This window comes from Dyadobacter ginsengisoli DSM 21015 (genome assembly GCF_059568735.1).
The window spans coordinates 807,400-922,742 of record NZ_JCANTY010000003.1; the positions used below are offsets into that span (position 1 = coordinate 807,400).

Sequence of the window (115,343 nt, forward strand, 5' to 3'; positions counted from 1 at the left end):
AGTTTGAGCGCATTCCATTGGATAGGGTTATGGCTCGCAGTGAGGATAATTCCACCCGATGCATCCTCTGCCTTAACAGCTATCTCAACCGTCGGGGTAGTAGAAAGGCCAAGGTCGAGCACATTAAGTCCCACTCCCTGCAAAGTACCGGCGACAAGACGACTCACCATTTCACCTGAAAGTCTGGCGTCTCGGCCGATTATCACCTTCAAATTCTGTGGATTACTACGCCTCAACCATGTTCCGTATGCCGCGGCAAACTTAACAACATCAATCGGAGTCAGCGCCTCACCCGATTTTCCACCCACGATTCCCCTGATTCCTGAGATAGATTTAATTAACGTCACGATCTAGAATTCCTCTTTATGTTTGGTTGCAAAAATACTAAAATTCCCTCTCCACAATTAGATTTTTCTACAAACAAAAAACAACTATTGAGTTTCTGGACTTATATCTTTATTATTTTCGTCCTCTCAGTGATTTGCCGGAAAATCCCCGCAAAATGTTCTTCGAGAATAGAAATTGCTTAAACTTTCGAAACTTCACTCATTTTACTGAGCACCGGATCCATCCATTCGAGCGACAGTTTCTGAACCGAATTGCTCAACAGCGCGCTCCATTGCTTGCCCACATAGTCCAGATCATCCTTCTCAAAACGATGCTCTAATAGCTGGAATGAATCTTTTTCATACATCACGACATCGATCGGGTAGTCCACGTCATTGGAGCTTACCCGGGTAGAGTCGAACGAAAGAAAACCTATTTTGAGGGCGTCCTGCATCGATGAATCAAATTTGAGACTGCGATAGAGCAATGGCTTTCCGTAACCCGAATTGCCGATGATGATGAACGGAGACCCATCGCCTACTTCCACCCAGTTACCTTCCGGGTACAATAAAAAAAGTTTGTGCTCCGAATCATTTTCAAGCTGCCCCCCGATGATCGCGAACAGATTAAACACAAGCCCTGCATTGCTTAGCGCATGCCTGTCTTCCTCTGCGACCCGCCGGACCTGCTGCCCCAATGCATTTACAGCCTTATAAAGCTTGTCGAATGAAGTGTCCCGTTCTTCCAGGACTTCTTTGAAATAGGTAATGGCCTTGTCCCGCACCGACCGCAAACCAGAGGTCATGACAAAGATCGAATGCTTTTCAGACTGGTAAACAGATACTTTTTTATTGGTTGAAACCTCGGTTCCGGAAGTAAGTCGTGTATCGGCAATAGCTACCAGGCCGGATGCTACTTTGATACCCAGGCAATATGTCATGTCTTGCGGCTCAATGGTGATAGAGTCGCTAAGATAGGAAAGTTTTGATCAGTTCATCCACTGGCTTTTGAAATGGCCCGACGTCTGCCCCATCGACTGGCTTTGTGACTGACCGGTTTCCAGACCAAAATACATATCAAAAATTTTGTTATCCACTTCGTTGTTTTTGATCTGGAACTTGTCCAGATACTCGTGCAGCCCCATTTTGAAAACATCCTCTACATCAGTGAATTCCAGCTCACTGCGGATTTTGCTCAATGCCCGTTCGGCCGGGTTGTTATAACCGCGTTCGGGGATGGATCCCGCTATGGCGTACAAGGAAAGTTCGGCCTGCCGCACACAATAAGCGATCGACCGGGGAAAGAGTTTATCCAGGATCAGAAACGCCACAATATTCATCGGTGTCAGCGCCCGATGGGTTTGCCGGTACATATTATAGGCGCTTACCGATTTTAACACCGCAGTCCAGAGCATCAGGTCAAGGGTAGAGCCGGAAGTGCCCGCATCCTGCATCAATGTGAAATATTTTACGTCCAGAAAACGAGAACATTTGTCGGCCCGCTCGATATGCCGGCCCAGCCTTCCGAAATGCCAGGCCTCGTTTCGGGTAATGGAAGCATCCACTACACCGTGAAAAAGCTGGCAATTCTTGCGGATGTCGGTAAAGTATGCCTGCATGTGGTCCATATTCCGGAAATCGTCGGGCGACGTCCCTTTAATGGCGAGGTAGAACGTATTGATACTCTCCCACATCTCCTTCGAAATCGTCTCCCGGATCGTACGCGCATTCTCCCGCGCTTCGTAAAGGCAGCTGATGATCGAATTCGGGTTGCGTTTGTCAAATGTCATGAAATGAATGACATCTTCCTTCGTGGGCTTCTCATAGTATTTATAGAACAGAAAGTGGTCAGCCGTTGCGATCAGAAGAGGCTCCCATTGTTCATCCACATCAGGGGGAAGGTCCAGAGCCAGGTTAAAATTAACTCCTACGAAACGGGCATAGTTCTCGACCCGCTCCATATAACGATTCATCCAGTAAATTGAATTCGCAACTCGGCTCAGCATAAACAAAAAGTAATGTCTGTAAAATATTAAATCAGAATAATCATTAGGCGATCATACCAAAATACCTAATAAAATTTTGCAAATACAAGGATATACAAAAAGTAATATTATTTCCTCAAAGAGTGTTATTCCGTGAAAAATCCGCAACCGGGCTTGGAATCTTCCCGAAACGTTTAAATTTTGTAACTTATCACATTGTAAACTATAACCGGTATTTTCTGTGTCAAAGAAAGAACAATTTATTGCAGCAATTCAGAAATCCTATCAAACTGACAAACCTGTAATTCATTTGGGGTCCGCCATACTGGACGGAGAAGTCATCGGCGAGGCGCGTGTTAACCTTCCCTTGCGTATGATGAACCGTCATGGCCTGGTAGCCGGGGCCACGGGATCGGGAAAGACGCGCACTTTACAGGTATTGGCGGAACAGCTTTCCGCGGCAGGCGTGCCGGTATTCATGTCGGATATCAAGGGCGACCTTTCCGGAATCGCGCAGCCGGGTAAAACCAATGCAGCCCTGGAAGAACGCGCCCAGGCACTCGGGACAGTTTTCGAACCCAAAGGTTTCCCGGTTGAATTGTATTCTTTAAGCGGACAAAAAGGCTCTCAGATGCGGGCCACCGTGCTGGAATTCGGCCCGATCCTATTATCCAAAATCTTTGAACTGAACGAAACACAGGCCGGGGTACTCGCCATTCTTTTTAAATATGCCGACGATAAGGATCTGCCCATGGTAGATTTGAATGACCTGAAAAAGGTGCTGAACTACCTCGCCGAAGGCCCTGGTGCCGCCGAGATCAAAGGTGACTACGGTACTATTTCAGCCTCGACAGCCGGTACTATTCTCCGCAAAATCGTCGCATTGGAGCAACAGGGAGTCGGCAGTATTTTTGGTGAAAAGTCATTTGATATCGACGACCTGATCAGCAAGGTAGACGGTCAGGGCGTAATAAGCCTTTTAAATGTTTCCGATGTACAGGATAAACCTGCATTGTTCTCGACATTCATGCTGAGCCTGCTCGCCGAACTATACCATAAGCTACCCGAAGTCGGCGATCTTGACAAGCCCAAACTGGTGTTTTTCCTTGACGAAGCACATTTGCTTTTCAAAGATGCACCAAGAGCCTTTATGGATCAGATCGAGCAGGTGGTGCGCCTGATCCGTTCCAAAGGTGTTGGTATCTTCTTCTGTACGCAAATGGCGCAGGACGTGCCGGTGTCGGTGCTGGGCCAGTTGGGTAACCGCGTGCAGCACGTATTGCGCGCTTTCACGCCGCAGGATGCCGACGCTTTGAAAGCGACTGTGAAGACTTATCCGAAATCCGACTATTATTCCATTGACCAGGTATTAACCACGCTCGGTATCGGCCAGGCGTTGATTACCGTGCTGAATGAAAAAGGTATTCCGACCGAAGTCGCGGCGACGCACCTGATGCCACCGGCATCCATTATGGGGCCCATGGTGCAGGCAGATTACGACAGGCACGTACAGCAGTCAGATTTGTATGCGAAATACAAAGATCCCGTCGATCCTGAAAGTGCCTACGAGATCCTGACCAAGCGTATGGAAGCCAATGCACGTGCGGAAGAAGAAGCCAAAGAAGAGGTGGTACAGGCGAAAAAGGAAAAGGAAGAAAAGAGCATGATCACCGAAGCATTGTCATCACCACTCGCCAAGCAAATCGGACGTGAAGTGGTGAGGGGCGTTTTCGGCATGCTGTTTGGCAAAACCACCCGTACCCGCAAAAGCGGAGGCGGACTGTTTGGTTTCTAAGAGCCCATTTCTCATATGTAAAGAGCCTTATGCATTTCGGATGCATAAGGCTCTTTACATTCCGGTTCATCAGGTCAAAGCGGATTGATTTCGTACCCGATCACGCAACGCTGGTCTTCCAGCTTATGCAGGTTCTCGGTCACGTCCAGCCTCGTTTTGGCATTGTCGAAAGCATCCCGGTATTTGTCTTTCAGCTCCCTGCGCTTGATCGCCTCCAGAAACCTCCTGGAGTCCTCTTCACTTTCAAGCACCAGTTCGGGAACGACGGTCGGCTTATCGTCATCGCCCTTTGCCACCATCGTTACATACGAAGTATTGGTGTGCCTCACAGTACGATTCCGGACATTTTCAGCGACCACCCGGATCCCTACCACCAGGGAAGTCCGGCCGACATAATTCACCGAAGCGTGAAGCGACACCAGGTCACCTACCTCTACCGGTGCCAGAAAGTCGACCGCATCCACCGAAACCGTCACGCAATAGGTGCCCGCATGACGGGACGCACACGCATATGCGACCTTATCTATGAGCGAGAGCAGGATTCCCCCGTGTATTTTCCCACCGAAATTGGCATATGCGGGGATCATTAATTCGGTGAGGGTAGTCTGTGAAAAACTGACGGACCTGGGCTCCATATACGCGTTGTTATTTTTTCAAAAAAATGGTTTTGCCTGATTTGGCGGATTCCTTCGCTGTTTCCAGTATCTCTACGACCGTCACATTCACAGGTAACCCGTACAAATCATTCTGATCGAGTTTAAGACGTCCCTGTACCACATCGGCCAGCACCGAAAACGGATCGGTATAAGGAGCCGGACGAGGATCCAGCTTGATGGTTTCTTCCGGTGCTTTCTCCTGCAGACGCTGACGCACCAACGTTGGGTTTACCGCGATTGCATATCCTTTATTGCCATAAACCTCCATGTCCTTTCGCGCAAACGACCAGTTCCATGAACCCTGGATAATGCATTGCGCCTTGGGGTATTGCAGGACGATGGATGCTTCGTCGTCCACGTTCTTGTAAATATCCGGCTTGTTTTGGTGCGTCACCGCGGTAATGGAAATGGGACGCTCGCCTTTCATCAGCCAGGTCATGAGGTTGGCCCCGTAACATCCGAAATCGACCAGCGCACCGGCGCCGTTCTTGACCGGGTCGGTGAGAATGGCGAAAAACTCCTTACTCACGCCGATTTCCTTAGGTCCCTGATGGCCGTCGTTCACCATTACTTTGCGGATGTCGCCCAGTTTACCTTCCTCTACCAGTTTGTTGACATGCTGGTTGCTGGCATACCAAGACGTCTCATAGTTGGTGAGTACCTGGACACCATTTTGCGTAGCGAGTTTCTGGATTTCCTTTGCGTCGGCAAATGTAGTAGCCAGCGGCTTTTCCACCATCACATGGATCTTCCTGGGTGCGCATGCCCGGACGATCACGACGTGCTCATTAATCGCTCCGAATGCTGAAACCGCTTCCGGTTTCACTGCATCAAGCATTTTATTGAGATCTGAATAAAATAGTTTGGGATCAAGTTTGTACCGTTCGGTAAACTGCCTGATCAGGTCAGGATTTGTCTCGTAAATACCTACCAGTTCGATATCCTTTTTTTCTTTCCGGTTAAAAATCCAGCCGACGTGCCCATGGCTCAGGCCTGCAACGGCAACCCGGACGGGTTTCTGGGCAAATGCCTGTACACTCATCAATGCAAAGCACAACAATACAAATGTTCTCATAGTAGTTACGGTTTAGGATAATTTATCAATTATGTCTTTGATGACTTCCTGCAGATAGGCACCGTTGTAGGGCCCGTACCAATTCATGGTCTTCGTTTCGTAGAGGTCACGGTCAAAATATTTGTCGTGAGTAATGTAGCCGATGTAGCCCCCATTGAAGCTGGTTACCATCAGGTTGAGCCCTTTTGTTTTGGCATAGGTATCCAGTCCTGCCACCAGCTCGCCCGAAAAATCACACGGCATTCCGACCATCAGAATATTTCCAATGCGCAATGCTTTCACAAAAACCGGGTATTCTCCAAAGGCCTTTTTAAATGCCCATGAACGCAAAACGATATTCATCGTGAGCCTGGGCGACGGCTCACGCAATGGCAGTGGCAGTGTAAGCGCCTCCACAATAGCCCCTTTCGATTCTTCCTTCACCGTATTGGGCGAAAGCAATGCATTTTGCACCCCAAACGCCTGGTTTTTAACCTCATCGAAATCGTCCGTACCTTGCTCGATGGGACCCATACTACCCACGGCTCCGGCGATGTACATGGCAAAGTCATATCGGCCTTTCTCCAGCGAGTCTACAAGAGCCCCCGGATAATCCCTCGACAAAACAATGTTTTTGGAATTAAGAACCGTGGAATGCGCTGCGAAGGAGCTGAGAATGGCTTTTTGTCCATCCTTCGTTACCAAAACGGCCGAACGGATCTCCGGGTCTATCCCGCCCTCCTCACCCACGAGACGGTTCCGGATATCGACCGAATCCAGCGATTCCATATAAGTAAGTTGAACAGGCTGGACTTTTTTCTGCGCCTCGGTAATGGCCTGGTGGAATGCATCGGCAAGGCGATCCACAACTGCCGGGTCGTATTTCCCCGAAAAGAACAGCGACGAAATACCGGTCCCCCAGCCGCCCACACTATTATGGCTGTGCGTTGCGCCGAAATAGATGTTTTCGAAAGGAATATCGCCGGGTGTCAGCCGTTCGCGTAGTGCTTTGATCACCGTCGGTGGGATAATGAGCAAATCAGCCGCAACGATAGCAGCCCGGGTGTGCCCATTGCCGATTACCATGGCACGCACATACACCGAGTCGTGGACGGCCGTGTACAGTTTCCCACGACGGTTGCCGTAACCGGCCGTCGGCGTTGGTGAAGCAGGGGTGATATTGACTCGCGCCCAACCCGCCTGCAATCCGGCAGAACCACCCGAGGTGTCTGCCCTTACTTGGCCTATGAGCTTTTTCCACTCCTTGTAATAAGACATCTCCTTGTAGGGAGTATGATCCATGGTAGTGATCATCGTGGCAATAGCAGCTATCACCAACAGCAGGAATATCCCGATCACTTTTAATAAAATGCGCAGCAATTTCATCTAATGCAGGTGGAAAGGTTAGGTTTGTTGGAAAAGACAGCAGGTTCTGTTTTCTATTGATATCAAAAATACCCGGCAAACCTGGTTTCGGTTTATGCCGGGTATTCCATAGAGGTTATTGTTGGTTGCGAAAATAGGACGAAGAAGATCAGGGTTGCTTCACGAGCTGGATATTCGCGATCAGTTTCACATCTTCTCCGATCACCAGGCCGCCGGAATCGGTCAGCTGCATATAGTTCAGTCCGAACTCCTGGCGGCTCAGCCTGCCTTCCACTTCGAAACCAATGCGCACATTTCCGTCGGCATCTTTTTCCGCCCCGCCATATTCAGCATCCAGCTCGATAGGTTTGGTAATGCCTTTCAGCGTCAACAGGCCTGAGAGCTTATAATTATCGCCTTTCACCTTATGAAAGTAGTTGGACTGAAAAGTGATATGCGGGAATTGCTCAGCATCAAAAAAATCCGCGGAACGAAGGTGCGCATCACGCATTTCCACATTGGTATCGATACTTTTCACATCCAGCGAAAAGTGGATTTCTGCGTTTTCGAAATTATTCAAATCCGAAGTAGCCCCACCTTCAAAATTATTGAAGGAGCCTGTAATCGACGAGATAACCAGATGTTTGATTTTAAACTGCACTTCTGAATGCGCCGGGTCTACGATCCATTTTGTAACTGCCATAGATGTATTATTTAAAATTCACTAACTACTATTGCTTGGCCTAAATTAATATTTCTGTCCTGTAAACGTGTATTCAAGCGTTTTAATTCTGGTCTTTCACCGGCTTCACGATAAAATAAATGGCACGTAATTTTTAAGTAACTAAGCATCATTACTTTTACTCTAAATACTAATTCGACTTATCGATGAAAATGAAGGGAAGAAGCATATTCACGTATGACGTGTATGCGCCCACTACCGTAACGACCATGTTACGCCCCCGCCGGCAGGAAGGCCAGGCCATTATTCAGGAAGGTTTCACCATCGAACCTTCAGTGCCATTTTCAGAATATACGGATTTGTATGGAAATCCATGCCAGCGTACCATTCTGCCGGTCGGCAGGGTTACTATTTCCACCGAAGTGGTGGCACAGGTGAATCCCACCAAACCCATTCCCGTACCTCCTCCCGCGTATATGCTTGTAGGTGACCTTCCCGATGAGGTGATGCATTACATACTCCCCAGCCGCTACTGCCAGTCGGACCTTCATGAGATCAACATGTTGGCAATGGAAATCGCGGGAAATCTCACGCCCGGGTATGCCCAGGTAGAAGCAATACGCGCGTGGATTCACCACAATGTCCGCTACCAGTATGGTGTTACCGACGCCAGCACCACTGCTTTTGATACTGCTCGCAGCCGTACCGGAGTGTGCCGCGACTTCACGCATCTCGCGATTGCATTATGCCGGAATCTCTGCATTCCAACCCGGATGACGGTGGGTTATCTCGATAAATTAAAGGATATGGACCTGCATGCCTGGTTCGAAGTCTTTATTGGCGGCGAATGGTATACATTCGATGCGGTGCAGGAAAAAACGGAAGGCTATCGCATCGAAATAGCCCATGGCCGCGACGCCGCAGATGTGGCGATGGTTACCCAATACGGTAATGCGACGCTGCAGTCGTTGCATGTGGAAGTGGAGTTGCTGGAAGCGGAAGGGTAAAGAATAGGTATTGAGCCGTTGCCGGCGACAACCTGCAACGGCTCAATACCTAAATAACGCCCAGCTCTTTTCCAACCTTGGTAAAAGCGGCTACGGCCTTTTCCAGATGCTCCTGCTCATGACCAGCGGAGATCTGAACCCGGATACGCGCTTTACCCTGGGGCACTACCGGATAGAAAAACCCGATCACGTAAATACCTTCGTCGAGTAATCTCGCAGCAAACTCCTGTGCGAGCTTCGCATCGTAGAGCATAATCGGCACAATGGGATGCTCACCAGGAAGTATGTCAAATCCTGCTTCGGTCATTGCATGCCGGAAATACTGCGTATTCGTTTCCAGCTTGTCGCGTAATGCGGTCGACGAGGAAAGCAGATCCAGCACCTTGATGGATGCACCGACAATGGACGGCGCAAGGGTATTCGAAAAAAGGTATGGTCGCGAACGCTGGCGGAGGATTTCAACGATCTCCTTTTTTGCAGCTGTAAAACCGCCTGAAGCACCACCTAATGCCTTACCGTACGTGCCAGTAATAATATCGATACGCCCCATTACATTTCTGAATTCGTGGGTACCACGGCCTGTTTTACCCATGAAGCCGGTAGCATGGCATTCGTCGATCATCACCATCGCCTTAAACTCCTCGGCGAGGTCGCAAATTTCGTCGAGACGGGCTATGGTGCCATCCATGGAAAACACGCCGTCGGTCACGACCAGAATACGTCGGCTTCCTTTGGCGTCTTGAAGTTGCTTGCGAAGGTCGGTGAGGTCGTTATGTTTATAACGGAAACGTTTTGCTTTGCAAAGCCGGATTCCGTCGATCAGCGAAGCGTGATTCAATTCATCGGAAATAATGGCATCCTGCTCGTTGAGCAGCGGCTCAAAGACGCCTCCGTTCGCATCGAACGCAGCCGCGTACAGAATGCAGTCCTCCGTTCCGAGAAATTCCGCCGTTTTCCGTTCCAGCTCCTTGTGAATGTCCTGGGTGCCGCATATGAACCGTACGGACGACATTCCGAACCCGTGGCTGTGGATAGCCTCGATCCCGGCCTGGATCACGTCGGGATGCGAAGACAGCCCCAGGTAATTATTCGCACAGAAATTGAGCGCATCCACACCGTCGGTGGTAGCAATGTGTGCCGACTGGGGTGTCGTAATCACGCGCTCTTTTTTATACAGGCCTGCCGACCGGATCGCTTCCAGTTCGCCTTGCAGTTCTTGCTGAATGGTGCCGTACATATTTTAGTGTTAAATAAGTGAATGACTGAATGTTGATGGACTCATGAGTTTAGAGGTTTACTTTAAACTGATAAACTTTCGGCTTTTAATTCTTAACAAGATGATACTTCTTCCGCAGCTCAGCCACCATTTCCTCCGTCATTTTATCGAGCGTGTATGTGGGGCGCCAGGACCAGTCTTTTCTGGCTTGACTGTCGTCAATCTCGCTCGGCCATGAGTCCGCTATTGCCTGCCGGAAATCCGGTTGGTACGAAATCTCAAACAACGGAATGAACTTACGAATGCTGGCCGCAATTTCTGCCGGAGAAAAACTCATTCCGCCCAGATTGTAGGACGTCCGGACCGTGATTCTCTCCGCGGGAGCTTCCATCAGCCGCACGGTGGCATCCATAGCGTCGCTGATGTAGATCATCGGCAGCGTCGTTTCCGGTTTCAGAAAACATTCAAATGCCTCTCCTTTAACTGCCTTGTGATAGATATCAACGGCATAGTCTGTGGTACCTCCTCCGGGCATAGACTGGTATCCGATAATCCCCGGATAACGCAGCGAACGGATATCCAAGCCATATCTCTTAAAATAATAGTTCGACCAGTTTTCCCCGGCCGCCTTGCTGATACCGTACACCGTGGAAGGATCCAGATATGACCATTGCTCGGCCAGTGTATCGACGCGGTCGCCAAACACGGCAATAGAGCTTGGATAAAAAACCTTGTTTACTCCGTTCTCCTTCGCCACTTCCAGCACGTTGAAGTAAGTCTGCATATTGATGTGCCAAGTACGTAGCGGTTCCTGTTCGCCCTTTGCCGAGAGAATCGCGGCCAGGTGATAAATCTGCGTAATTCCGTATTTACGGACGATCGCCGCCATTGCGCCGGCATTGGTAGCGTCCAGTTGTTCAAAAATCCCCGTCGGGAATTCAGGCATACGGATGTCCGTAGCGACTACTTTTCCGAGCCCATAAATCCCTCTCAGATATTCCACCAGAACAGATCCGATCTGTCCGTTTGCTCCTATTACTAAAACGCAGTCCGTTTTCATAAAAACAACTTTTGGGTAAAGCATAAATCACTTGCAATTTCTTATTTATGAAAACTATTTTCAATAAACAGGCTTTTTTGCAGGAAACATTACCACACTATTTGATTTTTGAAGCAAATTTTACTTTTTGAGATCTTAATGACCCATCGCACCAGTAAATATTATTGCCTTATGGAACAATTGGACAAAATCGATACCAAAATCCTCCGCATCCTGCAAAAAGATGCAAAAAAAACGACGAAGGAAATCGCCACCATGCTGAATCTCACGGTGTCTCCTGTGTATGAAAGGATCAGGCGACTGGAAAGTCTGGGATATATCAAGCAGTATGTCGCTATTCTGGATAAAAAACTGATCAACAGGCAGGTCACGACCATCTGCCAGGTGTCCATGCGGTACCATAATGAGGCGTTCATCGAGAAGTTTGAGCAGGAAATACAGAACCTGCATGAGGTGCAGGAATGCTATCACATGGCGGGCCAGGTTGATTTTCTACTAAAAATCAATGTGTCGAGCCTCGATGAATACCATGACTTCGTAAAATACAAGCTATCTAAAATCGACAACATCGGCGTCCTCAACAGTACTTTCGTATTGAAAGAAATCAAGCATACTTCCGAGTTTTACATTTAGTATCAGAAGTTTGGCCTGTTCACATCGAAAGAAACGATTCTGCTGCCCGCAGTGCCATCGGGGGTAATGCCCTGGATCACCACCTGGTAATGGCCTGCCTGGTCGGAAGTGTAAAACTCGACCAGTGCTTTTCCACTCTTGTCGGTGGTTACATTAGGCGCCCAGTGCATCAGGTTTCGAAAATCGGCAATACGGCTACCGGTGTTGCCGCTATCGTACTTCGGAGCATAAAACTCCCGCTCTGCCTGCACGCCCTCGTAAGGCATGACAAATACTTTGGGATCGAGTTCAAAACCACCCAGATCGCCCCGGTAGGTAGAGAAACTGACGATTCCTGTAAAAATCATGGGACCCAGGAAATAGCGCGAGCTCAATAGTTCGATCTTCTTCACTTTCAATGGATCCATTTCGATGATCTTGTCTGCATCGAAGACCGGTATACCATCCAGAAGCATCAGCGGATCCGTCGTATAGTAGGTATTCGGAAGGATTTTATCGATCATTCTCAAATGAAACTCTTTCTGCCTTCTTCTCACGAGAATCCCTTTGACATACTCCCTTAAAACCTCCTCCATCGTGGGGAAACGGGTAAAATCATCCAGAAAATATTTCTCGTCCGGCATCCCGAAAAACGGCAAAGAGTCGGTTAGTACAGCTTTCTTTTCAGTGTAAAGCCTCGGAAGATATGCATTGGCAGTCTGCATGTTGATGGAGCGCTTCAGCAGTTGGTTTTCCAGGGTTTTATCAAAAAAGAAAGACGGCATCGGAGCTGTCGAAAATTGCTTCGAGAACGGGCTGGCCACTTCGAAACGGTAGGTCGAATCCTGGCTCAGGTTTGTTTGAAGGGTAATCTCTTTCGGACCCGTAAATTGCCGGACCTCGAACATCAGCTTTCCGTCACTGTCGCTGTAATCCACGTAAAGGCGAGCTGGAACGTCCAGAGATGCCAGGAAAGCATCTATATTCTTTGCGGGCGTGCCGTCGGCCTTGTTCAGGATTCTGCCCGTAATGAAATGTCCGTCATATTCGGGCAAATGCTCGAACGTAACCGGTTGTCCTCCGAAAACCTGGTCCCATTTCAGGCGGCGCCAGCCGTGTGTAAGCATCAGGTTGTCGAGCTGGCGGTCGGCGTCCTTGCCGGTATTCCTGAAATAATATCCGGGATTTTCGACATTCCCTTTCAAATCGGCGGTGAGCCAGAGATAGCTGTGAATATCCGGTTCGCGTTGATACTGGATTGAGTCGTCCAGGTAAACGGCAACCGACAAATTGCTCCATGCCGGCACAGCCTGCCCCACGCTCGCCGACAGATTCATCGCTACTTTCTCTCTAGTGATGAATGTCTTGCCCACCTGGGCGTCAATCGAGAGCTGTTTCTCCGGCCGTTTGAAATACAACCGCTCACAAACCGGTTTCAGCCTTTCGTTGAAAATCGTGATATGCGAAATACCTTCCCCCAGTTTGCCTTTTTCCAGCACAAAAACCGCCCGGCCGTTATTCAATGTCTTTTTGCCAAACATGGTATTCGACTGACGAGTGTGCGTGAGCATGTACACATTCGCGGGACCATCATTTTCGAGACGGGCAGCAACTGTCACTTTCACGAGGGTCGCGGTTGAATCTTTCACCTCCATTACATAACCATATGATGCCGCCTTCGGGAGTTCATATTCGAAACGACGCCCCTTACTGTCGGTAATGGTTGCTTTGTATGCATTGTTTTCTTCCGGCTTCAATGTGAAATATCCGATTCCGTTTACTTCGGGTTCGAACTCACGGATTGTTTCATTCTGCTGGTTCAGCACTACGCCTTTGAACCCGATACCTTTGCCATCCACCCCAACAGCCCTGAACGCTATTTTACTTTCGATTCCGTTTACCCAATGCCCCCCCTCTGGAAAAAACTGGACATCATAATGCAGTTCTTCCTTGGACGCCCTGTCAGGTTCGAACCTGACAAAGGGATTCACGATTGAGATAGGCGTTTCAAAATAGCTGTCCGCACTAAAATTCTTCATCCAGTTGGTATAGCACCGTAATTTATACTGGCCGCTTACAATGGCGGAAGGTATCAGAACGGAACCGTTGCCGCGCCCGTCGAGCATGGCAAATTTGGTTTGGAATACGGCGTTGTTTTCGCTGTCCAGCACTTCCAGATAACCTACTTTACTGAGATCCAGAAAACGGTGTGTCGATCCATTCAGGTTATATGCCTTGAACCAGATGGATTCGCCAACAAGGTAAAAGGGCCGGTCGATATGTACGTACATCTTCTCCTGCACCGCTCTCTCGGTGTACAGTCCGAACCGCTGCTGCATGGATGCCAGCATGGCGTCATCCTGGGCGTAAGAACGGCCAGAAAGAGCCAGGGCCAGCCAACAATAAATAAAAGTCCTGAGTTTCATTCTATTTTCAAATCATGAAATTGATCATTCCCAAAATGACGGCTTCGTGGTTGTCCCTCCCTGCGACCTGCAATCTGCACAGGATTCCGACGTCGACAGGTAACCGCTCTTCGGCTCGCCCATGTAGTAACTCAGCAACACGCCGCTTCCTTCGAGCGCGTCTTTCGGAGTGAGTGTATCGGGTGCCTGGCATCGTGGGTAGGCGCCAAGCGCTTCTTTTATAAAAATGCGTTTCTTTTGCTCCTGCGCCGCGCTGAAGTACCCGAAAACCAGTTCCTTGGCATTTGCTTTATTTTTGATATTCCCCGTTACCTGTGAAGGCTGTGGGTCAAAAAGGCTTCCCGTGCCCTGCGTGGTCTTGGCCAGGTCCGTCCAATATTCGAACGCCTCGCGTGTCAATCCATATTGCCTAACCAGGATGGTATAGCCAAAGTAAAGCTTGTTGGTATTGATGTCGATGATATTAACCGGCACATCACGGATAATGTCCTGACTCAGCTTGATGGTGGAGCCCAGCTTGATATCTTTCGATTCCAGTGTCCGCCAGCACACATTGATGTTGTCCGATCTCGGAATGATCTGCTTATTGGGAATATCTCGCGTCAGACTAGAATAATATGGCATTCGGTACTCATAGGTTTCCTCAAAGTTCCACCGATAAAACCGCGTTGCATTGGATGGGTCATGTGTGTTGATATACACCAGCATCGCATTGCGGTTGACATCTATCCGATGGGTAATACTATCGATCGGCGGCGTCTTGCTCACTACGACGTAATCCGACTCGTAATCTCCGCCATTCCTCAGCCTGACATGCAGCCGGTATTTTGTGTCCTGGTCAAACCCTGCCGGTGGCAGCTTGTACAGTCCATTACCGGTTTCCTGGAAAAGATAAGTTTCTCCATTTTCGGCCTCCACGGTTATCGACGCACCGGATTCGGTAACCACTGGTTTGTCGTCGTTTGTATTCTGGGTACGGCTAAGCCGGATGCTACTTGTATCTCCATTCACATTGAGGAAGCCATCAACCACCAGATAGGTTTCAGGATTGTTTACTTCAGGTGGGGAAAACGGATCGATACAACTATAGATAGTCAATCCAATGCCCATCAATAACCCGGACAGCAAAAATCTCGGCGAATTCGCTTTCCGGAAAATACGCTTGCACTTTGCCTGTTCGATGAAGTTTATTTCTTTCACAATTTCTATTACTTATAAATCACTACCAAAATGACGGACGCTCTGTATTTCCACCTTCCAGCCGGCAATCCGTGCATGAGTGCGGCGCCACCAAAACAGAATCTGCACGAAAACCCCAGTAAGTCAGAAGGAGTTTCGGCGTATTCAGCGCACATTCCACCTCGTCGCGTCCCGAGCAACGCAGCGGGATCGTGTCGGGCTCCGTGCAGCGCGGAAACATCCCAAGCCGCGGCGTGATGGTGAGCCTTTTGGTTGCTTCTGTCGATGCGCTGAAATAGCCAAATACCAGGTCCCTTGCATTGGCGACATTCGAAATGTTACCCGTCACCTGGGATGGTAAAACGTCAAAAAGGCTTCCCGTGCCCTGCGTGGTCTTCGCGAGAGCTGTCCAGTACTCGAATGCCTGCTGCGACAGCCCATACTGTTTTACCAGGATACTGTACTTGATATATAGCTTGTTGGTGGAAATCGGCACCCGGTTGAGCGGCAGGTCCTTGATTACATCGCTACTGAGTTTGATCGTACTGCCCAGTAAAATACTGCCGGATTTCGCCCTGCCCCAGCACTTATTGATATTATCCCTCCGCAAAACCACCGAGTCGTTCCTGACTTCCAATGCAGAGTAATAAGCTGACTCATACTCCCAGGTTTCTTCGAATTTCCAGCGGTAAAACTGTGTTTTGTTTTGCGTATCATGCGTGTTCACGTAGAAAACCGCCGCGTTCAATACCGGATCAACCTTGTAGGCCAGGCTGTCGATTTCAGGGGTAATGTTTACTGCTACATATTCAGAAAGATATTCCTGCCCGTTTTTCGTTTTGATCCGCAGCCTGTATTTTCCATTGCGCCCGAATTGCCGGGGCGGAAGTACATACATACCCGCTTCGCTTTCAGACAGTGCAAAGGTTTCTCCGCTTTCTTCTTCTACGGTCAACTGAGCGCCGGTTTCGATTGCGGGGGGGGTATTGACGTTGACATTCTGTGACCTGCGCAGTCCTATCCGGGTCGAATCATTCCCGCCGACATTCAGGAAACCATCCACGACGAGGTAGTTCTCGTCCGAATTGACCTCGGGTGGAGAAAAAGGCTCGACGCAGCTGTCAAACACTACCAGCAGTGCAAAAAAGCCAAGTTTCAGAAACCAGTATCTCATTGCCACCTTTTTAGAATCTGAAATTATAAGTGATGGTAGGGATCGGCTGTCCGAAAATCGAAAGCTGGTATCCATTAACCCTTCCGCCCACAGTCTGGAAATAAACCGAAGTCGGGTTTTTCCTGCCCAACAGATTGTAAACCGCCAATGTCCAGGAGCTATGCGCCAGCTTTTTGATTTTATGGTTCCCTTCAATATTCATCGCAAGGTCGGTGCGGTAGTAATCCGGAATTCGGAATTGGTTGCGGTCGGCATAATACACCCGCTGAGAGCCATCAATGACGTATTTTCCAATCGGCGGGGTATAAGGCCGACCGGTGCTGTATGTAAAGTTGAAAGAAACACTGAACCGGTGCGAAAAGCGATAATTGGAGATCAGTGTAAAATCATGCGGCTTATCATAATTGCTCGGATAGAAGTTCCCGTCGTTGGGTGCATCGGGCGAATCGCGGTCTACTGCACGCAATAATGTCCGTGCATAGGTATAACCCAGCCAGCCGTTCAGTTTTCCGGTCATTTTTTTGATCATAAATTCCACACCATATGCTTTGGCTTTGGTATTGATCACCGCGGCCTCGATATTGTGGTTCATGATCAATGAATCGCCCCCCTTGTAATCCAGGAAATTGCGGATGTTTTTGTAATAACCTTCCAGAGACACCTCAATTTTATTACCCCTGAAATTGCGGTAAAGTCCCAGCGATATCTGATCCCCGATCTGCGGCTTGATATACGGATCGCTGAGTTTCCAGATGTCTGTCGGCGAGACCGTCATGGTGTTTGTCAGCAAGTGAATGTATTGCCGGAGCGTGTTGTAGCTAACTTTCAGAGACAGGTTATCCAGAACACTATATCGCACCGACGCCCTGTATTCGGGTCCGCTGTAGGATTTGATCTTCTTGCCTGATTTGTATTCCTGAACACCTTCCTGGTAAATGTAATCGATGGGGAAGCCAGGCAGGTAGGTATTGACTGTCTTGGGACCGAGGTATTGGAAAAAAGAATAGCGAATACCGGCCGAAATCGACAGGCGCGGACTTACCTCGAATTTGTCTTCCAGGTACAATGCGCTTTCCGTTGCCTGCTCTGCCTCAAGTTGATCCGGCAGGATCAGCGATTCGCTCCCGCGTGGCTTGAAGGAGCCGGGGTGTAGTTTGTAATAAATAGTACTGAGACCAAACTCCAATGTATGCTTCGGATGCAATACATAGCTAAAATCCGCCTTGAAGTTGGATTGATTGATGTCGAATTTCAGATCGAATGAATTAAGGGGCAGACCTTCGGCTTCCATTGCGTACTGGTACTTACTGTGGGCCGCGGTAAACACGCCATACAATCTGGAATTAAAAGTATGTTTCCATTTAATGGAGGCGAGCTGGTTCTGATAGGTGTACAGTGTGTCTCCGTAAAGTCGGAAACGGTCGTCGCTGATGTAGCCGGTCAGAAACAGGCTATTTTTTTCATTGATTTCGTGGCTCAAATGAAGGTTAACATCATAAAACGACGCCGAGCTCTTATTATAATTCTCGTTATCCAACGCCTTGATCACCCAGTTCGAATAGGTCGATCGCCCGCCCAGTAAAAATGAAGTTTTGTCTTTTACAAGCGGGCCCTCCAGCGTCAACCGCCCTGTCACAAGCCCGATTCCTCCGGATGCTACAAATTTCTTTTTGTTTCCGTCACGACTATTTATGTCCAGCACCGAGGCAAGTCTGCCACCGAATTTGGAAGGAATAGTGCTTTTATACAGCTCGACATCCTTCAAAACGTCGGGATTGAATGCAGAGAAAAACCCGAAAAGGTGCGAAGGATTGTAAATAACGGCGTCGTTGTACTGGATAAGGTTCTGGTCCACTGAACCACCACGGACATTCAATCCGGTGCTGTTTTCGCCCACGGACTTAATCCCCGGCAACGTCAATATCGTCCGTAACAGGTCCGTTTCCCCAAAAACCGTGGGGACTTGTTTCAGGTTTTTGATCGTCAGTTTCACGGTCCCCATTTGCGTCCCCACCACGTTTCGGTCCATTCCCGCTTTTACCGAAACTTCTTTCAATGCGATCACACTTTCCCGCATTTCAATGTCCAGCTTGCCGTCGGAATAGAGTATAACCTGGCGCTGCGTCTCCCGCATACCCGTGCTCTTAATACGGACACTCTGTTTACCTCGCGGGATGGTCAGCGCATATTGACCGAGGGCATCGGTGGTGACACCAATCGATGGAGAATTGATAAAAACAGCTGCCCCGATTACCGGCTCTCCCGTAATGGCATTGCGTACATAGCCTGTAATGGTGGAATTGCCTGGCGTGATCCTATGCTTTTTAATACCGATCTCATGCACCTTACTTTCGGCTGTGGACAACAATTTCTCCTTGATATCGCTTTCCGGGCCGGCGTAAGCAATCGTATCCGTTTCCCCTGCTCTATCGGGATTGAATAAACCCGGAGTCAGCTGCGTGATGATTTTCTGTCCTTGCGTAATGAAGATCCTTTTCTGTCCATCGATCGCATATTCAAACTCCGAGCCACGAAAAACCTGGTCGAGTACTTCCCTCAGTGACAGGTTCTGGACGTTCAGGTCCAGTGTAAGACTATCGAACTTTGGCGCATCATAGTAAAAATAGTAACCGGTCTGTGCCTCCACCTGCTTCACGAACTGGTCGAACCGCGCCGAATCGAGCCGCATACTGATCTTCTTTTCAGGGGTATTTTGCCCCATTGAATGATTAGCGGTAAAGAGGCAACAAACAAAAAGGGCTAAGGGTAAAAGTATTCTCATGGGTTGGCTAGCTCGTCATGGGTTGAGACCATCCTGGTAATGGCCATTTCCCGGTTCTTCCGGAATTTGATTTTATTCTCCCGCAATACCTTGCGTAACTCTCGCTTGTGTTCCGGGAACAGGTCCAGAGCAGATCTCTTCGTATGGACCGAATGGTATCGTCCTTCCTTGAACACATAGAAGAAGTTTTTCTCGGGATAGTAAGCAATTACTCTTTTCTCGACAATTTTTTCCTGTCGCTGTTTGGTCCTGCGGACGATGGTCTTCGACTTTCCGCTATATATCACGTCATAAAAACCAGTGCGCATTTGGGGGTTGACATCCTTGCCCGCCTCCATTCTCGCAAAATGGTGATTATCGATGATGAATGAATCCACTTTAACCGTTTGCAAAAGAATATGGTCCCCATTGAAATGCCGGATCACGACTTCATCCTTAAAGATATCATAGAGCATGGGAATGCTATCGAATTGCTGCCCGTCATACAACACCATTCCATTCAGCCAGCGACGCTGTTTAAGGAACTGGTGCTCCTCCATCCGCGCATCGTAAACGAAATATTGCCTTCCGTTATAGAGATTTTGGGATTGATCGGTCGCCTTCTTGTAAAGTGACACAGGATAGGGCGCAACTTCCCTGGCCGAGGAACTACTCGCCAGTGTGCCTTGCGCATAGGGATTCCCTGATGCACAGACAATAAGAAATAAAACAATGGTAAAAATACGCATCTACGCAGTTGATTTTTATTCAATACGTTCTAATGTAGTTGACTTGTTGCAGTACCGGGGCTTTGTACCAAAAGATGTGAACATAAGTTACATACTTCATCTGATAATTAATTATTTTATTTAAAATATTTAATTAATTCTTAAAAGAATCAAATGCTATTTATTTAACGCATAGGTGGCTGTTTCTTCTAATCCCCTAACTTTGGCTTTTTATACGACCACACATTTCCACTCACCTTTATGAAAATTCTGATCACCGGTGGAGCCGGTTTCGTTGGCTCTTCGCTGGCCATCGCACTGAAGACAAACTATCCCGACTACCAGGTTTATGCCCTGGATAACCTCAAACGGAGAGGATCTGAACTGAATATCCCGAGACTAAAAAGGGCAGGCGTAGAATTTGTTCACGGAGATATACGGAACAAGGAAGATTTCGACGCTTTTCCGGCAGTCGATACGGTAATTGAAGCTTCCGCGGAACCTTCGGTGCTGGCCGGACTGGACGGCACCCCTGATTATCTGATCAACACCAACCTCGTGGGTACTGTGAACTGCCTCAATTACGCATTGAAACACAAGGCAGCTTTTATATTTCTTTCAACCAGCCGTGTTTATCCGATCAAAACGATCGAGACATTGAATTTCGTTGAAGAGGAAACCCGCTTCGCATTGTCGGATGAACAGCCCGTACCCGGCGTATCGTCGAAAGGTATTGCCGAAGATTTCCCGCTGAACGGTGCCCGTTCGCTTTACGGAACCACCAAGCTCGCGTCGGAGCTGATTATTCAGGAATATAACGAGTTTTACAACCTCAAAACGGTCATCAATCGTTGCGGGGTGATCACCGGTCCATGGCAAATGGGTAAGGTTGACCAGGGCGTAATGGTGCTGTGGATCGCCAAGCATTATTTCGAACAGCAACTCGGCTACTTTGGCTATGGCGGCACCGGGAAGCAAATCCGGGATATGTTGCACGTTGCCGATCTGTATAATCTCATCGATTGGCAATTGCATAATCTCGACAAAGTGAATGGAGAAATCCTGAATGCAGGCGGCGGTTTTCAAAGCAGCGCATCGTTACAGGAGCTGACCAGAATCTGCCAGGAGGTTACCGGTAAAACGATCCCCATTAAGGTGGTGCCCGAAAACAGGACTGCTGACATTCGTTTGTATGTCACCGACAATACTAAAGTAACCGCACTGACAGGTTGGGAACCCAAAATAGGTATCCGTCAGATCGTGGAAGAAATCACAGCCTGGCTGGCCGAAAACGAAGCCGACCTGGCACCCATATTGAAATAGACTGTAAAGTCACCTCGATTCCCGACTGCAATCACGTTAGTTCAAAGAACTACGCGATTGCAGTCTTTGTTTATAAAACACCCATTGCTCTATGCATCCCTGCGGGTATACACTTCAATTATCAATCATTCGGTCATTCAATCATTAATCATGAAACTCATAGAATGTCCCCGCGACGCCTGGCAAGGCTACCATCCCTTTATTCCAACTGAAACCAAGCTGGCTTATCTCAACCAACTAATCCGTACCGGCTTTGACACCATTGATTTCGGAAGTTTTGTTTCGCCGAAATCGATCCCCCAAATGCGCGACACGGCATGGCTTGCTGATCACCTCGATCTGTCGGGAAGCAATACGAGTATCCTCGCTATCGTCGCCAACGAGCGTGGCGCCGCCGATGCCTGCCAATTCGATCAAATCAGGCATTTAGGGTACCCATTCTCCATTTCTGAAACTTTCCAGATCAGAAACACAAATGCAACCATCGGGGAGTCGTTTGAGCGTGTGAAGCGGATTGCTGGATTGTGCGACCAATACGGGAAAGAAATGGTCATCTACATTTCTATGGGCTTCGGGAATCCGTACGGCGACCCGTGGGGACCGGATATTGTAATGGAATGGGTGGAAAGGCTGTCCGCATTGGGCGTGGGGACATTTTCGCTGGCTGATACCGTGGGAGTCGCCCGTATCGAGGACGTCCGTTCTTTGTTCAACACATTGATACCTCATTACCCGGAGGCTGAAATAGGAGCGCATTTTCATACCGAACCTGAAAACTGGCGGGTAAAAATTGAAGCCGCGTATGATGCGGGATGTCGACGTTTCGACGGAGCTATCCTCGGTTACGGCGGCTGTCCGATGGCGCAGGACGATCTGGTCGGAAACATGCCAACGGAACGCCTGATCGAATTTGCCCGGGAACAAGAAGAACTGACTTGTATTGATCCCGAAGAATTCAGGAAGGCCACGTCGATGTTCCGGCAAATAATAGGTTAAATAAAAATGCGCCGGAATAACGGGCACCCGACGCATTGATTCCGTTATTAGAATACCCTTTCAGGCAAATTTCCTTTTCACAATAGCCAGCAGCGCGGTCACAGCCTCGCCGTTTACATCCCAGGCGTATTTGGAAGCATAGCGGTGCCAGATCAGGTTTTCTGCCTCTTCAAAGCTTTTCACCCTGTCGAGTTCATATATTGCCTTGTCGAAATGCTCGCTGTTTCGGTCAAAAAGCTGGTTGACAAACATGAAACGCTGCCCCAAGGGGATGGAGCCCGCAATGTTCTCCACCTTCACAGGCACACTTCCGTAAGCCTTGTCGTCCGAAGGCTGGGGCAGTTCAACCTTGAAGCGACTATTAAGAGAATCTCTTTCGCCGCCAGCGTTAGCCTTCGCAACGATCTCACTGATCACCGCTGATGCCGGTTCTGCACGAGGTGCAGCAGGGCGCGACGTGCTGGGTTCAAGCGCGCTGAATGCGGAATCAAAGAACGATTCGTGCCGATGCGTCGGCTGGGCACCCTTGCTGGTATCCTCGACTTTTAATTCGCTCAGGTTGATCGGGAATATCTCAGAAAACTGTAACAGATATTCCTCGGTATCGTCGACTAGATCAACATTATCCTTAAACTCATACAGCCAGCTCACTGCCTGGGTCTGATACACGGAATCTGATCCACTGTCGGTTAGCCGCCCCAGAAGAGCTTCGGCAATGCCGCGGTGTATATGCGTATATTTCACGAGCTGTTCGGCTTTTGCATGACTAAACTCAGCGTCGGCGACAGCTCTGATCTTGCCTTCAAAATAACTGGCAGGCGCCAGCAATAGCTTTAATGACTCCTTCACTGAATCAGACAGCAGCGGCTCCAAGTCAGCCCTCCTTACTGCTATATGCTGCGACGCTATGTTCATAAACTCTTCCAGCGCGCTTTTTACTTCTTCATTGGAAAAATCAAAGTAAGGACTGCGGAAGGCTTCTGCATTGTTTTTCCATTCTTCAAACAGGCGATTGAGAATACCCAGGTTGACCTGTCTTACGGGTGTCAGTTTTAATAATCCGGCACCGGTAATGACGTCCTGCGACCTGTACACTTCGTTCAAAACTGTCGTTGTGAACCGTGCGGAGTACTGGTTGAGTGCGATTGAATTCAAATTATCCGGCATAACGAATAAGAGCTTTTGGTAACGATGTGTTGGGAAAAATATGTTTGATTTGTAAATATAAAATAAAAATCGACCTTTCAATGGGTCGGTCGGGCACCAAAATATGTTTGTAGAACCATCCCACAAAAGAGAAAATCAAAATCCCCGGACCGGCTGGATCGAAGTCATTTGCGGCTCCATGTTTTCTGGAAAAACCGAAGAACTCATCCGCAGGCTCACCCGCGCCAAAATCGCCCGGCAAAGAATACAGATCTTCAAACCTGCTCTCGATAAACGATACCACGACGAGAACATTGTTTCACATAATGACAATTCCATCCGCTCCATACCCGTACAATCGGCACATCAAATATCGGACCTGGCGCAAAATTGCGAGGTCGTGGGGCTGGATGAAGCTCAGTTTTTTGATGAAGGAATCGTAGCGGTATGCGACCATCTGGCCAACACCGGCAAGCGCGTAATCATCGCCGGACTGGACATGGACTACATGGGTAAACCGTTTGGATGCATGCCCCAGCTGATGGCCATAGCCGAGTATGTCACCAAAGTGCATGCGATTTGCATGGTTTGCGGTGAAGTAGCGTCGCATTCTTACCGCCTTTCGCCCTCCAGTGAGCGCGTGCTGCTTGGCGAAACCGATTTATATGAAGCGCGGTGCAGAAGATGTTTCAACCTCGGCGAAAAAGCCTGAGATCTGTTTGATATGAAAAACCAAAGGTTCCTGATTCTGTCGCTGGCTCTGAATGTGGTCCTGGTCGCAACCTTTTTGATATTCGCCTATATGTATCGTGATAAGATCGCGCAGCGGTTCGTACAGATCAAAGGGCACCCGACGATCGTCATGTACGGCAACTCCATTACCGCACAGGGAAAATGGGTGGAATTGCTGGGCCGGGCTGACGTGATGAACAATGCATTACCGGGGCAAAGTACTTACCATTTCCTGCAACTCATCCAGAGCCATGTTGTGAATCTGCATCCGAAAGTGTGTTTCCTTAAAGGCGGGATCAATGATATTACTGTGGGTGTTTCGCAGGAAAGAATGCAAGCGAATTACCGGGAAATGATTGAAATATTGATCGAAAATCGCATTATCCCCGTTGTGACACTCACGGTTTATGAACAAAATGACCCGATAAGCCAACGGGAGGTCGATCAATTGAACAGCTTTTTGACCCGTTACTGCATAGAAAACGGCATTACTTACATTGATCTGAACCAGTTCATTTCCGACTCCACCGGTCTCAAACCTGCTTATGCCGTCGACAAAACCCATCTGAATACCGAAGCCTATAAAATCTGGGCTCGGGAAATTACCAGGGTTTTAAAAGAGAAAAACATCTGAAACAACAAAAGCCGCTCCATCCGAAGCGGCTTTTGTTATTATATTCAGTTCGATCTTATGCGTTCACCTGGTTCATCACCTCGGTTTGCTTACGGATCGACTCCATGTGAACGAGTTTGAAAAGCTCATCCACGAGATTTGGATATAGATTCATGCTTCTTCCCCATCCGGCGCGGGTTTCCAGAACCTCACGGAAACGGTCAACCTGATAAGCAGCTACGTTGTTATCACGTTTATATTCCGCCAGTTTCTCAACCAGAGCCATGCGATTTGCCAATGTTTCGAGCAACTCACGGTCCAGGTTATCGATTTTACCACGGATGATTTCCAGTTGTGACTGGTAATCGCTGCCGTAAGACTCTTTACGAACGTGGAGGTCGTGCAACATTTGTCCCAATGCAGCCGGTGTCAACTGCTGGGCAGCATCAGACCAAGCTTTGTCTGGATCACGGTGTGACTCGATGATCAGACCGTCATAGTGCAGGTCAAGCGCACGCTGGGCGATTTCGTACAGGTATGCACGCTTGCCGGCCATGTGGCTTGGATCTCCGATTACCGGCAGTTGCGGGAAGATCGTTTTCAATTCGATAGCGATATTCCACATGGGGGAGTTACGGAACTTGGTTTCCTGAGCATTGGAGAAACCGCGGTGGATAGCACCCAGTTTTTTCACGCCAGCCTGGTTCAAACGTTCCAGCGCTCCTACCCACAGTTGCAGGTCTGGGTTTACAGGGTTTTTTACCAAAACCGGCACGTCGATTCCTTTCAGTGCATCGGCAAGTTCCTGAACGTTGAATGGGTTAACGGTTGTACGGGCACCCACCCAAAGAATATCAACTCCATATTTCAGCGCCAGTTCGATATGTTGAGGCGTAGCAACCTCCACAGCTACGGGCAAGCCTGTTTGCTGCTTCACAGCCTGCAACCATGGCAAAGCTGCTTCTCCCATACCTTCAAAGCTTCCTGGACGAGTCCTCGGTTTCCAAACTCCCGCACGGATTACGTGCGCAAATCCTTCCTCTTTGATCTGGGTTGCGGTTTCTAACATTTGTTCCTCGGTCTCTGCGCTGCAAGGCCCGGCGATTACCAAAGGCTTTCCTTCGGTATTGATCCAACTGCTAAGCGGTAGGATATCTAGAGAAGCATTCATACTCAAAAACTTGTCCTTTAAAAAAATTGATAATTGTAATATTTTGATCCGGTATTATGCGTATTTCTTGGATTGACGTACATTTGATGCCGTAAAAGTCAATCAACTTCTTAACGTGTATTACTTTCTTCCTGTGTTTTTATAATCATTTGTTAAACAGTTGCCCAGGAAAAACGTACATCAAAAATGGCATATCCGTCACCAAAAGACCAAATACCTGTATTTTTTGAAGATACTTCCGTTGCCTTCGCCTCCAAATCAGACGCTAAACTAAGGAAGACATACTGGTTATTCAGCCTTATGAATCAGGCTCGAGTGGTAAATTTAGGCACTTTTTTTATAAAGCTCGCACTAAAACTTAACTTACCTATAAAAAATCTCATCCGAGTCACCATTTTTGAACAATTCTGTGGCGGTGAGACGATTAACGACTGTAATCCGACAATCGCTTCCCTGGGTCAGTCGGGTATCGGCACGATACTGGATTATTCCGTTGAAGGAGAAGACAAGGAGAGCAGTTTCGACGCTACCGCTACCGAAATACTGAAAACCATCGATAAGGCCGCGGATTCAAAGACCATTCCGTTTTCGGTTTTTAAGGTAACCGGAGTAGCTTCCTCCGACCTCCTCGAAAAAGTGCAACGTAAAGATCCGCTGTCCGGGGAAGAGCAGGCGGCCTACCGGCGTGCCGCGCAACGTGTGGAACGTCTGTGCCAGCATGCGCATGCATTAGGTGTACGGATCTTCATTGATGCGGAGGAAAGCTGGATACAGGGCGTGATCGACGATCTTGCGTACGAAATGATGCAGCAGTTTAACCGCGAAAAAGCGATCGTATACAACACTTACCAGCTTTACCGCCATGAAACGCTTGAGAACCTGAAAACTGCATTTCTAAACGCCAGACAAAAAGGGTATTTTCTCGGCGGCAAACTGGTACGCGGCGCCTATATGGAAAAGGAGAGGCTCCGTGCACGTGAAAATGAATATTTCAACCCTATTCACACTTCCAAAGAAGCTACCGATACTGACTACAATCTTGCGATCGACTTCTGCCTCGATCGCCTCGAACACGTCGCTATTTGTCTCGGAACGCATAATGAGTACAGCTCCCAATATTGTGCGATCAAGATGAAGAAACTCGGCATTGCCCATGCAGACGACCGGATCTGGTTTGCACAGCTACTGGGCATGAGCGACAATATCTCCTATAACCTGGCCAAGGCCGGCTACAATGTAGCCAAGTACGTCCCCTATGGCCCTATTGATGCCGTTTTACCCTACCTGATCCGTCGTGCGGAAGAAAACACCTCGATTGCCGGACAAAGCAGCCGGGAGTTTTTGTTAGTTAAAAGCGAATTGAAGAGAAGAGGAATCGGTTCTTTATAAGTAAGTTATTACTTTCGCATTCTGAAAATCGTCAATTGTATTAAAAACCGAATGAACCAATCCAGAAATCCAGCTCCCTACCTCATTTTCAGTATTATCCTTATCGGTATTGATCAGGCTTCCAAACTTTTGGTTCATAAATACATGCAACCCGGCTTTTCCGGGCAGATTGCGCTGATCGGAGACTGGTTTAAACTGCACTATGTCCTTAATCCGGGAATGGCTTTTGGAATGCAGCTTGGACATGAGTACGGCAAGCTTTTCCTTACATTGTTCCGGCTGGTAGCCATGGTAGCCATAGGGGGCTACATGATCCATTTGGCGAGAGCGGGTGCCTCCAAAGGCCTGCTCTGGGCGCTGGCGATGATTCTGGCCGGCGCAGTTGGAAATGTTATCGATAGTACATTTTATGGTGTATTGCTGGATAATGCGCCTTATGGCTCCCCTACCCCATGGTTTCACGGGCAAGTCATTGACATGATTTTCGTAGATTTCTGGGAAGGTTTTATTCCCGACTGGGTACCGGTCTGGGGCGGGCAATACTACTCCACACCGATTTTTAACATTGCCGATTCCTGCATTTTCCTGGGAGTGTGCAGCATTCTGATATTCCAGGGAAGCTTCCATTCCGCCACGCCTCATCCCGATGACGAGGACACGCCGGAAGAGGATATCAACGGGAATCACGAGCCAGAATCTCCACAAAGTGAAACGCCTGTAACCGACACCACAGAAACCGGAGCAGAGAATGAAGCTCCGACAGCTACTTCCGCTCCGCAGGACGATAATGAAAACAAAAAAGAGAGCTGATCGCTCTCTTTTTTGTTGCTATACAAACCCTATTTTTCTCAATTCTCATCTTTGGTATAAGGAACAAAATCCTTGAATGCTTTTTTGATCGCATTGTCGGTCGCCTCTTTCTTATTCTCCCAGTTCGCATCCAGTTCCAATGCCACAAGTCCGCTGAGATTCATCAACGCTTTGAACTCGTCCAGCTTCCTGATAAAATCAGGTTGCCGTCTGGCCGATTTCTGTCCGTACTCCCGCGCGAACACGTCGCCTTTGTTTTGCAGTTCGTTTTTCTTCTGCATCACGTAGTTGAACCTATCCAGCAAACCATTTACAGACTTACCGATCACCTCTGTGGCTTCCAAAGTACCTACCGTTGCAACAGTTGTGCCACCGATGGTAGTGATGTAGCCTCTGACATTCTGATCCGTCTTTGCAATTACAGGAGCCAAACCGGTTGTCGCTCCAAGTGACGCATTAACAAGCGATCGGCTACGCTTACCTCTTTTTGCCCTGGAATATGCCTTCTTCAGTTCTCCTTCCTTTTCAGTCATCTGTTCAAGCAATCCCCATGCATTTACCAACGCTCCCCTGTACAAATTATAAACGTAAGTATCACGCAGACTCTCATCCACGGTATTCTTAATGACGAACTTCACTGTACGTTCTTTTTTGTTTTGGGCTTTATCCAAAACATAGAAGGTAATGTTGAATGCCAGTGTATCAAATGGATCCTTTACAAATTCGAAACCAGGCTCCCAGATAAACTCATAACTTGTCGGAGTGTTCTTTACTAATGCACCGGCAGGAACCCTTTTATTCTCAGAAATAAAATTGAATGTCGTAATATCATCCTCTCCATTAGGATCCGACAATGTAAACCGCAAATTGATACGGTTGTTTTCAGCACTGCGGATGACCGAATTCTGCGGGATGATCGTGAAGTCGGGTGCCAGATCCATTTGGGTGACATCCAATTTCAAACGCCCCTTGGTCCTCGTCTTGGAGGGTTGATCTTCTATATAGAACTCCATATACCTCGGGCCTTTCTTCAAAATACTGAATTGGGCGATGGATGGCTCCCAGGTAATTTCACCTGCGGCAGAAAGCTTCATCCCTTCCGGCATTTCTTCCAGGATAGGCACAAAGACGATAGGGTCGCCATCCGGATCGCGGACCGCACCCATGTCAATTTTATACACATTCTGTGTTTTATACTGTACGTAGAAGGGCTGCAACTCGTCCACCTGAGGTGCCCTGTTCACATGGTTTACCTTGAAAACAATCTCTCGGGAAACGCTTTCCCCCGCGGCATTTTGCGCTTCGAATACGATCGGGAAAGATTTGGTGGTGTTGATACGGTCCGCGATGTCATAACCCGGTGTCCATACGAAGTGCCCGGTCGAGTCAAACTTCATATCTTTTGTCAGGCCGCTGGCTACATTATAGCGGGCGGAGTCGCTCTTTCCACCCCTGACTTGTAAATGGAAGTTAACTTCTTTCCCTTCATATAAGACATTCCATTCGGGTTCGGCAGGGAATATAAGTTGTAGAGGTCCTGTTGAGTTGTTCTTCATATTATCCTGCCCCTGAACCCTGGAAACAAAAAAAACGGGTATAAGGAGAATCAGTATTTTATGAATTTTTCTTGTTAGCATAACATCAAAAATATAATTAATCCGATGGGTGAGCAGATACTTAGAATTAAACGCAAAACTAGCAATTCCTGTATAGAATGCCCTGCGATTAGATGCAAATTTAAAATGTCCTGAAAGCCGCCCGGCCTATGAAACGCGATTTGTACTTTTCGAATATAAGCACTTTCAAAGGTGTATAACAAAAATAAGTCCTAAGCGCGCTTATGTCCAATGCAAAAGCCGGGGTGCAGTCATTTAGAAGACTGCACCCCGGCTTTTTAAGTTCAATATTTTCTCTATTATTTTTTCTTAGGAGTCGTCGCTGGTGCGGTTGTAGCTGGCGCACTTGCCGGTTTAGCCGGGGTCGTTGCGGGAGCTGCAGCCTCTATCTTGTCCGGATCCACTCCCAACTTTCTTAGGATCAGATTCGTCGCATTGTTCTCTTCCGACGCCGCGAACAGGATAATAGGCGTTGTTCCTGCACCTGCATCCATATTCAGAATGTAAAGGAAACCGCTTTCTTTGCCCACTTCCTGAATAGCATTATTCACTTTTGTCAGGATCGGTTCCAACAGCTGTTGCTGCTTGGTCTGCAAAGAAGTCTGTGCATTGTTACGCATTTCTTCGATTCTGGTTGACAGGTTCTGCAGTTCCTTTTCTTTATCGGCGCGGATCACGTCCGTCATATTAGCCCCATTTTTTTGATAGGCCTCATATTTCTCCTGAGCCTCTTTGTATGTCTCCCCAATTGCTTTGTCCAACTGTGCTTTGGTTACTTCCAGCTGGTTCTGCATTACTTTACTTTCAGGCAATTTGCCAATTATATAGTCGACATTGGTATAACCGATTTTAGTAAGTCCGCTTGCAGGGGTAGTTTGGGCTAAGATAGGGGTGGTGATTATGGTCATCAGGACCAAAAAAGCCATCAATTTTTGTTTCATTGCGCTGTTACTTATTTAAGTTTACTGGTTGTACTTTTTTGTTTTTTGGTGAGTTTTGAGTAGGTGTCGGCTGTTGTGCAGGTTGCTCCGGTTTGGCGTTTTTATCAGCTGGTGCCGCTCTGTTCGCTTTTGGATCAATTCCCAGCTCCTCCATCACATAATCTGAATAGTCGTGCTTGGGATTCGTATAAAGCATTCCGATATCACTGGATTTATCAAACATGAAATCGAGCCTACGCTGACTGCAAACCTTGGTTACCGCCCGTTGCACTTTTTCCAGAACCGGCTTCATGAGCTCCTTTTTTTTCTGGAACATCAATCCTTCCATACCAAAAATCTTACTGTTGTACTCTCCCGCTTCGAGCTCTTTCTCCTTTATTTCATTCTGCCTCTTTCGTTTGAGTTCATCCGTTAATAAGATCTCCTCCGCCATGTATGCGCGTTGCATACGATCAATCTCCGCAATCTTGTCCTGGATTTCCTTGGCCCATTTCTCGGAGAACTTCTTCATCTCCGTCTGTGCCGCCTGATATTCCGGCATTTTACTGGTTATGAATTCCATGTCTGTATACCCAATCTTCTGGGCATATATAGATGAACTACATAGAATTGACAAAACTAGTAAAATAAAAATCTTCTTCATGCCAAGCCGCTAATAATTTGCAAACTTCTTAACGAAACTCTTACTCAGAATATTATCTGATTTGTTGACCTATTGTAAAGTGGAATTGAGGTCCGCTCCTGGTCGGTGACCCCTGGATTTTATCAAATCCATATCCCCAGTCGATCCCCAACAGACCGAATGCCGGCATAAATATTCTCGCACCGACACCAGCCGACCTTTTCAGATCAAATGGATTGAATTCCTTGTAGGTACCCCAGTTGTTACCACCTTCCGCAAAACCTAGTATGAAAATCGTCGCCTGAGGGTTCAGTGAAACAGGGTAGCGAAGTTCCATTACATATTTGTTATAAACAATACCTCCACCCGACGCCGGATAACCGTTCTGCGCTAATGGTCCTACCTTTTGATCCTGATAACCGCGCAAACCGATAATGTCCTGGTCAGCCAGCGAGAATGTGCCCTGACCTGCAAGCCCTGAACCGCCCAGAATGAATCGACCGAACGGACTGTAACCTACCTTGCTGCCATATGCTCCCAGGAAACCCATGTGTGCACGTGTACTGAGCACAAGTTTGCCTACGATGGTGGCGTAGTAACTCGCATCGAACATCCACTTGTGGTATTCTACCCAACGATAGGTATCGGTTTTATCCGAGAATGCTTTCTTCCGGAACAGCGAATACGGTGGTGTGAATGTACCACTCAACGATATATTACTTCCGCTTCTCGGGAATTGGAAGTCACTCAGAGTATTCCGCGAGATCGTAGTATTGAACGAAATGTTGTTGGAGTTACCCGTGCTGTAACCAATTCGGAAAATATCGAGGCTGTCGAGGCGGTAGCGCTGATAGGATAATGAGTGTGTCATGACTAGGTAACGGTCTGGTTCTTTCAGACGGCGTCCCAATGAAAGGGTAATCCCATTGTTGTAGTACCCCCCACGGTAGTTGACCCTTCCGGAAGCCGCTCCCGTATTGTAGCCGTAATAGGAGCTCAGGTCTGTCATACGGTACACCGTACGCTGGAACGACACACCGAAGTTGATAGGCTTCTTGCCTCCCAACCATGGCTCACTGAAAGAGAGCGAATAGGTTTGGTACTGCTTTCCGTTCGCCTGGAAACGCAATGAGAGTTTCTGGCCATCACCGGATGGAAGCGGTCGCCAAGTTTCCCGGTTTGGAATGTTCTTGATCGAAAAGTTATTGAATACCAATCCGAGCGTTCCAACGAATCCGATATATCCGCCCCATCCACCGGATAATTCGATCTGATCGGAAGGTTTCTCTTCCACTGTATATTCAATGTCCACTGTCCCGTCCGACTGGTTCGGGATCGGGTTGATCTGGATCTTTTCAGGATCGAAGTACCCCATCTGCGACAGCTGGCGCTGTGTGTTGATAATCTCCGTCTTGCTGAATTTCTGTCCCGGCAGTGTGAATAGCTCCCGCAGTACTACTCTGTCACTGGTTTTAGTATTGCCATTGAGAAGAATACGGTTGATCGTAGCCTGCTTACCTTCAAACATCCGGAGTTCAACATCGATAGAATCTCCGTCAACAGCTCTTTCCGTTGGCTCGATATGAAAATAGAGGTAGCCGTCGTCCATATAAATGGAACTGACGTCGGCTCCGGGAATGCCATTGATCTTTTTATCGAGTTCCTCCGGGTTATACACATCTCCTTTTTTCACACCCAGGCGGTCGCTCAGGTACTGTGATGTATACAGATAATTACCCGACCAGGTGATGTTGCGGTAATAGTATTTCTGCCCCTCATCGATTTTCATATCGATGCTGATCGTCTGATCGCCGTTCTTAATGGTATCGAATTCGATTGTAGCATCGCGATAACCGTTTTTCCGGTAGTATGCGATCAGCTTCTCTTTGTCCTCGTCATACTTCTTGGGAATATATTTGGAAGGGTTGAAAAGCCGGCCAATACGTCGCTGTTTCGTGCCTTTCATTTTCCGTTTCAGCAGCTGATCGCTGATCGCGGTATTTCCCTCAATATTGATCTTCTGAATTTTGACCTTTTTGCCCTTGGTGATGGCGAAATTGAGTGTAGCTTGTCCACGTGTCGAATCAGGGATCTGAAGCACCTTTACTTTGGTGTAATAGAAACCCTTATCCATATAGTACTTCTTAATGACCAGCTGGGTGTTCTTGATGATCGTAGGAGTGATTACCCGTCCCTTGATCAGTTTTACCTTGTCGTTCAACGTTTCCCGCTCTCCTTTACGGACCCCCGAAAACGAAACTTTGTAGAGCCTGGGCCGCTCCTTGATATGAATATTCAGCCAAATTTTTTCGGCCTCGACTTTCGTAGCCATGATCTCCACATCGTCTAAAGTACCAAAATCCATCATTTTCTTGATGGATGATGTCACTGCGGGACCGGGAATCCTGATCTTGTCACCTGGTTTCAACCCGGAAATGGATATCATGGAATTCGGATCCAGAAACTGAGTGCCCGAAACGGTTACTTCTGCAATAGTGTATTCCTTGGGGTCTGCGGGATTAATACCCAGATTGGTCGCTGCCGTTGTGGGCTTCGATGCGCCCAATCCCACGCGCTGCGCCTGCACAGAGAAGCAGCAACACAACAGCAACAGAGCAGAAAGACCTTTGAGATGTGCTAATGATTTATTCAAATTTTTCACTCGGTTCATATAGTTCTACTTAGCACCATTCGCTTTGATTTGTTCACCCGTTTTTCCGAAACGCCTCTCCCTGTTCTGATAGGACAGAATCGCCTCGTACAAATGCTCCCGGCGGAAGTCGGGCCAGAAAAGATCTTCATAAAAATACAGCTCAGAATATGCAAGTTGCCAGAGCAGGAAGTTGCTGATCCTGTGATCCCCTCCCGTCCTCAGCATCAGATCGACTTCCGGACGAGGAGCTGTCGACAGATTGGCAGCGATCAACTCTTCATTGACTTCCGCGGGCTGTACCACTCCGTTCCGTACGTCTTCTGCAATCTTCCTGGCAGCCTGCGTAATATCCCACTTACCACTATATCCTAATGCAAGGATCAGGTTGAGTCCGGTATTTTGGCGTGTCGCTTCAATTGCTTCTGCCAGCTGTCTTTGGCAACTCCGGGGAAGGCTGGCCATATCTCCGATCGTATCCAGTTTTACATTGTTTTTCTGCATCGTCGGCAATTCATTACCGATGGATTGCACCAACAACTCCATGAGTGCCTTGACTTCAAATTCCGGACGTGCCCAGTTCTCCGTCGAAAAAGCATACAATGTCAAAAAAGAAACCCCGAGCTCTGCACACCCTTCTGTCACCTCTCTCACGGCCTTAATCGCATTGCGATGGCCAAAAATCCGTGCTGCTCCCTGATTTTGAGCCCATCGCCCGTTACCGTCCATGATAACGGCTATGTGTTTTGGCAGATTGCCCGTATCAATGAGCTCCTTCATTACTCCTGACTCCTTTTAACCTTTTTTAACAAACAAAAACAACAATATCGAAGCGCGTTGTCAATTCGGGATGAATTTTTAGCTACCCCGGGTTTTCAGGAATCACTTTGCTCGCTGATAAATACGCAACAGCCGGCAAATCTGTGCCGAAATTTCGTATAATTCATTGACGACCCCATCCCAAACTACCTGAAACTCGCTGATAAACAGTGAATTAATACTCGAAAATAACAATGGAAATTTAAACGAGGGCGCAATTTAGGAATAAGTATCAGGTCTTCAAAATGAATATTCCGATGCATCCGGGAAGCAATTCGTTTAATTATCAAGAAGATGACGGATTGTTTCGCCATAGGTACTGCCACTTGTAACCTGGGAAGCCTTGCGATCGCGCATGATGATCACGTACTTTCCATTAAAATGTTTTTGGATTTCCTTGATATGATGCGAGTTGACTATCCCGGCCCGGCTTACGCGAAGATAATGTTGGGGAAGCTTTTCTTCGAGCGAAGTAAGCGTATAATTAAGAAGGTACTTTTGTCCGTCGAGCGTATTGAGGAAGACGTATTTTTCTTCTGCTTCAAAATGTGTGATCTCCGTCATCGGAATCAGCAGAATGCGGTCACCGGTTTTGACTGACAAAGAAAAGATCTCTTTTTTCGGTTTCATTTCTTCCAGTAATCTCAGCAGGTTTTCGGAATATGGATTGAAACCTCCGGCCTGACCTCTACCCGCATTGGCAATGTTCCGGATCTTTTCGATCGTCTTCATCAGACGATCATTTTCGACTGGTTTTAGAAGATAGTCAACGGAATTTTCCTCAAAGGCGCGGATGGCGTATTGGTCATAAGCCGTTGAAAATATCACCAATGGCATTCTTGTCAATTTTGAAAGCATTTCAAAACCGTTCAGTAATGGCATTTCGATATCCAGGAAGATTACATCCGGGTTGTGTCTGTCTATTTCTACCAACCCCTCCGCACCATTCTTCGCCTCCGACACAATGGTAAAAACATCGGGGTGCTTTTCCAGCAGCCGGCGCAGACGGTTCAAAGCGAGAGATTCGTCGTCGATCAGGATGGTTTTAAGAGGAAACTGCATGATTGGATTGCTGATGTTGTTCGATAGCTGATTTCTGAATGGCAATATTAACCGATTTATGGGGTTCGTTTTTGAGTTCCAACCGGGCATTGTCACCATAGAGCAATTTGAGTTTGTCCTGAATGCTGCGCATGCCGTATCCGGCACCCATGGTTTCGGAGAAAGCCGGACCATTGTCATGGACACAAAGGTGAAGCCATTGGTCCTGCTCATAAATTTTCACAACGATGTTGCCCTGTTCCGCCATGCGTGAAATACCATGCTTGATCGCATTCTCCACAATGGGCTGCAAAATGAATTTAGGTACCTGGAGGCTTTTCAGTCCCTCATCTGTCACTTCCACATTAAACCGCAGCCGCTCACCGAACCGTACTTTTTCCACCTGCAGATAGGTTTCCACCATTTCGAGCTCGTTCTCGATCGTGTCGAAATAGTCGCCCGTTTTACGGCCGGTCGTGTATCGGAAGAGCTTCGAGAGCAGCAGCGTCATTTCCTCCGCTTTTTCAGGGTCGTCGTGCACGAGGCTGGCAATGCTATTCAGGGAGTTATATAAGAAATGAGGGTTAATACGGGCTTGCAACGCATCCAGTTCAGCCCTGGTTTTGAGTTTTTCAAGATTAAGCAACTGATACTCCTGATCCGATATTTTGCGGGAGATCTGACGACCTTCGCGGCTCAGGAAATAGAATACGTTCGCGATGACCACCGGTGCCCAGGCATACCAGTACCATGGCGCATTTTGCGAAGGTTCCGCAGGATAACGCGCGACATAATCCCCCACAATATCAGTGGCGAACAGATGGTAAATACCGAGGCTCAATGCGCTGTCAAACAAGAAGACGACAATCGAAAGAATGATGTGTTTGGCAAGTAAACTCTTGATAATCATATCGAGCCAGGCCGTCAGTCCCTGGGTGACCAGGATCGTAAACACGCCCGTTGCGATGGTGAGCGTCGCGAGGTATTTGTAGAACGTCAGGCGAACCGGTTCCTCAGTAAAAGAAAGTTCGGCAGTGAAATAGGCGATCGCATTGAAACCGTACAATATCACCGCTCCGAGAATTGCCGCTACGAACGTCCCGACCCAGCTCTGGGTTTGAATAATGCCGATCAGACTGAAATCCTGCCAGTTGAACGACTTTTCCTGGGAAGTAAAACTAAAATTGGCCCCCTCGACCTTTGCACCTGTGAGATCAACATCCGAAAGACTGCTGAAACTCAGATCCGCATTGCGAAGATCCGAGTTCCGGAAGGTAGTCCTATCCAGGGCCGTGAAACGAAGTTTGGCATTGCGCAGATTCGCGCCGTCGAAGTTGATGTCTTTCAAACTCGAAAAGCTGAAATCCGCATTTTCCAGATCCATGTTACTGAAATCCCTTCCGTCCAACGCTGAGGCTGTCATGCGCAACGGCTTCGTTTTCTTTTCGTCCATGCTGTAAACCCTAATCGTTAATATCAGTTAGTTTGCGAGAGCATCCATTCGGTTTCCACCTTGCCCCAGTCCGGGTGGATAGCTGTCTCACTTTTGAAGGGAGCAAATTTCTGCTGCGCCTTTTCGAGCAGCGGTTTGGCAACTTTCTTCCCTCCTCCATATTCTTCGGGAGTGAAGAACAAACTCGACCCTTCCAGATAATAGATACGCGGATTTTCGGCGTTGATCGATTTAGCCGATTGCAGAAAACCTGTAAACTTTTCCCCATCAGCCTGCCAGCGGTTCATCGGGTCGGCAGCAAGGTGGATCTGCGACTGATAGGCTTTCAACACTTCCAATTCATCATTCGGCTTACCAGCAATACCCTCCGCATCTTTCAATAAGGCATTGGCTTTATCAAGATACTGGTCTTTCTCGTTAAGGGTGCTCCCTGCAAATCCCAACAGCACATTTGCATAGGCTGCATAGTACTTGGGTAACCATTCCTTCGGTTCGGCCGCTGCAATGCGTTCAAACCGGTTAGAGATATCCTGCAAGGTTTTCGGGTCTGGTTTCGCCCGGTCGATACTGTTCAATGCCTTGATCCCATCGGTCATAGCCTGGGTATACTTTTCGTTCTGTGCCCATCCCATACATGCCGATACGGCGATTAAGATTGTGGTTATGAGTAGTTTTTTCATTGGATAAAATGGTTAAAATTCTGATTGTGTTAGTGTTAAAAGTCGTCTTTATCAACTTTGGCCTTTTTCGATAACATGATCTGCATTCCCAGGAAAAAACTCCGGTAGCTCTGCGGCCCAACGGCGTAGCGGGTCTTCCCATCCGGTGTGTAGCGATAGGTGAATACATTCCTGGTATTCAGCACATTCTCGATCGTAGCATAAAAAATCAACAGATTCCCTTTGATACTCTGCAACTTGCTGGCCTGGAAGCTTACATTATGGACCGACGGTGTACGATCTTTCAGGAATTCGTCACTTTGGGGATTGTAATAAGGTCGCCCGCTGGTGAAAGCGTACGTCATGCTCACGTTGGTTTTGGCTTTTTCAAACCATTTTTTGGTGATGAGGCTGATGTTGTGGTTGGAAATAAATGTAGGCGTTGCAGACTCCGCAAATTGCTGGAACAGTCTTTCCGAATCCACAAAACTGTATGTAATCCAATAGTCGAGATTTTTAATGGATTTCTGGTCACGCCAGAAAAAGTCAAACCCTCTGGCATAGCCGTCCCCTCCATTATTGGTAGCTCCCCAGGGAAAGCGATACGGATCCGCATCGTACTTCTGTCCGGTAAACTCCCGCACCAGCTGGCCATAGTTCTTGTAAAATGTCTCTACCCGAAATGTGCGCTGATTTTTGATGATCTGATAATTGAGTATCAAGTGGTCTGCCCGCTCATATTTTAATGTTTGGTTGCGATACAGATATCGGTAGTCCGGATTCTGATAGAACTGTCCTGCGGCGAGAGATATCTGGCTGTACCTTCCGGTTTTATAAGCGAATGACAACCTGGGCGCTACATTGGCGCGGCTAATGACCGAAGAATATTCACTACGCACCCCGATGCGACCGGCCAGTTCACGGGTAATGTAAATTTCTGTTTCAATGAATGCAGCGGTATACCGGTCTTTGAGGCGATACAGCTGTCCGTCTACCCCATTACCCAGGTTGATCGCATGCGCCTCCGCTCCGAAAAGGATCGTGTTGTTTCCGGTAAGCAGCCGGGTCAGCACCAGGCGCGCCTGGGTACGCTGGTCGAACCGGTCGAAATTGACGCCATCGTACGTCATTTTGTCTTTATTGCGGCTGTATGAAAAACCCGAGTTCAATGTCCAGCGACCGTCTTTCCACGAGTCCGTATAAGTACTGGTAGTAAATGCGTTGGCATTGCGAAGCACCAGCCGCATTTTCCCGGATTCAGATGAAGGATCACGACTATCCATGCTCAGATGACTATCCGAATACATGCCGTAGATTTTCAGAACGCCATTTTTGGTGGGTTTCAAACGGTAGGTCAATGAGGAACCTTTAAACTCCGGCGCATGGATCCATTCAACGTTCTGTCTGACCAATTTGAAAAGCGGACGAAGGTTACCATAATATACCACTGCCGAAACCGATTGATTTTTATTTGCATAATCATAATTCAGCCCCGCATTCGCCAGGTTCAGACTGATGCCCAGGCCATTGTTGCTCACCTTGTCAGTCGTGTTCAGCAACAGCACCGATGATAGCGCCTGTCCATATTGAGCAGAATATCCGCCAGTACTGAAAGATGTACCTTTAAACATAAAAGGATTAAAGCGTCCGCGGGACTGGACATCCGGCAATGAACTAAAAAACGGATTCTGAACGATCATGCCGTCGATCACGATCTTGGTTTCCTGCCCCGAGCCCCCCCGGACAAACAACCCCTCCTGCTCCCCCACGCGCTGCGCACCAGGCAGAAATTGCATGGCGCCTGTGATATCGGCGGCCGCACCTGCCGTGGTAACAATATCCAGGGGTTTCAGCATGGCCATTCTTTTATCATCCGAAGCCTCAAATGCGCCCGCAGTGATCACGACCGTACTCAGTTCATTGGCCAGTTCAGCCAGCTTGATCGACAATGCAGCTGGTGCTTCCCTCAGGTTCAATTTACTTTCCGAAATTTCAAAACCAACATAGCTGGCCACCAACGTAGCTGTATCTTTCTCCGTCGTTGGGAAACTGAAAACACCATGGACATCCGTAGTTCCGCCGTCGTAAGTGCCTTTGAGAAAAACATTGGCACCAGGCAACGGGTTACCTTTCTGATCTGTCACTTTCCCATGAATATTCTTCTGCGCGAAAGCGACGGGCGAGACAAGCAAGAACAGACAATAAAAAAGCTTCATGGCTAATAGATTTGCGTGATTGTCTACACAAAACTATTGGCCATGAAGCCCTTTCATAAATGATTTCCGACGAAGTGTAGGTTTCAGGGGGATGAATCTACCCGCTGACGGAATGAAAAACAGTGGGATTTACAGCTCTTCCAATGTAATGTCCTTCCAGTGTACTTTGATACCGCCGCCGTCATGGATCTGTAATGCAATGGAACCTACACCTGCACCGATTTTCGCATCTGTCAGATCCACCATTTCATGCCCGTTCAGCCATGTCTGAGTACGATCGCCTTCCGCGCGGATACGTAATGTGTTCCATTCTCCCATTTTAAGAAAACCCTCTTTCTCGTCCGGAATCTGGACCAGCCAGTTGCGTCCGTACGACTCATAAATGCCGCCGGTATCGTGGTTTGGCGGCGCTACTTCCACCTGCCAGCCCGAAACCTTCGTTCCTTCCACAGTGGATCTGAAGAACACACCGCTGTTACCATTCGCTTCCTGTTTGAATTTCAATGAGAGATCGAAGTTTTTGTAGAATTTGTCGGTGGTCAGGTAACCGTATTTCTTGTCGGGGCCGCTTTCGCAAATCAGCTCGCCATTTTCCACGAACCATTTTTCGGTTCCGTGCACCGTCCAGCCTTTGAGATCCTTTCCGTTGAATAATTTGACGGGCTTTTTTAGAGGGTCCGCCTCAGGGCCATTCAGCGCAAAAAACGCTGAATTCAGCATCAGGACAGCAGCTCCGGCGACAAACAATTGTCTAATTTTTAACATGGTAGGTATGGGATTAGGATTAAAAAAATCTGGTTACAAATTCTGTCAAAATACATTTTCCATTAGTTTTACAGAAATTAACCAGTAGGAAAGCTATGAAAAAAAACCGTTTTGTAGGGCGTTGGGCAACATTTTTTTTGGCAGCAGGAGTATTCTCAACTGCTTTTTTATCCTGTAAAGAAAAGGCAGAGGATAAGGTAGCACCCAAAGCGATGACGGATATCATTCTGGAAAATCCGGAATTCAGCATATTGAAAGACATCATGAACCATGCTGAGATGAACGATGCTTTCAGATCCCAGAACTATACCTTTTTTGCGCCTGACAATAATGCTTTCAAAAAGGCCAACATTTTCAGCGCATCGGTCATTACTTCGATGCCTTCCGATTCAGCAGAAGTGTTCTTGCTGCGTCACGTGCTCTTGGGCCCCACTGTTTATTCGGAACTAAAAGCGAAACCTGGCGACAAAGAATCGGTAGGTAAGCGGAAAATCACGATAGAAGTTAAAGACACTGTGGTAACCGCCAACAAGTCCGAAATCATTAAAAAGGACGTGAATGCTTCAAACGGCGTTATGCAGGTGATCGACAGCGTATTGGTCAACCCTATTAAATAATATATAAGAATACCCGGCAGGAACGCTGCCGGGTATTCTTATGCTGGTATCAAATGGCTTAAAACTGTTCGGTGTGCGAGAAAAAGAAATTGCCCTCAATTGCCGCATTCTCGTCCGAATCCGAACCATGGATCGCATTCGCTTCGATTGACTTCGCAAATAGTTTGCGGATCGTACCCTCGTCTGCATTCGCCGGGTTGGTAGCACCGATGAGTGTACGGAAATCAGCCACTGCATTCTCCTTTTCCAGGATCATCGGGACAATGGGACCCGACGACATATACTTGCAAAGATCATTATAGAAAGGGCGCTCCTTATGCACGGCATAGAACTCTCCTGCACGCTCTGGGGTAAGCTGTGTTTTTTTCAAGGCCACAATCCGGAATCCCGCTGCCTCGATCATTTTGATGATTGAACCTGAATGACCATCCTGCACAGCGTCAGGCTTGATCATGGTAAAAGTCTTATTCGTTGGCATACTTACTTGGCTAAATTGATTTCGGGTGCAAAGCTACTATTTTTCAATCTATATCCCCGAACCTTTCGCTAGCAAGGCCTTGCCCCAGGTTAAATCATGCCCTGATTGCCAGCCTTTAGCGCTCTTCATTAAGCAAATCCCAACAGATTTGTTAATTTTGTGGGCTCTAAGCAATCAGGAAATTCCTCTTTTGAACTAAGTAACTGTGAATCAAACCATTGAAGAGCTTTGCTCTTTTTTATCCCAACCCCAAAAAATCGTTATCACGACGCATCGCGACCCGGACGCCGATGCTTTGGGGTCATCCCTGGGCTGGGGCAGTTATTTAACGAAAAAAGGCCACGAAGTTACCGTCATCAGTCCTACCGATTATGCAGCTAACCTCCGGTGGCTATCGGGAATGGAAAATGTGCTGGTTTACGAAAAGTCATCTGAACAAGGTAAATGTAAAAAGAAGATCGCCGAGGCTACACTGATCTGCTGTCTCGATTTTTCCGCATTGTCCCGTTTGAAAGATCTGGGCAAGGTAGTTCAGGATGCGCCGGCCCCCAAGATGATGATCGATCACCATCTGGAACCTGAGCTGTTTGCCAAATGGATGATCTGGGATACTACTGCGGCGGCCACAGCACAGCTGGTTTATGAGCTCGTCAAAGAAATGGAGGGTGGTTTGCCTGCTGAGCAGATTTTTGACATCCCCATGTCCGAATGCCTTTATGCGGGTATCATGACCGACACCGGATCGTTCAGGCACGGCAATGTCACTCCTGCGGTCCATCTGGCAGTAGCCGACCTGATGCGCACCGGATTCGATTCCAGCCGTGTACACCGATTGATCTACGACAATGCGCCATTATCCCGCCTGCAATTTCTGGGTTATGTACTTTCCCAGAAACTAACTGTGCTTCCCGAATACCGGACTGCCTATATGGTGCTGACAGAGGCGGAATTGCAGAAGTTCAATTCCAGCTCTGGTGAAACCGAAGGCATTGTCAATTATGGATTGCAAGTCGAGAATGTGGTTATGTCAGCCATGTTCATCGAACGGAAAGGCGAGGTCAAAATTTCCTTCCGTTCCGTGGGATCATTCTCGGTACGGGATCTGGCAAGTACCCATTTCAGTGGCGGCGGACATAAGAATGCATCCGGCGGCAGGTCGGAACAATCGGTTAATGACACGGTTGCACGCTTTTTAAATATACTGCCCTCCTACCGGCAAGAGCTTTTAAATGTTGACTAAACTTAAATACTTACTTCACCAAAATATCTTTTAATTAACACATCCAATGAATTTAAAAACAATCGGTTATGCGATGGGCATAACTATCCTCGCAGCCGCTTGCAACAAGTATCGTACGCAGGTTACCGAAAGCGGCCTTAAATACCAGCTTTTCGATCACGAAGACGATGCAAGAAAAGCAAAACTGGGAGATATCATGACGTTTCACCTGGTTTTGAAGAATGGGACAGATTCCACGCTTCGCGACACATACAAAGAGAAAAATCCTGTTAAGATGGTATTGCAGGCCGCTCCTTACAAAGGCAGCTTCGAAGAAGGCCTTACCATGCTGGCAACCGGCGACAGTGCCAAATTCATGATCAATGCAGATACATTGTTTGCGAAGATCGGACAACCTATGCCCCCGATGATCAAAAAAGGCTCCGAACTTACCTTCACCGTGAAAGTGATCAGTGTACTGACCTCGGAAGAATTCCAGAAACAACAATCTGAGGCCGGTAAAAAACAGAAGGATATCGATGCAAAAATCATTGAAGACTATCTGACTAAAAATAACCTGAAAGGCAAAGCCAGGAAAACAGCTTCGGGACTGGTATATGTATCCCAAGCGGAAGGAACCGGCGCAAGCCCGGTGGCTGGTGATAACGTGAAGGTACATTACACAGGTAAATTCCTGGACGGAAAAGAGTTCGATAGCTCCAAAAACCAAGGCAAGCCGCTTGACCTGCAAGTTGGAGCCGGTATGGTAATTCCAGGATGGGAAGAAGGCATTATGCTGATGAAAAAGGGAGAAAAAGGCCTTTTGTTAATTCCTTCCGGCCTTGCTTACGGACCTGAGACTTACGGCCCGATCCCTGGCAACTCGGTACTTCAATTTGAAATGGAATTGATCGATTTCACTAAAGGTGCGGCACCTCAACCCGCCGGACCCGCTGCACCTGCACCTGCCAAATAAAGGACATTCGCATATTTGGAACGGCTATCTCACAAGGGTAGCCGTTTTTTGTGTAAAATGCATATTATAAATACGACCTGCCCATGAAACTTTGCTTTGCTACAAATAACCAAAACAAACTGAAAGAAATCCAAGCTTTGCTCGGCGACAAGTTCGAACTAGTCACACTGTCGGAGATCGGCTGTGTCGAAGAGATTCCGGAACCTTATGAAACCATCCAGGAAAATGCCCTTGCGAAAGCCAGCTATGTTCGAGAAAAGTATGGTGTGGACTGCTTTGCCGACGACAGTGGCCTCATCGTGCCCTCGTTGAATGGCGAACCCGGGGTCCATTCCGCCTATTACGCAGGCCCGCAACGCAGCCACGATGATAACATCAGCCTCCTACTCGAAAAGCTTTCGGCTGAAAAGGATCGACGTGCCCATTTCCTTACAGTTATTTCTTTGAGCCTGGGAACAGAATACTATGCATTCGAGGGATGTGTTCAGGGAACGATCATTGGTGAGAAACGTGGCACGGGCGGCTTTGGCTATGACCCGGTATTTGTTCCCGTGGGACACGACCGTACTTTTGCAGAAATGACCCTGGCGGAGAAATCCACGATCAGCCACCGCTCCATCGCCTTTGCTGCCCTGGTGGATTTCCTCGAAAATCATTGATTTTTATTCATATCAAATCAAACGGACATGTCAGACTTTAATTCGGATGATTATCGCTACGATGGCAGCAAAAAACTGGATATCAGCAAGGCAAAAACGAGGATCAAAGATATTTACGCGAACAAAGCCGAGTATGAAGCCATGCAAACCGAATCCTCTAAGCAACTGGACGAGCTGCAGAGCATGATGTATGCCCATAACCGCTATGGCCTGCTCGTGATATTTCAGGCTATGGACGCTGCGGGTAAGGACGGAACGATCAAGCATGTCCTGTCGGGAGTAAATCCGGTCGGAGTGAAAATACATTCCTTTAAAAGGCCTACCGAAACCGAGCTGGGCCATGATTTCCTTTGGCGGACGAATCTCGTTTTGCCTCAGCGCGGTACGATCACCATTTTTAACCGCAGTTACTATGAAGAGGTCTTGGTCGTAAAGGTTCAACCCGAAATCCTGACCCAGTCCCAAAGGCTGCCGACCGAGCTGACAGAAGACCTGGACAAGGTTTGGAAACATCGTTACTCGGATATCCGGAATCTGGAAAAATACCTTTACCGGAATGGAATCCGTGTAATCAAATTTTTCCTGAATGTGTCGAAAAAGGAGCAGGCAGACCGGCTGATCGAACGCATTGAAGACCCTTCCAAAAACTGGAAGTTTGAAGAGCAGGATGTCAAGGTCCGCGAAAAATGGGACGAGTATATGCAGGCTTACGAAGATTGCATCAATGCAACTGCGACGAAGAAAGCACCTTGGTATGTCATACCCGCAGACGATAAAAAAAACCTCCGCCTGACCGTAGCCGAAATCATTGCCGAGGAATTGAAGAAGATGAAAATGACCTACCCTGAATCCGGTCCGGAACGCACTGAAGAACTCCGGCATTTTATAGACATCATCAACGAACAGACGGGGCAGCCATAAACGCAAAAAAGGCAGCCGGTCGATGACCGGCTGCCTTATAGCTATGCATGGTGTGAAGTTATATCCTTATTTCTTGATGGTGAAGTTTCCACCTCCAATTTTATATCCTTCCGCATAAAGCTCCACATTGTATTTTCCAGGGCGGAACTTCGAAGTATAGTCGTACAACATTTCCACTTTCTGGTTGTTGTTCTGATATGCGATTGATTCACGGGTAGTAAACTTGGACGGAGCCCCATCTACTTCAAACTCTCCTGAACCCGTAGCATCGTCAGCTACAACTGCTCCTTCCGGATCCAATACCCTTACATAAATGTCTTTGGGCTCCTGAGCTGTCAGCTCATTTTCAGGCAGGTTGAACACCAGTTTCAGCTTATCGACACGGCTGGCTTTGTATTCCTCTTTTTCTCTCGTTTTACCTCTTGAATTAACGGTCAGAATTTTCAGATTCTGCGCTTTCAATGCAGCAGCCTTAGTCACTTTTGCGCTCAACTCCTTGTTTGCAGCGGTAAATGTTACCACGGAGTCAGTCAATTCAGCCTGACGTTGCACCAAACGTTCACGTTCGCTTGTAAGCGTTCCTACGTGTGTGTGCAGGGAGTCGTTGCTTGCTACCAGATGCTCGTTTTCAGCTTTCAACTGCGCTATCATCTCGTCTTTTTCTGTCAGGAATTTCTCGTATTCCTTGATCTTACCGAGATACTTGTTGGTTTCCACTCTTCTGCTGCGTGAGAATGCTACTTTATCAGCTTCGAGTTTCTCCTTCATTTTGGTGAGTTCTGTGATGTCACCTCCTAATTTTTCAACTTCTGCAATCTTGGCATCAAGTACCGTTGAAATAGAGTCCAGTTTAGTTTTGGTTACAGCAAGCTCTCTCGCTTTCTCAACGACCATCGACTCTTGCTGAGTCAATTCTTGCTTCTGAGTGGTAAACAGGTAGCCAAACATGGCTGTTGCAAGCCCAAGGACAACGACCATCGCCCACGCTATGCTTTGCTTATTTTTCTGTTCTTGTTGCATTGATTTTAAAGTTTACTTGTGTGATTTAGTTTCCATGTGACGGTTAAAATAAAATCCGGGTCTACATGATTCTGTTGACATTTAAAACCAATTCTGTGCCGCTTGATGCGAGTAGTGTCATTTGTGAACCCGCAGGTATCAAAAACTCTCCTCATCAGCACAAAAAGAGCCTAATTCTTGCGAAAAAGGCTCCTTTGTCAGATAAATTCTCCATTATGAAAAGTATGCTGAACCGCAGGCTGCTTCAACCCGGAAACAGAAAATTGGGTAATGTTTACCCAAACTATGGTGCTAGAGTACAGCGCTATTCAGCCTGCAAACCTGTCATAATCCTATTTTTGCCCGGATACTAAAAGTCTTTTTGTCCATTAAAATCAATTTCTGGTAACCGTCGACCTCATAATTGTCGACTTGCAAAAGATTATCCTTTTTTTCCAGTCGCATCACAATCTTCTTTTCAGAATCATAAATCTTATTTTTCGTATGAATCAGTGCTTCTATATACAGAGGTTGTTTCAAAACCGAGTCTGTTTCAATTTTCAGGTATCTGACCGGCAAATCCGCATTGGTCTTGAGCTGGTATTCGTAGTGCGTCGGGTCCTGCTGCATTATTTCATAACTCTGGCGGTAGGACGGCTTATTAAGATCAGCCTGAATAAACAATTCCAGCTCCTTTTTCCAGTCGACCAGTGTGGTCTTTGCAACTTCGCTTTTTTCGCCCAACCTTGCCGTCTTGTTGATTTCGGGCTTTTTATCATTCAGTTGAATAATCTGATTTTCAATGAAGCCTTTCAGGTCATAATAAAGCTTAGGACCATCGTCCTGCGCCTCTTCCCGCCCACATGAAGTCAATAAAAAAAGAAAGAAAGCTAGTGTGATACCGCCGGATAATATGCGAAATACATCTGGCAGAAGAGGAAAAGTTCGGTGATTCATGAATAGTAGTGTCCCATTCATCGGGACTATACAGTAGTGTCTAAAAAAACAGAGAGCCCACCGGACTCTCTGCTGTTTAACATCATTTAATGGTGTTAAGTTTAAAGAATGCTTGTTCCGGTCATCTCTGTTGGCTGAGCAATGCCCATCAATGCGAGAATAGTCGGTGCTACATCTGCAAGCTTACCATCTTTGATAGGATGCTGATAGTTGTTGTCCACCAGGACGCAAGGCACCAGATTAAGTGAATGCGCAGTATTGGGCGATCCGTCGTCATTCATCATGTAATCTGAATTGCCATGATCGGCAATAATGATGGATGAGTAACCATGACTCAAACCGGCAGTCACAACCGCTTGGACACATTGATCGACCGTTTCACAAGCCTTTACTGCGGCTTCGAAAACACCGGTATGCCCTACCATGTCGGCGTTGGCAAAATTGAGGCAAACAAAGTCTACCTCTTCTTTTTCGAGTTCAGGGACAATGGCATCCCGGATATCAAATGCAGACATTTCAGGTTGCAGGTCATATGTCGCGACCTTCGGCGATGGGCAAAGCAAGCGGCTTTCGCCCTCGAAAGGCTTTTCACGACCTCCGGAGAAGAAGAAAGTAACGTGTGGATATTTCTCAGTTTCAGCGATCCGTATCTGTTTTTTTCCGGCAGCTTCCAATACTTCACCAAGAGTATTGTTCAAATTATCCTTATCAAAAATGACGTCCACACCTTTGAAAGTATCATCATAATTGGTCATGGTGATATATTTCAAATTCAGCTTGTGCATATTTTGCTCGTGGAAATCCTGCTGAGTGAGCGCTTCTGTAATTTCGCGGCCCCGGTCGGTGCGGAAATTGAAGCAAAGCACTACATCGCCATCCTGAATCAGCGCAAGCGGCGCACCGTCTGCATTCGTGGCGATAATAGGATGGATAAATTCGTCCGTTATACCTTCTTCATAAGAAGCCTGTACAGCCGTCAATACATCGGCAGCTGGCACATGCTTGCCCTCACCAAGTACCATGGCGTCATAGGCGAGTTTCACACGCTCCCAGCGCTTGTCACGGTCCATTGCATAATAGCGACCGGTGATGCTGGCGATCTGCCCGGTTGTTTTAGCCATCGAGTCATTCAGGTCCGTCAGGAAGCCTAAGCCACTCTTTGGATCCGTATCACGGCCGTCGGTGAATGCATGTACAAATACATTACGCAATCCTCGATCGGCGGCTATTTTGCAAAGACCTTTCACGTGTTCGATGTGTGAATGCACACCGCCATCTGAGACCAACCCAATGAAGTGTACCCTCTTTCCTTGTGCCTGCGCATAGTCGAGCGCATTGGTTAATGCAGGCTCCTGCCCCAATGTCCCTTCCGAAACAGCCAGGTTGATTTTCACCAGGTCCTGGTAAACGACACGACCTGCTCCAAGATTGGTATGCCCAACTTCGGAATTACCCATTTGACCGTCGGGCAACCCAACCGCCAAACCGCTTGCTTCAAGCATGCTATGCGGGTATTGTTGCAAAATCGAATCGTAAAACGGAGTCTTTGCAGCGAGGATGGCTGACCGGTTCTCCTCGCCTGACTTCGCGATTCCCCAGCCGTCCATGATAATAAGAATGACTTTCTTGCTCAATGTCTTAAATATTAATTGTGTAAGTATTGAAGGGATGCGGCGCCCTTACTCTGTCTTTTTGCTTTCGACGGGCTGATTGTTTTCATCTACAATCACATAAACCTCTTCATTGGGCCGGCGCATCATAAATTTCTCACGCGCCCATTTTTCGAGCATTTTAGGATTTCCGAAAACCTCATTACGTTCCTTTTTTACTTCCTTGATTTTTTCCAGAAGAATGGCTTTTTCTTTTTCAAGATCTTTCATCTTCATCCGGTTCGAAAGCACGATCCGGGCATTGTTATTATCAAGAAACAATATCCATATCAGCCACGCGACGAAGGTAGCGACATAGAAGTTCTTCAATGTGTGCAGTGACCAGAACGAATGATTTTTCATCGTGGGAATGCCCTGAAACGAGAACCGGAGCACTGGGCTCCGGCTCTCTTATATGGTTGATTAAAATTTCAATCCCGGGAAGTAAGCGCTTTCACCCAGTTCTTCTTCGATGCGAAGCAACTGGTTGTATTTCGCCATACGGTCAGAACGTGAAGCCGATCCTGTTTTGATCTGTCCGGTGTTCAATGCAACAGCAAGGTCAGCAATCGTTGCGTCTTCTGTTTCACCTGAGCGGTGCGACATAATGCTCTTATAGCTGTTGCGTTTTGCGAGGTTTACAGTATCGATTGTCTCAGTCAAAGAACCGATCTGGTTTACTTTTACCAATACCGCGTTAGCGATCTGTGATTCGATACCTTGTTGCAGACGGGTTACGTTAGTTACGAATAAGTCGTCACCCACCAGCTGGCATTTCTTCCCAACAGAGTCTGTCAGAGTTTTCCAACCTGCCCAGTCGTCTTCGTCCATACCATCTTCGATTGAGATGATAGGATATTTAGCAACCCATTGAGTCCAGTAGTCAGCCATTTCATCAGAGTTCAACTTGCGGCCGTCTGACTTTTTGAAGTGGTACAGCCCGTTCTCGTAGAATTCGGAAACAGCGGCATCCATTGCGATAAAGATCTCTTCGCCTGGTTTATAACCTGCTTTCTCGATTGCCTGAAGTACTACCTCGATGGCCTCCTCGTTGGATTTGATATTTGGAGCAAAACCACCTTCGTCGCCTACGTTGGTTGAATATCCTTTGCTCTTTAGAACGGTTTTCAAAGTATGGAAAACCTCTACGCCCATGCGCAGTGCCTGCGAAAACGTGTCGGCCTTAGCGGGCATGATCATAAACTCCTGGAAATCGATGGAGTTATCAGCATGGCTTCCTCCGTTCAGGATGTTCATCATTGGTACAGGTAGCGTATTTGCATTGGTTCCGCCCACATAACGGTACAATGGCAGGTTAGCTTCCTGCGCCGCAGCTTTCGCAGCAGCAAGAGAAACACCCAGAATTGCATTGGCTCCCAGCTTCGCTTTGTTAGGCGTGCCATCCAATTCCAGCATGATTTTATCTATGAGGTTCTGCTCGAATACTGAGCAGCCGATCAGTTCAGGGAAAATAATGTCGTTTACATTCTCAACCGCTTTCAAAACACCTTTTCCAACGTAAACACTTTTGTCGTCATCGCGAAGCTCCACTGCTTCGTGTTTTCCGGTAGAAGCACCAGATGGTACAGCAGCACGTCCTAAATAACCATTCTCGGTACGAATATCAACTTCTATTGTGGGGTTTCCTCTTGAATCCAGAATTTGTCTTGCATGTACTGACTGAATCGTACTCATTTGCAGCTTGTGGTTTGATTAAAAATTGGAATATGTTAACGGTACAAAATAACACAAAAAAATCGTCATCCATAAACTCCATTTGATTTTCAGCTAAATTTACAATCTCATCAACCACCTTATTTTCGATGAAAATAACCCACATTTTAGCATTCCTGCTCTTGACTTCTATCTCGGCCTTCCAGGCTCATGCTCAGATCAGTATGGACGAATTTGAGAATAAACTATCCAAAAGCAGGGACGCCCAGCTCCTCGACGTTCGCACACCGGAAGAGTATGGGGAAGGGCATTTGAAGAATGCCGACAACATCGATTACAAAAGCGCCGATTTTAAGGATCAAATTGCCAAACTGGATAAAAACAAGCCTGTGTTTGTGTATTGCCTATCAGGAGGAAGGAGCGCAGCGGCGGCCATTGTATTACGGGAGAACGGTTTCAGGGAGGTTTACGATATGAAGGGCGGCTACCTGAAATGGAATACCTCAGGCAAAACGATCGAAGGCGTCAATAAAGCAGGCATACCGGGTTTAAGCTCCACTGAATTTAACAAAATCATAAACTCTGAAAAAATCGTTCTAATCGACTTTTACGCCAAATGGTGCCTGCCTTGTGTAAAAATGCTTCCCACCGTTACCAAACTACAGACAGAATACCAGGGCAAAGCCAAAATTGAAATGATCTCTTATGATCCTAACAAGACATTGGCCAAAGAACTTGGCATTGATGAAATACCGGCATTCCTGCTCTATAAAAATGGCAAATTAGTAACCCGAAAGAACGGCTTCATGGAAGAAAAGGACTTCCGTGCCTTGCTTGATTCCAGTTTATGATCGTATTCTGAGCTAACAAAAAATCCCTCTGCAAATGCGGAGGGATTTTTTGTTAGCTCGCTGCGCTCAGCAGCTTAATAAATTCATCGAACAAGTAACGAGAATCGTGCGGGCCAGGCGATGCTTCCGGGTGATACTGTACCGAGAATGCCGGGTGATCTTTCCTACGAATACCCTCGATCGTCCTGTCGTTCAGGTTAACATGTGTTACCTCGATATCAGGATGGTTTTCAATCTCTTCTGGATTGACCGCAAATCCATGGTTCTGTGATGTAATTTCGCAAAGACCCGTAATCAGGTTTTTCACCGGGTGGTTCAGACCTCGGTGACCGTGGTGCATTTTATAAGTATTGATTCCACTCGACAGAGCCAGTAGCTGGTGTCCCAGACAAATTCCGAAAAGTGGCTTGTCAGTCTCAACCATTTGCTTCACGCTCGTTACGGCATAGGCCATGGCCGAGGGATCCCCGGGACCGTTTGAAATGAAGAAGCCGTCCGGCTTCCATTCCATTACTTCCTCGTAAGAAGCTTGCGCTGGAAACACCTTGCAATAGCAACCTCGTGAAGTCAGGTTATTAAGGATACTCTTTTTGATCCCATAGTCCATTACCGCTACCCTCCATTTTGCAGTAGCTTCATCTCCCATATAATATGCCTCCTCGGTAGTTACCTCCGAAGATAATTCAAGTCCGTCCATCGACGGGATTTTCTTCAACTCCTTCATGAGCTCCTCCTCATCCAGAATCTCGGATGAGATGATCGCATTCATTACTCCTTTCTGTCTCACATGACGCACCAGGTGGCGTGTGTCTACATTACTAACGCCCACGATGTTTGCCCTTTCAAAATACTCCTGCAAGGAAAAATCTGCCGTATCCCTGGAATAGATCTGAGAGAAAGTGTTACAAACCATTCCGCGGATCTTTACGGAACCAGATTCTTCCTCATCTTCGAGCTGAACCCCGTAGTTACCAATGTGCGAATTGGTGTTAACAATGATTTGTCCGTAATAAGAAGGATCGGTGTAAATCTCCTGGTATCCGGTCATACCGGTATTAAAGCAAATTTCACCGCCTGTGGTGCCATGTATTCCCAAAGCTAGTCCTCTGTATGCGGTTCCGTCTTCTAGCAACAACAGAGCTTCCTTTTTCTGATTCATATATGGTTTATTCTGTTTATCTACCCGCCTCAGAGGCCATTCCTTGCGAGGTGATTTCTATTTTAATGCAAAAATACAGTTTTTCACTCATAAAAAAGGGTTAAACGAGACCGTTCAACCCTTTTCCTATATTTCAATTTTCGATTTCCAAACTATTCTTTCTCAGTTTCGCCTGGCAATTCTTCAGTCTTAGGAGCTTCCTCAGCAGCTGACTCTGTCTCAGCTACGATTGGATGATCTTCCTTTTTCACCGGGGCAGCTGCTTCCGCTTCCACGCCATCTGCCTTTTTACCACTACCTCCTCTTCTGCTACGACGAGTCTTAGCAGGCTTGTCAGCATTAGCAAGCAGCAATGCGTCATTGAAATCAACCAATTCAATCAGGGCTGTCTCAGCAGCATCACCCAAACGGTTACCCAGCTTGATGATACGCGTATACCCCCCAGGGCGAGAGGCAATTTTATCTGAAACAATTCCGAAAAGCTCCTTTGTGGATTCTTTATCGTTCAGATAAGCAAATGCCACCCTTCTGTTATGGGTAGTGTCTTCCTTCGCACGAGTCAGCAGAGGCTCAACGAACTTGCGAAGTTCTTTTGCCTTTGCCAGGGTTGTTTCAATTCTTTTGTGGAGAATCAAAGAGGAAGCCATATTGGAAAGCATTGCCTTCCGGTGTGATGCTGTTCTTCCTAAGTGATTGTCTTTCTTACCGTGTCTCATTGTTTTGTTGTTTAGTTGCTTCGAGCGGCGACAGGCGCGCTACAGAATACATACTTATGATTGGAATACTAATTAATCCTCGTCCAGACGATACTTCGTCACGTCCATTCCAAATGTGAGCTGTTTATCAGCCACCAGCTGCTCCAACTCGGTCAGAGACTTCTTACCGAAGTTGCGGAACTTCATCATGTCGGAAATTTCAAGCCTCACCAAGTCACCAAGTGATTTGACGTCCGCTGATTTCAAACAGTTGTAAGCGCGTACTGAAAGATCCAGTTCCGACAATGAAGTCTTCAGAAGCTTTCTCATACGCAGCATTTCCTCATCTACCTGGTTGTCCTCTTCTGCTTTTTGCTTCTCAAACGTCATCGTTTGATCAGAGAACAACATAAAGTGTTGAATCAGAATATTTGCAGCACCTTTCAATGCATCCTCAGGGTGGATTGAACCGTCCGTCTGGATATCAATTAAAAGGCGTTCGTAGTCCGTACGCTGTTCCACACGTGTGTTTTCCACACTGTATTTCACATTTTTGATCGGAGTATAGATAGAGTCTACCGCGATATAACCAAAAGGCAGTTCATTAGCTCTTGGTTCGTCAGCCGGTACATAACCTCTACCCTTATCCAGGAGAAGCTCCATTTCGAACTCCTTCTGATCATCAATATGGCAAATGACCTGATCCGGATTCAAAACCTCAAAAGCGCTCGTAAACTTGCCAATGTCGCCGGCGGTGATCACCGATACATTTTTCAAGTTTACTACGATCCTACTCTCACTCAGGTCAGAAACTTTTTTAAAACGAACCATTTTCAGGTTCAGGATGATTTCTGTAACATCCTCAACTATACCTTCGATAGAAGAAAATTCATGAAGAACTCCTGGGAACTTCACGCTCGTAATGGCATAACCTTCCAAAGAAGAAAGGAGAATTCTACGCAACGCATTACCAATGGTTACGCCGTATCCTTTCTCTAAAGGCTTAAACTCAAACAACCCGTGAAAGTCGTCTGCTTTCTCCATGACGACCTTATCAGGCATTTGGAAAGCTAATATTGACATAGTCCTTGCTCCTTTTATAGTAGTAAATGATAGTTGATCACGCTACCTTACCTTTGCGATCGCAAAATTGGCCGTTTCCGGCAAAAAAAGCACTGCCCCGAATATTCGGGGAGTGCATGTAATATGAAGATTATTATTTAGAATACAATTCAACGATAAGCTGCTCGTTGATGTTTTCCGGAATTTGTTCACGTTCTGGGAATGTTACGAACTTGCCAGACAATTGCTGACCGTCCCATTCAAGCCAGTTGAAGCCTTTGGAACTATGTCCTGCCAGGCTACCTGTTACTGCTTCAAGAGATTTCGATTTCTCGCGAACCGTAACAACCTGTCCCGGACGCAATGAGTAAGAAGGAATGTTAACAATCTCTCCGTCTACCAGGATGTGCTTGTGCGAAACAAGCTGACGTGCAGCGCGCCGTGTAGGAGCGATACCCAAACGATAAACTGTGTTGTCCAAACGGGCTTCACAGTATCTCAGAAGGTTTTCACCGGTGAGCCCTGCTTTAACAGAAGCTTTCTCAAACAAACTACGGAATTGTCTTTCGAGAATACCATAGATGAATTTCACTTTTTGTTTCTCCGCTAATTGCAGAGCGTACTCTGACTTCTTAGAGCGGCGACCCTTTCCGTGCATACCGGCAGGGTAATTCTTTTTCGCAAGCGCTTTGCTTGGGCCCAGGATGGGCTCTCCGTAACGTCTTGCAATTTTGGTTTTGGGACCTGTATAACGTGCCATTAAAACTATTTGTTTACTTATTAATTAAAAACCATTCAGTAACCCCAGTGTCCAAATTACGAATGGGTATCCTCAGCGGATACTATTTACTATACTCTACGACGTTTTGGAGGACGGCATCCGTTGTGTGGAAGCGGAGTGATGTCACGAATAGTGGTCACCTCGATACCTGCATTCTGAATAGTACGGATAGCCGACTCACGGCCTGATCCTGGTCCTTTAACGAAAACTTCTGCTTTACGCATTCCAAGGTCAAAAGCAACCTGCGCTGCACTTTGAGCCGCAGTTTGAGCTGCATAAGGCGTATTCTTTTTAGAACCACGGAATCCCATTTTACCCGCAGAACCCCAGGAAATAACCTGGCCATTGCTGTTAGTAATTGAGATAATGATATTATTGAAAGAGGCCTTGATGTGAACCTGACCAACAGGCTCAACAACAACCACTCTCTTTTTTGCTTTATCTTTTCTTTTATTCTGTGCCATTGCTTCTCGAATAAGTTGTGGATCACTCCACCGCTCATTATTTATTTAGTAGCCTTTTTCTTGTTAGCGATTGTTTTGCGTTTACCCTTACGAGTACGTGAGTTGTTCTTCGTTCTCTGTCCACGCAATGGCAATCCTTTGCGGTGGCGTAGGCCACGATAACAAGCAATGTCCATAAGACGCTTAATGCTCAACTGAACTTCAGACTTAAGAGCGCCTTCTACCTTGAATTCTCCGGCAATAACACCACGAATCGCACCAGACTCATCATCGGTCCAGTCGATTACTTTTTTGTTCAAATCAACACCCGCTTTTTCGAGAATTTTCTTAGCCGAGCTACGGCCAATTCCGAAAATATAAGTCAACGAGATCTCGCCTCTTTTACGGTCTGGAATATCTACTCCTGCAATACGTGCCATAATTATTATCCTTGTCTTTGTTTATACCGTGGGTTTTTCTTGTTGATTACATACACCTTACCCTTCCGGCGGATAACCTTGCAGTCTTCACTGCGCTTCTTAACTGATGCTTTGACTTTCATCTGATTAAACTTTGTGTTAATTTAAGGTAATCAATCCCCTTACTTATATCGATATGTAATCCGGGCTTTCGATAAGTCGTAAGGAGACATTTCTAGCTTTACTCGGTCGCCCGGCAATATTTTGATATAGTGCATTCTCATCTTTCCAGAAATATGAGCTATCACTTCGTGTTTATTCTCTAATACAACACGAAACATTGCGTTTGACAATGCTTCGAGAATTACTCCATCTTGTTCGATTGATGCTTGTTTTGCCATTCGTAGCTTCTGTTACTGTACTTCTACCATAAGGCTGGTGTTGGCCGTTACTTTTTCAATGTAATCGAAGGTTGTCAGGATCTCCGCTTTGCCTTTCCGTACTACCACAGTGTGTTCAAAATGCGCAGAATACTTTCTGTCGTTAGTCCTGATCGTCCAGCCGTCGCGTTCCTGCACTACTGCCTTTGCCCCCAGATTGATCATCGGCTCGATAGCCAGAACCATTCCTTCTCTCAATCGTATTCCTTTACCGCGCTTTCCGTAATTTGGTACTTCCGGGGCTTCGTGCAAATCCTTGCCAACCCCATGTCCTACCAACTCTCTCACTACCGTATAACCACGGTCTTCCACAAAACTCTGAACTGCGTGGCCGATATCGCCGATCCGAAGACCATCCACCGCCTGCTCTATTCCCTTATAGAGGGATTTTTTCGTAGCGGTAAGAAGATTCATCACCTCCCTGGATACTTCCCCCACGGGATAAGTGTAGGCGCTGTCACTATGAAATCCATTCAACTTCACTCCGCAATCGATGGAAACAATGTCCCCTTCTTTCAGCACATAGCCCCCGGGGATGCCGTGGACTACAACTTCATTAACCGATATACAAAGAGAAGCCGGAAATTTGTTAAATCCCTTAAATGAAGGAATTCCACCATTATCTCTGATATATTCCTCGGCAACCGCATCCAGTTTTCCAGTTGTAACACCCGGTTTTACCCAGGTGGCTACTTCCGCATGTGCCTTGCCGAGCAGTTGAGCACTAACCTTTATCAGGTTTATTTCCTCTTCTGTCTTAAGATAAATCATTTCAGATTGCTACGCTCTCGGTGCGTCCTTTTACACGTCCCGACTTCATTAAGCCTTCGTAGCGACGCATCAGCAAGTAGCTTTCAACTTGTTGAAGTGTATCCAACACCACGCCGACCATGATCAGCAATGACGTTCCTCCGAAGAAGTGAGCGAAGTCCGTAGAGATTCCCAAAAGACTTGCGAATGCCGGCAAAGTTGCAACAACTGCCAACATCAACGCTCCTGGGAAAGTAATGCGGTCCAATACAGAACTGATATATTCAGATGTCTGCTGACCTGGTTTAACACCCGGAATAAACCCGCCTCCACGCTTCATATCATCAGCGATTTGCTGCGGATTGACTGAGATCGCGGTATAGAAGAACGTAAATACAATAATCAGTACTGCAAACAGCAAGTTGTATTGCCAGGTAGTGTAGTTAGCAAAAATCGTTGCTACGTTGCTGGCAAAATCACTCTTCTCAGCGAAATAAGATGCACCCAAGGAAGGGATAAACATCAAAGCCTGAGCAAAAATGATGGGCATTACACCTGCCGCATTTAACTTCAATGGAAGATACTGACGTTGTCCACCCATTACACGGTTACCAACTACCTGCTTTGCGTACTGGATAGGTATTCTGCGAACAGCCTGGGTCAACATTACTGCCCCCATAATCACGAAGTACAAGGCAACAATTTCCAAAACGAAGAGAAGGATCGAACCACTCCCCCGAGAAACAAACTCCTTGTAGATCGCACCAGGAAAACGCGAAACGATACCGATCATGATCAGCATCGATATACCGTTACCAATTCCTTTGTCTGTAATCCTCTCACCAAGCCACATGCAAAACATGGTACCAGCGGTGAGAACAAATACCGAAGAAATTGTGAACATGCTTCTCGTCACCAGAAGAGCCTCGTCAGGTACAGTTGTATTCAAATAAGCAGTACCCTGAACAAGTGTTACAACGATAGTCAGAACGCGGGTGATTTGGTTCAGCTTTTTACGTCCGGATTCCCCTTCCTTCTGCATCTTCTGGAAATATGGCAACGCCATCGTCAACAGTTGAATAGCAATGGAAGCGGAAATGTAAGGCATGATACCCAACGCAAAAATGGAAGCTTTACTGAAAGCTCCACCCAGGAAAGTATCCAGCAAACCTAACAATCCCTGAGATGATACATTCATTTGATCAGGTTCTACACCTGGCAACGCAACGTAAGACCCCAACCGGAAGATCGTTATAAACAAAAGAGTGTTGAGAATACGTGTTCTCAACTCCTCAATCGCAAATATGTGTTTTATAGTCTCTAAAAATCGTTTCATCTTCTGGGCTTACAACGCTCTGTTCAAAGTAAACAAATTCTGTCGGGTAAAGCAGCTAAATTACAGTTTGACTGTTTTACCTCCCGCTTTCTCGATCGACTCTACTGCCGATGCGGAAAACCCATGAGCCTGAACCTCTACCGCAGAAGTAATCTGACCTCTGTTCAAGATTTTGACCAGGTCGTTCTTCGCGCTAAGACCATTTTCACGAATCAGATCAAGCGTTACAACGGCCGCTCCGGTTTTTTCAACCAATGCCTGAATTGCATCCAGGTTCAACGCCTTGTATTCAACGCGGTTGATGTTATTGAAACCGAATTTCGGCAAACGTCTCTGAAGAGGCATTTGACCACCTTCAAAACCCAGCTTCCGGCTATAACCGGAACGAGACTGCGCTCCTTTATGTCCACGTGCAGCAGTTCCTCCTTTTCCGGATCCCTGACCACGCCCAACCCGCTTTCCTACTTTAACAGAACCAGCAGCCGGCTTTAATGAACTTAGATTCATACTATTCGTATATTAAATTTCTTCAACTTTAACCAAGTGGCTTACCTTGCGGATCATACCCGCAATGGCGTCGCTGTTCTCTTTTTCAACAGACCGGTTCAACTTACCGAGACCCAATGCTTTGATAGTCAGCTTTTGATTCTCAGGGCGGTCAATTGTGCTTTTAACTTGTGTAATACGTACTTTTGACATGATTACTCTCAGATAAGGGATAATCCCGTGGGGATTATCCGTTGAATACTTTCTCCAATTTGACACTACGTTGGAAAGCAACCTGATGCGGAGCTCTCATCTTCAAAAGAGCATCGATTGTAGCCTTGATAACGTTGTGCGGATTCGAGGATCCTTTGGATTTCGCAAGTACGTCCTTGATACCTGCGCTTTCCAGCACCGCGCGCATCGGGCCACCTGCCAGTACACCTGTACCAGGAGCAGCCGGCTTGATCAGAACGAAACCACCGCTGAACTTACCTTCCATTTCGTGAGGAACGGTATGTTTAAGCATCGGAACTTGGATCAGGTTTTTCTTAGCATCGTCGATTCCTTTGGCGATCGCGTCAGTTACTTCATTGGCTTTGCCCAATCCGTAACCTACTACTCCGTTACCGTCTCCCACTACCACGATGGCAGAGAAGCTAAAACGGCGACCACCTTTTACTACTTTTGCCACCCGGTTGATCGCTACTACGCGCTCTTTCAGGTCAGATTCGTTAACCTTTGAAGGTCTTGTATTTGTAGACATAGTCTTTGTTATACTTAGAATTTCAGGCCACCCTCACGAGCTCCGTCGGCCAATGCTTTTACCTTACCGTGGTACAAATATCCGTTACGGTCAAAAACTACTGCCTGGATACCTGCTTCCTGCGCTTTTTCAGCGATCTTTTTACCTACCTGGGCAGCAACTTCAACGTTTGCGTTTTCTTTTCTGCCTCCCAGATCTACCGATGATGCACTTGCTAGGGTAATTCCTTTAATGTCATCGATAATCTGTGCATATATGCTGGTGTTTGAACGGAAGACCGAAAGTCTCGGACGTTCTGCGCTCCCCTTCACCCGTTTCCGGATATGAAGTTTCAAGCGTGTTCTTCTATCTGCTTTTGCGTTAGCCATCTTTAATCTTATCTTACTTGTTTATAACATTGATCGGTGGCTACGCACTATTTCTTAGAAGCAGACTTACCTGCTTTACGACGGACCACTTCACCAACAAAACGTATACCTTTTCCTTTGTAAGGCTCTACTTTACGCAGGGATTTGATTTTCGCTGCTACTGCACCAATCAGCTCTTTGTCGATTCCTTCCAGGATAACCTTAGGATTCTGACCTTTTTCTGAAGTCGTGGTAACCTTGATCTCTCCGGGGATCGCCATGAAAATATTGTGAGAGTAACCCAATTGAAGTTCGAGAACATTGTTCGCCGAGCTCGCCTTGTAACCCACCCCGATGATTTCAAGCTCACGCTTGTAACCTGCATCCACACCGATCACCATGTTGTTGATCAGTGAGCGATACAGACCATGTAATGCTTTATGACGCTTCTGTTCTGTTGGGCGCTTCACCTTAAGTTCGCTGCCTTCAACTTCAACCGTGATATCGCTATCAACGGTTTGGGTAAGTGTGCCTTTTGGGCCCTTTACAGATACTACGTTATCTTCTGCAACCGATACAGATACACCTGCGGGCAAAACGATAACTTTATTTCCTATTCGTGACATTTCCTGAATAACTTTTAAATATTAATACACGAAACATAACACTTCACCACCCACATTCAGTGTCTTCGCTTCTTTATCTGTCATTACACCTTTCGATGTAGAGATAATCACTGTGCCTAAGCCTCCCAAAACGCGTGGAAGTGTAGATGAGCCTGAATATTTGCGTAATCCAGGTTTACTAACTCTCTCCAATTTCACAATTGCAGATTGTTTCGTCACAGGATTGTATTTCAAAGCTATCTTGATCGTTCCCTGAGGACCTACTTCATCAAATTTATAACTCTGAATATACCCTTTATCAAAAAGTACCTTTGTAATCTCTTTTTTTATGTTGGATGCAGGTATCTCAACAACCCTATGCTTCGCTTTGATAGCGTTTCTGAGTCTCGTCAGATAGTCTGCTATGGGATCCGTTAACATGTTTATGCCAAGTTTAAACACCCCCTTTTAAACGGGAGTGCAAAGTTAAGTAATTGAAATCAGAATTGAAAGTATTCTTACCAACTTGATTTTGTAACTCCTGGAATTTTGCCGTCTGACGCCATATCGCGGAACAGTACTCTGGAAATTCCGAATTTACGCATATATCCGCGAGGTCTTCCAGTGATCTTGCAGCGATTGTGCAGACGAACCGGAGAAGAGTTACGTGGTAACTTGTCAAGACCAACCCAGTCACCGGCAGCTTTCAACTTGGTACGCTTTTCAGCATAACGTGCTACTAGCTCTTGTCTTTTTCTCTCCCGTGCTTTTACTGATTCTTTTGCCATTGTCGGTAAATAATCTTTGTAGTATTTTCTTATTTATTCGCGTTGGTGAAAGGCATACCCAATGCTTTCAGCAGTTCGTAGCTCTCTTCGTCAGAATTGGTTGAAGTCACAAATGTGATATCCATACCACTGATCTTGTTCACTTTTTCGATGCTGATCTCAGGGAAAATAATCTGCTCCTTCACACCGAACGTATAATTTCCTCGTCCATCAAATCCCTTATCGCTGATCCCTTTGAAGTCACGTACACGTGGCATTGCAATGCTGGTCAAACGATCCAGGAATTCGTACATTCGATCGCCACGAAGCGTCACTTTTGCTCCGATAGGCATATTCTCACGCAACTTAAAGTTCGAAACTGCTTTCTTAGAAATAGTTGCAATTGCTTTCTGTCCTGTAATCAGGCTCAACTCTTCTACACCGGTGTCAACAAGTTTCTTATCTGCAACAGCAGCACCAATTCCCTTATTGATAACAATCTTTGTCAAACGGGGAACCTGCATGCTTGACTTATACTGGAATTTCCCCTTCAATTGCGAAACGATTTCGCTTACGTATTTCTCTTTTAATCTAGGCTGTGCCATGTTTGAAAGTGATTATGTGGATTGCCGACCCACGCGCTTGGTTATAAACTTAACTGCTCTCGGCAAATCCGGGTTACAAAAGGTTCCCGGATTTCTTTGAATAGCGTTGTAACTTTCCTTTGTCGTTCGCTTTCCGGCCGGTTCTTGAAGCTTCTCCCGTCTTAGGATCTACTACCATCAGATTACTGATGTGAATTGTGCCTTCAAGCTTCTCTATGCTTCCCTGTGGATTCTGTGCATTAGGCTTCACATGCTTTGTGATCATGTTTACGCCTTCCACGGTAGCTCTTTGTTTTTCTACAAGCACCTTTTTGATTACGCCGGTCTCGCCTTTCGCATTACCAGAAATAACTTTAACAGTATCCCCTTTGCGAACATGCAATTTTGCGGGTGCCTTTTTATTTGTACTTTCCATTGAGGTATTCTCTTAAACAGTTTAAAGAAATACTGACATTTTGATTTCTTACAACACTTCTGGTGCCAGTGACACGATCTTCATGAATTGCTTCTCACGCAATTCCCTTGCAACAGGTCCGAAGATACGTGAACCACGGGGTTCATCGTTGTTGTTCAATAAAACGGCCGCATTATCTTCAAACCGGATGTAAGTCCCGTCCTTGCGACGCACTTCTTTTTTCGTGCGTACAACTACGGCTTTCGATACCGTTCCTTTTTTCATGTTGCTCGAAGACAGAGCGGATTTCACTGTCACGACGATCTTATCGCCCACCGAAGCATAACGCTTTCCAGTTCCACCCAGCACCCGGATTACGAGTACTTCCTTTGCGCCACTGTTATCGGCTACTGACAGTCTTGATTCTTGCTGTACCATGATTATTTCGCTCTTTCAAGGATTTCTACCAATCTCCAACGCTTGTTTTTGCTAAGCGGACGAGTTTCCATTACACGGATGGTATCGCCGATACCCACTTGGTTGGTTTCGTCATGCACCATCAGTTTGGTAGTTTTTGTCATAAACTTACCGTACTTGGCATGCTTCACTTTACGCACGACAGTGATCACACAGGATTTCTCCATTTTGTTACTCACCACCTTGCCAATTCTCTCTTTACGTAAATTTCTTTCTGTTGCCTCCATAATTTCTAAACTGTTTACTGTTGGTTAGATTTAGCCGACAGCTCGGTTAAGAGTCTTGCAATTTCCTTACGTGAGGCGCGAATACGCAAAGGATTCTCAATTGGAGAAATAGCATGCGCAAATTTCAACCGGAGTAAGCGCTCTCTCTCTTGGGCGATCTGCTCTTTAAGCTGATCCTGCGACAGATTCTTTATTTCTTTACTAGTCATTGCTTTAAATAATTAGCGTTCTTAATACGTTCGGACTAACTTCTATTCCTGATAATCCCGGCGTACGACGAACTTTGTCTTAATTGGCAACTTTTGTGCAGCCAAACGCAATGCTTCGTTTGCGGTATCCAGCGCAACACCAGTCGCTTCGAAAATAATAGTTCCAGGTTTAACAGGAGCTACCCAATACTCAGGGGCACCCTTTCCTTTACCCATACGAACCTCTGCAGGTTTCTTGGTGATCGGCTTGTCTGGGAAAACCCGGATCCAAACCTGACCTTCGCGTTTCATTGCACGTGTTACCGAGATACGGGCTGCTTCGATCTGACGAGCAGTCAACCAACCTGGTTCCAGCGCCTTTATTGCAAACGATCCAAAAGCGATCTCATGTCCGCGGGTCGCGAGACCGTTGTGCGAACCTTTGTTCTTTTGTTGCTTGCGAAATTTTGTCCTTTTCGGCTGTAACATGATTCTAATCTATTTGAACCGGTTTGATACCGGAAAGTATCTGATTACTTCTTCTTGTTCTTGTTGCGTTTGCGACGATCTGCATCACCGCCTCCTCCTTCACCACGTGGAGCACCGTCGTTTCTGTCACGACCGCCTCTTCTGTCACCTCTTCCGCCACGGTCGTTACCACCCCGTTCGCCGCCGCCTGCACTTCTGTCAGCTCTGTCAGAAGCAGCAGTTGCTGCACTTGGAGTCAGATCACGTTTTCCGTACAATTCACCTTTGAAGATCCATACTTTGATACCGATCTTTCCGTAGATGGTTTGCGCTTCTGAGATAGCGTAATCGATGTCCGCTCTCAATGTATGCAAAGGAATACGTCCTTCTTTGTATTCTTCTGTACGGGCCATTTCAGCACCACCCAGACGACCCGCCAACCGGATTTTGATTCCTTGTGTTCCTACACGCATGGCCGAAGCGATAGATTGCTTCATTGCACGACGGTAAGAGATACGAGCCTGCAATTGCTGGGCGATAGCCTCACCTACCAGTTTCGCATCGATTTCAGGACGTTTGATTTCGTAGATGTTGATCTGAACATCCTTTCCTGTAATCTTTTTAAGCTCTTCCTTGATTTTATCGACCTCGCTACCACCTTTACCAATTACGATACCCGGACGGGCAGTGTGGATGGTCAAAGTGATGCGCTTCAATGTACGTTCAATAACTACTTTGGAAATTGATCCTTTGGGGATACGCGCCTTGATGTAGTTACGGATTTTTTCGTCTTCAACCAATTTGTCAGAGAAGTCTTTTCCTCCGTACCAGCTAGATTCCCATCCTCTAACAATTCCTAGTCTCAGACCTATAGGATTAACCTTTTGTCCCATTCGATATAGATCGTTTTACTTATGATTCGCTAATTACTGCTTCATTTACTGACACCGATGCATCATCAACCACAATAGTAATGTGGTTGGAACGCTTACGGATCCGGTGTGCTCTTCCCTGGGGTGCAGGGCGCAAACGCTTCAACATACGTCCACCGTCGATGAATACGGTCTTAACGATCAGATCAGCGTCTTCCAGCTTCGAACCTTCGTTCAGTTGCTGCCAGTTGGCAACCGCTGAAAGAAGTACTTTGTGCAAAACCGGCGATGAAGCTCTTGGTTGGAATTTTAAAAGTGCCAACGCTTTGCTGACCTTTTGTCCGCGAATCATGTCGGCCAACAGTCTCATCTTGCGAGGAGAAGTAGGCACATCTCTTAATATAGCTCTTGCTTCCATGTTCTTTCAGATATAGGCTCGTCCGTATACCGGACCAGCTACCGTCGACAATTATTTTCTTCCTTTATCTTTTTTTGCGGTATGACCACGGAAGTTACGGGTTGGAGAAAACTCTCCCAGCTTGTGACCTACCATGTTCTCAGTCACATACACGGGGATAAACTTGTTTCCGTTATGAACTGCAAATGTGTGCCCGATAAAATCAGGCGAAATCATTGAGCGTCGCGACCACGTCTTGATGACAGACTTACGAGAAGCATTATTCATTGCTTCAACTTTGTTCTCAAGACGAAAGTCGATATATGGTCCTTTTTTTAATGAGCGTGCCATGTTTTACTGCTTATTTTTTACGACGGCTGATAATCAATTTCTCAGAATGCTTGTTGCGGTTACGGGTCTTGAGACCTTTTGCAAACTGACCATTTCTAGAACGAGGTTGGCCACCTGACGAACGGCCTTCACCACCACCCATCGGGTGATCTACAGGGTTCATTGCAACACCACGTACGCGAGGACGACGTCCCAACCATCTTCTACGACCAGCTTTACCTAAAGCTACGTTCATATGGCTCGCATTGGATACTGTTCCTACCGTTGCAATGCAGGTCGACAAAACCATACGCATTTCACTTGACGGCATTTTCAATACAGCATACTTGCCTTCTCTTGCTACCAACTGCGCGTAAGCACCCGCACTTCTCGCAAACTGACCTCCTTTACCAGGAGTCAATTCGATGTTATGAACGATCGTACCGATTGGCATTGCTCCTAGAGGAAGTGCATTCCCTACCTCTGGTGCTACTGAATTGCCGGACACAATTACTTGTCCTACTTTCAGACCGTTTGGCGCGATGATGTATCTTTTTTCTTCATCTTCAAACTGAATCAGGGCTATACGCGCTGAACGGTTTGGATCGTATTCGATTGTAAGTACAGTAGCGGGAGCGTCGAAACGATTTCTTTTGAAATCGATCACACGGTACTTTCTTTTATGTCCGCCACCAATATATCGCATGGTACGATGTCCCTGGCTGTTACGACCACCCGTTTTCTTGATGGTTTCCAGAAGACTCTTTTCAGGTTTCGCAGCGGTGATCTCCTCGAAAGTAGGAGCCGAGCGGAAACGCTGACCAGCACTTGTAGGTTTTAATTTTTTAACTGCCATTTGCTATAAACTCGTCTAAGATTTGAATCGCTCAACTAGGCTTCACCGTAGATATCGATGACCTCGCCTTCGGCTACTGTAATGATAGCCTTCTTGATAGTTGACGTTTTTCCAGTCACAAACTTTCCTCCCGATGTGCGGGATTTGCTCTTACCAATGCTGCGCATGGTGTGAACGCTTTCTACGGTAACCCCGAACAGTTTCTCAACAGCCTTCTTGATCTCTACCTTGTTTGAAGTAAGGGAGACTTCGAAAGCGTATTTTCCTTGACCACCCTGAGCCGTTACCTTTTCGGTTATAATCGGACGTTTCAGTACACTCATTGTTATTTGTTCAATTGGGTTTCCAAAATAGAAATAGCAGATTCACTTATCAGAAGACGGTCTGCATTCATCAGGTCATATGTATTAACCGCATCCACAGTTGTAACTTTCGCTTTCGGAATGTTACGGCTCGACAGGTATACATTGTTGTCGATCGCCGGGAGGATCAATAATGTTTTTGTATTCACCAGAGAAAGTGAATTCAATACATTCAGGAAAGACTTCGTTTTAGGAGATTCGAAAGTGAATGCTTCCAAAACTGAAACAGCGTTTGATTGCGCCTTAACAGAAAGAGCCGACTTACGAGCCAAAGACTTAACTTTCTTGTTGATTTTGAAACCGTAGTCACGTGGACGTGGCCCAAAAATACGACCACCACCTACGAACACCGGAGACTTAATGCTACCTGCACGAGCTCCGCCGGTTCCTTTTTGGCGTTTGATTTTACGTGTAGAGTGGCTGATCTCTGCACGCTCTTTTGACTTGTGTGTCCCCTGACGCTGATTAGCCAGGTAAAGCTTCACATCGAGATAGATCGCGTGCGTGTTAGGTTCGATGCCGAAAATTTCCTCAGACACGTTTACCTTCTTGCCGGTATCTTCTCCTTTTATATTTAATACGGACAGTTCCATCGGTGCTACTTCTCAATAATTAGAAATGAATTCTTTGAACCCGGTACTGAGCCACTCACAACGAGAATATTCTGCTCAGGTATCACTTTCAGAATACGCAAATTCTGAATCTTTACACGATTGTTACCCATGCGTCCACCCATACGAATGCCTTTAAATACGCGCGATGGGAATGAACAAGCACCAATCGAACCTGGGTGACGCGCCCTGTTGTGCTGACCGTGTGTCTGGCCTCCAACCCCGGCAAATCCATGGCGCTTTACAACACCCTGAAAACCGCGTCCTTTGGCAGAACCCACAACATCAACAAACTCGCCCTCTTCAAAGATATCCTGAACGGATAGTGAAGTTCCAAGTTCATGCTCCACTTCAAATTCCTTGAACTCAACCAATTTTCTCTTGGGAGTTGTGTTGGCTTTCTTGAAGTGACCAATCATAGGCTGGGAGGTGTTCTTTTCCTTCTTCTCACCAAAACCTAACTGGATAGCCTTATAGCCATCCTTCTCTTCGGACCTAACTTGTGTAACAACACAAGGACCAGCTTGGATCACAGTACATGCCAGAGCCTGCCCGTCAGCATTGTACAAACTAGTCATTCCGATTTTTTTACCAATTAAACCAGACATGTTTGAAATTTAAATTTAGCAGGTAAAAACCCTTATTCTTTAAAACGGACTGCAAAGGTAGAAAAAACGATTTTAGCATCCAAGCAGCCCTAAAATATTTCTCGCTGATAATCAGCAAAAAAGGTCAGATGAACGAACATCTGACCTCATTTTTTGAAAAGCTGACTGATCCTTGGCGTAATCCCGTGCCTGTCAGGCTTTCTGAGCTCAGATGTGGTTTCCGGAGGATCCGGACCTTCATCCAATTTATGTGTTGGCTTAACTGAATAAGCCGGTAATAACTATACTTTGATCTCTACATCAACGCCGCTTGGCAATTCAAGCTTCATCAGGGCGTCTACTGTTTTTGCACTCGTAGAGAAGATATCTACCAAACGCTTGTAAGTACAAAGCTGGAACTGCTCTCTCGACTTCTTGTTCACGTGAGGGGAACGCAGAACAGTGAATTTCTCTGTCTTTGTCGGCAAAGGAATAGGACCGCTTACAACTGCGCCTGTCGCTTTCACTGCCTTTACAATTTTCTCGGCTGATTTGTCAACCAAGTTGTGGTCGAATGACCGAAGTTTGATACGAATTTTTTGATTCATCTTGCTTGTTTGTTTCCGGTTCAGAAAATTAATCAGAGTTGTTCTGATCATCCATCAGCGAAAGAACCATTTACTTCACTGACTCAAATCTATATAAAGAATCCGTTACCAGATCACTCTGATAACGGATCATTAATTTACGCTTTAACCAAACCTTTTGCCTTCTCGATAACACCATCAGCGATGTTATTCGGAACGATTTCGTAGTAAGCAAATGTCAGCGACGCCGTAGCACGACCTGATGACATAGTACGAAGGTCAGTTACATAACCGAACAATTCAGAAAGAGGTACATCAGCTTTGATAACCTGTGCTCCATTGCGGGAGTCCATACCTCTCATGATACCACGACGACGGTTAAGGTCACCTGTGATAGGTCCGGTGTATTCGTCAGGAGTCAGAACTTCAACGTGCATGATAGGCTCCATCAATTTCGATCCCGCGTGGCGAGCCGATTCTTTAAAACCAATCTTGGCAGCCAATTCGAAAGAAAGTGAATCTGAATCGACATCGTGGAATGAACCGTGGAACAAACGCACTTTCATCGAATCCAATGGATATCCTGCCAATGCACCGTTTACCATCGCAGCTTCGAAGCCTTTTTGTACCGGAGCGATGAATTCGCGAGGAATCGCACCACCCACTACTTCGTTCACAAACTGCAAACCTTGTTTTGGCTCTTTTCCTTCTTCGTTATCGTCACGTGGCCCGATTTCGAATACGATATCGGCAAATTTACCACGACCACCCGTTTGTTTTTTGTAAACCTCGCGGTGTTCGAAATTCTTGGTAAGGATCTCTTTGTAAGCAACCTGAGGAGCACCCTGGTTAACCTCCACTTTGAACTCACGACGCATACGGTCGATGATGATTTCAAGGTGAAGCTCACCCATACCTTTGATGATCGTCTGACCAGTCTCTTCGTTACTTTCAACTTGGAGGGTTGGATCTTCTTCGATCAGTTTGGTAATTGCTTTCGAGAAGTTATCGCTATCCGCAGCTTTCTTAGGCTCGATCGCATAACCGATTACCGGTTCCGGGAACACCATCGATTCGAGAACGATCGGTGATTTTTCCTCAGAAAGAGTATCTCCTGTTTTGATATCTTTAAAACCTACTACCGCACCGATGTCACCAGCTTCCAGCCTATCGATCTGGTTTTGCTTGTTGGCGTGCATCTGGAAGATACGGGAGATACGCTCTTTATTCCCTGAACGGTTGTTCAATACATAAGAACCTGATTCAAGTACACCCGAGTAAGAACGGATAAAGCAAAGACGACCTACATAAGGGTCAGTTGCAATCTTGAATGCCAACGCACAGAAAGGATCTTTTTCAGAAGGCTGACGGCTGATCTCGTTACCAGTACGCGGGTCTGTTCCGATAATGCTTTCACGGTCCAGAGGTGAAGGCAGGATAGCCATCACGTAATCCAGCATTGTTTGAACACCTTTATTTTTGAAAGAAGAACCGCAAACCATCGGTACGATCTTCATGCTGATAGTTGCAGCGCGCAATGCAGCAAGGATTTCGTCTTCCGAGATCGAGTTAGGATCTTCGAAATATTTCTCCATCAAAGTATCGTCGAACTCAGCAACCGCTTCGAGCAATTTCTCTCTCCATTCAGTAGCTTCTTCCAACATATCGTCAGGAATAGGCACCTCAGTGAAAGTCATACCCTTATCAGCTTCGTTCCACTCGATACCACGGAAGTTAACAAGGTCAACTACGCCACGGAAAGTATCCTCAGCGCCAATCGGCAATTGAAGAGGCACAGCGTAGCTTCCCAGCATTTCTTTAACCTGCGTACAAACTTTCAGGAAGTCTGCACCTGAACGGTCCATTTTATTTACGAAACCGATACGGGCAACATTATAGTTGTTGGCCAAGCGCCAGTTCGTTTCAGACTGAGGCTCAACACCATCTACTGCACTAAAAAGGAACACAAGACCATCCAATACACGAAGAGAACGGTTTACTTCTACTGTGAAGTCAACGTGTCCCGGAGTATCGATGATGTTGATGTGGTATTTCTCGTCGCGGTAGTTCCAGTTAACAGTCGTAGCTGCGGATGTAATGGTAATACCACGTTCCTGCTCCTGCTCCATCCAGTCCATCGTTGCAGCACCATCATGTACCTCCCCAATTTTGTGGCTTACCCCTGCGTAATAAAGAATACGCTCCGTAGTGGTTGTTTTTCCTGCGTCAATGTGAGCAGCAATACCTATGTTTCTTGTTAATCTTAAATCACGTGCCATGACAGATGGTGATGTGTTTTTTATATTCGATGTGCAATTCAATACGAAGCAATTTGAACTTTCAACGGTCGCGTAACTCGCTGGTTTTGAAAATTCAGAGCGCAAAAGTATAAATTGTTGATTATAAAAACAATTAAGGAAAAGTTATTTTTTTGAAAAAGATCAAAATAAAATCGGAAGCCTGGAATGACCAGACCTCCGACCTCATTATGATTGTGACTCTGCCTAGAAACGGAAGTGCGAGAACGCCTTGTTGGCATCTGCCATACGGTGCGTATCGTCTTTCTTCTTCACAGCAGCACCTTCACCTTTTGCAGCAGCGATAATTTCACCGGCCAGACGGTCAACCATTGTCTTTTCACCCCGCTTGCGGGAATAGTTGATCAACCATTTCATGCCCAGTGACTGCTTACGCTCCGGACGAACTTCGGTAGGAACCTGGAAAGTAGCACCACCTACGCGACGGCTTTTCACCTCTACGGAAGGAGTTACATTGTTCAATGCTTTTTTCCATGTTTCCAGACCATTTTCACTGGTTTTTTTCTCAACCAGTTCCAATGCATCGTAGAAAATAGTAAATGCAATGCTCTTCTTTCCTTCGTACATCAGGTTGTTAACGAATTTGGTAACCTGTACGTCCCTGAACTTAGGATCAGGAAGGATATATCTTTTCTTTGGTTTCGACTTTCTCATTTTGTCTTAATTTTTTACACGAGGTTTCGTTTTGCAACTTATTCACCCTGGGGCAATTGCCAGGATTACTTCCCTTTTATCAGAATTGAATTACTTAATAAAAGCAGAGAGAGTTACTTTTTATTTTTTCTTACCTTTTACTGGTGCTGCAGGAGCTTGTCCTGGCTTCGGACGCTTAGCGCCATATTTAGAACGACGTTGTTTACGTCCGTTAACACCGGCGGTATCCAATGCACCACGAATAATGTGGTAACGAACACCTGGCAAATCCTTCACACGACCACCACGGATCAATACGATCGAGTGCTCTTGCAGGTTGTGGCCCTCTCCTGGGATGTAGGCATTCACCTCCTTGTTGTTCGAAAGGCGAACACGCGCCACTTTACGAAGTGCAGAGTTCGGTTTCTTAGGCGTTGTGGTGTACACCCGGGTGCACACGCCCCTACGCTGAGGGCATGAATCCAAAGCCGGAGACTTGGATTTCCATGTAATGGTCTCTCTACCTTTACGGACTAATTGTGAAATAGTAGGCATTTAACAATTTGATTTTGATTCGGTTACCTAACCGATCGTTTGTTATATAAACACTTTTCCCGAAAAATCGGACTGCAAAAGTAATAATCAATACTTGATTTACAAATCGTTAGAGATTTTTTTTATTCAATCCCCACCATTCTCCGCCGCAGATTGTCAGGAAGTAACCGGTGCGCGGCAAATGAATAGCTCGTTTGAACGAGTAAATGCAGATAAAATTCGCTTGTAGCTCACTAAGGCAATAAAATTCTTCCTATCTAGTATCCGGAATTTTATTTCCAAACGTTGTTTATTAGTATTGTTTTTCAGAAACCCAGTGCGCGTCGATCGTTTGATTTTATACTTTACATTATGAAACTTTTCCGGAGTTACTTTACTCTCATAGTTTGTTTTGCCATTTCTTTATACTTGTCCGGCTGCAACTCGGCGATGCAGGCCTATAAAGACGGTCAGAAGAAGTTCTCAAACGGAGAATATGAATTGGCTATCAAGGGTTTCCAAAAAGCCGCCGAAGCAAATATCGAGCCAGTGCAAACAAGCTACCTCATCGCGGAGTCCTACCGCCTCTCCAACCGGTTCAAAGAAGCCATTCCATACTACAAAAAAGCTCTTGACGGCGGCATCACCAATCCCGACGCCCGTTTTCAATATGCCTATGCATTGAAAACGACCGGGGAATACGCAGAAGCATCAGCGCAATTCTCCGAGTTTGCCAAAGGTCAGAATGTACCTCAAAACTTACAGGAAAGGGCATTGCGAGAAATCGAAATCATACGCATCGCCGATCGTCTAAAGACAACCAAAATGGAGGTCGGGCTGAAAGACCTGCCGTTAAACACAACCGGCGCGGAGTTCGCCCCGACTGTGATAGGCAACGAACTGGTATTTTCTGCCTCCAAAAAAGAGAAGATATATACGAACAACGGGCAACCCATGCTGGGGCTTTACAAAATCAATATCGCCTCCGACCCAGGTAACACGCAGGGAAATCCAGTCCTTTTTAGTCAGGACGTTTTTGCGGCAGACGCACACGACGCGTCTCCTGCATTCTCCCCGGACGGCAAGACTCTTGTTTTTGCCAGAAGTAACACAGGTAAGAAAAAAGACAAATCCGCCGATGTGGACCTATATATGAGCCGCAATATCAACGGACAATGGACCCTTCCGGCAATTCTTCCAATTAACGATTCACTTGCCTGGGACGGCTCGCCTGCATTCTCCCGCGACGGCAAAACACTTTACTTCGCATCCAACCGCGCGGGCGGCGTCGGTGGTATTGACATTTACCGTACCAACATGGATGCCTCAGGCCGGTTCAGCCGCCCGGTAAATATGGGCCGGGACATTAATACTACCGGAGATGACATGTTTCCTTACGTAGCGGAAGGGGGTAAGCTCTATTTCGCATCGGACGGCCACCCGGGACTTGGCAAGCTTGACCTTTTCTCGGCAACCAGAACTCAAGGTGTCATTACGATTGAAAACCTTGGTCTGCCGTTCAATAGCCCACAGGACGATTTTGGTCTGGTATTTTACCAAAATCTGAACAAAGGCTTTTTCGCATCCAACCGGGATGGCGGCAAAGGGGATGACGACATTTACTTTTTCGCAGGACCGGAAGAAGAAGACACAACGAAGATCGCCAAACATACCGATCCCAACGACCCGCTTAATCCCAACAATCCAAATTACATCAATGGCAAACCCAAAGTGGTACGCTACTTCCTGGCGGGTAATGTGATTGAAAATGGCGAAACACCTAACCCGATCGATTCAGCGGTAGTGCATATTCTGCCCGACACGTCGGATACACAGATCGCCCAGTTCCCAACAGGAAAGGATGGCAAGTTTGGCAAGCAGCCGGTTGAAGAAGGGAGATCGTATTCATTGTTGATACAGCGCAAAGGCTATATCAGCAAGCGCGAGCCCTTCTCGATGTCGGGCCGCAACATTCCGCCGATATTCCTGACCAAGGAATTGACGGATACGACGTTCAATGTGACCATCAAGCTGGATAAGCTGGAATTGAACAAAACATTCGTTCTCGAAAACATTTACTATGATTTAAACAAGTACAATATCCGTCCGGATGCCGCCATCGAGCTCGACAAGCTCGTCCAGATCCTGAAAGACAACCCGACGATGACGATCGAGCTCAGCTCGCATACGGATGCGCGTGCGACGGACTCATATAACATGACGCTCTCACAGAACCGTGCGGAATCCGCCGTCGCCTATCTGAATACGAAGGGAATCGATGCAGATCGAATGGTGGCAAAAGGCTATGGCGAGAGGGAGCTCGTCGTGCCCAATGCCAAAACCGAGGAAGAACACCAGCGAAACCGGCGTACAGAATTCACCATTCTGAGTTACTGATAATCGAAAAACATGAGGAAGCCCGCTGTGAACAGAACGATTCGCAGCGGGCTTTTTTAATGCCCCGGTTCATTTTTCGTATAATTGCATTTCATAAAATTTACCACAAGCATTTACCATTAATGGCCCGACGCATTATCTATTGGTTCAGGAACGATCTGAGATTAAAGGATAACCAGGCTCTCTTTTCAGCCATTGGATCCGCAGATGAGATCATCCCTGTATACGTTTTCGACACCCGTCAATTTGAAAAGACAAAACTTGGCTTTAGAAGAACCGGCGCCCTGCGTGCGCGTTTCCTGGTAGAATCCGTCGCTGAACTCCGTGAAAACATCCGCGCGAAGGGTGGCGACCTCCTGATCCGCACCGGCGATCCTGAGAAGATCATTGCACAATTGGCGGAAGACTACGCAGCCGAGTACGTATATACCAGCAAAGAGATTGCTCCCCAGGAAACCCGCATTGAATCTTCGCTGAGTAAGAACCTCAAAACAGCTAATGTAGACATCAAGTTGTTTTGGATGGACACCATGATTAGTGCGATCGATCTGCCATTTCCTGTTTCCAGGCTTCCCTCGCGATTCAACTCTTTCGTAGAACAGTTAAGCAACGATCTTAAAATAAAGGAGCAGTTTCCAGCCCCTGATAAAATCACCTTGCCAACCGATTTTGAAGCCGGGGCGATGCCCACGCTGGCAACCCTGGGTGTCGATCCTAAGGAAATCCAGATGGAAATGCCCGATGCGTACCTGCCAGGCGGGGAAAGCCATGCGCTCGCTACTCTGAAAGAATATATTGAACAGTTTGCAAAGAAAGACATTCCATTTGCATCCGGCGAGCCGTTAACAGACACACGTCTCTCCGATTGGCTTTCACTCGGTTGTATCTCCGCTTCTTACATTTACCGAAGCGTCAAAGCTGCCCGGTCGTTCGCCGGAACGAATGACGCGGTCATTACTAACCTGCTGCATAGAGAGTTTTTCCACTGGACTCTGCTGCGCTATGGCCCACGGATGTTTAAGCCAAGTGGAGTCAAACATCATTTCGACAGACGCTGGGCCAATGACAATGCCACCTTTACAAAATGGATGAATGGCCGAACCGATAGTCAGGAGATCAATGCAGTAATTCTCAAACTGAATGCAACAGGATTTGTCACTGCAGCAGAACGTGAAACAGCGGCCCGGTATCTTGTTGACGACCTGGACATTAACTGGACCTGGGGAGCAATGTATTTTGAAAGCCTTCTTACCGACTATGAAGCAGCGGTTAACTGGGGCCGGTGGAACAATATAGCAGGGGTTGGCGAAGGCTAATTGATCTTATTTTTTCAAAAAAACCCACTATCCTGCCCAAACAAGGCAAAATTAACTCAGGGAACCGGCTATGTAGTTTTTCTTAAAGATTTTGCTAGCTTTGGTCAACTTTGAATCACATTCAATAACTCTAAACTGAATATTAAAATGTCAAAAGGACTCATTGCAGTTATCGTTGTAGTTCTGATTCTCGGATTCGTCGGCTGCGGTAAATATAATGGCCTTGTTCAAAAGGATGAGGCAGTAAAAGAATCTTGGGCACAGGTGGAAAGTCAGTATCAGAGACGGGCAGACCTGATCCCCAACCTGGTTAGCACCGTTAAGGGCGCTGCCGATTTCGAAAAGAGTACACTGACCGCGGTAATCGAAGCGCGCAGCAAGGCAACACAAACCACTATCAGTGCGGATCAGCTCACACCTGAGAATATCGCTAAATTTCAGGCAGCACAAGATCAGTTGAGTGGTTCATTGTCCAGATTGCTGGTCTCGGTAGAGCAATACCCCCAATTGAAAGCCAACCAGAACTTCCTCGAACTGCAGGCCCAATTGGAAGGGACCGAAAACCGTATCGGCGTAGCCCGGAATAATTTCAATCAAATCGTGAAGGACTATAATCAGGAGGTCCGCACGTTCCCTAACAACCTTTTTGCCGGCATATTCGGTTTCTCACAAAAAGGATACTTCACAGCTGCCGCAGGCTCCGACAAGGCTCCGACCGTCCAGTTCTAATATTCCGCCGGGCCTCTCCTACCTATTCCCGGGAAGGCCCGGCGGGTCAATATCATCCCATCCGTTTACACACGTTTCCATGGCAAGCGAATCACTTTTTTTCACCGAAGAGGACCAGCGTTACATTATTGAAGCCATCCAGGAAGCTGAAAAACAGACTTCCGGGGAAGTTAAAGTGCATATCGAGAAGAAATGCCCAAACGATGACGTGATGGAAAGGGCCAAGGAGGTGTTCCTCTTCCTGCATCTGCATGAAACGTCAGAACGGAACGGTGTTCTGTTCTATCTGGCCCACGAAGACCGGAAATTTGCTGTTCTCGGAGACAAGGGGATTGACGAAAAAGTACCCAACAATTTCTGGAACAGCACCAAGGATCTGCTACGATCTCATTTTGCGGCGGGCCAATACAGGGAAGGATTGTGTAAAGGAATAGAAGAAGCAGGCCTGCAACTGAAAAAGCACTTCCCGTATCAGTCCGGCGATATCAACGAACTTTCCGACGATATCTCGTTCGGCCAATGAACTCTATGAAGCAACTCATCTTTTATATCTTGCTCGTCACTATCACGCTCGTGGGAGTACAGGCGCAGGATATTCCGCCTAAGCCGGATCCTCCCCGGCTTGTCAACGACCTTGCCAATCAATTGAATGCGTCTGAGAGAGCACAGTTGGAGCAAAAACTGGTTGCTTACAATGATTCTACTTCTTCTCAGATCGTCATCGTAACAGTTCCCACCCTGGCAGACTATCCCATAGCCGACTATGCATTCAAACTAGGAACTGTATGGGGAGTCGGACAAAAAGGGAAAAATAACGGCATTGTCCTGTTATGGGCACCAAAGGAACGGAAGATATTTATTGCGACCGGTTACGGTCTCGAAGGCGCAATTCCTGATGCGATCGCCAAGCGTATTGTTTCGCAGGTGATAACACCCCGTTTCAAGGAAGGACAGTTTTACCAGGGGCTGAGCGATGGAGTCGACATGATCTTCAAGTATGCCACCGGAGAATACAAAGCCGAAGCCAGCCAGGAAGACAGCGACGGGTCATTTCCGCCAATACTGATATTCGTAATCATCTTTATCGTCATCCTGATCATCATGTTCCGTAATCGCGGTGGGGGTGGCGGTAACCGCGGATACGGCGATTTCGGCGGACCGATCATCTGGCCATATACCACGCATTCCGGCCGCGGCAGCCAATCGGGCAACTGGGGCGGCGGGTTTGGAGGAGGTGATGGTGGTGGCTTTGGAGGTTTCGGAGGTGGCAGCTTCGGAGGTGGGGGTGCCGGAGGCGACTATTGACAGCGTTCATACCTACGCAGGAAAGCGGGTGGAGATAGGGTTCTCCATCCGCTTTCCTGCGTATTAGCCTGGCATTGCGTATAGTGTGGCACGCTTTTTTGAACATAATCCATAAATTATATCACCAAACCTAAACAAACATTTATGGAAAGGAAAAGTAACACCGGTCTATTGATCGGTTTGATCCTAATGACCATCCTGGCGGCAGTGTTCGGATATCTGTACTATAAAGAACACAACATCACACAAAAACAGGAAACAGACCTCGAAGCCAGAGTGAGCGAACTGGCAGCGTCCGAAATTAAGCTCGACTCGATCTCTAAACAGTTGGATGCCCGCATTCAGGAAGTACAGGGCCTGGGTGGCGACATTGCCGAATTGCAAAAAGTCAAAGCTTCGCTTGAAAGCGATCGTGTTGCACTACGCAAAGGCAATGCGTCCATGGGTAGGAAAATCAAGGAATATGAAGACTTTCTGACAAAAAAAGACACGGAAATCGCGCAATTGCGTGAAGAGAACCAGCAACTGATCAGCCAGAACGAGACGCTCAACCAGGAAAAGACGGAGCTTCAGACCAGCAAACAGGCCGTCAGCGATTCTCTTCGTGGGGTAGTTGAAAAAAACACGGAGCTGGAATCCAAAGTAACACAAGCCGCCGCGCTTCGCGCTCGTAATGTGAAAGTCTATGCCGTGTCTTCGAAAGGCAAGGTCCGGGAGGGCGAGAATGTAAAATCAAAACGGGTAGACAAGGTCAGAGTCGACTTTATCCTCGAAAAAAATCCGCTGACTTTGAACGACAATAAAACCGTCTACCTCCGTATCATCGACCCCAGCGGCGCCACGATTTCGGACACCAAAACCGGCTCCGGCGTATTCCAGTACAATGGACAGGAACAAGGCTACACCATCAGTAAGGATGTGGCATATTCCAACAACAACCAGGATGTAAGTATCCTGTATGATCGTGACGCACCCTTCACCTCCGGCAAATACACCATTGAACTTTATTCCGAAGGTTTTTCAATCGGTGAAGGCTCATTTTCTGTGAAGTAAATCCATTCAAATAATTGTAGATAAAAGCGGTAGCGGTCTCTCATGACTGCTACCGCTTTTATTTTTATGATTGATTGTTATTTACCCATAATTCCTATCTTGCACGACTAAAACCTATCGTTTATTACCCCGAAAACCAAATAAAACACTTCCCTTCCATGTCTTCACAGATTTCCCAAAAACACCCCAAAGGACTGTATGTCTTATCCTTTGCCGAAATGTGGGAACGTTTCAGCTACTATGGCATGAGGGCCATTCTTTTGCTTTTCCTCCTCGATAACATCAATGGCGGAATGGGAATGAGTGCTGCTGAAGGTACGGCCATCTATGGTCTTTATACCAGCTCCGTTTATCTGCTCACATTGCCCGGTGGCTGGTTGGCAGATAATATTCTAGGCCAAAAGAAAGCTATCTGGTACGGGGGAATCATCATCATGCTGGGCCACATCATTCTCGCTATTCCGGCTGGAAATGCAATATTTTTTCTTGGATTGGCCACTGTGGCCGTTGGCACCGGGCTTCTCAAACCAAATATCAGCTCGATCGTGAGTGAACTCTACCCAGAAGGTGGAGCACGTCGCGACGCCGCATTTTCTATCTTCTATATTGGAATTAATCTTGGATCATTCTTTGGCATTCTGCTGGTTGGTTATCTGGGACAAAGAGTCGACTGGCATGCCGGCTTCGGTGCTGCGGCCATCGGAATGTTGTTTGGATTAATCGTTTTCAAATTCGGCGGAGCAAAGTATTTGCATGGATTAGGTGAAGTTCCTGCCGCTAAAATGGATACATCCGAAACCAAAGATTCGCAGTCAAGTACCAATAAAGTTCTCGGCTATGGGTTGGTTGCATTGCTCGCGGCTTTTCTTGCAGCTTTACAATATTTCAACGTCGTCGATATGACGACAGCGCAAGGTCTTGCACAAGGAGCAGGCGTTATTATTGTTTCAATTGCCACTGCATACTTTCTGTACATTCTTATCGCGGGTGGGCTTACGCGGGTAGAACAATACCGTATCGTGGTTCTTATCATTTTATTTTTGGCTATTGCATTATTCTGGGCAGGATATGAGCAGGCAGGCACTTCATTGCAAATTTTCGCCGAGCGGCACACGCAGCGCATGATCGGTGGATGGGAAGTTCCTTCTAGCTGGTTCCAAAATTTCCAGCCGGCATTCGTACTGATTTTTGCACCGCTGCTCGCAAGCTTGTGGATCAGACTGTCTTCACAGGGCAAAAACCCTTCTACTCCTGTAAAGTTTGCTATGGGTCTGATTCTATTAGGTCTTAGCTTCTTTGTGATGGTCGCCGCCTCCAATATTGCTGTAAAAGGCGAACTAGCTTCTCCATTCTTTCTGACATTTACATACTTCCTGCATACCATTGGCGAACTTTGCGTAAGCCCGGTCGGATTGAGCTCCTATACAAAACTCGCCCCTAAACGCTATATCAGCCAATTAATGGGGATATGGTTTGTAGGCGCCGCTCTGGGTAACCTGATTGCCGGACTTTTCGCAGGCGGTTTCGATGAATCGAATATCCTTCAAATGCCGGCACTTTTCAACCAGGTGGCGATCGTTACCACCATATTCGGGCTGATCCTGCTCGTCTTCTGGAAACCAATCAAAGGTTGGATGGGAGGCATTCATTAATGCTATTTTATATACTTCAAAAACAAATACATCAAAGATGAGATCAGCCGCATTCGGCGCTGCCGCGTTGGCCCTTGTTGTGAGCCTGGCAGGGTGCAAGAAAGAAAAGGAAGAAACAGACTCTACCCAAGTCCCTGGATTCGACATCAGCTCGCTGGATTCGACCGCCAAAGCTTGTAACGACTTCGATACCTATGCCAACGGCGGGTGGAAAAAGAAAAACCCCATCCCGGGAACAGAGAGCCGCTGGGGCGCATTCGGGATACTCGACAAAGAAAATAAAGAAGTTCGCTTAAAGGGCATTATTGAAGAAATCACCAAAACACAGGATAGAAAAAAGGGAAGTGAAGAACAGCAGATCGCCGATTACTATCAGTCGTTCCTCGATACCGCGACCATTGAAAAACGTGGATTGGCGCCTTTGAAACCTTATCTCGACAAAATCAATACGACTGCTTCCTTAAAAGACCTGGCTTCGGTGGCCGGTGAAATGCAGAAAGTTGGCGTCTCGACCCTCACTGGTTTCGGAGTAGAAGGCGATTTGAGAAATAGTAAGGTCAACATCCTTTACCAGGGCCAGGACGGACTGAGTCTGGGTGAGAGAAGCTACTACGACCGGACAGACTCCAGTACAATTAAAGTCCGGGCAGAGTTTGTCAAACATGTCGATAAGATGTTCTCCATGGCCGGTTTCACAGAAGCGGCTCCGGGGCAGACCATTCTGGATTTCGAAACCAAGGTAGCGAAGTTACAGTTGACGAATGTAGAGCTTCGCGATCCGGTGAAGACCTACAACAAAATGGCATTTGCCGATTTCGAAAAACTGATCCCGGACTTTGATCAGAAGACATTTGCAGATAAACAGGACGTAAAAACCGACACGCTGATCGTCCAGAACAAGCCTTACCTGCAGAATCTCAACAAGCTCCTGAAAACAACGCCGCTTGCCACCCTGAAACTTTATACGAAGTGGCAGCTTCTTTCCCGCTTTGCCGGCTTCCTGCCCAAAAGCTTCGATCAGGAAGATTTCCGCTTTTTCAGCACGGTAATGCGTGGTACCAAACAGCAGAAGGCCCGGGTAGAACGTGCTATCCGGTCAACCGATGGATTGCTGGGCATGCCCCTCGGAAAGCTGTTTGTTAAAAAGTACTTCCCCGAAGAAGACAAGAAAAAGGTATCTGAAATGATCGAGAATGTGCGCGCGGTATATGGCGAAAGGATCGATAAACTGACCTGGATGAGCGATTCCACCAAGGCCAAAGCACATAAAAAACTCAAAGCATTCACTTACAAAATAGGTTATCCTGATAAATGGAAAGATTATTCCTCCATTGAAATAGCACCTGACAAGCTTTTTGAAAATGTGATATCGGCCTCGTTGTTCGGCCATAAAGAACAAGTGGAGAAGATTGGCAAGGAGGTAGATAAAAAAGAATGGCTGATGACACCACAAACTGTCAACGCCTATTACAATCCGTTAAATAACGAGGTCGTTTTCCCTGCCGGCATTCTGCAACCCCCGTTCTATAACCGGAACGCGGACGATGCGATCAACTACGGGGGCATTATTGCGGTGATTGGTCATGAGTTTACACACGGATTCGACGACCAGGGCTCGCAGTTCGACGACGAGGGAAATCTCAAAAACTGGTGGACAGCCTCCGATCGTGCCAATTTTGACAAACTGACTAAAAAGTACATTGACTATTTCAGCGGAATCGAAGCATTGCCCGGTTTCAAGATCAATGGCGCATTGACCATCGGTGAAAATGTGGCAGACCTCGGCGGTCTGACACTGGCTTACTATGCTCTGGAAAAATCCCTGAAAGGCAAAGAACCCGCTCCGATCGACGGCTTCACCTGGCAGCAGCGCTTCTTCCTCGGCTGGGCGCAGGTGTGGCATATGAACACGACGGACGAAGCATTGCGCAACCAGGTACAGACAGATCCGCATTCACCTGCCAAAGACCGCATCAACGGCCCGCTCCCGCACCTGAAGGAGTTCCAGACTGCCTGGAGCTGTGGCGCCGGAAGCAAAATGGTATTATCCGACTCAGCCCGTGTGGTGATCTGGTAGCTACTTGCCGGCCAGGTATTTGTGGCGATAAGCACTTGGACTACATCCCTTAGCCTGCCTGAATTGGCGGGCTATATTTTTGCTATCCCCAAGTCCCATATCCAATGCGATTTCAAAAACCGACATATCGGTATCGAGCAGTTTTTGAGTGAATTTCTCGATCCGCAGGTTGAAGATGTATTTATAGATCGGATAACCCGTGATTTCAAGGAAACGCTTTTCCAGTGCACGGCGTGACAAGGGTACCTGCTTCACTACTTCATCCACGTGCAGGTTTTTATCGATGTTTTGATGGATGTACTTCAATGAAGATGCGATATGATCATCATTCGTAGCATAGATATCCGTCGAATGGCGGGTAATGACCTGGGTAGGCCTGACAATGATGTCATAATAATCGGCAGTCCCGTGTTTGACCATATGATCCAGCAACTTTGCCGCATCATAACCCCCTTTTTCAACATCCAGCGCAATGCTCGATAAGGGAGGATCGGACAGGTCGCAGATCATTTCATCATTATCCACACCTAACACAGCTACCTCTTCAGGTATACGTATGCCTACGTGCCGACAAGCTTCTGTGATATGCTGTCCCTGGTTATCGTCGCAGGTCATGAGCCCAATGGGCTTGGGGAGGGATTTCAGCCAGCGGCTCAATGAGCTGGGTTTGTAATACCACAGCTCCGTAGACCGCGACTTTTTGTGCTCGAAGTAATGCACTTTATGTCCTTTGGAACGCAAATGTCCCTCAAACCCTTCGGCCCGTTCCCGTGACCAAACAATATCATTGAATCCGTAAAAGGCAAAATTGGTGAAACCCTTTTTCAGAAAGTAGTCGGCGCCCATTTGGCCGGCCTCATGATAGGCACCGGTAATGTTGGGGATTTCGGTAAAGCGCTCTTTAAAGTCCTGCGCAATAACCGGAATTCCCGCCCGCACGATCTTGTCTATTTCTTTATTATAAAGCTGTCCGACAATACCATCCGCACCCCATTCCAACGCCCATTTCAGGATTCCGTCGATCCCGATCGTCTCCCGGTGAAAAAGCGGCATCCGGCAGAAGATCCAGGGGCCAAACTCTTTGGAATACGCATTAATCCCTTTCATCAGGCTTTTGCTGTATTCCTCTGCAAAGTCCAGGAGCAGGATAATCTTGTACATTGTAGTAGTTGTTAATACCCTGTTGAATCACCTAGCTAATGCCAAAAAGCTCTTTCAAACTGGAAACTGTTTCATTGTTGACCAATGGCTTTGCCCACAGCCCGATGCTGAGAATATAACCCAGCGGAAGTAAAAGGAATAACATGGCCCATTGTAGTCCGACCAGCTCCCCCAGCCCACCGACGATCAGCGGCACCACGGCCCCTCCGGCAATACCTGCGCAGAGAATGCCGGAAAACGTTCCGTGATGCTTGGGTACCGAGTTAAGCGCCAGTGAAAAGATCACAGAATACATCACCGACGCGAAGAAACCCGTAAGCGGAAATGCGATCAGCGCCATCTCCTTGGAGCCGAAAAGTGCCAACAAAAGAGACACGATCGCTCCACAGGTGAAGAAAACAAGTACCTTCCGGCTATCCAGTATTTTGAGCAAAACCAATCCGAGAAAACAGCCGACCGTCAGCAAACCCCAGAAATACGATATGACGGAAGCGCCGGTGGTTGCAGGATCCACTGCATGGTATGTTTGTAGGAACTGCGAAATCCAGTTGGCTATGCCCTGCTCCGTTCCGACATAAGCGAATATCCCCAGAAAGAAAAGCCATACCAATCGGTTCGAAGCAAGCTCTCCGAACGATTTTCCTACATCGATCCGCTCATCTTCCAGTAAATCTACTTTGGGAAACCGGACCATCGTGATCACAACAACCATCAGTAATGCAATAACGGCGAAAACCCAGTACAAAGACACCCATTTAAGGTTCTCAGGCACCAAGCGGTTCAGGGTATCGAGCAGAAAACCCGATTGCTCCGAATGCACATTCAACACCAGATAGCTGTACAATAGCGGGCTCAGGAACGAAGCTGCGCCAAAAAACAGCTGCGCAAGCACCGAATAGAATGCAAACTTCTCCTCGCCACCTGATACTCTTAACAATGGATTGATCACCACCTGTAGAATAGCCATACCAACCCCGATGACAAAAAGCGAGAACAATGCCACAAAAAAGCTGGGCACCAAAGCAAAAAGCAATGCCCCGCTAAAAGCCAGAAAGAAAGCCAGGATGAGCATCACCTTCTCCCCAAACTTCTCTACCATCAGACCGGCCGGGATAGACATTACCCCATACGCGACAAAGAACGCGAATGGTAAGAAACCGGCTAGCCCGATACTGAGATCAAAGCTCTTGACGATATCCGGAATAATGGGACCCAGGATGTTGGTCAGAAAGGAAATGACAAAAAATATAAGAAGGATCAGAATGACAATGAAGATATTCCTTTGCATGAGGGCTGTTCCTGGTTTGATAAACCTGATTTAAATTTTATTCCGCATTACGCTCAATCGTCCAGCAAGGCAGCAGCCCCCAATAATGCAATATTTTCGTTTTCGGACACGAGCAATGTTAACTTTTTCAACGATTCCGGATAAGCAAAATTCTGAATACTGTCGAGCATGCTTTCTTCAAAAAAGCGGTTTGCCTTGGCAATGGAGCCTCCCATGACAATCGCCTCAGGGTCGTAGGTATACATAATGGCCTTAATCACGGCGCCAAGGTGTACCCCGAATTCCTCCCAAACTTCAATGGCCTTCTTGTTTCCTTTTAATGCGGCTTCGTGCGCTGCATAGGCGTCGATTCCCAGGCAGTCTTCAAAAAACCGGCTGCACACATAATTTTCAAGCACCGAGTCTTTGTATGGCAGCATTCCGATCTCACCTGCCCCGCAATTTTTGCCGGCATACAAATGATTATCGATAATAATCCCCGAGCCGAGCCCCGTACCGATCGCCATTCCGATCACCGATCTGAATCTTTGAGCCAACCCAAAACGGTGCTCTCCCAAAATAAAGCAATTTACATCGTTGTTAATCGACACCGGCAAATTGAACTCCTTTTCTACAATGTCCCGCAATGCCACCTCTTCCCAGGACGGAATGTTTACCACATTATAAACAATCCCCTTGCCGACATCGACGACCGACGGTACCCCTATACCAATGCCCTTGACAGGATATGCGGTGAGGGGACGGATGACATCCATCAGTTGATCGAGAGTCGACGACAACGAATGCTTGTTAGCCAGTACAGTTTTGTTCTGCCGGGTGATATAACCACCCGATTCTATCCCGGCACGAATGTTCGTGCCGCCGATATCTACACCAATGTTCATCGACGGATGTGTGGAGTTGAGTAGGAAACTCTCATAATTTTTAAACCTTCATCGGGCTGACACAACACTACTGCGGCTCGACCTACCGGCCAGATCGAAGCTTTTCAGTATGACAGTTCCCGAAACCTTCACAGGGTTTTCATAAAGCTGGGACCGTTCGGTAGGCTCGGAACCGTCGGTGGTATAGCGAATTGCCAATCCGGGCAGTTCGACATTCGCCTTCAGCATTCCGTTTTCTACGACCGCACCCGGTTGGGGCAAGCGGTAATTGTAGCCTCCGTTGATATACTTTAGTCTGGGCAGATGCTTTTGGGCTATCGAATTCGCAAAAATATTCCATCCCTCCTGCATCAGCTTCTTTCTGGCCGTATCATCCGCAACGTTCTCCCACTTGCGCTCGGCTGCCCAGGCGCTTTCCGAAAAACCCAGCAATTTCGGCAGGATCGAATATTCCATCATGTCGCGTCCCTTGATCGTCTCACTCCAAAGCTGCGCCTCCACCCCGATCACATTCTTTCTGGCCTCGGGTTTCATAGCCTGTTTTCCTACAAACTCTTCCTTCATAGGCTTGCCCATCGAAGTTTCCTCGGTGGTCCGGAACATATTGAAAGGCGCAAAAGCCCAGTTATCGCGCGTGTCTACAAACCCTGCCCAGTAAAGCCCCGGCTCTTTGGGGTCATTGTTGTATGACATATCGAAATAGAAGTTGGTCACGTTACATAAAACCACCTGATAACCCGCATTCGCCAGGCGGTTGCCCAGATCTACGTCGTACACATTGTTCCAGATATAGGGTATTACAGGATGTCCTACAAACTCCGGGTTCGCGAGGTAAGCGCCGCTTTCCGTTTTGTTTAATGCTACCTCTTCCCATCCGTGCACTTTCAGGTTACGCTTTTCGAGCATGGGAAGCAGTCTTCTGAAAAAATAGGTCTGCAAATATCTCGGACCTTTAACCTCGGGATGCTCCTGCAATAGCTTGGCGGCCATAGGCGACTTTGTCCACACGCCGTCAGCAACCTCGTCACCACCGGTGTGGAAAGTATCCATCTTCAGGCCCGCCTGCTCGTACAGTTTCGAGATCTCGTCCACCACTTTCACAAAGAAATTATAGGTTGACTCCCGCGCTACACTCACCACATTGTTCTTGTAACCCTGTGCCGAGATGTAAACTGACTTGTCATCGGGGTCGATCAGCCGGTACTCGTTGGCCTCTTTTTCTTTTCCTTCTTTCATCAACCGCTCATACCGGGCCTCCATCGACTTGATTGCCGCCAGCGCGTGGCCGGGGAAGTTCAGCTCCGGGATGATTTTGATGTGCCGTTCATGAGCATATTTAAGTATTTCAATGAAATCCGCCTTGGTATAATAGCCGCTGCCATGCTTACCTTTTTCATTGGCAATGGGGCCCGACCCATATCCCGGGTGCAATGCAGGTGCGCCCATCCCCGACGTATGCTGGCGTTGCGCGCCTACTTGCGTAAGTTCCGGCAAGCCATCTATCTCGATCCGCCAGCCTTCGTCCTCGGTCGTATATAGCAACAGGTGATTGACCTTATAGGAAGAAAGCAAATCAATCACACGTTTCACCGATTCCTTCGTCTGAAAGTTACGTGCTACATCCAGGTGCAAGCTTCTGAACTCAAACCTGGGCGCATCCTGCACCTGAACAAATCCAAATCCAAGAGAAGCGACGGGTTTTTGGTAAGAATCCGTAGGAGCCAGTTGCAGCAAGCTCTGAACGCCGTAAAACACGCCGGCAGCGTCGCTCCCCTCAATGGTAATGCCGTTCTGATTGATACCCAGCTGGTATGCTTCGGCAGCCACCCCGTTTACATTCACCTTTCCGGTTTTCAGGACAATAGCGGACTGGTCGGCGGAAGCGGCATTGGGCAAACCGGCCTGGATCGGAAGATCCGTACCCGTTAGTGCCTTCAATTTGCTGATCAGGTACCTGGCTTCGTTTTCGAGCCCTTCCTGGTAAAATACATGGGTACTGCCTGTCAACGTGAATGTGCCCGAACCCGGCGTGATCTTAACCGGACTCGGAATGATCTTCAAAAGCTGATCGTCGGCCAACCTCGTAAATGTCAGATTATCTTTATATCGTGTCTCAGCGGTTGGAACTCGTTTGAGATCCATTTTCCCGCGCAGAATTTGCTCTTTGGTCGTGAATGGCTCTATCTTATAATCTGCCACCTGAACGATATCCTTTTCCTTTCCATCCTTGTCATAAAAAACAAAATACAAGCCCAGCGGCGCATCCGTTTCCTTGACTACCCCCTCTGTACCGGTATAAGTAATTATCACCGAATCTCCCGGTGCCAATTTAAAGTCCTTTGCCGCTACCATTTGGTACCAGTCGCCGTTGATGTGTTCTATTACAGCTGGCTGCGGTGTTTTGTTGGATTGAATAGGTCTTGGGGACATATTCCAAAACAACTTCCAGTTCGACCCGTCCAGCGTAAAATCACTCCCGTTCCGGATCGTAAACTGCGCTTCAAATCTTCCCTGTGGTTCGATAAAATTGCTGACGAGCTTCCATGAGATGCCGATTTTCTCGGCCTGCTCCTTTGATACTTGGTCCGATTTGTTGCAACTCACCAACAGCAACAGGCCGAACAAGGCCAGAGAAAGAAAGAATAGTTTGTTCATATGATTAAGAAAGAAGGCTGGATTAGGATGTGCCTGGATGTACAGGATAATGATATCCTAATTACTGATAATTGCGCAAAATATACTAGTGCAGGGAGCAAAAAGCGTCAGCGTGGAGTAAAGCACCTGCACATAACCCCTATTTTCTTCGTTTTGCCAATAGCCCTTCCAAGCCATGCACCCGTATTGAATCCATTAAACAGCTGATATGGAAAATCCTTCTGCCCCATTGTCGAGGCTACTTTCTCTGGATGCGATGCGCGGCTTCACTATCGCAGCCATGATCATGGTCAACTTCCCTGGCAGCGAGAAATATGTCTTTCCTACCCTTCGCCATACCAAATGGAACGGGCTCACATTTACGGACCTTATCGCACCGACATTCCTTTTTATCGTCGGAGTATCCATTACGCTGGCGTATTCCCGGCAGCGAACTTTCAGGGCCAAAGGCGGTCTCGAAGGTGACCTGTACCGGAAGATCCTGATCCGCTCCCTGAAAATCTTTGCAGTAGGGATGTTCCTTAACATGCTCCCTGACTTCAACTTTTCGGACCTGCGCTATACGGGCACGCTGCATCGCATCGCAATCGTATTCCTGGTTTGTGCAATCCTTTTTCTGAATACCGACTGGAAACAGCAGGCCTGGATCGGGGCCAGCCTCCTGCTTTTGTACTGGCTCGCATTAACGACAATCCCTACTCCGGGCGTCGGTAAGGTCATGCTGGAACCCGGAGTCAATCTCGCCGCCTGGATCGATCAACAATATCTCCCCGGTAAAATGTGGCAGGGGACCTGGGACCCGGAGGGCATCATGAGTACGATCCCATCCATCGTTACCACGATCACCGGCATGCTGGCCGGCAGGCTCATGCTTAGTCCGCTCTCACCTAATGAAAAGAGCAACAGTCTCATGACAGCCGGGTTTATCTCGGCAGCACTAGGCTACTTTTGGGGCCTGATATTCCCTGTCAATGAAAATCTATGGACAAGTTCCTTCGTAATGGTCACGTCCGGCTTCGCATCCATGCTGCTGGGGCTGCTATACTTCCTCATCGACATCCGCGGAAATACCAGAGGAATATCGCCAGGCGTCATTTTCGGGGCGAATGCCATTACTGCCTACGTTCTGGCCGACATCTTTGCACTCTTTTTTTACTTGCTTCCGATTCGGGGTTCTACATTAAATCATCACGCCGTTGCGGGACTGGCCCAAACCGGCATGGATCCACGCCTCGCAAGCATGCTTTATGCGCTGTTTTTTGTAGGAATTATTTTTATCCCGGCGTACCTCCTGTATCAAAGAAAAATATTTATCAAGCTCTGACCTCCATTTATGCGCTGCCAAACGTCTCTACTATTATTCATCCTGCTCTTGTTGACCATTCCGGCAGAACATGCGTTTGCCCAATCCGTCAATCTGTCCAAAGCTCAGATCTTCACGCCCACAACAGAGAAAACTGCATTGCTGAGGAGTATTGAAGTACTCCAGGAGGAGGTTGAGAAAAGGACTGGCATCAAACTTCCCATTGCCCAAAAACTCCCCAAAATCGGAAGTGCGATCGTGATTGCGCTGGAAAATGATATTGCAAAGCTCCCCGAAGCTTATCGCATGGCGCTGGCCACATTGCAGGAAACCGGAAGTGAGGGTTTTAAAGTCGTAACGGTCGGCAAATCCAATACAGTGATTGTTGTCGGAAAAGACGCAAGAGGTATTCTCTACGGCATCGGACGTTTGCTGAGAAAGGCGGAGATGGGACAGGGAAAGCTCATCGTCTCCGACCAACTGGCCATCAGCACCAGTCCCCGTTACCCGATGCGTGGCCATCAGCTAGGTTATCGTCCCAAGACTAATGCCTACGACGCATTTACGGTCGCCGCATTCGACCAATACATCCGGGAACTCGCACTGTTTGGAGCAAACACCATTGAAATATTACCTCCACGCACAGACGATGACGCTACGAGCCGCCACATGAAAATTCCGGCGGCACAGATGATCGTCGAACAATCCCGTATTTGCAAGTCATACGGGCTGGATGTTTCGATATGGTATCCCAACATGGGCAAAAACTACGTTCATCCCGACTCCCTTGCCAGAGAGCTCGCAGAACGCGATCAGGTGTTTGCAAGTCTTCCCAAACTGGATGGCGTGTTCGTTCCCGCGGGAGACCCGGGTGAACTGGAACCTGACGTACTGTTCGCCTGGCTGGAAAAAGAGGCTGCTGTTTTACAGAAATACCATCCCAAAGCCAAAATCTGGGTTTCACCACAGGTTTTCCGTCCTACCGCCAAATGGTTCGATAGCTTTTTTGCCCACGCCAACAAGGAATATCCCTGGTTTGGCGGCGTTGTATTCGGGCCTTGGGTCAAGATCCCGGTACAAAAAATCCGGGAGCTGCTCAAACCTTCCATTCCCATCCGCCATTATCCTGACATTACACATAACTATAGCGCGCAGTATCCCGTGCCCCATTGGGACCTGGCGTGGGCGATGACACTAGGCCGTGAAAGCATTAATCCCCGGCCTTTTGATGAAAAAGCGATCCACAATGCATTGGATCAATATGGCATCGGCAGTGTCAGTTATTCGGAGGGCACCAATGACGATCTGAACAAATTTGTATGGAGCGATCAGGACTGGAACCCTGAAACACCGGTTATGGAAACATTGCGCGACTACACCAGGCTGTTCTTCGGGCACGAGTATACCGAAGCCGGTGCCCAGGGACTGGTTGCACTTGAAAAAAACTGGCGCGGCGAGCTGCTCACTAATGACGCTGTAGACCTCACCCTCACTCAATGGGAAACACTGGAAAAGAATGCGCCGGTTAAATTACTGCAGAATGCCCGCTTTCAGATGGCCTTAATCCGCGCATACTTCGATGCATATACGCGGCAGCGGCTCCTCTATGAAACCGAATTGGAACAACTTGCGCGCCGAACACTTGAAACAGCAGGTACTCTGGGCGCGGTAAAAACGATGCGTGAGGCAACAGGCATATTGGAACGCGCCTGGAGGGAGCCCATCTTAGCCGCCTACCAACAAAAATGCCAGGACCTGGCCGATTCACTATACAAAAGCATTGGTGCACAGCTAACGATGAAGAAACATGGTGCGATGTCGGGACGAGGGAATTTCGTGGACCTGATCAACATGCCGCTGAACGATGCGCCTTATCTGCTCGACCAGCTTCGCAGAATCGAAAAATTGAACAGCGAAAACGAAATGCTGAAAGAAATAAATGCTGTCCTGCATCGTACAGACCCGGGCCCGGGTGGGTTTTATGATCATTTCGGTGACCCTGAAAGCTGGTACCGCGTTATTCCCGGGCTCTCGTGGGAAGAAGATCCGGGTAGTCTGCAATCGCCTCGTGTCGGTTTTGGGGTTGGGCTGGTAGGAGAAGAATGGGTCGATGAAATCCAGGCAACCGGTTTCAAGGGCCAGGTTACGCCAAGGACCTGGATGAAACAAGCCAAAACCCTCTACGACCAACCATTACAGATCAAATATGACAACCTCGACCCGGAGGCTACCTACCGCATCCGGATTTCCTACACCGGACGATTCCGGTCACGCATGAAAATGACCACTGACGACGGACAAGCAGTCCACGACTTTATTCAAACCGGTGAGCAACCGACATTTGAATTCAGTGTACCCAAGGTCGCTACCTCCGACGGGAAAGTGGTATTCAACTGGACCTGCGGCGAAGGCGAGCGGGGCTCTCAGGTGACCGAGATATGGCTTATGAAACAATAACTCAAACCCAAGATGGATTCTGCATTACTTGATAAATTAAACAATGGCAGCAATGTGTACGGTACCTGCATTACCTCAACTGCCCCAATGTGGCCTGCCGCGATTCAAAAAACCGGTGTCGATTTTGTGTTTCTGGATACCGAGCATGTACCGCTCGGCAGACCAGAGCTTGCCACCTTGTGCCAGCAATTCAGACATCTCGGCATCACACCCATCGTTCGCATCCCCTGCCCCGACCCGTATCTGGCCTGCCAGGCTATTGATGCGGGTGCCAAAGGAATTGTAGCCCCCTACCTCGAATCAACAGCGCAAATCACCGAACTGGTTGGTGCAACAAAATACCGTCCGCTTAAAGGCGAAATGCTCGACAACTATCTCAGCGGCGCGGTTCCCATGCCTGAAAATCTGCGGGCATATGTGGAGAAATATAATGCAGGAAATATCTGTATCGCCAATATCGAAAGCGTGCCTGCGATGGACAACCTGGATGCCCTGCTGTCGGTGCCCGGCCTGGACGCTGTTTTTATTGGCCCCCACGATTTGTCCGTCAGTCTGGGGCTACCAGAGCAGTACGACCATCCCGACTTTGAAAAGGCGGTTACCCACATTATCCGGACCACCCGCGCCAAAGGATTGGCGATTGGTATCCATTTTTCGCTGGAACCGGAAAGGCAGATCCAATGGATGAAGGAAGGGGTCAACATCGTCGTACATAGTTTTGATGTTGCGCTCTTCACCCAAAGACTCAATGCGGATCTGGATAAAATCAAAGCCGCAGCGGGTGATACGCTTACCAACAGGAACGGTGGTGCCATGGTGGTGTAGCCAGGTTATTTGCCCTGCCACATCATCAGCCCTTCGATCAAAGCGGTAAGCTGCTCGAAAGGCATAGCGGGGGTAAGATAAGCGTGCGGACCCATCGGATCATCCACCCAGCTGTTGTTACCCCCATTAATTACAATTTTTCCTCGTTTGACCCCGAAATAGGGCTGAATGCCACGAATAGCCACCAGGACCGCTGTCTGGTCCCAACTCATCCGGCCATCTGCATCGCCCTTACTTTGGGGCATTGCCATGGCAAAGACTTCTTTAACCGGACTTTTCAGGTTCTCATTGGCAATCACTCTTTTGCCGGTTTTTATTTCCTTTCCGATTTCCAGCCCGCTGAAAAGAATCTCGGTAGGCCATTCGGCAAATACTTTTGCAGACGCGACCGAATCCACCAGTACATTATACTCCCGCCCCGTCGGAAACCCACCCGCCATTGCGACCAGCTGCCTCACTTTCTTGCGGACCAGGCTGCTCCCGGACAACTGCGAGTAGGCATCCGGTGCGGAATCCAGCAAACCAGCCAGATTCGTAAGAAAGCCCACGGTTACGATGGTGACACTTTGGTCGGGTTGTTTGGCCAGGATCTTCCTATAGGTCTCCACGGCATCGGGGGCATCGGAAGTACGCGCTATTTTGTGTGAGTATTTTTCAACCAGCATTTCGGGCCACTTCTGAGTAGCGCCAAAGTTTGCCCCATTGCCTTTCGGAGCGCCGGTCGGAAGGTCCGGTCTTCCAAAGTAGGTGTTCAGAATCTCGATTGTAGGGACTACAAGCTCATTTTTGTTGGAGGAAATAACGGCAAGCGGTCTTACTTCACCTTTGTCTGCCAGCGCGTGCATTACAGCCATTGCGCCCACATCGTCGTAATCCGGCCCAATATCCGTGTCCAGGATCAACGTATTTACGGATCGGCCGGTTGTTTGAGCATCAGCATAGGACAGTGTGAAAAGGCAAAGGATCAATAAAACTTTGTTCATAATCGTATTACTTGAAGGCAGCGCGATATAAGTACTATTCGCATTTTTCTAAAGACCTGATGCGAAACATACCATTTTCCATCGTTTCACATCAACCATTGTCTCCCCAGGTCAATCTTTCAACACCTGGAATGCCTGTTTTGTTTCACCGCTGACTATTTCCAGTACATACATCCCTTCCCTGAATTCTTTTCCTGACAGATCCACTTTATAACGCTGCATGGCATCGGATATCGGGGGACGGAGGCTTTTCAAAACCCTTCCGTGCAGGTCATAGACATTAACAGAAACATCCCGGTCTGAATCTGAAAGATTTCCGATGTAGAATGTGCCCTTTGAGGGGTTCGGGAAAACCGAGAAAGCATTGCGCTCATCGAAGTTGACCACTCTTATTCTGGAATATTGAAAAGTACTGTCGGCATCGGTCATTTTGAGGCGATAGTATAACGTCCCCGCTTTGTCTGGGGTCTGATCGACAAAACCGTATCTCCGTCCAATTTTCAGGTCTCCTTCCCCATCGATGCGGGTCAGGCTAACAAACTTATTTTCCCGAAGCGCCGCGTCCCCGCGTGCTACTTCCAGATTAAAATGATCGAAGTTCTCCTCAGAAGCTGTTTCCCATTCCAGAATAACATCGCTCTTGTGCTCAACACCTTCTTTCTTTCTCGCATTGAAACTAACGAGTTCAACCGGCAATGCGTCGGGATTACCCGCAAATGCTTTGGAAAGCCAGAACTCTGAAAAACTCTTCACTTTCATCTCTGCATAATACCCTTTATCATACGGGACAATTTTAACCTGTCCGGCCGGGTGAAAAGTCCATCCTCCCTGAACGCTGTTCGCAATCGAGCCGTCCTCTTTTGCTATATCCGCAGCATTTCGATATTTGGAAACGCCCAGCTCAAATGCATTTCCTGGTTTTCCGCATGTAACACATCCGGCAGCACTCAGCAGTCCTTCACTCTCTGTTTCCAAAAAGAAGAACCGTACCGTAACAGAATCCGAAAATACCGGATTAGCCGGCTTGACAGTAAAATTCCTGTTCAGATAGTACTGGCCGTTAGCGTTTCGTACGGAACCTGTATAAACATAGGCCTGCACCTCCGTATTCCCCAGATTCTGTCCGTTCGGGTAAATCGAAGCGATCACCTTTCCGGACTGTACGAAGTGGACCCAACTGTTTCCTCCGTTTACATTTTGAGTCACCGGTGCACCCTGCGCATCATTGATCGCCGATTGGCGGTCGTAGATATGAATATCATCAATCGCAATGCCCTCCCGGTGTGTGAAACCATCCGACATCATCACAAACCTAAGCTTCATCGTAGTAAAACCGGTAGGTAACGGGATGGTGGCTACGTGCCAGCGGAGATAATCCTGCAAACTCCAGGCACCGCTTCCCGAGTAAGTTTTATTGTACCAGTTGGTGCCCTGTCCCACAGCGCCCAGCCGTGTCCATGGGCCATTGTTACCTGAATATTCCAGATAGACATAATCACACGGTGTAGGCTCACACACTTCCAGATCAATAGCTGCACTAAAACTCAGTGTGGGGACGGAAAGACTGCTTACATTAAAACAAGGTGAATACAGATACGACTCTTCCTTATCATTATGCCCTCCCGACAGGTTTGTTTTCCATATTTTGCTGCCACTTGCAGCTTTATTGAGATTGGCTGAAACAGGTTTTCCGTATTGCCATGAACTGTTCGTGCCTTTTGCGCTCCAGAAGCCATCATTGTTTTCAAAGGTTTCAAGATAAGGAAAAGTGCTAAGTACCGGGGCGTTGTAGATTTTGACTGTCAATGTATCATTATCGTGATAGCTGTCGGAATCCAATGCCGACCATACTTTGATGTTCAATGGCCCGATCGCAGACAAATCGGCCTTAGCTCCGAATGTAAAATCGATCGTAGTCCGCTTGTTAATCGAGGGAATCGTGTCTCTGACAATCGTGCCGTTTGGCGCCAGGAATGCCACGGGAAGCTTGGTAATATTCCTCGCCGAACTGTTCCGAATTTTGACGGATATCGGTTCTGTCGTGCCGAGGCCGCAGTTTTCTTCAGCCGGCGTATTCAATGCAAGTACCTGAATATCGTCTGTAACGGTAAAGATCTTGATATCGTCGAAGGAATATCCGGAACCATTGCTATAATCGGCGGTAATTAACCTCCCCCATTGTCCCCATCTCACCTGAAAACTTGACGAGAAATTTTTGCTGTTTTGGGAAAGCAAAGCGCTTACCTCAATGCCGGGAGTCGTTTTATAGCCCTGTCCGGTAAGATTTTGATTCGCAAAAAGATCATAGACCTCGATCCATGGGTCGGTATCTTTACCCCGGATCCAGACTTTGTTATTCACATTCGTTTTCTGTCCGTGGTTTTTATAGGAAAAAATCAACCGGACGTCATCCGAATTCATATCATAAGCACCCAGGTTGTATGTGCCCACCAGGTAATTGGTGTTTCCTGCTGTATAAAACCTGTTTACATCCAGCGTCAGTGCCCGTTGACCTGATTTTGCAAATCCCGAATTGACAAAACTCCGGATCCTGCCGGCATCCGTCGTAGGGGAGAAATCATACCGGCCATCGCCTGTGAGTCCAACCTGCGCTGCTACCGCCGTCTGTACCGGGAGATACTCCAGGTCATCTGTGAAAGGCAATGCAATCGCATCATTGGTCAGTTGCCTGAATGTTTTGGTCAATGTATCGTTAGCGGTTACGGCATCATTGTTGCCATGGATGAAAACTTTGAAAGTATAATCTCCGGGATTGAAAAGGTCAGCGCCGACTGAGAAGGTGTGATCATAAGTCTTTCCCTTCTCAATGAATGGCGTAATTTTTTCAATGGGAATGGCATTGCCATTCAGCACGTAGCCTACATCCACCGGGCCATTAAAATCCACATCATCCAGGTTTTTGATCCGGATCTTTACAAACACTGAATTCCCCAGCTGGGCGGAGGTGTTTTTTCTTCCCGAAGCAGCAGGCGTAAGAATGGATTCGACTTTCAGGTCATTGTTTGAAATAGTACCCGCGCACGTTCCGCTATCAGGCTTTCTCGAGATCGCCAGCGCTCTTCTCCCCGGCTGCCCATTGATCCTCGCACGTACGGAAACGTAGTAAGTCGAGTCTTTGAGCATCCCGTTGAATACGTAGTTAGTACCCGAAGTGGTACCCACAGGTATCATCTCATCGCCTTTCAGGGCCACTACCTCATAGTCCGTAGCGCCCGTTACGGCAGTCCAGTCTATGGAAATATAACCTTCACATTGCAATGTGGATAAAGTCACAGCCGGAACGCCCAGAATCGTAAAAGGTTCACTGATGCTTTCTGCACCGGTACTGTTTTGAATAACCTTAACCTTTGCTTTTTCAGCAATTGTACCCGCCGGGATCGTCCATAAAAGCTGCCTTGTCGCTGCTGCCAGATTATTTCCGATCGTAGTCCAGGAAGCGCCATTGTTCAAACTATACTGAACCGTGAAGGTGCTGGCGACATTACCATAAGCATCCCAGCTCACATAGAATGCGTCAGCATCCTTCAACCGCTCTTTTCCGATGGGATAGGTAAGAGTCAGCGAATTCGGGACGATATCGTATACAACCACGTAATCCTGGAGTGGCTTTTGCCCTACGGATGTTCCCTTAACCGAGATGGTGTAATTGCCTTCGACGGGATTGTTGATGACGACCTGCTCCATATTGTTGAGATTGTCGACCCCGGTGCCGGCGACGTTATTGACATTGGCGGGGGCCGGATCCAGTAGCCGGGGTAAAGTCACTGCTGCAAGGGGATTCGTCACCGACAGATCCAGGTTATGAACCAGGTTTTGACTCGACAAAACAGAACCGGCGGGATCATTCCAGTACAGCATTACCTTTAACTGCGCTGTGCCGGAAGGGACCTGAATGGAAATATTCTGAGTCCCCTGGTGTCCGACTGAATCGTTTTTATAACTCTGCGATTCAAGCATCTTGACCGAACGGAGCAGGTTAAGCCATCCGAAGCCAAATCTGTAGTCCGGCCCCTCATTCCCTTTGTCCGTTGCTCCGTTACAGAGCAGCGCCTTAACCAATGCATTCTTAGGATTTTGATTTCCGTTCAACTGTCTGTAACGCTCGTACAGCAGCGCGGCTCCACCCGCCACCGCCGGGGACGACATGCTGGTGCCGCTGCCGCTTCCATAAAGGTTAGTTGGAATTGTCGACATCACTGCCGAGCCCTGGGCAGTAATCTCCGGCTTGATCCGCCCATCCAGTACCGGGCCCCGGCTCGAATTCGTCGAAAGCGCAGCCACATTAGTTGTGTTGCCTACGCAGAGGACATTTTTGGCTGTTTGATATCCGCCCAGCACATTGGCAAAACCAGCAGGATATGGCGAACACATTACATTTCCGCTATTACCCGCCGCGAATACGTGGTGCAGATTTGGCATTTCAATAGCCTGCCTGTCGAGCAGATACGAATAAAGATCATACACTCCAAAAGTCTCACAGGTATTCACGTCACCCCCATAGGAGTTGTTGGTAACAACCATTCCAAAGTCCTGCACATACTGGGGCGCATACGCAAGGAGACCCGAATAACTTTGGGCAACGATGCGGGCTTTGGGTGCGTATCCGGCGAACAGTTCATTCATCAGTCCAGCACCGCCCAGCGTACCCATCACATGAACACCGTGTGAACCTGCTTCAATGGGAGTGCGGTTAATAATGCGCGTATTGAAGTCCACATGCTGTAATGGGTTCGAGTCGTCTCCTATCCCTACCACCACACCTTTTCCCGTGAGGTTTCTCCCGCCTGGCAGAGAAGATGCCAGCACGTTGGCACGCGAATTGGCAGTGCTTTTATTATTAAATGATTTATCTTCCTGCGGAATCGCCTGTACGTACTGGATGTAAGGCTCGCCTGCCAGTTCGCGGATCTGATCGAACGGAACCCTCACGGTCAGTATCTGGTATTGCTTAAACTCGTCTCCAACCAGCTCCCAGTTGCGTGCCTTCAACGCACTTGCGATTTCGGTAAAGGCAAATGTTCTGGGATAACTGATCCAAAGATCCGCCATGCCCGTCACCTTTACCGAGCGGATCGGAATCTGCCCGTTCACGAGCGTTCGTTCCATCTTCTGCTCCGCGGTTAACTGGATCACTGCCCGTCCTTTCGTCCGGGCCAGCGCACCCGGATTGCCGGATCCTGAAATCGTAGCTGTGTAGGCGAAGTTCGGTATGTACTCAAGGAGTTCTATCCCTTCTGCCCGGAGCTGCCGTCGTTCTTCGTCGCCGGGAATATCATCAAACTGGATGATCACGAAAGATTTCTGTGATGGGAAAGCGGACATCCTGGCGTTCCCAGCCGCCGATACATTCTTTTCCGGGGTATAGGAACCGCTTCGCAGGTGCAGTCTGTAATCCCCGACCTGAGCATCAGCGCCGATACGCAATGCGAGCACCAGCCATAGTGTGTGGTAAAGGTTTTTCCATTTCATACTTTTTCGAACTTTATTGGGAGAGGTTATTCTACTTTATTTGGCTAAATAATACAAATTAATTCTGAAATTGTTAAATATAATTTACTACACGATCAAAACTACTTGATTGTCATCCTGATAGCAGAATGAACAAACGGCAACACCATCCCTCCTATACGTGTAAAATACAACCCCGTCCGTTCTTCATCGATTTGTAATTAGCTGGTGGCTGGTTTAACTTAGCGCCCTCATTATCGCCATTGCACGCATTCCCATGAATTTATACGGCCTGATCGGATACCCACTTACCCATTCTTTCTCCAAGCGATACTTTACGGACAAATTCACCCGGGAAAAAATCAAGGAGAGCAGTTACGAGCTCTTCGAAATAAAGTCTTTGGAAGAACTGCCTGCCTTGCTGAAAAAAAAGACGGATCTCCGGGGTCTGAATGTGACCATTCCGTACAAGAAAGATGTAATCGCTTACCTCGACGATCTGGACGATGCTTCGGCAGAGCGGATCGGAGCCGTGAACACGATCAAAATCTACGCCGACGGCAGTACCAAAGGCTTTAATACCGATTACTACGGCTTCCAGCAGTCGCTCATTGAATGGCTCGACCGCCGTGGTGAATCATGTACCGGTTTTAAGGCGCTGGTTTTGGGCAACGGAGGAGCAGCCAAAGCGGTACAGGTAGCTTTGCAGGATCTGAAAATGGAATACACCCTGGTGTCGCGCCAAAAAAGCGATGATTGCATCGCATACGATGAGCTGACCCAGGATGTAATGGAAAGTCACCTGATGATCATCAACACAACGCCTCTCGGCACCTATCCCAATACCGAGTATTGCCCGCTGATCCCTTACGAATGGGTAACGAAAAGGCATTACCTCTATGACCTCGTTTATAATCCGGCGGAGACATTATTCCTGAAAAATGGTACCGAAAAAGGAGCCGCTACGCAAAACGGCCTGAAGATGCTCGAACTTCAGGCGGAAAAGGCATGGGAAATCTGGAATACGGAAGAAAATCTCTGGAGCGTCTAGGTCCGGCTGTAATAGGTCCAAAGGTCTTCCTGGACCTTTGCAGCGCCTTTTAAGATCCCCCGGGGAGCAGGCGCTTTCACGCCGTTGGCAATTGCAGCCGGCCCCTGGCAACGGCGTATTTCGTCCCACATTCCACTTTCAAGGAATGCATGAATTATCATGGCCCCTCCTTCTACCAACACCGAATGGATCTTTCGCTGATAGAGTCCATTCAAAAGTGAAACGATTTCGTCTTCTCCCCGAACAAGTTTCATGTAGGCAATCGCCGATGTGGCCGCATAGCGTTCCGGATCGACCGGCATGGCTGTTTCCCGATCATAATTAGCAACGATCGTGGGCTGTTTCCGATCGAATAAATGGAGCTTCTGCGGTAACTGTAAGTGCCGGTCCAAAACCACTCGCACAGGATTCTTCCCGGTCCAGTGCCTGACATTCAGTCTCGGATTATCCATCAGGGCTGTCTTATACCCCACCAAAATCGCGTCCTCTTCGGTGCGCCACCGGTGCACGTTCATATCGGACGATTCTCCGCTGATCTTCATGGGACTTCCGGTTTCGTAACCCAGAAAGCCGTCGGCGGTTTCCGCCCACTTAAGAATTACATAGGGCCTGTGGAGCATCATTGCGGTAAAAAAACGCTTGTTCAGATTAAGGCCTTCCGCCGCCAGTGCATCGCAGACCACCTCGATCCCGGCGTCTTGAAGTCGACGGATGCCTCTGCCTGATACCAGCGGGTTTGGATCTGTATTGCAAATGACAACCTTTTTCAGTCTCCGGCTCACCAGCAAGTCTGCACAGGGAGGTGTTTTACCCGTATGCGAACAGGGCTCCAGGGTAACATAGGCCGTCGCTTCCGGCAGTAAATGCGCATTCCCCTTCTCATCGGCATCTTCAATGGCCCTGACCTCGGCGTGCGGACCGCCATAAGCGCGATGCCATCCCTCTCCGATAATGGTGTCGTTATGAACGATCACACAACCCACCATCGGGTTTGGACTTACCTCTCCCCGGCCGTATGCTGCCAGCTGCAATGCCCGTTGCATCCATTGATTGTGCGTCTCCATGTGGCAAAAATACAAACGTGCTTTCAAACTCAACTTTCGGGAGTTCCTATTATTTGCTAACTTTCCGACATTGGAATCAAAATTGGTGAAAATGACCTCAGCACGGCAGCTATATTTATATATATCAAAAAACATCAGAGTTTATCCTGAAAAAGAAGCCCAGGCTATCGCATTCATGCTCCTTGAGCATTATATGAGGCTCCGAAATATCGATGTACTAGTAGACCGTCCCATCGCGGAAACCAGTGCCCAGCCCGACTGGGACAGTATTATCGAACGCCTCAACAACAATGAGCCCGTACAGCATATCATTGGATCCACTGAGTTTTGCGGACTCGAATTCCGCGTTTCGTCGTCGGTACTCATTCCCCGCCCGGAAACCGAAGAGCTGGTTCGTATGGTCACGCGCGATTATGCGGAACCCGACAAAAATATCTCCATTCTCGACATCGGAACCGGCAGCGGCTGCATCGCCATCGTGCTGGCGCGCTTCCTCCCGCACGTAACTGTGCACGCCTGGGATGTGTCCGATGAGGCGCTCGAAGTAGCCAAAGAAAATGCACGGCAACTCATTGCCGATGTGAAGTTTGCGAAACAGGATATGCTGAATGTCACATTCCCGCTACCCGGCAACGTGATTCAGTTCGACTGCCTGGTAAGCAACCCGCCGTATGTTACCTACTCGGAAGCTGAGCATATGCGTCCCAATGTCCTGCGCTTTGAGCCGCATGAAGCATTGTTTGTAGAAGACAACGACCCATTGCTGTTTTATAAAGCCATCGCAGATTTCGGCGTCCATCACCTCAAACCGGATGGCAAATGTTACGTAGAGATCAACGAGCATTTTGGCGCGGAAACCCAAAAGGTTTTTGAAGAAAGAAATTACAGGAACGTGGAAATCCTTAGGGATATCAACGGCAAGGATCGCTTTGTAAGAGCATTCCGGGGCTAGCCAATGCTGTTCCGCTAAATCATTCGAATTCAATTTCATGTATATAGAAAAAATCAGGGAGGTACTGGACGAAATGGGAAAGGTAGTGGTGGGGCAGGATAAACTGCTGAACCGTCTGCTGATCGGCCTTTTTACCGGTGGCCACATCCTGCTCGAGGGCGTTCCGGGCTTAGCCAAAACCCTTACGATCAACGTAATGGCGAAGGTGCTGCACCTCGAATTCAAACGCATTCAGTTCACCCCCGACCTGCTTCCCGCTGATTTGATCGGGACGATGATCTACAAGCCTAAAATAGGTGACTACGAAGTCAAAAAAGGGCCGATTTTTTCGAATCTCATCCTGGCCGACGAAGTAAACCGCTCTCCGGCCAAGGTACAGTCGGCTTTGCTGGAAGCCATGCAGGAGAAACAGGTCACGATCGGAGACGAAACCTATCCCTTGGACCGCCCTTTCGTAGTGCTTGCAACCCAGAACCCGGTAGAACAGGAAGGAACCTACCCGCTTCCGGAAGCTCAGATCGACCGCTTCATGATGAAGGTATATGTCGATTATCTCGACAAAATGAAAGAGCTGGAAGTCATGCGGCGCATGTCCGACATCAACTATGAATATAAGATCCGCCCGATTCTCAACAAGGAGGAAATATTCGCGATCCGCGACGAGGTGAATAAGGTCAATATTTCGGATACACTGGAACGATATATCATCGAGCTCGTTTTCGCGACCCGCCGGCCACTCGACTATGGCTTACGTGATGAGGCGCGTTACATTCAATTCGGGGCATCGCCAAGGGCCACCATTTACCTCAATCGCGCCGCCAAAGCACTGGCTTATCTGGAAGGACGGGACTATGTGCTGCCCGAGGACATTAAGGAGCTTGCCCCCGACATCATGAACCATCGCATTCTTCTCAACTACGAGGCCGAAGCCGATGGTATACGGACGATGACGATCATCGACTCCATTTTACGCAAGGTAGCTATCGGCTGATCAGGGCACCGGATCATGCCCGTGTCCTCCCCACGGATGACAGCGCGCAAAACGTTTCAATCCCATCCAACCTCCTTTCAAGGCTCCGTGCTTCTGCACCGCCTCGATCATATATTGTGAACAGGTGGGGGTGTAACGGCATGAATTCGGCAAATAGGGCGATAATGCGCCCTGGTAAATCCGTACCAGTCCTATGAGTAAAAATTTCATTTCGCGTCTTGTCTCAAAATAGTATATTTGACCATTAACATCACAAACGCATGATTTCATACATAATGTGGGATGCAAGTCCCGAAATCTTTACCATTCCTGAAATCGCTGGCTTTGGTCCCTTCCCTGTTCGTTGGTATGGTCTTCTTTTCGCAGCCGGCTTCCTGATCGGCCAGCAAATTATGATCCATATTTTTAAGAAAGAAGGAAAGACGCTGGAAGATATTGACTCCCTTACATTATATATGGTTCTGTCGACCGTTATCGGTGCACGTTTGGGCCATTTTCTGTTTTACGAACCGGAAGTACTGTTCAAAAACCCGCTGGAAGTAATCCTCCCTCCTTACGCCGGTCTCGCAAGCCACGGTGCCGTGGTGGGCATCGTCACCGGCCTATGGCTCTATTCCAGATCGAGAAAGGCGACCGGACAGACGTTCTTCTGGGTAGCCGACCGCATGGTGATCACCATCGCATTGGGTGGAGCGTTTATCCGCTTCGGCAATCTGATGAACTCCGAGATCGTGGGTAAGCCTACGGATCTACCCTGGGGCTTTATTTTCAGGCATAACACAGAATTTCTTCAAATCCCCCGCCACCCGGCCCAATTATACGAATCCATTTCCTGCTTCATCCTTACCTTTATTCTATTCGCGATCTGGAATAAGTACAAAGCGGCTACTCCCCGTGGATTGATGGTGGGCGTATTCCTTGTATGGGTATTCACGCTTCGCTTCTTATATGAGTTCCTGAAAGAAAACCAGGAGGCATTTGAAGCCAATTATCCGCTGAACATGGGACAGTTCCTCAGCATACCGGTCGTCTTGCTCGGTTTGTACTTTATTATCCAGTCTCGCAGAAATCCAAAGGAAATAGCCGTTTAAGTAACCGAACGAAAGCGAATGAAATAATAGGCGTGCATCAGTGATGTGTTTTCATTAAATTGAAGTTTGTTTGAAACAACTCTAAAACTTGACGGATGAAAACATCGTTTATTGCCGTGCTCCTCTCCTCCACCCTGCTGCTAACCAGTTGCGGAGGTAATCAGGAAGAAAAAGAAGCCCAGGAAAAAGCCGAAGCACAAAGCCCGGCCGACGCCCTTCAGGCCATTGCAGATAAAGCCAAGGAAATGGGTGACCGTGAAGCTGTCGATCCCATCGATTTCCGGAAACTGAAAGAGCTGCTACCCGAAAGCCTTGTTGGGATGAACCGTACCGAAGCCACCGGGGAAAAAACCGGCGCGATGGGTTTTACCGTATCAACCGCCCAGGCCAAATACAAAGGCACCGGCAATGAATCCCTTGACATAGAGATCGTCGACACCGGAGGCATTGCCGGTGTTTCTACCATGGCCCTCGCCGCCTGGTCGATCGCCGAAATTGACAAGGAAACTACCAATGGCTACGAAAAGACAACCACGATAGACGGCCATAAGGCATTTGAAAAATACGATAACGAAAGCAAGTCCGGTGAGATCAACGTGCTTGTGGCAGACCGGTACGTCGTGAATGTCGAAGGTGACCAGGTAACGGTCGACCAACTGAAAGAGGCATTGAAGGGGATCGACCTGGGTAAATTGGAAGATATGAAATAGATCCTATCCGATTTTTTGCGGGGGATCAAAAGTAAAAAAGCAGAAGCTTAGCGGCTTCTGCTTTTCAGGTTTTAGGAATATATAATGCTGGGTTAACGCAGGCACGCAATGATCAGACCGCGGCGAGATCCACTTTTTCTCTCAGAATCTGCTTTGCTTTCACCAATTGGTTTTTCACGGTATTTTTGGAAATGCGCAGAAATTCCGCGATTTCCTGATAGGATTTGCCCTCTTCGATATTGAGTTTCAGGATTTGCCGTCTTTTAACGGAAAGCGAGTCTACCGCAGCCTGCACAATGCTCAATCTTCTCTCGGCCTCCTCTTTCTCATCTTCGCCCGCTGTACGAATAGCCTCGAGGTAATGCTTGCGAAGCTGCTCGCTCTTTTCGATCTTCTTGAAATGATCGAATGCCATGTTACGTAGGCAGGTAAAAAGGTACGAATTGAAGTTGTAGTCGGGCTTGATCTGAGCCCGTCTTACCCAAATCTTGATAAATACGTCCTGTACCATATTCTCAGCCTCCTCTTCGTCTTTGAGCAGTGATACCGTAAAACGCAGTGCAGGTGTTTTATAGTAGTTATACAACTCCGCGAAGGCCGCTTCGTCGCCTTGCGTTACTCTTACCAGAATGTTTTCGTCGGGGTAGGCCACAGTCGTATAGGTTTAACTTATAGAAAAGGGTAATGGATGCTGCATTCAATTATTGACAAATGAACTTTTATTCTTGATTTGATCCTATTCACTTTTTCGGATTCAAAACCACCGGAGAACGTTTACTATATAATTGACAATCAGTCGTATTACTAAAATAAAGTTGTTTATAACATTACCATAGCGAGTGAAAATTCTGCTATTCCAACAATCGGTAACGTTTTATATTGAGCGGCGTATTTGTAATTGTTTGATAAAGCTACGTCTTCAAATGTGATTTCAAATCGCAACTTGCGTAAAAATATCTTCATTTTGCGCACGGTTGTACGATTTAATCAAATCATAATAATAACTTATCATTTATTACATATTTGCTCATTTACAGCCACTTCTCAGTGAAAAGCGTACAGCAAATCCGGCCGTTTCTGTAAAGCATTTCTCCTGGCCTGTTTTCATAATTTCATAACATTTGGATCAAATGCGTCCGGAGCCGATAGCCCTCCGCTGCGGATCGGAAGTATTATCCGCAAAAAACATAACGTTATATCCATTCAACCTAAATCCCGACCCGTCACTGCTCATGGATCAAATCCGCATCAATCAGATACTGGAGAAAATTACCGCCGTTCAAATAGCCGTCTACGGCGACTTCTGTCTCGACTCCTACTGGATTATGGACAACCGTGCCTCAGAGGTTTCCATTGAAACTGGCCTGCAGGCCCAGGCAGTGGACAGGCATTACTATACGCCCGGCGGAGCCGGAAATGTGGTCGCTAACCTGGTGGCTTTGAAACCCGCCGGAATCCGGGTTATCGGTGTGGTTGGCGATGATATGCAAGGCCGGGAACTGACCCTCCAAATGCAACAGCTGGGAGCTGACACATCGGCATTTCTGGTGCAACAAGAAAAATTCAATACCTATAGTTATCTTAAAAGACTGGTCGATGGCCGGGAAGAGCCGCGGATCGATTTTGGTGTATATAATGAAAGAAGCCTTGAAACCGATCGGCAACTTATCGATGCAATCGAAAAAGCATTACAGGAATGTGATGCGCTGATCTTCAACCAGCAGGTAACCGGCAGTATCAGCAATGCCTCTTTTATAGATGAGGTCAATCAACTCTTCAACCGGTACAGCGACAAAATCATAATGCTCGATTCGCGTCATTTCAATGATCGCTTTCTGAATACCTGTCTCAAAGCCAATGATCGTGAAATTGCTTCACTGAACGGTCTGGATGTACGCCCTGACGAAAACGTACCTGTCGCCGACGTAAAGCGGTACGGAGCGGAAGTCTTCGGGCGATTCCACAAACCGGTTTTCGTCACCTGCGGCGAACGGGGCATTATCGCATTTGACAATGCCGGTCATTCCGAAGTCCCGGGCATCCAGCTGAAAGGAAAGCTCGACACCGTGGGTGCGGGCGATACGGCGATCAGCGCCATCACACTTTGCCTCGCAGCCGGACTGTCCCCGACCGAGGCGGCACAGTTCGGCAACCTCGCCGCGGCTGTTACGGTTCAAAAACTGTACACCACAGGAACAGCGACCGGTTCCGAGATCGCACAGGTCGCCAAGGAGCCCGATTATATTTATAATGCCGATCTGGCGGAAAACGAACGCAGCGCGGTTTACTATCCGGAAACTGAGTTTGAGATTTGCGCACCTGAAGTCCTTGAAAAACTGGGACATATACGGTATGCCGTTTTCGATCACGATGGCACTATCAGCTCGCTGCGCCAGGGCTGGGAAGAAATCATGGAGCCAGTAATGATGAAGTCCATACTCGGCGACCAATACGACTCCATCGATGCAGGAACATTCCATAAAGTACAGCAGGAGGTCAAATCCTTCATTCACAAAACCACAGGAATCCAGACCATCTATCAAATGGAAGGGCTGGTCAATCTTGTACGCGAATTCGGTTTTGTGCCCGAAGAAAAAATTCTCGATAAGTTTCAATACAAGGAAATCTATAACGATGGTCTCATGGAGATGGTCGACAAGCGGATGGAAAAGCTGGCCAAAGGAGAACTGGGGCAGGAAGATTATACGCTCAAAGGTGCCGTAGCATTTCTCCATCAGCTTAAAGAGCGGGGCGTGACAATGTATCTCGCCAGTGGTACCGATGTGGACGATGTCAGAAACGAAGCCCAGATGCTGGGGTATGCCGATCTTTTCGATGGCGGCATTTACGGCGCGTTGAAAGATTATACGAAGTTTTCGAAGAAAATGGTGATAGAAAAGATCATCCGCGACAATAATCTGCAAGGCAAAGAACTAGCCGTCTTCGGTGACGGCCCGGATGAAATCCGTGAAGGTCGGCGCGCTGGTGGCATTTCGGTAGGCATTACAAGCAACGAACTACAACGTTTCGGGCATAACGCCGCCAAGCGCCCACGTCTGGTACGTGCGGGTGCCCAATTACTGATCCCGGATTTTTCTCAATACAAAAAACTCGTAAGCCTGTTGTTCCAGGAAAGCGAAAACTACGCGGAAGCCTGATGCAGACCTACGGAAAACACCTGGGCTATTGGCTGAGCTGCGCTTTACTTCCATTGCTTTTTGCATGCGGGAATGGTAAGACGATGGAAAGCGGACAGTCATTCTATCAGGACCAACCTTTCTGGCAGGAATACCACGAGGCATACCCAGTTGGATCCTCGCCCGCGATGCAGGACGTCAGAGCAGTACTGCCCGATCCTCTTGGCAACATATGGGCAGCCACTGCGGCAGGTGTTTTCCGGAAGAACGACGGTACCCGCGAATGGACGCCTGTTATGACGGGCGAAAACGATGGCCCGGCCTTCGCTATCGCCATGGATTCGGCGGGAACAATATGGCTGGGTACCTGGAACGGATTGTACAAATATCAGAATGGCAACGTCAGTAAAATGGAAGGACCAGCCGGGCCGGTATCAGCCCTTTGCATTCGGGGCAATACGGTATACGCCATCGGCCCGAACGGATTCTGGCTGGGGAATGCGAACGGCTTTAAAGTTCAGCAATCAACTATTTCCCGTTCTGTTCGCGATGCCATACTTGATCAAAAGGATGGCTTATGGATTGGAACCGATGTCGGACTTTATCATTGGACGCCCGCGTTAACAACACACAGCTACAAACAGGATACACTGATTTCCGCCTATGTGAAGGGATTGGCTTTCAATTATGATGGGAAGCTCTGGATCGGCGGCTTAGGAGGTGTAACCATCCGGCATGCCGGTAAAAAAGAAAAAGAGCTGACGGTTAAAAACGGCATTCCTTCCACCTACGTCACGGCAGTACGCCTGGCACCCGACAGTAGTATGTGGGTCGGTACGCAAACCGGCGTCGTACGCTATCGCCCGGACGGGAGCCGATCGCTCCTATTTTCAAGACGATGGCTCATGAATGATCAGGTGAATGACATTGCATTCGACAAGGAAGGAACAGCCTGGATCGCCACGCCGCAAGGAGTGAGCGCCATCATAAAGCGATCTATGACACTCGCGGGTAAAAGCGATTTCTTTGATGATGTACTCATGAAACGTCATATCCGCGCGCCCTGGATTGCAGGTCAGGCTCATTTAAAAATACCCGGGGACACCACCAGCTGGGAACCCGAGGACGACGACAACGACGGCGAATTCACGGGTAATTACCTGGCAATGGAGAGTTTCCGATATGCTGCTACCAAAGACCCAAAAGCCCGCGAGCATGCGAGGAAGGCATTCGGGTTCCTGAAATTCTTGCAGGAAGTAACCGGAACCGGTGGCTTCTTCGCCCGCACGGTCATTCCCGCCGAATGGACGCGCATGCATGACGGCAACCGCACGTACACGGAGCGTGAGAAGGCCGACGAGCTTGTTAAAGAGCCGCGGTTCAAGCCTGTGGAGGTTCGCTGGCGCAAATCGGCAGACGGCAAATGGCTGTGGAAGGGGGATACCAGCAGTGACGAAATGTGCGGGCATATGTTCGGGTATTACTACTACTATACCCTCGTAGCCGATGCGACCGAAAAAAAGGTGATTGCTGCTCACGTTGCCCGCATTGTAGACTACCTGATGCAGCACAACCTGAATTTCGTGGATGTCGATGGCACACATACCCGCTGGTCGGTGTGGTCGCCGGATCAGCTCAACCGCGATCCGGAATGGCTTCCCGACCGCAACCAGAACTCCATGGAAATGCTGGCATTCCTCAAACTGGCCTATCACATGACCGGCCAGCCGAAATACGAAAAGGAATACCTGCGGCTCATCGAGAAAGAGCACTACCTCGATAACATGAAGGATGTTACCCGCCAGAATCCGGCATGGTTCATCTATTTCGATATGATACTGCAGGCTTACCTTTACCCTATCCTCATTCACTGCGAGAAAGACCCCGGACGCCAGAAGTTTTATCAAAAACATCTAGACGAATGGTTTACGCGAAGGATCGCAGATCACAACCCGCTGATCAATTTTATTTACAACGAGTGCCTCGATCAGAAAGCGGAGCTTGAAAACTCGGTCGGCTTCCTGAAAGATACCCCGCTTGACCTCATTGACTGGCCCATTGACCATGGCAAGCGCGAAGACATCAGCATTATCCGTACCCCGGTTCTGGAAGATCAGCAGGTGAGCGAATTACAACCTGCGAATATCCGGCTCACCGTTCGCTGGGATAAAAACCCCTGGACACTGGCAGGCGGGAACCCTGAGGTGGAAAGAGAGCCGGTATTCTGGCTGCTGCCGTATTGGATGGGGCGTTATCTCGGAATGATTTCCAAATAGTAAGCCATTGATCAATCCGTTCGTTATGAAAAAGTGTCTTTTATTTCTATTCATCAACCTGCTACTATTTGCCATGCAAGAAACATTCGCACAGGACAGACAGACCTATGCCGAAAAGCTGGGCTGGCCAAAGGGCTCTAAAGTCATTATTTTCCATGTCGACGACGCCGGCATGTCGTATTATTCCAATGAGGGGGCTAAAAAGTCCATTCAAAACGGGATCGCTACATCATGCAGCATCATGATGCCCTGTCCCTGGGCTGCCAGTTTTACCAGGTTCGCCATTGCCAATCCCGGCATGGACGCAGGCTTGCATCTCACGCTCACCTCCGAATGGGACGATTACCGCTGGCCCCCACTCAACGGCATTGCGCACTCAAACGGACTGGTGGATGAGGAAGGGTGTATGTGGCATGAAGTTGAACAGGTAATTAAAAATGCCACCCCCGACGTGGTGGAACAGGAAATCAGGGCACAGCTCGATCGTGCCTTAAAGCTCGGCCTGAAACCCACTCATATGGATTCACACATGGGGACGTTGTTTTTCCACATTCCATTTCTGGAAAGATATATCAAAGTCGGGGTGGAACATGGGATCCCGGTCATGTTTCCCGGCGGCAACAATATGCTGCTCAAAGAGTCCCTGAATAATCCATTGGTTAAAAAGTTGAAAGCCGAGGGTAAATGGAAGGAGGGAATGGAACTTCCCGAACCTGAGCTCATGAAACGGTCAGCAGAGTTTGGCGCTAAAATATGGAATGCCGGCCTGCCTGTGCTCGACGACCTGCACACGATCAGCGGCGACTGGAAGCCTGATGGCGAATCCGTTACACCGGAACAATGGGGAAAATACAAAGCAGCGAAATTCCGGGAAACGATAGCAAAAATGCAGCCGGGTGTAGCCATGATGATCGTCCACAGCAGCGATATCACCGAGGACTTTAAACACATATCTTCATCAGGAGGCTCCCGGCAAGCGGACATGTTGTCGATGCTCGATCCGGATCTCAAAAATTACATACGGTCGGAAGGTATCATCCTGACCACCTGGAAAGAAATGATGGAAAGGAGGAAAAAGGTAAAATGATTTTAAAAAAAACAATTTTGACATGGGCCATCCTGCTTGCATCCGCGGTAATGGTAAAAGCGCAGGATGCCACAGTAGTAAAACAAATGCTGGTTTTCCCACACCAGGAAAAGCATGTCCACGGAAGCAGCATTGTAAGCCTTCCTAATGGTGATTTGCTCGTGGCGTGGTTCCAGGGAAGCGGTGAGCGGACAGCCGATGATGTACTGATCATGGGTTCGAGGTTAAAAAAAGGAGAAACCAAATGGAGCGAGCCATTTTTAATGGCGGATACCCCCCATATTCCGGACTGTAACCCGGTGTTGTTCCTGAATGCACAAGGAAAACTCTTCTTGGTATGGATCGCGGTGCAGGCTAACCTTTGGGAGCAATCCATCCTGAAATTCCGGACATCGACTGATTATAACAATGCTGGCGCCCCGCATTGGAACTGGCAGGACAATATCCTGCTCAAACCCGACCAGCGGTTCGCCGAAGAAGTTGAAAAGAAATTCAAAGCGTTGCCTGAGAATACCACGGGCTGGGCCGGCTACGCACCCAAATATGATGACATGGTTGTCTCTGCCGCAAAAGACGCTACCAAGCGCAGTATCGGGTGGATGACGCGGATCAAACCGCTGCTGATGGAAAATGGCAGAATTGTGCTGCCGCTTTATTCGGATGGCTACAATTTTTCGATGACTGCCATTTCAAACGACGACGGAGCTACATGGAGCCCCGGGTTACCCATCGTGGGACGCGGCCCTATTCAACCGGCGTTGGTCCAAAAGAAGAATGGCCACCTTGTCGCACTCATGCGGGATAGCGGTGACTGGCCAACGAGAGTACATATCAGTGAATCGACAGACCGCGGTGAAAGCTGGAAAGCGACTACCAAGACCGATATTCCAAACACTGCGAGCGTCGAGCTGCTGGTATTGAAAGATGGAAAGTGGGCATTCCTGGGCAACGACATCGATGATGGGCGCTATATCCTTAGTCTCCGTATCTCGCCGGATGAAGGTAAAACCTGGAAGCGACATTTTATTGAAAATGATAAGACCAAAAAGGGAGGATATTCCTACCCTTCACTGATCCAGACCTCCGACGGTCTGCTGCATATGACTTACTCCCATCATCCGGAGAAAGGAAAAAAGTCGATCAAATATGTGGTGGTGGCCCCCTCTGCACTATGACATCCGGCTACCCGCAGGTTGCCATCAGAATACAACCGGGCTGTTAGCCCTTTTACCAACAAATACTATGACAATGCAAAAGCCCATTTTACTATCCCTCCTATTTCTGTTCTGTGCAACTCTTCTCGACGTGCGGGGGCAGTCCGCATATAAAGACAAGCCCTTTTTGCAGGATTTCAGTGTCAAATATTACGCGGATAGCACCCAAAATTCACTACTGCAAGCAGCCGCTGACCGCAACGGGGTCATCCAGATCCTTGCCAAAGAAGGGCTGCGACACGTTTACGACGGACAGTTTCTTTATCCAGGAACCATCGTTCCCGACCGGAATTACCGTTTCATGAAGGATAAGAATATCACCGCCCTAACCTCCTACCAGGACCAGCTGGTGTATCTGACCGATCAGGTCGTGATGAGCAATGCATGGGCAGGTACATTATTTTCAAAACACAATCTCCCCAAAGCAAGTCTTTTGGCCGGTGGCAAAGAGTTTACCTTTCTGGTATCAGATGGAATGTCATTGGATTTGATCAGGGATTCGAAGAGTCTCTGGAGTGGCCGATTACCGGACGATTCAATAATTGCACTGGCATTTCAGAACAATGCAAACCAGTTCTGGATTCTCGGCAGCAAATCGCTCTATAAACTGAGTGTTCAGGACAAAAAGCTCACCAAAGCGCTGAGCGGGACGGATTTCACGGCGTTTGACCTTTCTTCGAAAGAGACTAAAATCATTATTGGTACGACGGATGGTTACGTTTCGTTCGATATCCAGACGGGCAAGCAAACCGGGACCATCAACCGGAAACTCCCGGCCACAAAAATCACGGCTGTTCGTGAAGTGAATGGAAAGGTTTGGTTTGGATCAAATCTCGGCGCGTTCGCATTGCGTACAGATGGCAAATTTGACTACTACTTCGGCGAACGCTGGCTTCCGGGCAATTCGGTGACCGACATTGCAAAAGGGCCGAAAAATTCTGTGCTTATATTGACGAACAGCGGTCTGGGGCAAATCCAGTTTAAATCGATGACGCTGGAAGACAAGGCAATGCTCTTTGAACAACAGGTAAGGCTACGTCATATCCGAAATGGCTTCAATGCAACACTGGTGGGGCTTAACCACGGCAATTTGTCGACCGGCCAAATGGAAGATTCGGATAACGATGGATTATGGACATCCATGTATCTGGGCGGCGAGATTTTCAGATATGCCGTAACCAGAGATCCGGAAGCGTTACAAAATTGCCGCGAGTCCATGGACGCTATGGAGCGGCTCTATACCGTCAATCCCGTAGCAGGCTTCCCGGCGCGTTCATTCGAGCGCTCAGGTCATATGAAGGAACTGCACGACATCGAACGCTGGCAGCATTCCCCCGAAAAGGAATGGGATTGGAAAGCAACCACCAGCAGCGACGAGGTGATCGGGCACATTTTTGCGTTCGGCGCCGCAGCGGAACTGATCGATGATCCGAAATTGAAAAAACAGGCTATCATGCTCATCGATACCGTCATGTCGCATATTGTTAAAAACGACATGTATCTTATTGACTACGACGGCAAACCTACCATGTGGGGCAAATGGCATCCCGACTACGTGAACTCATTCCCTACCAATGTAGGTGACCGCAAACTCAACTCGTCCAATATTGTGGCTATGTTGCAAACAGCCTACCATTTTACTAAAAAGGAAAAATACAAGGCGAAGGCATTCGAACTCATGACCAAGTACGGATATCTTGAAAATATGATGCGCCCGATGAGTGTCATT

The 115,343-nt window shown here is 47.7% G+C and carries 111 protein-coding genes (2 of these 111 only partly in view); 36 read left to right on the plus strand and 75 right to left on the minus strand.

The genetic code is table 11. The features are described from left to right. The 3 genes from glmM to BP71_RS14030 form a co-directional block, all read right to left on the minus strand. On the minus strand, positions 1-347 hold the 5' end (the start) of the coding sequence (gene glmM / locus BP71_RS14020) for a phosphoglucosamine mutase (protein ID WP_496380175.1). 1,057 nt of this gene lie to the left of the window's left edge; the window shows 347 of its 1,404 coding nt (coding positions 1-347); it begins with the start codon at positions 345-347; its stop codon lies beyond the left edge, outside the window. 179 nt (positions 348-526) lie between these two features. Further along, positions 527-1,267 (minus strand): proteasome-type protease, encoded by a 741-nt coding sequence (locus BP71_RS14025; protein WP_496380177.1) that lies wholly within the window; start codon positions 1,265-1,267, stop codon positions 527-529. A 48-nt stretch (positions 1,268-1,315) separates the two neighbouring features. Next, positions 1,316-2,332, minus strand: a complete 1,017-nt coding sequence (locus BP71_RS14030; RefSeq protein WP_496380178.1) for an alpha-E domain-containing protein — start codon at positions 2,330-2,332, stop codon at positions 1,316-1,318. Between the two features lie 289 nt (positions 2,333-2,621). Here BP71_RS14030 and BP71_RS14035 point away from each other — a divergent pair, with 289 nt between their 5' ends. Beyond that, positions 2,622-4,106 (plus strand): helicase HerA-like domain-containing protein, encoded by a 1,485-nt coding sequence (locus BP71_RS14035; protein ID WP_496380180.1) that lies wholly within the window; start codon positions 2,622-2,624, stop codon positions 4,104-4,106. 74 nt (positions 4,107-4,180) lie between these two features. Here the strand turns inward: BP71_RS14035 and BP71_RS14040 are convergent, their stop codons facing one another. The 4 genes from BP71_RS14040 to BP71_RS14055 form a co-directional block, all read right to left on the minus strand. Then, the gene (locus BP71_RS14040) at positions 4,181-4,741 is read right to left on the minus strand and encodes an acyl-CoA thioesterase (RefSeq protein ID WP_496380182.1); all 561 of its coding nucleotides are present in this window, start codon (positions 4,739-4,741) and stop codon (positions 4,181-4,183) included. Positions 4,742-4,751: 10 nt separating this feature from the next. After that, on the minus strand, positions 4,752-5,837 hold the full coding sequence (locus BP71_RS14045) for a Gfo/Idh/MocA family protein (protein WP_496380184.1): 1,086 nt from the start codon (positions 5,835-5,837) through the stop codon (positions 4,752-4,754). Positions 5,838-5,849: 12 nt separating this feature from the next. Continuing rightward, complete coding sequence (locus BP71_RS14050; RefSeq protein ID WP_496380186.1) at positions 5,850-7,202, minus strand: neutral/alkaline non-lysosomal ceramidase N-terminal domain-containing protein; 1,353 nt, start codon at positions 7,200-7,202, stop codon at positions 5,850-5,852. 148 nt (positions 7,203-7,350) lie between these two features. Next, positions 7,351-7,884, minus strand: coding sequence for a YceI family protein (locus BP71_RS14055; RefSeq protein ID WP_496380188.1), 534 nt, complete (start codon positions 7,882-7,884; stop codon positions 7,351-7,353). Between the two features lie 185 nt (positions 7,885-8,069). On the opposite strand from BP71_RS14055, the gene BP71_RS14060 reads away from it, so the two are divergent. Continuing rightward, a complete protein-coding gene (locus BP71_RS14060; RefSeq protein ID WP_496380190.1) occupies positions 8,070-8,870 on the plus strand; it encodes a transglutaminase-like domain-containing protein in 801 nt (266 codons plus the stop codon). 49 nt (positions 8,871-8,919) lie between these two features. Here BP71_RS14060 and kbl read toward each other — a convergent pair whose 3' ends face one another. Beyond that, on the minus strand, positions 8,920-10,107 hold the full coding sequence (gene kbl / locus BP71_RS14065; RefSeq protein WP_496380192.1) for a glycine C-acetyltransferase: 1,188 nt from the start codon (positions 10,105-10,107) through the stop codon (positions 8,920-8,922). Between the two features lie 85 nt (positions 10,108-10,192). Then, complete coding sequence (locus BP71_RS14070) at positions 10,193-11,146, minus strand: NAD-dependent epimerase/dehydratase family protein (protein ID WP_496380194.1); 954 nt, start codon at positions 11,144-11,146, stop codon at positions 10,193-10,195. 171 nt (positions 11,147-11,317) lie between these two features. On the opposite strand from BP71_RS14070, the gene BP71_RS14075 reads away from it, so the two are divergent. Beyond that, positions 11,318-11,779 (plus strand): Lrp/AsnC family transcriptional regulator, encoded by a 462-nt coding sequence (locus tag BP71_RS14075; protein WP_295927356.1) that lies wholly within the window; start codon positions 11,318-11,320, stop codon positions 11,777-11,779. A 2-nt stretch (positions 11,780-11,781) separates the two neighbouring features. Here BP71_RS14075 and BP71_RS14080 read toward each other — a convergent pair whose 3' ends face one another. From BP71_RS14080 to BP71_RS14100, 5 genes are read right to left on the minus strand one after another with little or no spacing between them, the layout of a single operon-like run. Beyond that, a complete protein-coding gene (locus BP71_RS14080; protein WP_496380197.1) occupies positions 11,782-14,184 on the minus strand; it encodes a hypothetical protein in 2,403 nt (800 codons plus the stop codon). 24 nt (positions 14,185-14,208) lie between these two features. Beyond that, the gene (locus tag BP71_RS14085) at positions 14,209-15,384 is read right to left on the minus strand and encodes a DUF4249 domain-containing protein (protein ID WP_496380199.1); all 1,176 of its coding nucleotides are present in this window, start codon (positions 15,382-15,384) and stop codon (positions 14,209-14,211) included. 22 nt (positions 15,385-15,406) lie between these two features. Then, positions 15,407-16,537 (minus strand): DUF4249 domain-containing protein, encoded by a 1,131-nt coding sequence (locus tag BP71_RS14090; RefSeq protein ID WP_496380201.1) that lies wholly within the window; start codon positions 16,535-16,537, stop codon positions 15,407-15,409. Between the two features lie 10 nt (positions 16,538-16,547). Further along, a complete protein-coding gene (locus tag BP71_RS14095; protein ID WP_496380203.1) occupies positions 16,548-19,319 on the minus strand; it encodes a TonB-dependent receptor domain-containing protein in 2,772 nt (923 codons plus the stop codon). Further along, the gene (locus tag BP71_RS14100; protein ID WP_496380205.1) at positions 19,316-20,047 is read right to left on the minus strand and encodes a hypothetical protein; all 732 of its coding nucleotides are present in this window, start codon (positions 20,045-20,047) and stop codon (positions 19,316-19,318) included. Before BP71_RS14100 ends, BP71_RS14095 begins: the two co-directional genes overlap by 4 nt. A 240-nt stretch (positions 20,048-20,287) precedes the next feature. Here BP71_RS14100 and BP71_RS14105 point away from each other — a divergent pair, with 240 nt between their 5' ends. Then, positions 20,288-21,349, plus strand: a complete 1,062-nt coding sequence (locus BP71_RS14105) for an NAD-dependent epimerase/dehydratase family protein (RefSeq protein WP_496380206.1) — start codon at positions 20,288-20,290, stop codon at positions 21,347-21,349. 150 nt (positions 21,350-21,499) lie between these two features. Beyond that, a complete protein-coding gene (locus tag BP71_RS14110) occupies positions 21,500-22,345 on the plus strand; it encodes a hydroxymethylglutaryl-CoA lyase (protein ID WP_496380208.1) in 846 nt (281 codons plus the stop codon). A gap of 60 nt (positions 22,346-22,405) precedes the next feature. On the opposite strand, the gene BP71_RS14115 is transcribed toward BP71_RS14110, so the two are convergent. Further along, positions 22,406-23,500: a DUF8457 domain-containing protein gene (locus tag BP71_RS14115; protein WP_496380210.1), complete on the minus strand. Its 1,095-nt coding sequence runs from the start codon at positions 23,498-23,500 to the stop codon at positions 22,406-22,408. Between the two features lie 115 nt (positions 23,501-23,615). Here BP71_RS14115 and BP71_RS14120 point away from each other — a divergent pair, with 115 nt between their 5' ends. Both BP71_RS14120 and BP71_RS14125 read left to right on the plus strand, forming a co-directional pair. After that, complete coding sequence (locus tag BP71_RS14120; RefSeq protein WP_496380212.1) at positions 23,616-24,203, plus strand: thymidine kinase; 588 nt, start codon at positions 23,616-23,618, stop codon at positions 24,201-24,203. 12 nt (positions 24,204-24,215) lie between these two features. After that, complete coding sequence (locus BP71_RS14125; RefSeq protein WP_496380214.1) at positions 24,216-24,857, plus strand: SGNH/GDSL hydrolase family protein; 642 nt, start codon at positions 24,216-24,218, stop codon at positions 24,855-24,857. Between the two features lie 55 nt (positions 24,858-24,912). Here the strand turns inward: BP71_RS14125 and BP71_RS14130 are convergent, their stop codons facing one another. Continuing rightward, positions 24,913-26,007 carry a chorismate mutase gene (locus BP71_RS14130; RefSeq protein ID WP_496380216.1) on the minus strand — a complete coding sequence of 365 codons (1,095 nt, stop codon included), beginning with the start codon at positions 26,005-26,007 and terminating at the stop codon, positions 24,913-24,915. A 186-nt stretch (positions 26,008-26,193) separates the two neighbouring features. Between BP71_RS14130 and BP71_RS14135 the strand changes: the two genes are divergently transcribed. Continuing rightward, positions 26,194-27,396: a proline dehydrogenase family protein gene (locus tag BP71_RS14135; RefSeq protein ID WP_496380218.1), complete on the plus strand. Its 1,203-nt coding sequence runs from the start codon at positions 26,194-26,196 to the stop codon at positions 27,394-27,396. Positions 27,397-27,447: 51 nt separating this feature from the next. Continuing rightward, positions 27,448-28,206: a lipoprotein signal peptidase gene (locus BP71_RS14140; RefSeq protein ID WP_496380220.1), complete on the plus strand. Its 759-nt coding sequence runs from the start codon at positions 27,448-27,450 to the stop codon at positions 28,204-28,206. 38 nt (positions 28,207-28,244) lie between these two features. On the opposite strand, the gene BP71_RS14145 is transcribed toward BP71_RS14140, so the two are convergent. The 10 genes from BP71_RS14145 to BP71_RS14190 all read right to left on the minus strand — a co-directional run bounded on the left by BP71_RS14145 (position 28,245) and on the right by BP71_RS14190 (position 40,943). After that, entirely contained in the window at positions 28,245-29,843 is a 1,599-nt protein-coding gene (locus tag BP71_RS14145) for a hypothetical protein (RefSeq protein WP_496380222.1), read from the minus strand. 278 nt (positions 29,844-30,121) lie between these two features. After that, entirely contained in the window at positions 30,122-30,763 is a 642-nt protein-coding gene (locus BP71_RS14150; RefSeq protein WP_496380224.1) for an OmpH/Skp family outer membrane protein, read from the minus strand. 7 nt (positions 30,764-30,770) lie between these two features. Further along, positions 30,771-31,406 (minus strand): OmpH/Skp family outer membrane protein, encoded by a 636-nt coding sequence (locus tag BP71_RS14155; RefSeq protein WP_496380226.1) that lies wholly within the window; start codon positions 31,404-31,406, stop codon positions 30,771-30,773. Between the two features lie 52 nt (positions 31,407-31,458). After that, positions 31,459-34,056 (minus strand): outer membrane protein assembly factor BamA, encoded by a 2,598-nt coding sequence (gene bamA / locus BP71_RS14160; protein ID WP_496380228.1) that lies wholly within the window; start codon positions 34,054-34,056, stop codon positions 31,459-31,461. Positions 34,057-34,062: 6 nt separating this feature from the next. Beyond that, complete coding sequence (gene uppS / locus BP71_RS14165) at positions 34,063-34,815, minus strand: undecaprenyl pyrophosphate synthase (RefSeq protein WP_496380230.1); 753 nt, start codon at positions 34,813-34,815, stop codon at positions 34,063-34,065. A 318-nt stretch (positions 34,816-35,133) separates the two neighbouring features. Continuing rightward, positions 35,134-35,916, minus strand: coding sequence for a LytR/AlgR family response regulator transcription factor (locus tag BP71_RS14170; protein ID WP_496380232.1), 783 nt, complete (start codon positions 35,914-35,916; stop codon positions 35,134-35,136). After that, a complete protein-coding gene (locus tag BP71_RS14175; RefSeq protein ID WP_496380234.1) occupies positions 35,900-37,318 on the minus strand; it encodes a histidine kinase in 1,419 nt (472 codons plus the stop codon). Before BP71_RS14175 ends, BP71_RS14170 begins: the two co-directional genes overlap by 17 nt. A gap of 53 nt (positions 37,319-37,371) precedes the next feature. After that, positions 37,372-38,028, minus strand: a complete 657-nt coding sequence (locus tag BP71_RS14180) for a hypothetical protein (protein WP_496380236.1) — start codon at positions 38,026-38,028, stop codon at positions 37,372-37,374. Positions 38,029-38,063: 35 nt separating this feature from the next. Then, positions 38,064-40,223, minus strand: coding sequence for a TonB-dependent receptor (locus BP71_RS14185; RefSeq protein WP_496380238.1), 2,160 nt, complete (start codon positions 40,221-40,223; stop codon positions 38,064-38,066). 129 nt (positions 40,224-40,352) lie between these two features. Continuing rightward, positions 40,353-40,943 carry a 3-keto-disaccharide hydrolase gene (locus BP71_RS14190; protein WP_496380597.1) on the minus strand — a complete coding sequence of 197 codons (591 nt, stop codon included), beginning with the start codon at positions 40,941-40,943 and terminating at the stop codon, positions 40,353-40,355. A gap of 140 nt (positions 40,944-41,083) precedes the next feature. Here BP71_RS14190 and BP71_RS14195 point away from each other — a divergent pair, with 140 nt between their 5' ends. Further along, the gene (locus BP71_RS14195; protein WP_496380240.1) at positions 41,084-41,605 is read left to right on the plus strand and encodes a fasciclin domain-containing protein; all 522 of its coding nucleotides are present in this window, start codon (positions 41,084-41,086) and stop codon (positions 41,603-41,605) included. 58 nt (positions 41,606-41,663) lie between these two features. Here the strand turns inward: BP71_RS14195 and BP71_RS14200 are convergent, their stop codons facing one another. Then, positions 41,664-42,083, minus strand: a complete 420-nt coding sequence (locus BP71_RS14200; RefSeq protein WP_496380242.1) for a nucleoside-diphosphate kinase — start codon at positions 42,081-42,083, stop codon at positions 41,664-41,666. A gap of 205 nt (positions 42,084-42,288) precedes the next feature. On the opposite strand from BP71_RS14200, the gene BP71_RS14205 reads away from it, so the two are divergent. From BP71_RS14205 to BP71_RS14220, 4 genes are all read left to right on the plus strand, one after another. Further along, positions 42,289-43,323 carry a DHH family phosphoesterase gene (locus BP71_RS14205; protein WP_496380244.1) on the plus strand — a complete coding sequence of 345 codons (1,035 nt, stop codon included), beginning with the start codon at positions 42,289-42,291 and terminating at the stop codon, positions 43,321-43,323. Between the two features lie 46 nt (positions 43,324-43,369). Next, positions 43,370-44,278: an FKBP-type peptidyl-prolyl cis-trans isomerase gene (locus tag BP71_RS14210; RefSeq protein WP_496380246.1), complete on the plus strand. Its 909-nt coding sequence runs from the start codon at positions 43,370-43,372 to the stop codon at positions 44,276-44,278. 83 nt (positions 44,279-44,361) lie between these two features. Then, a complete protein-coding gene (gene rdgB / locus BP71_RS14215) occupies positions 44,362-44,937 on the plus strand; it encodes an RdgB/HAM1 family non-canonical purine NTP pyrophosphatase (protein WP_496380248.1) in 576 nt (191 codons plus the stop codon). A 27-nt stretch (positions 44,938-44,964) separates the two neighbouring features. Beyond that, positions 44,965-45,858 carry a polyphosphate kinase 2 family protein gene (locus tag BP71_RS14220; protein WP_496380249.1) on the plus strand — a complete coding sequence of 298 codons (894 nt, stop codon included), beginning with the start codon at positions 44,965-44,967 and terminating at the stop codon, positions 45,856-45,858. Positions 45,859-45,924: 66 nt separating this feature from the next. On the opposite strand, the gene BP71_RS14225 is transcribed toward BP71_RS14220, so the two are convergent. The 5 genes from BP71_RS14225 to eno all read right to left on the minus strand — a co-directional run bounded on the left by BP71_RS14225 (position 45,925) and on the right by eno (position 51,158). Then, on the minus strand, positions 45,925-46,878 hold the full coding sequence (locus tag BP71_RS14225) for a DUF8428 domain-containing protein (RefSeq protein ID WP_496380251.1): 954 nt from the start codon (positions 46,876-46,878) through the stop codon (positions 45,925-45,927). Between the two features lie 324 nt (positions 46,879-47,202). Beyond that, positions 47,203-47,814 (minus strand): hypothetical protein, encoded by a 612-nt coding sequence (locus BP71_RS14230; RefSeq protein WP_496380252.1) that lies wholly within the window; start codon positions 47,812-47,814, stop codon positions 47,203-47,205. Positions 47,815-47,915: 101 nt separating this feature from the next. Then, on the minus strand, positions 47,916-49,448 hold the full coding sequence (gene gpmI / locus BP71_RS14235; RefSeq protein WP_496380254.1) for a 2,3-bisphosphoglycerate-independent phosphoglycerate mutase: 1,533 nt from the start codon (positions 49,446-49,448) through the stop codon (positions 47,916-47,918). A gap of 45 nt (positions 49,449-49,493) precedes the next feature. Then, positions 49,494-49,826, minus strand: coding sequence for an FtsB family cell division protein (locus tag BP71_RS14240; RefSeq protein ID WP_496380256.1), 333 nt, complete (start codon positions 49,824-49,826; stop codon positions 49,494-49,496). A gap of 60 nt (positions 49,827-49,886) precedes the next feature. After that, on the minus strand, positions 49,887-51,158 hold the full coding sequence (eno, locus tag BP71_RS14245; RefSeq protein ID WP_295929193.1) for a phosphopyruvate hydratase: 1,272 nt from the start codon (positions 51,156-51,158) through the stop codon (positions 49,887-49,889). Between the two features lie 128 nt (positions 51,159-51,286). Here eno and BP71_RS14250 point away from each other — a divergent pair, with 128 nt between their 5' ends. Next, on the plus strand, positions 51,287-51,988 hold the full coding sequence (locus tag BP71_RS14250) for a thioredoxin domain-containing protein (protein ID WP_496380258.1): 702 nt from the start codon (positions 51,287-51,289) through the stop codon (positions 51,986-51,988). Positions 51,989-52,040: 52 nt separating this feature from the next. On the opposite strand, the gene carA is transcribed toward BP71_RS14250, so the two are convergent. From carA to rpsL, 34 genes are all read right to left on the minus strand, one after another. After that, positions 52,041-53,147, minus strand: a complete 1,107-nt coding sequence (carA, locus tag BP71_RS14255) for a glutamine-hydrolyzing carbamoyl-phosphate synthase small subunit (protein WP_496380260.1) — start codon at positions 53,145-53,147, stop codon at positions 52,041-52,043. A 152-nt stretch (positions 53,148-53,299) separates the two neighbouring features. Next, complete coding sequence (gene rplQ / locus BP71_RS14260) at positions 53,300-53,863, minus strand: 50S ribosomal protein L17 (protein WP_496380262.1); 564 nt, start codon at positions 53,861-53,863, stop codon at positions 53,300-53,302. Between the two features lie 72 nt (positions 53,864-53,935). After that, positions 53,936-54,925, minus strand: coding sequence for a DNA-directed RNA polymerase subunit alpha (locus BP71_RS14265; RefSeq protein WP_295929189.1), 990 nt, complete (start codon positions 54,923-54,925; stop codon positions 53,936-53,938). A 133-nt stretch (positions 54,926-55,058) separates the two neighbouring features. After that, positions 55,059-55,664 carry a 30S ribosomal protein S4 gene (gene rpsD / locus BP71_RS14270; RefSeq protein WP_295929188.1) on the minus strand — a complete coding sequence of 202 codons (606 nt, stop codon included), beginning with the start codon at positions 55,662-55,664 and terminating at the stop codon, positions 55,059-55,061. 89 nt (positions 55,665-55,753) lie between these two features. Continuing rightward, the gene (rpsK, locus tag BP71_RS14275; RefSeq protein ID WP_015813813.1) at positions 55,754-56,149 is read right to left on the minus strand and encodes a 30S ribosomal protein S11; all 396 of its coding nucleotides are present in this window, start codon (positions 56,147-56,149) and stop codon (positions 55,754-55,756) included. 41 nt (positions 56,150-56,190) lie between these two features. After that, the gene (rpsM, locus tag BP71_RS14280; RefSeq protein WP_026350534.1) at positions 56,191-56,568 is read right to left on the minus strand and encodes a 30S ribosomal protein S13; all 378 of its coding nucleotides are present in this window, start codon (positions 56,566-56,568) and stop codon (positions 56,191-56,193) included. Between the two features lie 5 nt (positions 56,569-56,573). Beyond that, on the minus strand, positions 56,574-56,690 hold the full coding sequence (gene ykgO / locus BP71_RS14285; protein WP_015813811.1) for a type B 50S ribosomal protein L36: 117 nt from the start codon (positions 56,688-56,690) through the stop codon (positions 56,574-56,576). A gap of 39 nt (positions 56,691-56,729) precedes the next feature. Further along, positions 56,730-56,948 carry a translation initiation factor IF-1 gene (gene infA / locus BP71_RS14290; RefSeq protein ID WP_015813810.1) on the minus strand — a complete coding sequence of 73 codons (219 nt, stop codon included), beginning with the start codon at positions 56,946-56,948 and terminating at the stop codon, positions 56,730-56,732. Between the two features lie 12 nt (positions 56,949-56,960). After that, the gene (gene map, locus BP71_RS14295) at positions 56,961-57,758 is read right to left on the minus strand and encodes a type I methionyl aminopeptidase (protein ID WP_496380266.1); all 798 of its coding nucleotides are present in this window, start codon (positions 57,756-57,758) and stop codon (positions 56,961-56,963) included. A 1-nt stretch (position 57,759) separates the two neighbouring features. Beyond that, positions 57,760-59,073, minus strand: a complete 1,314-nt coding sequence (gene secY, locus BP71_RS14300; protein ID WP_295929186.1) for a preprotein translocase subunit SecY — start codon at positions 59,071-59,073, stop codon at positions 57,760-57,762. A 60-nt stretch (positions 59,074-59,133) separates the two neighbouring features. Beyond that, positions 59,134-59,580, minus strand: coding sequence for a 50S ribosomal protein L15 (rplO, locus tag BP71_RS14305; RefSeq protein ID WP_496380268.1), 447 nt, complete (start codon positions 59,578-59,580; stop codon positions 59,134-59,136). A gap of 12 nt (positions 59,581-59,592) precedes the next feature. Continuing rightward, positions 59,593-59,772: a 50S ribosomal protein L30 gene (gene rpmD / locus BP71_RS14310; RefSeq protein ID WP_090152043.1), complete on the minus strand. Its 180-nt coding sequence runs from the start codon at positions 59,770-59,772 to the stop codon at positions 59,593-59,595. A gap of 34 nt (positions 59,773-59,806) precedes the next feature. Beyond that, positions 59,807-60,322: a 30S ribosomal protein S5 gene (gene rpsE / locus BP71_RS14315; protein ID WP_188934906.1), complete on the minus strand. Its 516-nt coding sequence runs from the start codon at positions 60,320-60,322 to the stop codon at positions 59,807-59,809. Positions 60,323-60,336: 14 nt separating this feature from the next. Beyond that, positions 60,337-60,690, minus strand: a complete 354-nt coding sequence (gene rplR, locus BP71_RS14320; protein WP_496380271.1) for a 50S ribosomal protein L18 — start codon at positions 60,688-60,690, stop codon at positions 60,337-60,339. 47 nt (positions 60,691-60,737) lie between these two features. Next, positions 60,738-61,295, minus strand: coding sequence for a 50S ribosomal protein L6 (gene rplF / locus BP71_RS14325; protein ID WP_496380273.1), 558 nt, complete (start codon positions 61,293-61,295; stop codon positions 60,738-60,740). A gap of 21 nt (positions 61,296-61,316) precedes the next feature. Next, positions 61,317-61,715, minus strand: coding sequence for a 30S ribosomal protein S8 (gene rpsH / locus BP71_RS14330; protein WP_031528740.1), 399 nt, complete (start codon positions 61,713-61,715; stop codon positions 61,317-61,319). Positions 61,716-61,792: 77 nt separating this feature from the next. Continuing rightward, entirely contained in the window at positions 61,793-62,062 is a 270-nt protein-coding gene (rpsN, locus tag BP71_RS14335; RefSeq protein ID WP_138480892.1) for a 30S ribosomal protein S14, read from the minus strand. 29 nt (positions 62,063-62,091) lie between these two features. Further along, complete coding sequence (gene rplE / locus BP71_RS14340) at positions 62,092-62,646, minus strand: 50S ribosomal protein L5 (protein WP_250765544.1); 555 nt, start codon at positions 62,644-62,646, stop codon at positions 62,092-62,094. A 73-nt stretch (positions 62,647-62,719) separates the two neighbouring features. Continuing rightward, positions 62,720-63,061, minus strand: a complete 342-nt coding sequence (gene rplX / locus BP71_RS14345; protein WP_295929181.1) for a 50S ribosomal protein L24 — start codon at positions 63,059-63,061, stop codon at positions 62,720-62,722. Positions 63,062-63,109: 48 nt separating this feature from the next. Further along, complete coding sequence (rplN, locus tag BP71_RS14350) at positions 63,110-63,478, minus strand: 50S ribosomal protein L14 (RefSeq protein ID WP_015813798.1); 369 nt, start codon at positions 63,476-63,478, stop codon at positions 63,110-63,112. A gap of 2 nt (positions 63,479-63,480) precedes the next feature. Continuing rightward, positions 63,481-63,744, minus strand: a complete 264-nt coding sequence (rpsQ, locus tag BP71_RS14355; protein ID WP_090380017.1) for a 30S ribosomal protein S17 — start codon at positions 63,742-63,744, stop codon at positions 63,481-63,483. Between the two features lie 14 nt (positions 63,745-63,758). Further along, positions 63,759-63,953 carry a 50S ribosomal protein L29 gene (gene rpmC, locus BP71_RS14360; protein WP_015813796.1) on the minus strand — a complete coding sequence of 65 codons (195 nt, stop codon included), beginning with the start codon at positions 63,951-63,953 and terminating at the stop codon, positions 63,759-63,761. 42 nt (positions 63,954-63,995) lie between these two features. Continuing rightward, the gene (rplP, locus tag BP71_RS14365) at positions 63,996-64,421 is read right to left on the minus strand and encodes a 50S ribosomal protein L16 (protein WP_496380276.1); all 426 of its coding nucleotides are present in this window, start codon (positions 64,419-64,421) and stop codon (positions 63,996-63,998) included. A gap of 44 nt (positions 64,422-64,465) precedes the next feature. Further along, positions 64,466-65,293 (minus strand): 30S ribosomal protein S3, encoded by an 828-nt coding sequence (gene rpsC / locus BP71_RS14370; RefSeq protein ID WP_496380278.1) that lies wholly within the window; start codon positions 65,291-65,293, stop codon positions 64,466-64,468. A gap of 19 nt (positions 65,294-65,312) precedes the next feature. Then, on the minus strand, positions 65,313-65,690 hold the full coding sequence (gene rplV / locus BP71_RS14375; protein ID WP_295929179.1) for a 50S ribosomal protein L22: 378 nt from the start codon (positions 65,688-65,690) through the stop codon (positions 65,313-65,315). Between the two features lie 51 nt (positions 65,691-65,741). Beyond that, entirely contained in the window at positions 65,742-66,020 is a 279-nt protein-coding gene (rpsS, locus tag BP71_RS14380) for a 30S ribosomal protein S19 (RefSeq protein WP_025764315.1), read from the minus strand. A gap of 10 nt (positions 66,021-66,030) precedes the next feature. After that, positions 66,031-66,855 carry a 50S ribosomal protein L2 gene (rplB, locus tag BP71_RS14385; RefSeq protein WP_496380281.1) on the minus strand — a complete coding sequence of 275 codons (825 nt, stop codon included), beginning with the start codon at positions 66,853-66,855 and terminating at the stop codon, positions 66,031-66,033. 35 nt (positions 66,856-66,890) lie between these two features. Then, positions 66,891-67,178: a 50S ribosomal protein L23 gene (rplW, locus tag BP71_RS14390; protein ID WP_496380283.1), complete on the minus strand. Its 288-nt coding sequence runs from the start codon at positions 67,176-67,178 to the stop codon at positions 66,891-66,893. 2 nt (positions 67,179-67,180) lie between these two features. Continuing rightward, the gene (gene rplD, locus BP71_RS14395; RefSeq protein WP_496380285.1) at positions 67,181-67,810 is read right to left on the minus strand and encodes a 50S ribosomal protein L4; all 630 of its coding nucleotides are present in this window, start codon (positions 67,808-67,810) and stop codon (positions 67,181-67,183) included. 5 nt (positions 67,811-67,815) lie between these two features. Next, the gene (gene rplC, locus BP71_RS14400; RefSeq protein WP_295929175.1) at positions 67,816-68,436 is read right to left on the minus strand and encodes a 50S ribosomal protein L3; all 621 of its coding nucleotides are present in this window, start codon (positions 68,434-68,436) and stop codon (positions 67,816-67,818) included. Positions 68,437-68,717: 281 nt separating this feature from the next. After that, complete coding sequence (rpsJ, locus tag BP71_RS14405) at positions 68,718-69,023, minus strand: 30S ribosomal protein S10 (RefSeq protein WP_015813787.1); 306 nt, start codon at positions 69,021-69,023, stop codon at positions 68,718-68,720. Between the two features lie 137 nt (positions 69,024-69,160). Beyond that, on the minus strand, positions 69,161-71,281 hold the full coding sequence (fusA, locus tag BP71_RS14410) for an elongation factor G (RefSeq protein WP_496380287.1): 2,121 nt from the start codon (positions 71,279-71,281) through the stop codon (positions 69,161-69,163). A gap of 225 nt (positions 71,282-71,506) precedes the next feature. Then, on the minus strand, positions 71,507-71,974 hold the full coding sequence (gene rpsG / locus BP71_RS14415; protein WP_019941733.1) for a 30S ribosomal protein S7: 468 nt from the start codon (positions 71,972-71,974) through the stop codon (positions 71,507-71,509). 120 nt (positions 71,975-72,094) lie between these two features. Next, entirely contained in the window at positions 72,095-72,508 is a 414-nt protein-coding gene (rpsL, locus tag BP71_RS14420) for a 30S ribosomal protein S12 (RefSeq protein WP_026350530.1), read from the minus strand. Between the two features lie 351 nt (positions 72,509-72,859). On the opposite strand from rpsL, the gene BP71_RS14425 reads away from it, so the two are divergent. From BP71_RS14425 to BP71_RS14460, 8 genes are all read left to right on the plus strand, one after another. Beyond that, positions 72,860-74,884, plus strand: a complete 2,025-nt coding sequence (locus BP71_RS14425) for a CHU_0125 family OmpA-like outer membrane integrity protein (RefSeq protein WP_496380290.1) — start codon at positions 72,860-72,862, stop codon at positions 74,882-74,884. A 122-nt stretch (positions 74,885-75,006) separates the two neighbouring features. Beyond that, on the plus strand, positions 75,007-76,200 hold the full coding sequence (locus BP71_RS14430; protein ID WP_496380292.1) for a deoxyribodipyrimidine photo-lyase: 1,194 nt from the start codon (positions 75,007-75,009) through the stop codon (positions 76,198-76,200). Between the two features lie 147 nt (positions 76,201-76,347). After that, positions 76,348-76,929 (plus strand): LemA family protein, encoded by a 582-nt coding sequence (locus BP71_RS14435; protein ID WP_496380294.1) that lies wholly within the window; start codon positions 76,348-76,350, stop codon positions 76,927-76,929. Between the two features lie 79 nt (positions 76,930-77,008). Continuing rightward, on the plus strand, positions 77,009-77,452 hold the full coding sequence (locus BP71_RS14440; RefSeq protein WP_496380296.1) for a TPM domain-containing protein: 444 nt from the start codon (positions 77,009-77,011) through the stop codon (positions 77,450-77,452). Positions 77,453-77,457: 5 nt separating this feature from the next. Beyond that, on the plus strand, positions 77,458-78,234 hold the full coding sequence (locus BP71_RS14445) for a TPM domain-containing protein (RefSeq protein WP_496380298.1): 777 nt from the start codon (positions 77,458-77,460) through the stop codon (positions 78,232-78,234). Between the two features lie 144 nt (positions 78,235-78,378). Next, positions 78,379-79,287 (plus strand): DUF8428 domain-containing protein, encoded by a 909-nt coding sequence (locus BP71_RS14450; protein WP_496380300.1) that lies wholly within the window; start codon positions 78,379-78,381, stop codon positions 79,285-79,287. 158 nt (positions 79,288-79,445) lie between these two features. Then, the gene (locus BP71_RS14455) at positions 79,446-80,939 is read left to right on the plus strand and encodes a peptide MFS transporter (RefSeq protein ID WP_496380302.1); all 1,494 of its coding nucleotides are present in this window, start codon (positions 79,446-79,448) and stop codon (positions 80,937-80,939) included. A gap of 37 nt (positions 80,940-80,976) precedes the next feature. Beyond that, on the plus strand, positions 80,977-83,016 hold the full coding sequence (locus tag BP71_RS14460; protein ID WP_496380304.1) for a M13 family metallopeptidase: 2,040 nt from the start codon (positions 80,977-80,979) through the stop codon (positions 83,014-83,016). Here the strand turns inward: BP71_RS14460 and BP71_RS14465 are convergent, their stop codons facing one another. Genes BP71_RS14465 through BP71_RS14480 form a run of 4 tightly spaced genes read right to left on the minus strand, consistent with a single transcriptional unit; the run spans position 83,017 to position 89,004 of the window. Continuing rightward, positions 83,017-84,177 (minus strand): XylR family transcriptional regulator, encoded by a 1,161-nt coding sequence (locus BP71_RS14465; protein ID WP_496380306.1) that lies wholly within the window; start codon positions 84,175-84,177, stop codon positions 83,017-83,019. It lies immediately after the preceding gene. Between the two features lie 31 nt (positions 84,178-84,208). Continuing rightward, positions 84,209-85,465 (minus strand): sugar MFS transporter, encoded by a 1,257-nt coding sequence (locus BP71_RS14470; RefSeq protein ID WP_496380308.1) that lies wholly within the window; start codon positions 85,463-85,465, stop codon positions 84,209-84,211. A 53-nt stretch (positions 85,466-85,518) separates the two neighbouring features. After that, positions 85,519-86,349 carry an ROK family protein gene (locus BP71_RS14475; protein ID WP_496380310.1) on the minus strand — a complete coding sequence of 277 codons (831 nt, stop codon included), beginning with the start codon at positions 86,347-86,349 and terminating at the stop codon, positions 85,519-85,521. A gap of 48 nt (positions 86,350-86,397) precedes the next feature. Then, a complete protein-coding gene (locus tag BP71_RS14480) occupies positions 86,398-89,004 on the minus strand; it encodes a family 20 glycosylhydrolase (protein WP_496380312.1) in 2,607 nt (868 codons plus the stop codon). Between the two features lie 208 nt (positions 89,005-89,212). On the opposite strand from BP71_RS14480, the gene BP71_RS14485 reads away from it, so the two are divergent. The 3 genes from BP71_RS14485 to BP71_RS14495 are packed head-to-tail and all read left to right on the plus strand — an operon-like array spanning position 89,213 to position 93,589. Next, positions 89,213-90,328: an acyltransferase family protein gene (locus tag BP71_RS14485; protein WP_496380314.1), complete on the plus strand. Its 1,116-nt coding sequence runs from the start codon at positions 89,213-89,215 to the stop codon at positions 90,326-90,328. A 9-nt stretch (positions 90,329-90,337) separates the two neighbouring features. After that, positions 90,338-92,764 carry a hypothetical protein gene (locus tag BP71_RS14490; protein WP_496380316.1) on the plus strand — a complete coding sequence of 809 codons (2,427 nt, stop codon included), beginning with the start codon at positions 90,338-90,340 and terminating at the stop codon, positions 92,762-92,764. 12 nt (positions 92,765-92,776) lie between these two features. Beyond that, positions 92,777-93,589: an HpcH/HpaI aldolase family protein gene (locus BP71_RS14495; RefSeq protein WP_496380318.1), complete on the plus strand. Its 813-nt coding sequence runs from the start codon at positions 92,777-92,779 to the stop codon at positions 93,587-93,589. Positions 93,590-93,594: 5 nt separating this feature from the next. On the opposite strand, the gene BP71_RS14500 is transcribed toward BP71_RS14495, so the two are convergent. Next, complete coding sequence (locus BP71_RS14500; RefSeq protein WP_496380320.1) at positions 93,595-94,572, minus strand: nucleoside hydrolase; 978 nt, start codon at positions 94,570-94,572, stop codon at positions 93,595-93,597. Positions 94,573-94,683: 111 nt separating this feature from the next. Next, the gene (locus BP71_RS14505; RefSeq protein ID WP_496380322.1) at positions 94,684-100,062 is read right to left on the minus strand and encodes a S8 family serine peptidase; all 5,379 of its coding nucleotides are present in this window, start codon (positions 100,060-100,062) and stop codon (positions 94,684-94,686) included. Positions 100,063-100,318: 256 nt separating this feature from the next. Between BP71_RS14505 and BP71_RS14510 the strand changes: the two genes are divergently transcribed. Further along, positions 100,319-101,092: a shikimate dehydrogenase family protein gene (locus tag BP71_RS14510; RefSeq protein ID WP_496380324.1), complete on the plus strand. Its 774-nt coding sequence runs from the start codon at positions 100,319-100,321 to the stop codon at positions 101,090-101,092. On the opposite strand, the gene ribD is transcribed toward BP71_RS14510, so the two are convergent. Further along, positions 101,089-102,156 carry a bifunctional diaminohydroxyphosphoribosylaminopyrimidine deaminase/5-amino-6-(5-phosphoribosylamino)uracil reductase RibD gene (gene ribD / locus BP71_RS14515; protein WP_496380326.1) on the minus strand — a complete coding sequence of 356 codons (1,068 nt, stop codon included), beginning with the start codon at positions 102,154-102,156 and terminating at the stop codon, positions 101,089-101,091. The genes BP71_RS14510 and ribD overlap by 4 nt on opposite strands. Positions 102,157-102,247: 91 nt before the next feature. Between ribD and prmC the strand changes: the two genes are divergently transcribed. Together prmC and BP71_RS14525 are read left to right on the plus strand one after the other, a co-directional pair. Further along, positions 102,248-103,108, plus strand: coding sequence for a peptide chain release factor N(5)-glutamine methyltransferase (gene prmC / locus BP71_RS14520; RefSeq protein WP_496380328.1), 861 nt, complete (start codon positions 102,248-102,250; stop codon positions 103,106-103,108). A 37-nt stretch (positions 103,109-103,145) separates the two neighbouring features. Next, positions 103,146-104,099, plus strand: a complete 954-nt coding sequence (locus BP71_RS14525) for an AAA family ATPase (RefSeq protein WP_496380329.1) — start codon at positions 103,146-103,148, stop codon at positions 104,097-104,099. Here the strand turns inward: BP71_RS14525 and yidD are convergent, their stop codons facing one another. Continuing rightward, positions 104,100-104,309 (minus strand): membrane protein insertion efficiency factor YidD, encoded by a 210-nt coding sequence (gene yidD, locus BP71_RS14530; RefSeq protein WP_496380331.1) that lies wholly within the window; start codon positions 104,307-104,309, stop codon positions 104,100-104,102. Between the two features lie 50 nt (positions 104,310-104,359). Between yidD and lgt the strand changes: the two genes are divergently transcribed. Continuing rightward, complete coding sequence (gene lgt / locus BP71_RS14535; RefSeq protein ID WP_496380333.1) at positions 104,360-105,190, plus strand: prolipoprotein diacylglyceryl transferase; 831 nt, start codon at positions 104,360-104,362, stop codon at positions 105,188-105,190. 95 nt (positions 105,191-105,285) lie between these two features. After that, on the plus strand, positions 105,286-105,900 hold the full coding sequence (locus BP71_RS14540) for a hypothetical protein (RefSeq protein ID WP_496380335.1): 615 nt from the start codon (positions 105,286-105,288) through the stop codon (positions 105,898-105,900). 112 nt (positions 105,901-106,012) lie between these two features. Here the strand turns inward: BP71_RS14540 and BP71_RS14545 are convergent, their stop codons facing one another. After that, the gene (locus tag BP71_RS14545; RefSeq protein ID WP_496380337.1) at positions 106,013-106,552 is read right to left on the minus strand and encodes an RNA polymerase sigma factor; all 540 of its coding nucleotides are present in this window, start codon (positions 106,550-106,552) and stop codon (positions 106,013-106,015) included. Between the two features lie 580 nt (positions 106,553-107,132). On the opposite strand from BP71_RS14545, the gene BP71_RS14550 reads away from it, so the two are divergent. The 5 genes from BP71_RS14550 to BP71_RS14570 all read left to right on the plus strand — a co-directional run. Next, the gene (locus BP71_RS14550; protein ID WP_496380339.1) at positions 107,133-109,058 is read left to right on the plus strand and encodes a PfkB family carbohydrate kinase; all 1,926 of its coding nucleotides are present in this window, start codon (positions 107,133-107,135) and stop codon (positions 109,056-109,058) included. Next, a complete protein-coding gene (locus BP71_RS14555; RefSeq protein ID WP_496380341.1) occupies positions 109,058-111,313 on the plus strand; it encodes a ligand-binding sensor domain-containing protein in 2,256 nt (751 codons plus the stop codon). Before BP71_RS14550 ends, BP71_RS14555 begins: the two co-directional genes overlap by 1 nt. Before the next feature lie 73 nt (positions 111,314-111,386). Then, a complete protein-coding gene (locus BP71_RS14560; RefSeq protein ID WP_496380343.1) occupies positions 111,387-112,400 on the plus strand; it encodes a polysaccharide deacetylase family protein in 1,014 nt (337 codons plus the stop codon). 17 nt (positions 112,401-112,417) lie between these two features. Next, positions 112,418-113,575, plus strand: coding sequence for a sialidase family protein (locus BP71_RS14565; protein WP_496380345.1), 1,158 nt, complete (start codon positions 112,418-112,420; stop codon positions 113,573-113,575). Positions 113,576-113,648: 73 nt separating this feature from the next. Further along, on the plus strand, positions 113,649-115,343 hold the 5' portion of the coding sequence (locus BP71_RS14570) for a hypothetical protein (protein WP_496380347.1). 525 nt of this gene lie beyond the right edge of the window; 1,695 of the gene's 2,220 nt are visible here — the first part of the coding sequence; it begins with the start codon at positions 113,649-113,651; its stop codon lies off the right edge, out of view.

Bases quoted from the DNA above. Each gene is read 5' to 3' on its own strand.
- bamA (WP_496380228.1), bottom strand. From the start codon at position 34,056: ATGAACCGAGTGAAAAATTTGAATAAATCATTAGCACATCTCAAAGGT.
- rplP (WP_496380276.1), bottom strand. From the start codon at position 64,421: ATGTTACAGCCGAAAAGGACAAAATTTCGCAAGCAACAAAAGAACAAA.
- BP71_RS14480 (WP_496380312.1), bottom strand. From the start codon at position 89,004: ATGAACAAACTATTCTTTCTTTCTCTGGCCTTGTTCGGCCTGTTGCTG.
- BP71_RS14220 (WP_496380249.1), top strand. From the start codon at position 44,965: ATGTCAGACTTTAATTCGGATGATTATCGCTACGATGGCAGCAAAAAA.
- BP71_RS14045 (WP_496380184.1), bottom strand. From the start codon at position 5,837: ATGAGAACATTTGTATTGTTGTGCTTTGCATTGATGAGTGTACAGGCA.
- rplN (WP_015813798.1), bottom strand. From the start codon at position 63,478: ATGGTACAGCAAGAATCAAGACTGTCAGTAGCCGATAACAGTGGCGCA.
- eno (WP_295929193.1), bottom strand. From the start codon at position 51,158: ATGAGTACGATTCAGTCAGTACATGCAAGACAAATTCTGGATTCAAGA.
- BP71_RS14250 (WP_496380258.1), top strand. From the start codon at position 51,287: ATGAAAATAACCCACATTTTAGCATTCCTGCTCTTGACTTCTATCTCG.
- BP71_RS14095 (WP_496380203.1), bottom strand. From the start codon at position 19,319: ATGAGAATACTTTTACCCTTAGCCCTTTTTGTTTGTTGCCTCTTTACC.
- rpsL (WP_026350530.1), bottom strand. From the start codon at position 72,508: ATGCCTACTATTTCACAATTAGTCCGTAAAGGTAGAGAGACCATTACA.
- rpsQ (WP_090380017.1), bottom strand. From the start codon at position 63,744: ATGGAGGCAACAGAAAGAAATTTACGTAAAGAGAGAATTGGCAAGGTG.
- rplQ (WP_496380262.1), bottom strand. From the start codon at position 53,863: ATGAGACACGGTAAGAAAGACAATCACTTAGGAAGAACAGCATCACAC.
- rpsE (WP_188934906.1), bottom strand. From the start codon at position 60,322: ATGTCTACAAATACAAGACCTTCAAAGGTTAACGAATCTGACCTGAAA.
- rpsN (WP_138480892.1), bottom strand. From the start codon at position 62,062: ATGGCAAAAGAATCAGTAAAAGCACGGGAGAGAAAAAGACAAGAGCTA.
- BP71_RS14180 (WP_496380236.1), bottom strand. From the start codon at position 38,028: ATGAAAAAACTACTCATAACCACAATCTTAATCGCCGTATCGGCATGT.
- yidD (WP_496380331.1), bottom strand. From the start codon at position 104,309: ATGAAATTTTTACTCATAGGACTGGTACGGATTTACCAGGGCGCATTA.
- BP71_RS14210 (WP_496380246.1), top strand. From the start codon at position 43,370: ATGAATTTAAAAACAATCGGTTATGCGATGGGCATAACTATCCTCGCA.
- BP71_RS14075 (WP_295927356.1), top strand. From the start codon at position 11,318: ATGGAACAATTGGACAAAATCGATACCAAAATCCTCCGCATCCTGCAA.
- BP71_RS14525 (WP_496380329.1), top strand. From the start codon at position 103,146: ATGTATATAGAAAAAATCAGGGAGGTACTGGACGAAATGGGAAAGGTA.
- secY (WP_295929186.1), bottom strand. From the start codon at position 59,073: ATGAAACGATTTTTAGAGACTATAAAACACATATTTGCGATTGAGGAG.
- BP71_RS14540 (WP_496380335.1), top strand. From the start codon at position 105,286: ATGAAAACATCGTTTATTGCCGTGCTCCTCTCCTCCACCCTGCTGCTA.
- map (WP_496380266.1), bottom strand. From the start codon at position 57,758: ATGATTTATCTTAAGACAGAAGAGGAAATAAACCTGATAAAGGTTAGT.
- prmC (WP_496380328.1), top strand. From the start codon at position 102,248: ATGACCTCAGCACGGCAGCTATATTTATATATATCAAAAAACATCAGA.
- BP71_RS14430 (WP_496380292.1), top strand. From the start codon at position 75,007: ATGGCCCGACGCATTATCTATTGGTTCAGGAACGATCTGAGATTAAAG.
- BP71_RS14555 (WP_496380341.1), top strand. From the start codon at position 109,058: ATGCAGACCTACGGAAAACACCTGGGCTATTGGCTGAGCTGCGCTTTA.
- BP71_RS14105 (WP_496380206.1), top strand. From the start codon at position 20,288: ATGAAAATTCTGATCACCGGTGGAGCCGGTTTCGTTGGCTCTTCGCTG.
- rpsJ (WP_015813787.1), bottom strand. From the start codon at position 69,023: ATGAATCAAAAAATTCGTATCAAACTTCGGTCATTCGACCACAACTTG.
- uppS (WP_496380230.1), bottom strand. From the start codon at position 34,815: ATGAAGGAGCTCATTGATACGGGCAATCTGCCAAAACACATAGCCGTT.
- rpsS (WP_025764315.1), bottom strand. From the start codon at position 66,020: ATGGCACGCTCATTAAAAAAAGGACCATATATCGACTTTCGTCTTGAG.
- BP71_RS14100 (WP_496380205.1), bottom strand. From the start codon at position 20,047: ATGCGTATTTTTACCATTGTTTTATTTCTTATTGTCTGTGCATCAGGG.
- rplW (WP_496380283.1), bottom strand. From the start codon at position 67,178: ATGAGTGTACTGAAACGTCCGATTATAACCGAAAAGGTAACGGCTCAG.
- BP71_RS14145 (WP_496380222.1), bottom strand. From the start codon at position 29,843: ATGCTAACAAGAAAAATTCATAAAATACTGATTCTCCTTATACCCGTT.
- BP71_RS14080 (WP_496380197.1), bottom strand. From the start codon at position 14,184: ATGAAACTCAGGACTTTTATTTATTGTTGGCTGGCCCTGGCTCTTTCT.
- rplB (WP_496380281.1), bottom strand. From the start codon at position 66,855: ATGGCAGTTAAAAAATTAAAACCTACAAGTGCTGGTCAGCGTTTCCGC.
- rdgB (WP_496380248.1), top strand. From the start codon at position 44,362: ATGAAACTTTGCTTTGCTACAAATAACCAAAACAAACTGAAAGAAATC.
- BP71_RS14425 (WP_496380290.1), top strand. From the start codon at position 72,860: ATGAAACTTTTCCGGAGTTACTTTACTCTCATAGTTTGTTTTGCCATT.
- BP71_RS14060 (WP_496380190.1), top strand. From the start codon at position 8,070: ATGAAAATGAAGGGAAGAAGCATATTCACGTATGACGTGTATGCGCCC.
- BP71_RS14025 (WP_496380177.1), bottom strand. From the start codon at position 1,267: ATGACATATTGCCTGGGTATCAAAGTAGCATCCGGCCTGGTAGCTATT.
- rplV (WP_295929179.1), bottom strand. From the start codon at position 65,690: ATGGAAGCAAGAGCTATATTAAGAGATGTGCCTACTTCTCCTCGCAAG.
- BP71_RS14230 (WP_496380252.1), bottom strand. From the start codon at position 47,814: ATGAATCACCGAACTTTTCCTCTTCTGCCAGATGTATTTCGCATATTA.
- fusA (WP_496380287.1), bottom strand. From the start codon at position 71,281: ATGGCACGTGATTTAAGATTAACAAGAAACATAGGTATTGCTGCTCAC.
- BP71_RS14265 (WP_295929189.1), bottom strand. From the start codon at position 54,925: ATGTCAATATTAGCTTTCCAAATGCCTGATAAGGTCGTCATGGAGAAA.
- rpsH (WP_031528740.1), bottom strand. From the start codon at position 61,715: ATGTTAACGGATCCCATAGCAGACTATCTGACGAGACTCAGAAACGCT.
- BP71_RS14155 (WP_496380226.1), bottom strand. From the start codon at position 31,406: ATGAAGAAGATTTTTATTTTACTAGTTTTGTCAATTCTATGTAGTTCA.
- BP71_RS14185 (WP_496380238.1), bottom strand. From the start codon at position 40,223: ATGAAGCTTTTTTATTGTCTGTTCTTGCTTGTCTCGCCCGTCGCTTTC.
- rplD (WP_496380285.1), bottom strand. From the start codon at position 67,810: ATGGAACTGTCCGTATTAAATATAAAAGGAGAAGATACCGGCAAGAAG.
- ribD (WP_496380326.1), bottom strand. From the start codon at position 102,156: ATGGAGACGCACAATCAATGGATGCAACGGGCATTGCAGCTGGCAGCA.
- BP71_RS14495 (WP_496380318.1), top strand. From the start codon at position 92,777: ATGGATTCTGCATTACTTGATAAATTAAACAATGGCAGCAATGTGTAC.
- kbl (WP_496380192.1), bottom strand. From the start codon at position 10,107: ATGTACGGCACCATTCAGCAAGAACTGCAAGGCGAACTGGAAGCGATC.
- rpsG (WP_019941733.1), bottom strand. From the start codon at position 71,974: ATGAGAAAGTCGAAACCAAAGAAAAGATATATCCTTCCTGATCCTAAG.
- rplX (WP_295929181.1), bottom strand. From the start codon at position 63,061: ATGGAAAGTACAAATAAAAAGGCACCCGCAAAATTGCATGTTCGCAAA.
- BP71_RS14135 (WP_496380218.1), top strand. From the start codon at position 26,194: ATGGCATATCCGTCACCAAAAGACCAAATACCTGTATTTTTTGAAGAT.
- BP71_RS14510 (WP_496380324.1), top strand. From the start codon at position 100,319: ATGAATTTATACGGCCTGATCGGATACCCACTTACCCATTCTTTCTCC.
- BP71_RS14125 (WP_496380214.1), top strand. From the start codon at position 24,216: ATGAAAAACCAAAGGTTCCTGATTCTGTCGCTGGCTCTGAATGTGGTC.
- rpmC (WP_015813796.1), bottom strand. From the start codon at position 63,953: ATGACTAGTAAAGAAATAAAGAATCTGTCGCAGGATCAGCTTAAAGAG.
- rpsM (WP_026350534.1), bottom strand. From the start codon at position 56,568: ATGGCACGTATTGCAGGAGTAGATATTCCAGACCGTAAAAGAGGCGAG.
- lgt (WP_496380333.1), top strand. From the start codon at position 104,360: ATGATTTCATACATAATGTGGGATGCAAGTCCCGAAATCTTTACCATT.
- BP71_RS14500 (WP_496380320.1), bottom strand. From the start codon at position 94,572: ATGAACAAAGTTTTATTGATCCTTTGCCTTTTCACACTGTCCTATGCT.
- BP71_RS14110 (WP_496380208.1), top strand. From the start codon at position 21,500: ATGAAACTCATAGAATGTCCCCGCGACGCCTGGCAAGGCTACCATCCC.
- BP71_RS14505 (WP_496380322.1), bottom strand. From the start codon at position 100,062: ATGAAATGGAAAAACCTTTACCACACACTATGGCTGGTGCTCGCATTG.
- BP71_RS14090 (WP_496380201.1), bottom strand. From the start codon at position 16,537: ATGAGATACTGGTTTCTGAAACTTGGCTTTTTTGCACTGCTGGTAGTG.
- rpsK (WP_015813813.1), bottom strand. From the start codon at position 56,149: ATGGCACAGAATAAAAGAAAAGATAAAGCAAAAAAGAGAGTGGTTGTT.
- BP71_RS14200 (WP_496380242.1), bottom strand. From the start codon at position 42,083: ATGCCAACGAATAAGACTTTTACCATGATCAAGCCTGACGCTGTGCAG.
- BP71_RS14055 (WP_496380188.1), bottom strand. From the start codon at position 7,884: ATGGCAGTTACAAAATGGATCGTAGACCCGGCGCATTCAGAAGTGCAG.
- BP71_RS14240 (WP_496380256.1), bottom strand. From the start codon at position 49,826: ATGAAAAATCATTCGTTCTGGTCACTGCACACATTGAAGAACTTCTAT.
- BP71_RS14475 (WP_496380310.1), bottom strand. From the start codon at position 86,349: ATGAACATTGGTGTAGATATCGGCGGCACGAACATTCGTGCCGGGATA.
- rpsD (WP_295929188.1), bottom strand. From the start codon at position 55,664: ATGGCACGTTATACAGGTCCCAAAACCAAAATTGCAAGACGTTACGGA.
- BP71_RS14050 (WP_496380186.1), bottom strand. From the start codon at position 7,202: ATGAAATTGCTGCGCATTTTATTAAAAGTGATCGGGATATTCCTGCTG.
- BP71_RS14140 (WP_496380220.1), top strand. From the start codon at position 27,448: ATGAACCAATCCAGAAATCCAGCTCCCTACCTCATTTTCAGTATTATC.
- BP71_RS14170 (WP_496380232.1), bottom strand. From the start codon at position 35,916: ATGCAGTTTCCTCTTAAAACCATCCTGATCGACGACGAATCTCTCGCT.
- infA (WP_015813810.1), bottom strand. From the start codon at position 56,948: ATGGCAAAACAAGCATCAATCGAACAAGATGGAGTAATTCTCGAAGCA.
- rplF (WP_496380273.1), bottom strand. From the start codon at position 61,295: ATGTCACGAATAGGAAATAAAGTTATCGTTTTGCCCGCAGGTGTATCT.
- BP71_RS14130 (WP_496380216.1), bottom strand. From the start codon at position 26,007: ATGAATGCTTCTCTAGATATCCTACCGCTTAGCAGTTGGATCAATACC.
- BP71_RS14190 (WP_496380597.1), bottom strand. From the start codon at position 40,943: ATGCTGAATTCAGCGTTTTTTGCGCTGAATGGCCCTGAGGCGGACCCT.
- rpmD (WP_090152043.1), bottom strand. From the start codon at position 59,772: ATGTCAAAAGTACGTATTACACAAGTTAAAAGCACAATTGACCGCCCT.
- BP71_RS14195 (WP_496380240.1), top strand. From the start codon at position 41,084: ATGAAAAAAAACCGTTTTGTAGGGCGTTGGGCAACATTTTTTTTGGCA.
- BP71_RS14175 (WP_496380234.1), bottom strand. From the start codon at position 37,318: ATGACAGCCTCAGCGTTGGACGGAAGGGATTTCAGTAACATGGATCTG.
- BP71_RS14120 (WP_496380212.1), top strand. From the start codon at position 23,616: ATGTTTGTAGAACCATCCCACAAAAGAGAAAATCAAAATCCCCGGACC.
- BP71_RS14440 (WP_496380296.1), top strand. From the start codon at position 77,009: ATGGCAAGCGAATCACTTTTTTTCACCGAAGAGGACCAGCGTTACATT.
- BP71_RS14460 (WP_496380304.1), top strand. From the start codon at position 80,977: ATGAGATCAGCCGCATTCGGCGCTGCCGCGTTGGCCCTTGTTGTGAGC.
- BP71_RS14450 (WP_496380300.1), top strand. From the start codon at position 78,379: ATGGAAAGGAAAAGTAACACCGGTCTATTGATCGGTTTGATCCTAATG.
- rplE (WP_250765544.1), bottom strand. From the start codon at position 62,646: ATGGCACAGCCTAGATTAAAAGAGAAATACGTAAGCGAAATCGTTTCG.
- BP71_RS14465 (WP_496380306.1), bottom strand. From the start codon at position 84,177: ATGTACAAGATTATCCTGCTCCTGGACTTTGCAGAGGAATACAGCAAA.
- BP71_RS14445 (WP_496380298.1), top strand. From the start codon at position 77,458: ATGAAGCAACTCATCTTTTATATCTTGCTCGTCACTATCACGCTCGTG.
- carA (WP_496380260.1), bottom strand. From the start codon at position 53,147: ATGAATCAGAAAAAGGAAGCTCTGTTGTTGCTAGAAGACGGAACCGCA.
- rpsC (WP_496380278.1), bottom strand. From the start codon at position 65,293: ATGGGACAAAAGGTTAATCCTATAGGTCTGAGACTAGGAATTGTTAGA.
- BP71_RS14470 (WP_496380308.1), bottom strand. From the start codon at position 85,465: ATGCAAAGGAATATCTTCATTGTCATTCTGATCCTTCTTATATTTTTT.
- BP71_RS14490 (WP_496380316.1), top strand. From the start codon at position 90,338: ATGCGCTGCCAAACGTCTCTACTATTATTCATCCTGCTCTTGTTGACC.
- BP71_RS14560 (WP_496380343.1), top strand. From the start codon at position 111,387: ATGCAAGAAACATTCGCACAGGACAGACAGACCTATGCCGAAAAGCTG.
- BP71_RS14435 (WP_496380294.1), top strand. From the start codon at position 76,348: ATGTCAAAAGGACTCATTGCAGTTATCGTTGTAGTTCTGATTCTCGGA.
- BP71_RS14040 (WP_496380182.1), bottom strand. From the start codon at position 4,741: ATGGAGCCCAGGTCCGTCAGTTTTTCACAGACTACCCTCACCGAATTA.
- ykgO (WP_015813811.1), bottom strand. From the start codon at position 56,690: ATGAAAGTCAAAGCATCAGTTAAGAAGCGCAGTGAAGACTGCAAGGTT.
- rplO (WP_496380268.1), bottom strand. From the start codon at position 59,580: ATGAATCTAAGTTCATTAAAGCCGGCTGCTGGTTCTGTTAAAGTAGGA.
- BP71_RS14550 (WP_496380339.1), top strand. From the start codon at position 107,133: ATGGATCAAATCCGCATCAATCAGATACTGGAGAAAATTACCGCCGTT.
- rplR (WP_496380271.1), bottom strand. From the start codon at position 60,690: ATGGCTAACGCAAAAGCAGATAGAAGAACACGCTTGAAACTTCATATC.
- BP71_RS14485 (WP_496380314.1), top strand. From the start codon at position 89,213: ATGGAAAATCCTTCTGCCCCATTGTCGAGGCTACTTTCTCTGGATGCG.
- BP71_RS14455 (WP_496380302.1), top strand. From the start codon at position 79,446: ATGTCTTCACAGATTTCCCAAAAACACCCCAAAGGACTGTATGTCTTA.
- BP71_RS14070 (WP_496380194.1), bottom strand. From the start codon at position 11,146: ATGAAAACGGACTGCGTTTTAGTAATAGGAGCAAACGGACAGATCGGA.
- BP71_RS14225 (WP_496380251.1), bottom strand. From the start codon at position 46,878: ATGCAACAAGAACAGAAAAATAAGCAAAGCATAGCGTGGGCGATGGTC.
- BP71_RS14030 (WP_496380178.1), bottom strand. From the start codon at position 2,332: ATGCTGAGCCGAGTTGCGAATTCAATTTACTGGATGAATCGTTATATG.
- rplC (WP_295929175.1), bottom strand. From the start codon at position 68,436: ATGTCTGGTTTAATTGGTAAAAAAATCGGAATGACTAGTTTGTACAAT.
- BP71_RS14150 (WP_496380224.1), bottom strand. From the start codon at position 30,763: ATGAAACAAAAATTGATGGCTTTTTTGGTCCTGATGACCATAATCACC.